We start from the raw sequence: 84,669 nt of genomic DNA, 5'->3' as shown, positions 1-84,669 counted from the left end.
CATCACGGTGATCCATCACCATCCGAACCGCACGGGCGCGGACCTCGGGACTAAACGGCGGTGTTCTCTTCGTCATGGCTCCATCCTCTCAAGAGTTGGAGCCTCCGACAAACCCGGGGCGGTTCAAACGCCGCCTGGAAGTGCCGGACCACCTCGCGGCGCCGGACGGGCTTCACCACTTTTTTTTGCAGGGCATCCTGCAGCATCGTCTTGTCCAGGCTGAGATCGGCCACCAGCCGCTTCAGCTTGGCGTTCTCCTCCTCAAGCTGCTTCAGGCGCCGGATCTCCGACACGCCCATCCCAGCATAGACCTTCTTCCATCGATAGAACGTCGCCTCGGCGATCCCCATCTTGCGGCAGATATCGCCAACCAGCGTGCCGTTGTCCGCCTGCCGCAGGGCAAAGGCAATCTGCTCGTTCGTGAACCGTTTCTTGGGCATCGGCTCTCTCCTCTCGTCGAGAAATCGTGCCCGAAAATTCTCACACCGTCCGGACCAGTTTCACGGGTCAGGACCAACGCAGAAATCGGCATAAAAAAACAAGATGTTCCGTGATACCATCGATGACATCGATACAGCGTTGCATGAGATAGCGGATGTTGATACTCTATATCTTGTGCGCCTCCAGCGTCGCCGGGTGGAAGAGATCCTCGACCGTTATGAGACGGGAGGAAAGCCCCTGCTGGTGGTGATGGGTCAGAAAGCTTTGGAGCGTCGTCCTGCTCCGGTCGACGCCGTAAGGCCAGTAGTCGTCCCCCATCAATTGTCGAGCGGCATGCAATTGCTCTTCGACGAAGGGCAGCGTCACCTTGGTCGCCGAGGTGTCGGAAAGGCGCCTTTCAGCCACGGCCTTGGCTTGGGTGAAGGCTTTCAGGATAGCGGCGGGCAGCCATGGATGGTCGGCGGCCAGGCTGTTGCGCAAGCCGACGACGTGCATGATCGGGAAGATGCCGGTGCGCTCGTAGTAGTCTGTCGCCGCGGCCGTCGGGTCGGCGAACAGCCACTCGACCCGTTCGTCGCCGCGATCGTAGCAGGACGGCGCCCGGGGGGTGACGATCGCATCGATCTCTCCGTCGAGCAGGAGATCGGACAAGGACCGTCCCTCAGGCGCGTCCTCGAGCCGGATGCCCTCCGGCAAGTCCAGCGCGATCTTCTCCGCCCGGCCGGGCTGCTCGATTCCACCCCGCACCCACACGATGTCCCGGGCTTCGACGCCATAGTCGTCCTTGAGAAGGGCCCGAGCCCACACGCAGGCCGTCAGCTGATATTCCGGGACGCCGACGCGCCGGCCCTTCAGGTCTTCCGGGCGCGCGATCCCCCGTCCCTTGCGGACGTAGATCGAGGTGTGCCGGAAGGCGCGCGAGACGAAGGCGGGGATGCCGACATAGGCCGATTGGCCTAGCGCTGTCTTCACCGTGAACGAACTCAGCGACTGCTCGCAGACGTCGAACTCCGCATGACGGAAGGCGCGGAAGAAGATCTCCTCGGGATCCAGCGTCATGAAGACGGGATCGACACCGTCGATCTGCACCGTCCCGTCGATCAGGGGACGTGTGCGATCGTAGTCGCCGATGGCGAAAGAAAGGCGCAGCTTGGGCATTTCGAGATCTCGCATGTTCGTTGGTGCAGCGGGTCGTCGACGGGGCCGTACCCGAGACGTCAGGCACCCGCGCCGCAGAGCGGCCGTGCGGGGCCGAGCGCGATATGGATGTTCTTCTCCTGGGTGTAGGCGAGGAGCTCCTCCAGGCACTCCTCCCGTCCGAGACCGGACAGTTTCACGCCGCCGAAGGGGGCGCCGAGAAAGTGCTTCGACACCTCGTTGATCCAGACGAAGCCGGCTTCCACGGTGCGGGCCGTACGGTGGGCGCGGTCGAGGTCCTGCGTCCAGATCGAGCAGGTCAGGCCGTAGTCGACCGCATTCACCTCCTCCAGCATGGCCGCTTCGCTGGTCCAGGAAGCGATCGCCAGCACGGGACCGAAGATCTCCTCGCGGGCGATCCGCATCGATGGCGTGACGTCGGCGAAGACGGTGGGCTCGACGAAGCAGCCTTCGGCAAGGGCGGGATCGGCAGGATGGCCGCCGCCGGTGACGAGGCGAGCGCCTTCCGCCCGGGCGGAACCGATGAAGTCCAGGATGCGGTCATACTGCGTGCGGCTGACAATGGCGCCCATCGTCGTCTCCGCGTGCGTCGGAAGGCCGGGGCGGTAGGCCGCGCACGCCTCCCGGAGATGGGCAAGCACCGCTTCGTAGATGTCGGCATGAATGAAGCCTCGGCTCGTCGAGCCGCAGGACTGACCGCACCAGGTGAAGTTCATGCCTGCGGCAAGCGCGGTTGCGACACGCCTGGGATCGGCGTCGGGAAAGGCGATCAGCGCGTTCTTGCCGCCGAGCTCGAGCAGCATCGGCTTGATCGTCTCGGCCGCGGAGCGCATGACGGCGCGGCCGGTCGGGACGCTGCCGATCAAGGAGACCATGGCGACATGGCGATGGCTGGCGAGGACCTCGCCGACGGCGCGCCCGCCAGGCACGAGGTTGAAGACCCCCTCCGGAAGGAGGCCCTCGATCAGTTCGGCAAAGCGCAGCGACGATAACGGCGCCTGCTCCGGCGGCTTGACGACGACGGCGTTGCCGGCGGCAAGAGGCGCCGCGATCTTGCCGGCGCAGAACATGAAGGGATGGTTGAACGGCAGGATCTTGGCGACCACGCCGCGAGGCTCCCGCATCGAGAAATTGACGGCGTTCGGCCCCATCGGGATGGACGCGCCCTTCATCTCGGTGACGAGGCCGGCGAAGAAGTCGAGCTGGGCGCTCGCGATATCGGCATCTCCCAGCATGGCGGTGACCGGATTGCCGCAGTCGGCCGCATCGATCAGCGCGAGATCGCGAGCGTTGTCGCGGACGATCTGAGCCATGCGGCGCAGGATCTTCGCCCGTTCCAAGGGCGCCACGTCGCGCCACTCCGCAAAGCCGCGTCGCGCCGCGAGGATCGCGGCCTCGGCGTCCGTTGCGTCGGCATCGGCGACGGTGCCGAGGCTCTCGCCCGTACCGGGGCTCGTCAGATCGGTGACACCACCGGCGAGCGGACGCTGCCAAGCGCCTGCGTAGTAGAGATCGCGGTGTCTGGGCAGAACGGCGCCGAGCGGCGGCATCGGATCGGACGGCATGGCCGCTCCTTGTGGAAGAACGATCGGGACTGAAAGGCTGCCCTCGCAGCGCAGGGGTCGACTCACTTCACGGGACCGGCCTGGTACTGGAACAGCTCATCGAGTTGTTCCTGGCTCAGAGATGCCGACAGAAACTTCATGTCGATCGCGCTCTGCATCGCGGCATCGAGCCCGCTCAAGCGATCGAGGCGCAGATTTTCCTTGGGGTAGAACTCTTCGCGCACGTCCTCGGCCACGCTGATCGGAACATCGACCCACTTGGCATAGGCCGCGACCGCCGCCGGGTCGGAATACATCCAATCCAGCGTTTCGCTGTAGGCTTCGGCAAAGCGCTTGATCGCGTCGGCCTTCGCGTCGAGCGTCGGCGCGCTGGTGATCATCAGCCGGACCGTCTGGTCGCGAAGGGCGGGAACGTCGTCGCCGCGCGCGATGATGCGGATCTTGCCCTGCTGCACGGCTTCCACGCCGAAGGGCGGAGAGGCCCAGCCGATGTCGACCTGACCCGACATCACCTGCGTGAAGGTCGACGACGGATTGCCGGTCGCAACCGGTTTGGCGTCGACCTTGAAGGTTTCGATCAGACCGAGCGCGGTGGTGTTGGTCGACGAGCCGTTGGTCGAGAAGGCGATGGTCCGGCCGCCGGCATCCTTCATCGACTGAATCTCGGAGCCGGCCGGCACATACCAGTAGAGGTCGCGCGCGCCGGTCGTGGAGTTGCCGATGGCCCGGACCGGCGCGCCCTTGAAGAAGGCGCTGAGGATGCCACCGGTGCCGACGCCCATCCCGACATCGACGCTGCCCGAGAGGACCGCCTGCATCGTTTCGCCGCCGCCCGAGGTGTAGAGCGACTCCAGCACGATGCCGTGCTTCCTGAAGATGCCGGCCTCCTGTCCAAGCTCCGCCGGCGCGTTCTCCCAGTTGCCGCGCTGCCCGATCGCCAGCTTCAACGTATCGACCTTGTCCTGTGCCTCGGCACCTGCGGGGGCGAGGACAGCGGCGACGAGGACCAGAACCGTGGTGAGTGCTTTCACATCTTCCTCCCAGCGATGGGTTGCTTGCGCGTGCAGGCGGTGGCTCTTCACCTCCGCGGCGGGATCTGGATGAGCTGCGTCAGCTGCGCGTCGCTGAGGGGGCCCGAAATCGCCTTGAACTTGACGGCATCGGCCATGACCTGGTCCATGCCGGACATCTTGTCCGGATCGATCAGGCTCTTGGGAAAGAATTCGTCGCGGATGCGCTTGGCCGTGGCGACATCGATCTTGGCGAAGTCGGCATAGATCTTCAGTGCGTCGTCGCTCGAATACATGAAATCCTCCGTCTCGCGGTAGGCCTGCATGAAGCGGTCGAGAATATCCTGCTTCTGGTCGACGAATGGTGCGTTGGCGATAAGCGAGCGGATCGACTGGTTCTTGATGGCGTCGATGTCGTTGGCGCGCGCGACGATGCGGATCTTGCCTTCGTCTAGCGCATCGAAGCCGAAGGGCGGCGACGACCAGCCGACATCGATCTGGCCCGTCATGACCGGCGTGAAGGTGGCCGAGGGACTGCCCGTCGCGACCAGCTTCGACTTCAGGCCGTAGGTGTCGACGAAGCCGAGCGCCATGGAGTTGGTGGACGAGCCGTTGGTGGAATAGGCGATGGTGGTGTCGGGCGTGGCGTCCTTGATGGACTGGAGCTTGGAAGCGGACGGAACGTACCAGAAATCGGCGGCCCCCGTCGCCTGGGCGCCGATGATGCGCACGGGCGCGCCTTTGGAGAAGGCGCCGAGGACACCGAGCGTGCCGGCGGCGACACCGATGTCGACACTTCCGGAAATCACCGCCTGCATCGTCTCCCCGCCGCCCTGCGTGTAGAGAAGGTCGAGATCGAGATCGTGCTTCTGGAAGATGCCGGCTTGGTTGCCGATCTCGGCAACGGACGTGTCCCAGTTGCCGCGCTGGCCGACGGCCAGCTTGACGGTGTCGGCGGCGAGCGCCGGTTCACCGAGGAGCGCCATCGCGGCCACGGCGTAGGTGACGGTCTTCCAGTTCATGTGGATCTCCCGGATTTACGTTGCGTTTTCTAGGGACGTCCCGATTCCGGGTCCGTCAGTTGCTCACGGCCGGCCTCGCCGGCCCGGCGTCCCGCCCCGCCAGGGCGCTGATCGCGGCGTTGGCGAGGATCGACAGAGCGAAGATCGCGATCAGCAGCGCGTACATCGCCGGCATGTCGAAGTGCTGATAGTTTCGGATGACCTGAAACCCGAGCCCCTGGTTGGACAGCTTCGTCTCGGCCAGAAGGACGCCGATGAGCGCGATGCCGAAGCCGAGGCGGAAGCCGTTGAGGACCGGTGCCCGCATGGCCGGCAGGTAGATCTTCGTCAGCATCTGGCCCTTGCCGGCGCGAAAGCTCTGGCCGACACGGATCAGGATGGCGGGAATGGCACGCATGCCCACCGCGACGCTGAGCGCCACGGGGAAGAAGGAGGAGAGGGCGCCCATGGCGACCTTCGAGCCCGGCCCGACGCCGAACCACATGATCAGCACAGGGAAGAAGATGATCTTCGGCGTCGGACCGAGATAATAGAGGTACGGCTCGAAGGCCTCCCCCGTGAAACGGCTGCCTCCGAGCGCCACGCCGACGAGGAGCCCGATGCCGCCGCCGATGACGAGGGCGAGCAGCGTCTCGTAGAGGGTCACCCAAAGATCGGCGTAGAAGCCGGGATCGGTCAGGAGGGCGACCAGCGCGGCGCCGATCGCCTGCAACGGCGGAACGACATCCTGGTAGAGCAGGCCCGACAGCGCGAGCCCCTGCCAGCCGATCAGCGCCACGGCGATGATCGCCAGACGGATGGCGGCGACCTGCTGGCGCGGCGCCAACAGCGGTCGCCGCGTCACGACGTCGGTCGCAGCCATTTCTCGATCCTTTCCACGAGCAGGAAGAAGCAGATGCTGACGAGGACGACGAAACAGATGGCCGCGTAGGTGCCAGGCATGTCGTAGCGTTCGGAAAGCTCGTTGATGAGCGGGCCGAGCCCGCCGAAATTGATGAGGAACTCGATTCCGACGACGTTGATCATTGCGAAGATCATGCCGAGCCTCAGACCCGCGAAAATGCTCGGCACGGCGGCTGGAAACAGGATCTTTCCGAACTGCTGCCGGGGCGTGAGGTTGAAGCTGTAGCCGACGCGAAGCAGAACCGGCCGCACCGCAGCCAGTCCCTCGAGCGTCTTGAGGATGACCGGCGGCAATCCGGCCAGCGTACCGATGGCGATGATCGTCCAGGAACTGCGGCCGAAGATCACCAGGAACAGCGGATAGACGAGCACGACGGGGGCGGCGGCGAAAGCGGCGACCCACGTTTCCGTCGCCTGGCGCAGGAGGTCCAGGCGAAACAGGAGGATGCCGATGGGAATGCCGATCGCGGCGACGAGCAGGCCTGCCATCAGAGACTCGCCTGCCGTCAGGAAGAAGCGCGGAACGATCCCCTCCTCCGTCACCACCCGGCCGAGCGCCACGATGACGCTCGAGGGCAGCGGCACGACGTAGCCGTTGATGATCCCGATGCGGATCAGAAGTTCGATCAGCACCACCGCGCCGACGAAGCCGGCGAGCCCGACCAGTCGCGCGCCCGTGCCTTCCCGGCTCGGGAACAGGGAGCCGCTCGCCATCAGCGTCCGCGCTCCTTCGCTTCGGCATCCTGCATGCCTTGCGTCGCTTCGGCGCGCAGGTCGTTCCAGATCTCCGCGACGTAGCGACCGAACTGTTCGCTGCCGACGATCTCTGAGGTGCGCGGACGCGGCAGCGTGATCTCGACGAAGCGCTTGGTGCGGCCGGGGCGATAGGTCATCACCAGGATCCGGTCGGACAGTTGGACCGCTTCGGTGATGTTGTGGGTGATGAGGACGATGGTCTGCTTCAGCTCCTGCTGGATCTGCAGCACCTTGTCGCCCAAGAGCAGCCGGGTCTGTTCGTCGAGCGCGGCGAAGGGCTCGTCCATCAGGAGAAGCTTCGGCTCGAAGGCGAGCGTGCGGGCGATGGCGACGCGCTGGCGCATGCCGCCCGAGAGTTCCGCCGGATAGCGCTTGTCGAACCCCTTGAGGCCGACGAGATCGATGAAGTGCCGTGCGCGGTCCAACCGCTCGGCCTTGGCGACGCCTTTGATTTCGAGAGGAAAGGCGACATTGTCCTCGACGCTGCGCCAGGGAAAGGCGGACTCTTCCTGGAAGACCATGCCGATCGCCGGATGCGGCCCGCGCACGCGCTCGCCCGCCACCTCGATCGTTCCCTCGGTGGCCGAGACGAGGCCGCCGATCATGTTGAACAAAGTCGACTTGCCGCAGCCCGACGGCCCGATGATGGTGACGAACTCGCCCGGCGCCACGTCGAGCGACATGCGGTCGACGGCGATCACCGGACCCTGCGGCGTCTCGAAGCGCTTGACCACCTGATCGACCCGAAGGATCGGCGCGGCTGCCGCCGGCGCGGCCTGCATCCTGGACGGCATGACGGCGCTCATGCCTGACCTCCCGCCGTTTCCCGCGTCAGGGCGCCGGCCATGGCGGGCGTGTAGCCCGGCTCGACGCGAACATCGACGACCGCCACGCCGCCCGCCTCGACGACGGCGATCGCCTCGGCGAAGGCTTCGTCCATTGCCGCGCGGCTCTCGACCGGACCGAAGCCCGTCGCGCCCTGCGCCCGCGCCATGCCGGCCAGATCGATTTCAGGATCGCTCATGCGCTGGCCGATCCACTTGTTCTCGACCGGCCGCTCGCGCATGCGCGCCACGCGCTCCTGATGCACCTCGTCGTTGTAGAAGGAGCGGTTGTTGGCGACGACGACGAGAAGGGGAATGCGGTAGTGCACCGCGGTCCAGAGCGCCGTGACGCCCATCAGGAAGTCGCCGTCGCCGCAGATCGCGACCGGCAATCGGCCCGAGCCGCGAAGGGCGAGCGCGGCACCGACCGAGATGCCGGGACCGCCACCGATGCCGCCGCCGCCATCGGAGCCCAGGAAGTCCAGCGGGCTTCGGAAAGGCCAGAAGGCGCCATCCCAGGACAGCGGCAGATGCAGCAGCGATACGGGGCGGTCGCCGACAGCGCGTTTCAGCTGACAAGCCAGATCCGGAACCCCGAGCGGCGAAACCGCGTCCCGCGGCACCGCGATCGGCGGTGCGGCGACGGGCTCGTAGGGCGCCAGCGGGCCGGGCGCAAGCAGTTCGCAAAGAGCGCCCACCAGACGATCGGGATCGGCGGCGATGAATTGGTCGATGGGCGTCAGGGCCTGGTGGTCCATGCTCCAGCCATTGTGGATGTGATGGTCGAGCGAGACGTGGACGATGGCCGGGCGCGGGTCGGGCGAAGCTGGGAGTACGCCCTGCAGTGCCACCCAGTCCAGGCTGAGGACGAGGTCGGCCTCGCGGATCGCCTCCTGCGCGGCCGGGATCGGGAAGATGCCCGGCGCGGCGAGCGACAGCGGGTGGTCGGTCGGAAAGCCCGCCCCGACCTTGAGATCGGTCAGGACCCGAGCGCCCGTCGCCTCCGCGAGCGCGATGCGCTCGGCCCAGGCCTTCTCGGAGCGCGACACCCGGCCGACCAGGATCACCGGGCGTTCCGCCCCCTTCAGCCGCGCAGCGAGTGCCCGGACATCGTCGCCGCCCGGCGCGTAGGAGACCGTCGGAAGCATCCTGCGGGCATCCAACGGCGGCAGCGGCTCGCCCAGCGGTGCCTCCTGCATGCCGGCATCGAGATTGACGTAGGTCGGGCCGGCCGGCAGCGTCTCGGCGATCCAGAGCGCGCGCAGGAGCGACTCGCGCGCGGCGGCAGGTGACGACGGCTGGTCGTCCCACTTCACATAGTGCCGGACAATCGCGCCCTGGTCGCGAGCGGTGTGGATCCAGTCGATCCAAGGACGGCGCTTGGCCGCGTCGACCGGTCCCGTGGCGCCGATCACAAGCATCGGCATGCGGTCGCACCAGGCGTTGAAGATCGCCATGGTCGCATGGAACAGGCCGACGTTGGAGTGAACCGCCACCGCCATCGCCTTGCCGGTCACCTTGGCGTAGCCGTGCGCGACGGCGACGGCGTGCTCCTCGTGCAGGCAAAGCAGCATCTGCGGCTGCTCGTTGCCGAGGTGGTTGACGAGGCTGTCATGAAACCCGCGAAAGCTCGCTCCCGGATTGAGCGCGATATAGGGGATGTCGAGATCGCGCAGCGTGTCGGCGACGGCGTCGCTGCCGAAGCGCGCATGGCCGCGATGCGGCACCGGGCGCTCCGTGGGCGACGCCGCTTCGGGGAACTGGGGTCGGAAGGCTTCGGTCATGTCGATGGTCTTTCCGCTGCGGTTCGCACGTCTATTCGGCTGCCGACGGCATCGCCCGTTCGGCCGAGCCGGCGCCGCCGAGTCGGCGCACCCAGTGGTTCCAGGCTCGTTCGAGGATCGGCGGGCGCAGGTTGAACTCGCCCGAGAGCTCGATTTCCCGCGGGGTCAGCTCCTGCAGCGTCCCGATCCGCATGGCGGTAAGTTGCGTCTCGGCGTTGCGGCAGAGCTGGACGGTGCGAAAGACAGCCTCCCGCAGCGAGCGACCGGCAACGACGCCGCCGTGATGAGCCATCATGACGGCCCAGTCGGATCCCATGGCGCGCGCCAGCGAGGCGCCTTCCTCGGAGGTCGCGACGAGAAGGTTGGTGTCGCCGAACGTTTCCTGGGCCGACCAGCGACGCACCGGACCCATCGTCGCGCCGACATGGGAGACCGGAACGAGCGGTTGCCCGGTGATGCAGAACGGCATGATCGAGGACGCGTGGAAATGGCACACCGCCGCGACATCCGGCCGAGCCCGGTAGAGCTCGCCGTGGATCACCCGTTCCGAATAACTCGGCGGCGCCTCGGCATCGACCGGGTTGGAGTCGAGCGTGAATTCGAGGATGTCGCCGAGCGTCACGGTCTCGGGGCTGACCGCCCGCGACAGGAGAAAGCGCCCGGGATCGTCCGGCGACCTGACGCTGACATGTCCGAAGACATCCAGAACGTCCTCGCGCGCCAGAATGCGGTTGGCGAGAACCAGTTCCTGCCGCGGATCGAGCGGTGCCTGCATGTCCTTCCTCCCCGTCGCGGGGCATTCGCCCTCTTCGACCTCACAAGAAGAACTGATTGTCAGCGATGCGTCCAATGCTTGTTTATTGCGTAGTCAGACCGAAACAGTTTGACTGCAAATCAACATCGCAGGACAACGGGACGGGAGGCATGGATGCGCATCCGTCAACTCGAATTCTTCGTCGCCGTGTGCGAGCGAGGCAGCATCACGCGCGCTGCCGCGCAACTGAACGTGGCGCAGCCGGCTCTGGGACTGCAGTTGAAGGCGCTGGAGGATGAACTCGGGGTCGCCCTTCTCGCGCGCTCGCGCCGTGGTGCCGTGCCGACGCAGGCTGGCCAGATCTTTCTCGAGGAATGCCGGCATATCCTGCAGCGGATGGGAGAGGTGCGCCGGCGGCTGCGCGACGCCGCTCAGAAACAGATGCCGACGATCACCCTCGGCCTGACGCCGAGCCTGACGACGATCCTCACCGGCAGCCTGCTGGAAGCCGTGGCCCGCGACCTGCCGGGAATCCGGCTGCAGATCTTCGAGGAGTTCAGCCACACACTGCTCGACCACCTCGCACGAGGCCAACTCGATCTCGCACTGGCCTATTCCGTTCCCCCCGACAAACGTTTCTGCTCCACGCCGCTTATGCAGGAGGCGCTGTTCTTCGCCTGCAGCCCCGGTTCGGCCTTCGACGCGGTGGCCCCGATGCAGTTCAGCGACCTGCGAAAGGCGACCTTCGTGATGCCGAGCGAGCGGGACTTCGTCTGGCAACTCGTCGAGGAGACCATGGCGAGCGCCGGCCTGACCCTCTCCGTCCCCTATCAGGTGGAATCCATTCCTGCGATGAAGGACCTCATCGCGCGCGGCATGGCCTGCGGAATCATCCCGTTCGGCACCATCGCCAGGGAGGTCGATGCCGGCCTGCTCCGGGCGCGGCCGATCGTCGACCCGCCGATCACTCGAACGCTCTTCTTCACGCGACCGGCGGAGACGGCCGCGCTCGCGGCGGAAACAGCGCTGATCGGCATCCTAAGGGAGCTCCTCGAGGCCGTCCGCGCGACGAACGTCGCCTTCTTCGATCTGACGCCGACATAGTTAGGGTTAGGCATCCTTGAGCGTTTCCCGGCCTGCTGGAGTCGAAGGGCGACCCGTGATTTCATCCCGCCTTCCGGACGGGCGGCGCGGAAGGCGAGAGCTTCGTCGATCGATTTTCGGCATCGGGTTTTGTAGGCAATGCGCGAGGGCGCCTCGACATACGCGGCGACCGAGCGGTGCCGGTCCGGCGTGATGCACGGTCGTTGGAAGACGACGACCTTGATGCTTTGCGGCTGACGGGTATGACGGCACCGATGGTGCTCGACGGACCGACGAACGGCATCGCGTTCCGGGCCTCGATCGAACAGGTGCTCATTCCGACGCTCCCGCCCGACGATACCGTCGTGATGGACAACCTGCCAGCTCGCAAGGCCGACGGCGTGCAGACCGCCATCGAGGCGATCGGAGCAAGTATGCGGTTCCTGTCGCCCGACTCGTCCGACTTCAACCCAATCGAAACGACTTTCTCGAAGCTCAAGGCTTTCCTGCGGGCCATGGTTGAGCGGATCGTCGAGCCACTTCGGAGCCGAAGGCTACGATGCAGACTGATCGGAAGACGCGCTAGTTGTGGAACGTCTCGCTCCGATCCAGCGCCTTCCCCGTGGCCTTGTCGAAGAGAAGCAGCTTCGAAAGGTCGAGCGGGATGGACACCGTGTCGTCTGGCTGCACCCGGGTGTGCGGAAGAACCTGGGCGGTGAAGGGCGCATCACCGACCTGGCCGATGAGCATGGTGTGCGGTCCAAGAGGCTCGACGTCGCGCACCTTGAGGGTCACGGAATGCTCAGGCGCGCCGCTTGCCGCGACATGTTCCGGCCGGATGCCGAGCACTATGCGCTGCCCCTCGGCGCGAGCGGACTGCGCCGCCCGCTCCTCCGGCAGGCGGAGTTCGACGTCGCCATCGGCGCAGAAGGCGAAGCCGCTGTCGACGCGCCGGACGGTGCCTTCGAGGAAGTTCATCGACGGCGCGCCGATGAAGGCGGCGACGAAGAGATTGTCCGGCTTCTCGTAGAGGGTGATCGGATCAGCCGCCTGCTCGATCCGTCCGCCATTCATGACAACGACGCGGTCGGCCATGGTCATAGCTTCGATCTGGTCATGCGTGACATAGACGATGGTCGTCGCGAGGCGGCGGTGCAGCGCCTTGATCTCGGTGCGCATCTCGATGCGGAGCTTCGCGTCGAGATTGGACAGCGGCTCGTCGAAGAGAAAGACATCCGGCTCGCGCACGATGGCCCGGCCGATGGCGACCCGCTGGCGCTGGCCGCCGGACAACTGCTTGGGCCGGCGGGTGAGATAGGGTTCGAGATTGAGGATGCGGGCGGCGCGCGACACGGCGGCGTCGATTTCCGGCTGCCCGACGCCGCGCACCCGCATGCCGTAGCTGATGTTCTCGGCGACGCTCATATGCGGATAGAGCGCGTAGTTCTGGAACACCATGGAACAGTTGCGCAGGCCCGGCCGTAGGTCGGTGACCTCACGCCCGCCGATGGCGACACGCCCGCCCGAGGCCGTTTCCAGCCCGGCGATCATGCGTAGCGTCGTCGTCTTGCCGCAGCCGGACGGACCGACGAGCACCACGAATTCGCGGTCATGGATCGTCAGATCCAGCGGCGGAATGACCGTTACCGCGCCATAGGTCTTGGTGACGCCTTCGAGTGTGACCCCGGCCATGGAACGCCGCTCCGGTGAGAACTTGTCTGAAATAGGGGGCGGCGGACCGGACCCGGCCCGCCGCTACGCTTTGTGGGCTTACTTCGCCGGCAGGCCCATCGCGTTGCGATAGGCGGCGAGTTGCTTGTCGCGGCCGAACTCGTCGGTCAGCCGGTTCCACTCCGTCGCGATGGTGTCGAGCGCCTTCTGCGGCTCTTCCTCGCCGGCCAGCGCCTTGGACAGCTCGATCTCGACTACTTCGGTGTAGGAGAAGTAGCCCGGCAGACGCATGTCGAGGGCGACGTTCTTGGCGGCGATCGAGTCCGCCTGGGCGGCGAGATATTCCTTCGCCTCGCGGTCGGTGAAGATCGAGGACCAGCGTTGGAGGTTGGTGGTATGCGAGATGCGGTAGGGGTTGACGCCCGTGCCGCCCGTCACCGTTGCCTCGCCGGAGATTTCCGGGCTCGTCAAGAACTGGATGAAGTTCCAGGCGGCGTCCGCATGCTCGGTCGTCTGCGGCACGGCCGCCTGCCAGCCGCCGAACGCCATGAAGGGCGTCGAGATGATCTCGGGGAACTTGTCCCACTGCTTGGTCTTGGTGTTGTAGATCTCGTCCGAGCCCGGCAGCACGGCCGAGCCGACGTGGCCCGAGATCTTGGATTGCTTGGGATCGGCGGCGATGACGCCGGTATCGCCCCAGCCGATCGACTCGGCCACCTGACCCCCGGCCATCGCCGCGTTCACCTCTCCGAAGGAGAAGTTGAGGGCGTTCGGCGGCGCAAGCTTGGAAGCGCGGATGTACTCCTCGAAGCCCCGCAACCAGCCCGGGTTGTTGATCTGGGCGTCCATCGTTTCCGGATCGAAGAACATTGAGCCCGGATTGTCCGGATGGTTCGTGTAGGCCGCCGCATGGCTGAAGAAGAACCAGAACTGCTGGCCGCCGCGCCGATAGGCCTCGGCGACGCCCCACAGGTTCTTGTCCGGCCGATTGAAGAACTCGGCGATGTCCGTGTACTGCTTCCACGTCTTCGGCGGCGCGAGATCGTAGCCGTACTTGGCCTTGAAGTCGGCCTGTTCCTTCGGATCCTCGAAGAGGTCGATCCGGTACGTATAGGTATGGACGTCGCCGTCCATCGACTGCGACAGGACCTTGTCGTTCCACACCATCAGGCGGTCGCGATAGACCGGTGCGATGTCCTCCCAGTCCTTGCCCTCGCGCATGGCGGCCGGCATCTCGGTGAGGAAGTCGGTGAAGTCGGGCGCCCAGGCGGGCGGGAAGGTGATGCCGTCGAAGGTCGCCTCGCCGGAGGTGAGGGCCGTCACGATCTTCGGATAGAGCTCCGACCACGGGAACTCGACCACGTTCACCGTGCCGCAGGTCTTCTCCTGCCACTTCTTGGCCGCCATCTGCAGCGCCGAGGCGATATACGGCCCGGTCTGGCTGGCGAAATTCAGCTGCACGCCCGAATAGTCGGGGTCGCAGGCAGCCTGCGCCGGTGCGGCACCGGCAAGCGTCGTGGCGGCGAGCGCCGCGAGAAGCCATTTCCTCATGTCATTTCCTCCCCTTTGGAATGGTTCGTACCGACGCGGCTACTTGATGGCTCCCAACATCAGGCCGGACCGCATCAGTCTGCTGAGCAGGGCCGCCATCACCATCATCGGCACGATGGCGATGAGCGTGGCGGCCGAGATGGCCCACCATTCGTCGCCGCGCTGGCTGTTCTGGCCGGCGACGAGGATCGGCAGGGTCTGCCATCTGGAATTGGTCAGGAAGAGCGCGAAGAGGAACTCGTTCCAGACGAAGGACAGCGTGATCATGAAGGTCGCGGCGAGACCGGGCGCGGCCATCGGCACCACGATGCCGAGAAAGATCCGCCAGGTCGGCACGTTGTCGACCATCGCCGCTTCCTCCACCTCGACCGGCAGGGCGGAGAAGAAATCGCGCATCAGCCAGACGACGATCGGCATGGAGAAAGCGACGTAGCAGAGCGTCAGGCCCCAATAGGTATCGACCAGCTTCAGCCCGGCCCGGCCCGCCTCGGAATACATCAGGAACAAGGCGAAGGCCGTGACGATGGGCGGGAACATGCGCTGGCTGACGAACCAGAAGATGATGTCGTCGTTGCCGAGCACCGGCCCCGGCAGGCGCAGCCGGTTGGCGAGGATGGCGAGAAGGAGGGCCGCGACGAAGGAGGCCATCAGCGCCGCGCCGCGCCCCATGCCCAGAAGATGGAAGCCGGTGAGATAGCCGCCGAGCGCCACGGCGAAGAAGATGAGGCCGGAGCCGAGCCGCACCCGGAAGGGAAACCGCACCAGCGCATAGGCGGCCATCGTGCCGAACGTGGTCGCGATGACCGCCGCCGAGAGGCTGACGATCAGCGAGTTTGTGAAGGTGCGGAAGAACTGACCTCGGATGCCGGCAAGGATGTCCCGCCAGGCGGCGAGCGTCGGCTCGAAATCCACGAAGGGGATGTACGTCGGACCACCGAAGACGCTGGTCGGCGACTTGAAGGCCGTGATCACCACCCAGTAGATCGGGAAGAGCGTCAGGAAGGCCCAGAAAAGGACGCCCGCGACGACGCCCATGCGGGCCAGCGGCCCGAGATCGGCAAGACGGCGCGTCATCGGCGCTTCTCCAGATGCGGGCGCAGTACGGCGAGATAGAGGGTGCCGATCACCGTGATGACGATGAGGAACAGGAAGCTCAGCGCCGAGGTGTAGCCGAGATTGAACTTCTTGAAGCCTTCCTGATAGGCGAAGAGGGTCAGCGTCTCCGTGGAGACACCGGGTCCGCCGCCGGTCATCACGAAGACCGTGTCCATGACCTTATAGCTTTCGACGAGCCGCACGAAGACCACGGCCGCCGAGATCGGCAGCATCATCGGGAAGGTGATGCCCCAGAACTGCTGCCAGGGCGTCGCGTTCTCGAGCGCCGCCGCCTCGTAGACGTCTTCCGGCAAAGTCTGGAGCCCGGCAAGGAGCAAGAGGATCACGAAAGGCGTCCATTGCCAGACCTCGACCGCGATGATGCAGCCGAGCGCCCAGCCTTCCGAAGTGAGGAAGGGGATGTTTGGATAGCCGAGAAGGCTCGTGAACTGGTTGAGTGGCCCCATCGTCGGATGGAACATCATGCGCGCAACCAGGGCGACCGCGACGGGGGCAAGCAGCATCGGCAGGAGGAAGCCGACGCGAAACAGCCGCTCGCCGGGAATCTTCATGTTCAGAGCCATCGCGATGGCGAAACCGATCACGTATTGCAGCGCGACCGAGACGAAGGCGATCAGCGAAGTCGTACGCACCACCGTCCAGAAGCGCGGCTGCTGGAGAAGATTCCAGTAGTTGTCGAGACCGACGAAGCGCGGTGGCGTGGGCGGCACGAGACGGAAGCTCATGAAGCTCGTGGTGAGCGAGTAGATGAGCGGAAAGATCGACACGAGAAGGACGACGATCACCGCCGGCCAGATGAAGACGTGCTTGATCGGGTCCTGGCGCATCACCCCCTCGCCAGGAGCGCCTGCACCTCTGCGAGATGCGGCATGGACGGCGCGGTGCCCGGTCGGGTGACGGAGATGCCCGCGGCGGCCGAGCCGAAGCGGGCGCTCTCGAGCGGATCGAGGCCCTCCGACAGGGCTGCGGCGAAGGCGCCGACGAAGGCGTCGCCCGCGCCCGCCGTCTCCACCACCGGTCCGGCGGCAAAGGCCGGGACATGGGTCGAGCCGTCACGGCCATGAACGAGAACGCCGCGCTCCCCGAGCGTGATCAGCGCCGTGCCGGCGCCCCTGGCGAGAAACCAGTCGCCCGCCCGCCGTGCGTCGTCCAACGACTGGAGGGCAAAGCCGGTGAGCGCCGCCGCCTCGGTCTCGTTCGGCACGACGAAACTGCTCAGGCCGTAGAACGCGTCGTCGACTGCGATGGCCGGGGCTGGATTGAAGATCGTGGTGACACCGGCGTCCCGGGCGATTTCCAGGCCGCGGAGGGCTGCATCCTGCGGCTGCTCGAACTGCGTGACGAAGACGGCGGCCGAGGCGATCGCCTCCCGCGCATCCTCTACGTCGGCCGGCGAGAGCGAACCCGCCGCACCGGGCACGACGATGATGGCGTTCTCGCCGTTCACCTCGTTGACATAGACGAACGCGGCGCCCGTCGGCGTCTCGCTCCTTGCGACATAGGGCGTGACGCCCTCCTTCTCCCAGGTCGCGATGGCGATGTCGCCGAAGGCGTCGCGGCCGAGCTTCGAGACGAAGCGTACGGCGGCGCCGGCCCGCGCCGCCGCGACGGACTGATTGGAGCCCTTGCCGCCCGGACCCAGGGCGAAGCCGGAGCCGGCGATCGTCTCGCCGACCGCCGGCATGCGACTGGATCGAAAAGCCAGATCGGCGACGAAGATGCCGAGAATTGCGACGCCCTGCCCCGCCATCTTACTGCCCGTCCGGCGCGACGACGCCCTTACGGAAGATGAAGCAGCCATAGAAGCGCCGCTCGCCGGTGGCGATGACGCAGTAGCTCCGCTTGGCGTGCTCGTAGAATTCCATCCGCTCGATGGAGCCCATCGGCCAGGACTTTCCTTCCGCGCGGTCGATCTCGGCCTGCACCTCGCGCTGGACATCGGGCAACTCACCCGGCTGGCCGACGATCTCCATCCGCATCGCCGCATCGTCCACGAACGTGTCGAGCGGCAGGACGGACAGGATCGCGGCGACCGCACGCGGCGCCGGCACGTTGTCGATGCGCAGGAGCTTGCCCGTCAGCGTTTCTCGCGCCACTGAATCGGCCGGAAAATTGGTGTCGCAGACGACCACACGGTCGCCATGCCCCATCGCCCGCAGAGCCTGCAGTACTTCCGCGTTCAACAGCGGATCGATGTTCTTCAGCACGCTCGCCTCCCTCGCGCGTCCGACTTCCCTTGGTTGGGTTCCTTCCGAAGATCAGTCTCCGTAGGGAATCCAGATGTTCTTCACCTGCACCGCGTGGGTCAGGAAGATGCGTCCCTCGGCCGCTGCCGGATCGGTCCAGTCGAGTGCCAGTCCATTGTCGACCAGCGTCCGCTTGAGATTGCCGGCCGACAGACGCTCCGCCTCCCGCGAAGCCGTCTTGGAGCCGAAGACCCAAAGCGCGTCGAGATCGTCGTGGGCGGCGAGATCCTTCGCCAGGCCCTCCCGGCTGCCGGTCACGATGTTGACGACGCCGGCCGGCAGATCCGAGGTCTCGAAGACCTGATAGAGATCGGTGGCGCTGAGCGGATGGCGCTCGCTGGGAACCGCGACGACGCGATTGCCGGTCGCGATCAGCGGTGCGACGAGGCTGACGAAGGCGAGCAGCGGCGCCTCGTCCGGGCAGACGACGCCCACCGTGCCGATCGGCTCGTGCATGGCCAGCGCGACCCCGCGCAGGGGCGGCGAGTGCACCGCGCCGTCGAACTTGTCGGCCCAGGCGCCGTAGGTGAAGAGGCGGGAGACGGCCATGTCGACTTCCGCCGACGCCTTCGCGCTTTCGACGCCGGTCGCCAAGCTGATGCGCGCGGCGAATTCGCCGGCTCGGGCCGAGAGGTTCTCGGCCAGGTAGTAGAGGATCTGCGCCCTGTTGTGCGTGGAGGCACGCGACCAGCCCTCGGCGGCGCGCGCCGCCGCGACGGCGTTGCGCAGATCCTTGCGGTTGCCCTCGCCGACCTCGCCGATCACAGCGCCCGAGCTGGAGCGGATTACCCGCGAGCCGTTGCCGTCAGGGCGTGCCTGCTTGCCACCGACGAAGAGCTTGGCGGTGCGGTCGACCGCACGGAGCTCGAAGCCGCGCGGGGTCTCGGCAGCGGCTGTCTCGCTCGGCCGAACGTCCTCGCGCGGGCGGCGCCGGGCCCAGGCATTCGGTTTCAGATATTCCAGCGCGCCCTCGCGGCCGCCCTCGCGGCCGAAGCCGCTTTCGCGATAACCGCCGAAGCCGACGCCGGCATCGAAGAGATTGGTGGCGTTGATCCAGACGACGCCCGCCTGGAGCTTGGGCGCGATGTCGAGGGCAAGGCCCACCGTCTCGCTCCAGATGCTGGCGGCCAGGCCGTAGCGCGAATTGTTGGCGAGCAACACCGCCTCGTCCGGCGTACGGAAGGTCATCGCGACCGCGACCGGCCCGAAGATCTCCTCGCGCGCCACGATCGAGGCCGGGTGGACTTCGGTCAGCAGCGTCGGCGGATAGAAGGAGCCCTCGCCGTCCGGCATCTGTACCGGCGCCTGATGGAGCACCGCACCTTCCCGGACACCGGCCGCCACGAGATCCTCGATCCGGCGAAGCTGGACCGGATCGACGATGGCGCCCATGTCCACCGCCTTGTCGAGCGGCGAGCCGACGCGCATGACCTCCATGCGACGCTTCAGGCGGCGCACGAAGTCCGGCGCGATGCCCTCCTGGAGGAGAAGGCGCGAGCCGGCGCAGCAGACCTGGCCCTGGTTGAACCAGATGGCGTCGACCACGCCCTCGACGGCCGCGTCGAGATCAGCGTCCTCGAAGACGATGAAAGGCGACTTGCCGCCGAGTTCCAGCGTCAGGCGCTTGCCCGAGCCCGCCGTCTTCTCGCGGATCAGCCGGCCGACATCGGTGGAGCCGGTGAAGGCGATCTTGTCGATGCCGGCATGATCGACGATCGCCGCGCCGGTTTCGCCCGCGCCGGTCACGACGTTGAGGACGCCGTCCGGCAGGCCGGCGGCGCTGGCGAGCTCGGCGAACAGCAGGGCCGTCAGCGACGTGTACTCGGCGGGCTTCAGGACGACGGTGTTGCCGAGCGCCAGCGCCGGGGCGATCTTCCAGGCCAGCATCAGGAGAGGAAAGTTCCAGGGAATGATCTGGCCGACGACGCCGAGCGGCGAGTGGCCAGCGAACTCGCTCTCCTGAAGCTGCGCCCAGCCGGCGTGATGGTAGAAGTGCCGGGCGACGAGCGGCACGTCGAGATCGCGCGTCTCGCGGATCGGCTTGCCGTTGTCGATGGCCTCCAGCACGGCGAGGAGCCGGCCGTGGCGCTGAACCATGCGGGCCAGCGCATAGAGATGGCGCGCCCGGCCATGCCCCCCGAGCCTTGACCACGGCCCTTGAGCCCGGCGGGCGGCGGCGACCGCCGCATCGACATCCGTCGCCGTGCCGGAGGCGAGCCTTGCCAGGGGTTTGCCCGTCGCCGGCTCGAAGGTCTCGAAGCTGCCGCCTTCGGTCGAGGGGCGGAAGGCGCCGTCGACATAGTGACCGAAGCCGTCGGCATGCCGCGCCAGCCATTCACGCGCCGGGCCGTCCGCTTCCGGGGCCGGGCCGTAATCCATCGTGTCGAAGTAATGCGCCACGTTCATGATCACCCTGCCGCATGCCGGTTGAAGGCCGAGTACCGGCCGGTGACGTGATGTTCGAGCTGGCGCTCGATATCGGCGAGAAGGCTGGAGGCGCCGATGCGGAAGAGGTCGGGCTCGAGCCAGCGCCGGCCGAGCTCCTCCTTCATCAGGAACTGGTAGTTCAGGATGTCCTTGGCGGCCGAGATGCCGCCGGCCGGCTTGTAGCCGACCATGAAGCCCGTCGCGTCGTGATAGGCGCGGATCTGGCGCAACATGGCGAGCGTCACCAGCGGCGTCGCGTTGATGCCTTCCTTGCCCGTCGAGGTCTTGATGAAGTCGGCACCGGCCATCATGCAGACGAGCGAGGCCTTCGCGACGTTGCGCAGCGTCTTCAGATCGCCAGTCGCCAGGATCGCCTTGACATGGGCCGGGCCGCAGGCGCGGCGGAAGTCGCGCATCTCGTCGTAGAGCGCCTGCCAGTTGCCGGTCAGCACATGCTCGCGCGTGATGACGATGTCGATCTCGGCCGCGCCGTCCGCGACGGAGGCCTCGATCTCGCGCAGCTTCACGTCATGCGGGGCAAGCCCCGCCGGAAAGCCGGTGGAAACGGCTGCGACCGGGATGCCCGAGCCCTCGAGCGCATCGACCGCCGCCGCCACGAAGCGATGGTAGACGCAGATCGCGCCGGTGGTGATGTGCCGGTCGCCCATGCCCATCGCGTCGAGGAGATCCTGGCGCACCGGGTTCTTCGCCTTGGCGCAGAGCCGGCGCACGCGCCCCTCGGTGTCGTCGCCGGAGAGGGTCGTCAGATCGATGCAGGTGACGGCTTTCAGAAGCCAGGCGGCCTGCGCGTCCCTCTTGACGCTGCGGCGGCCGGGAAGCGTCGCCACGCGCCGCTCGGCGGCGGACAGATTGACCCTGGTCGCCGACAGCCAGCCGAGATCCAACGGCATGCCTTCGTTGCGCGGCAGTTCGGCATGAGGCTGCGCCTCCGCTGGCCGAACCGGCGATGCGATCGCCTGGACCGACATCAACACCCCCTAGCCATCCAGGGCGGCGATCCGCGCCTGCGATGTTACCATTCTATCATTTGTGATCTTAGTATCGGAAAGCTGTGACGATCGTCAAGCCAATTCCCGGGAAGCATCGATCTCTTCCCCGGCGCTTACCCCGTCCTCCGAGACGATGGCGTCGAACTCACCAAGGACGGCGAAGAAAGCCGGCCGAATGCGGCCCTGCTTGCTTGCGTCGGCGACGAGATAGCGACGCGAGGCTGCGGCCATGGCCCGCTTCTTGTAGGCGACCTCATGGAAATGCGAGCAGCTCACCCCGCGGTCGGCATGGATGCCGCCGGCCGAGAGGAAGGCCGCATCCAGACCGATGCGGCTGAGGCTTTCCAGGCTGTCGTCGCTGGAGAAGGAGTCGGAGCCCGGCTGGTAGACGCCCCCGAGCAGCACCAGCCGCACGTTCGGCTTCGCGCGCAGGGGATCGGCGACGTTCAGCGAATAGCAGACGACCGTCAGCGGCATCTCCTGCGGGATCAGTGTGGCCAGATGGACCAGCGTCGTGCCGCAGTCGATGAAGATCGTCTCGCTGGGCGACAGGAGCGTGAGAGCATGCGCGCAGGCCTCGCGCTTGGCCTTGGCATGGCTGTCCGCCTCGTCGGCGAAGACGTAGGGGCCGGAATTGCCGCCGGTCCCGAGATCGGCGGCGTTGACGATATGGCCGCCGAGATAGGCGAAGCGCTCGCCATGGGCGGCGATGTCCCGCCGCACGGTCATTTCGGATACGCCGAGAAGCTCGGCCGCCTCGCGAAGATGCAGGACGCCTCGCGCCGCCAGCGCCTCGCCGAGGCTCTCGATCCTCTTCGTCTTGGGTTTTCGCATGTGTCGCCGAACCATCCGCCCGACCGGCCATGCGCCGGTCGTGCTCCATAGGCGAGATGTTTATGTTATGATCATAACAAAATCCAGCCCTCTCTCACAAGAAGGCTCAAGCCTCGTCCAACAGCGACAAGGCCGTCTCCTCGTCGGTCACGAAGACGTTGAGATAGCGGGCGCGCAGGCACGCGAGGGCCACCGCACGCTTGGCGATGCCGGCGCCGATGCCGATCGAAAGGTCGCGCGCCAGCGCCAGACGCAGGTCGAGCGCGATGGTGCGCGCGTCGATCTCCGGATCCACGATCCGGCCGTCCTTGTCGATGTAGCGGCTGAGCACGTCGCCGACCGCGCCCCTGTCGCGAAGCGCAGCCGTCTCGGCTTCCGTGACGAAGCCCGACTGGACCAGGACGGAATCCGGCCCGATCGTGCCCATGCCGAAGCAGATGACGGGCGCGCGGCGGCCGAGATCAAGGACGCTCGAAATGGTCGGGTCCTGTTCCAGCGCCTGCCGCGTCGCAGCGTGGCCAAGGATGGCCGGAACCGGAAGCAGCGTCGCCGTGCCGTTGGCGGATCTGGCGAAGAGTTCGGCGGTGTTGTTGGTGCGCACCGAGGGCGCGCGTATGTTCATCGCACCGTTGAGAAGCACGACCTCCACGCCCTCGTTCCAGAAGGGCGGCAGGTGTCCGGCGACGGCGCTCATCGTCCGTCCCCAGGAGACGCCGATCAGCGGCACGCGGCCGAGCCCGGCGATGAACTGGGCGGCGCCCTTCGCAACCGCATTGAGCACAAGGCGCTCGTCGGCCTCGCCATCGTTGGCGACGACCACCGCCTCCCTCAGGTTCCATTGCCGCTGGAGGCGGCTTTCGAGCGAGGGCAGGCGCGACGCGCGTGGCATGATCTCGATGCAGACAATTCCCGATTCGCGCGCTTCCGTCAGAAGACGGCTCGCCTGCCAGCGCGTCAGGCCCAATTCCTTGGCGAGATCCGCCATGGTCATGCCGAGGTCGTAGTAGCGCTTGGCGACCTGGATCATCAACGATTCGCGCTGCTCGCCCGAAATCGAGCGGAACTGGATGTCGCGATCCGTAGGTTCGAGGCTCATGCCGGAGGCTTTTCCCTTTGGCGCGCGGCAAGCCGGCGCGACAGGGGCGCCAGAAGCTCGGTCGCCTCAAGATAGTCGCCCAGGAGTTCGTTGTAACGGTTATGGGCCGCCAAATCAGGCTCGATCGTCCGGCTGGGCGGTACGACGGCTTTTGCGGCGGCGTGAAGGTCCGGCACGAGGCTGGCGCCTGCTGCGGCCGCCGCGGCGGCGCCGATGATCGTCAGATTGGCCCGCGAGGGCAGTTCCACCGGCCGGCCGATGGCGTCGACCGTCGCCTTCAGCCAGAGAGGGTTCTTCGAATAACCGCCCGAAGTGACGATGCGCCGACAGGGCACGTCGAGCTCATCCATCCGCTTCAGGACATTGGCGGAGGCGAGCGCCACGCCTTCGACGGCCGCATGGTAGAGAGCCGCACGGTCATGGCCCAGCGACAGACCGAGCACCGCGCCACGCAGGTGCGGATCGCGATAGGGCGTGCGGTTGCCCATGAAGTAGTCGAGCGCGAGGAGGCCGCTGCCGCCGACGGGAATGCGGCTCGCCGCCTCGCAGAGTTCGTCGTGGCCGGTCCCGTCCAGGGCAAAGATTTCCCGCGAGAACCAGGACAGGACCGAGCCGGCCGAGACCTGGCCGGCTTCCACCAGCCAGTGACCGTCCACCAGCGCATGGGGATAGGGCCCCCAGAACCCGGTCACGGGCTGCTCCTCGGTCAGCTGGAAGAGGTGGACGACCGAGGTGCCGCCGATCATCAGGAGATCGCCCGGCGCCATCGTGTCCGCCCCGAGCATGCCGACATGCGCATCGATGCCGCCTTGCGCGACGATCGGGCGGCTGGAAAGGCCGAGATGGTCGGCCGCGACCGCGCCGAGGCGCTCGATGGGGGCGCCGACCGGCAGGATCGGCTGCGGCAGCTTTGCCGACAGGTCGGGAACACCGAGCGCGGTGAACAGATCGTCGTGGAAGCGGTTTTCGACGCTGTCGAAATTCCACTTGCAGGTCGCATTCATGCGTGAACCGACCCAGGCGCCGGTCAGTCGGAAATTGATCCAGTCGAGGCACTCGCAGATCACCTCGGCGCGAGCGTAGGTCTCCGCTTCGTGCCGGCTCAGCCACATGGCCTTCGGTACCAGCCACTCGGCGGCGTCGCTGCCGCCGGAAAAGCCGAGCACCGGATGGTCGGCCTTCGCCGTACGGTCGGACTCGGCCGCCGCCCGGCAGTCCATCCAGAGCAGCGCTGGGCGCAGCGGCGTGCCGTCGCGGCGGCAGACGACGACCGTGGAGGCGGTCGTTGCCGCGCAGATGCCGGCGATCTCGGGTGACCCTAGATCGGCCATCGCCGCCCGGCTGGCACGTCCAAGAGCCTCCCACCAGTCGGCCGGAGCCTGCTCGGCCCAACCCGGCTGCGGATGGCGCGTCGCATAGGGCTCCTCCCGCTCGGCCAGCATGCGCCGGGCGGCGAGATCGAAGACGCCGACGCGGACGCCTCCGGTGCCGAAATCGAGGCCGAGAAGGAGCGCCATTCGCAAAACCCTAGGGCCGGAACATGATCTTGGAGAAGAAATCGTTCTTCCCCTTCAGCGTTTCGAACATGGCGGGAAGCTCGCTCAGCGGCAGTTCGTGGCTGATCATGAACTCCCATTTCAGCTTGCCGGTGACGAGCGCGTCGAGCGTCACCCGCCACTGCTTGCCGGGAAAGGGCGCGCCGAAGGAGTTCCAGGACCCGTGCAGCGAGATTTCCTGGCGGAGGAAATGCTGAAAGGTCCGGTTCTCGAGAGACACGTCGGAAACCGGAATGCCGATGAAGACGACATGGCCGCCAGGCGCCGCCAGGCGCGCCGCCGCGTTGATCGAGGAGGGATGGCCGGCCGCCTCGATGATGAGGTCGCAGGCATGATCGGCCGGCACGGTCTCGCCGGCGAGATAGGTGTAGGTCGCGCCGGCCTCGCGCGCCTGTTCGAGCTTGCGCTCCGAGACGTCCACCGCGACGATCTCGGTGCAACCCATCATCTTCATCCACTGAATGGCGAAGAGGCCGATCGGCCCGCAGCCGACGACCCCGCCCCGGTCGCCCATCGTGGGCTTGGCCTTCCAGATCGCGTGAAGCGCGATGGAGGCCGGGTCGGTCATCGCGACGGCGCGCGGATCGGCGCTGTCGGGCGCATGGAGGAGGTTGCCGGTGGGCACGGCGACGTATTCGGCATAGGCCCCGTCGCGGCGGCTGCCGAAATAGTCGTAGTTGCGGGCCCGAGAGAAGTTGCCGGTCAGCGACTGGTCGCAAGGGTCGGTCGGGATCAGCGGCGCGACGGCGACGAGTTCCCCCTCGCAGAAGTTCTCCACGCCGTCGCCCAGCGCCTCGATACGGCCCGAAAATTCGTGGCCGCAGATGATCGGCATCTTGTGCGCGCCCTTGATCAGCATGCGCGGCAGATCGGACCCGCAGACGCCGACGGCGTCGACCTTGAGCAGCACTTCGCCAGGGCCGGCGACGGGCTTCGGAACGTCTTCCAGGCGGATATCGCCGGGCGTGTACATGACGGCTGCGCGCATGGTCTTGGTGTCCTTGTCGGAAGATGTCAGACGGCCTGAAGGGACGACGTGTAGGCATCGAGGGCGAGGATCGCGTCGCGCACGATCGTCGGCGACACCGGCGTCGCCACACGGCAGATGATGGCACCAGGCTTCAGCGCCGCCTCGGCGACGCGCAGGATGTCGTCCGGCATGGCCTGACCGAGGCCAAGATCGGCGAGCGTCGTCGGCAGGCCGACCGCCTGGCAGAAGCCTGCCACCTCTCGGATCTCGGCAAGCGGACGCCCTTCGAGCATCAGGAGGCAGAGCGTGCCGAAGGCGACCTTCTCGCCGTGGAAGAAGCGGCGCATCTCGGGCAACACCGTCAACCCGTCATGGACGCCGTGCGCGCCGGAGACGCCGCAATTCTCGAAGCCGAGGCCGGACAGGAGGGTGTTCGCCTCGATGATGTTCTCGACCGCCGGAGTGAGAAGACCGCGCTCGGCAGCGAGTTTGGCGGCGAGCCCGTCGCGCATCAGCACCTCGTGACAGGTCCTGGCGATGGCGATGCCGGCGAGCGGCGCCGGGAGATAGGGTCGGATGAAGTTCGGCGAGCGGGACTCGAGATTGGAGCGGGCCTCGAAGTAGGTCGACAGCGCGTCGCCCATGCCGGCGACGAGGAAGCGCACCGGCGCCTTGGCGATAAGGGCGCTGTCGACGACGACGATGTCCGGATTGCGCGGCAGCGAGATCGCCTCCTGCATTACGCCCTCCCGCGAATAGCGGACCGCGATGGCGCTGCAGGGCGCGTCGGTCGAGGCGATCGTCGGCACGACGACAATGCGTGCGCCGTTCCGGACGGCCGCCACCTTGGCCGTATCCGCCGTCTTGCCGCCGCCGATACCGGCGACGACATCGGCCTCTGCCTCGGCGACGAGCGCCGCCACGCGATCGATCTCCTCGGTGCAGCATTCTCCGCCGAAGAGTTCGATCCGCGCCTCAATCCCCGCCACGGAAAAGGACCGGCGGATCGCCGCTCCGTAACTTTCCGCCACGATTCCGTCGACCAGCAGGAACGGCCGCTGGCCCAGATCGCGCAGGTGTTCGGCCAACCTGTCGATCTCGCCGGCGCGCTGCACGTAACGTCCCGGACCGCCATAGGCGCGACCTTCCGCGGACTGCCAACCAATGGCGGTCGTCATAGGCGTCCTTTCCGGTGGGTCGTGTCGCCTCGGCCAAACACAGGATCCACCCTTAGTTTTCACAGGTGCTCATGTAAATCACAAATGTGAAATTAGTTCACCAACCGCTGACGACGTAGCCGCCGTCCACCGGAAGCGTGGTCGCCGTGACGAAGGCGGACGCGGGCGAGGCAAGAAAGACGACGGTGCCGACCAGATCGTCCACGGTACCCCAGCGCTTCAGCGCCGCCTTGCGGGCAATGGTGGGGCCATGCTCGTCGTGGGTCCACAGATCCTTTGTCATGTCGGTCTTGTGGTACCCAGGCGCGATCGCGTTGACGCGAATGCCGTCCGCGCCGAAGCGGTGGGCCAGTGCCCGCGTCAGACCCATGATTCCGGTCTTCGACGCGCCGTAGGCCGGCACCCGCTCGTCGGCGAGGAAGCTCAGCATCGAGGCCGTGTTGACGATGGCGCCGCGCGAGGCTTTGAGCAGCGGATAGGCCGCCATGGACAGGCGCATCGCGCCGTTGAGATTGACATCGATGACCTCGAGATAAGGCTCCTCCTCGTATTCGAGGTCGGGCTTCACGATGCCCGCGCTGTTGACGAGGACGTCGAGCGAGGGCAGCGCCCCGACAAAGGCGTCAACAGCGGCGCGGTCGCGCACGTCGAGTTGCTCGAAGCGGATTCCCTCATTGGCCGAATCTGCACTCGCAGCGTCGAGCTTGTGCGGCGAGGAGCCGGTTGCGACGACCTCCGCACCCAAGACGGCGAAGCCCCGCGCGATGGCGGCGCCGATCCCGGTGGAAGCCCCGGAGACGAGGACGCGCTTGCCAGCGAAAAGGTCCGGTCGGAAGGTGGATGTGATTTCCTGCATGATGCTTTCTTTCCGCGAAAAGCCGCTTTGCCCGCCTCAGTCGGCGGCGAGACGGTCGAGGTCGTCGTAGAAGTCCTGGCCAGCACGGTAGAGCCGGTCGAAGATCGGCTGCATGCGGGCGTAGCGCTCGGCCCAGGCCGGGTCGGGCGCGATCTCCGCCGTGTGGCGCACGAGTGTGGAGACCGCCTCATCGACATCGCGGAAGCGGCCGGTTGCAACGCCCGCCATCACGGCGCAGCCGACGAGGCCGCATTCGGCCTCCTCGGGCACGACGACCGGAATGCCGTAAAGGCTCGCCTTGATCTTCAACCATAGCGCGGTCTTGGCGCCGCCGCCGGAAGCCACGACCCGTTCGAGCCGCGTTCCGGCGGCGTCTTCCATGACCTTGAGATGCCGCGCCGAGGCGAAGGCGACGCCCTCCATCACCGCGCGGTGGAGATGAGCCAAGCCATGACCGGCGCCGAGGCCGAAGAACTGCGCCCGCGCATTGCGATGGAGCCCGAGCCGCTCGCCGGTGAGGTAGGGCACGAAGAACAGGGCGTCGGCACCGGCCGGGGCTTGCGCCGCGCGCGTCACGATGTCGTCGTAGCTCAAGTCCCCCTCGTGGAAGGCGCGGCGCGCCCAGCGCATCGCGTCGCCGCCGGTCTCCAGAAGCACGAACGCGCCCCAGTGGCCCTCGACCGTCGCGACGTTGCAGATTTCGGGATCGAGGAGCGGCCGTTCGGCGATCAGGGTCAGGATGCAGGAGGTGCCCGTGACGTCCGAGGCAAGGCCCGGTCGGCAGACGCCGGAGCCGAGCAGCGCCACCGGATAGTCCGCGCCTCCGACGAGAACGGGCGTTCCCTCGGTCAGTCCGGTTTCCCGCGCGGCTTGCCGACCGACGGCGCCCAGGATCTCCACCGGCTCGCGGATCGGCGGCAGAAGCTCACGATCCAGCCCAAGTCGCGCCAGCATCGCCTCCGACCAGTTCCTCGTCGATGGGTCCATCAGGAAGGAGCAAGAGGCGTCGCCCGTGTCCATGGCGCGCTCGCCGGTGAGGCGGAGATTGATGAAGTCCTTCGGCATCAGCAGCGTTTCGGCGGCGCGATAGGCGGCCGGATCGTTGTCGCGAAGCCATTGCAGCTTGAAGCCCGGCCAGGCCGGAGTGGGCGGGTTGCCGCTCGCGGCGAGATACTCCCCGTCCGGGAAGGCCCGCTCGAACTCGGCGACGAGGCCGGCGGTGCGCTTGTCGTTCCAAAGCGGTACGTGGCTTCGCGTCGGATGGCCGTCGCCATCGACCAGAACCGTGCCATGCATCTGGCCACAGGCGGCTACGGCCGCGATCCGGTCCCGCCCGCCCTCGACCGTGTCGAGAACGCCGCGCACGGAGGCGACGACGCCCTCCCACCAATCCTGTGCCCGCTGCTCGGCCCATCCGAACGCAGGCACGATCTGGTCGTGCTCGCGCGCCCCGACCGCGAGGACGCGGCCCGTTCCGTCCACCAGGGCGGCGCGAGCGCTGCCTGTTCCGACATCGATCGACAGCGTGAGATCGCGGATGGCCATGACCAACTCAGACCTTCAGTCGGCCGGTTCCGTATTGCAGCAGCATCGCGATGACGATGATGACGCCCATATAGACCTGCTGATGGTAGCCGGGGACACCGCCGAGGTTCATGATATTGGCGATGATGCCCATGATCAGCGCGCCGAGCAGGGTGTTGATGACGCCGCCGCGCCCGCCCATCAGGCTGGCGCCGCCGATGACCACCGCCGCGATGACGTTCAGTTCCACGCCGACGCCGACCTGCGCCGAGCCGACGCCGGTGCGGGCCGTCGAGATGATCCCGGCGACCGCCGCCAGCGCTCCGGAGACGACGTAGACGGTAAGGATGTAGCGCGGCACCGCGATGCCCGAGAGACGCACGGCCTCCTCGTTGGAGCCGATCGCCTTCACGATGCGGCCGAAGCGGGTGAAGTTCAGAACCAGGCCGCCGATCAGGAAGACGGCGAACATCAGCCAGACCGGCAGCGGCAGGCCGAAGGCGAAGCCCGAACCGAAGTTCGAGATCGCGGCGCCTTCAGCGCCCAACGGAATCGGCCGCCCGTCCGAGATGATGAGCGAGAGGCCGCGCGCGATGGCGAGCATCGCCAGCGACATCACGAAGGACGGAAGGCGCAGATAGGCGACGAAGACACCCGTCACCAGGCCGCAGCCCATGCCGGCCAGAATGACCAGGGCGATGGAAGAGGCCTGGCTCAGCCCCATGAAATGGATGAAGTGCGCGGTCAGCACCGAGCCCAACGCAGCGATCGAGCCGACCGAGAGGTCGATGCCGCGCGTCAGGATGACGAAGAGCATACCGACGGCCATGATGCCGGCACCGGCCGCGACCTGCCGCAGCACGTTCAATATGTTGATGCGGCTGAGAAAGGCGTCGGACCAGAAGCTCGCGGCCACGACGAGCACCAGAAAGATCGCCAGCGTCGCGAAATGCTGGATGACGCTCGCGAAATCAACCTTACGCGTTTCGCGGCCCTGTGTCTGCGAGACCGTGGTCATGCTGCGTCCTCCTCGATCGTCTGGGGAGCGGCCATGGAGCGGACCATGGCCAGGGACAGGAGGTTCTCCTCGCTGTAGCGCTCGGGCAGGAGTTCGCCCCGGATCTCGCCTTCGCTCATGACGAGGACGCGGTCGCAGAGGCCGAAGAGTTCCTGATGTTCGGAAGAGATGACGAGCACCGCCTTGCCGGCTTCGGCGAGCTTGTGCACGAGCGCGTAGATTTCCGTCTTGGCGCCGACGTCGACGCCGCGCGTCGGCTCGTCCAGGATGATGACGTCGCCTTCGGCATGAAACCACTTCGCCAGGACGACCTTCTGCTGGTTGCCTCCGGAAAGGCTTGAGACCGGCGCATCGACGCCGGCCGACTTGAGGCGGAGCGCCTGGCCGAGGTCCTCGACAATCGTCTTCTCGAGGCCGCGCCGCAGGATGCCGAGCGGGCCCGTCACGGAATTCATGCGAGCCATGGTGGCGTTGATGCGGATGGCATTGTCGAGCACGACGCCCTCGTGCTTGCGATCCTCGGGCACGAGCCCGATGCCGGCGAGCACCGCGTCGCGTGGGCTCGCGAAGTCGACCTTCCCGCCGCGCAGATGGATCTCGCCGCTCTCCAGGGGATCCGCGCCGAAGACGAGGCGCGCGACCTCGGTGCGGCCGGCGCCGACGAGGCCGCCGAGGCCGACCACCTCGCCGGCCCGCACCGAGAAGGACACGCCGCGGACCTTCGCGCCGCGCCGGAGGGCCTTCGCTTCCAGGACGGTCTCTCCGATGGCGCGCCGGCCCTTTTCGGGAAACATCGCGGCGAGCGGCCGCCCGACCATCATGCGGATCAGTTCGTCCACGGTGATGGAGGACGCCTCGACCGTGCCGACGAGTTGGCCGTCCTTCATCACCGTCATTCGGTCGGAAATGCGCATCACTTCGTCGAGGCGGTGGGAGATGTAGACGATGCCGACGCCGTTCCGCTTGAGACCTTGGATGATGCGGTGAAGGCGCTCGGCGTCCTGCGCGGACAGGACCGCGGTCGGCTCGTCGAACACGATGATGCGGACTTCGCGTGCCAGGGCCTTCGCGATCTCCACCACCTGCTGGTGAGCGACCGCGAGGCTGCCGACGGTGCGGCCGGGATCGATCGCGAAGCCGAGCCGGTCGAGAAGCGCCTTGGCGCGGCGCTTCAGCGCGCCCCACGAGATGACGCCCGGCAACTCGCCGAGAAAGATGTTCTCCGCGACGGTAAGGTCGGGGGCCAGCGCCAGTTCCTGGTGGATCACGGCAATGCCGCGCGCCCTCGCCTCGCGGGGGTCGCGCATCGTCACGGTCTCGCCGCCAACCTGGACCGTTCCGCCGGTCGGCGTCAGCTCGCCGCCGAGGACGCGCATCAGGGTCGACTTGCCGGCGCCGTTCTCGCCGAGCAGCGAATGGACTTCGCCGGACCGCACGTCGAAATCGACGCCACGCAGCGCATGGATGCCGCCGAAGGATTTGGTGATGGCCGACAGTCGGGCGAGTTCGGTCATGACGTCTCCCGCATGAACCATGGAAACGGCAGCGGCCCGTCGGAGGCCGCCGCCCTGTCAGGTCAGCGAAAAGCCGATCAGAACACCGCGTCGGCGCGGTAGTACTTGTCGACGTTGTCCTTGGTGATCACGGCCGGATCGGTAAGCTTCAGCTTCGGGAAGTCGGCCTCCAGCGTTCCGTCCAGGGCCTTGAGGCCGATGTCCACGGCGGTGCGGGCGACGAGGTCCGGGTCGTTGAGCCCGGTCGCCCCGTACTTGCCGTCCTTGATGGCGGCGAGCGCTTCCTTCTGGCCGTCGGCGGCCGCGAGCACGAGGACGTCGGTGGAACCGACGCCTTCCAGCGCCTTCATCGCGCCGAGCGCCATGGAATCGTTCTCGCCGATCACGACGTTGACGTCCGGATGGGCGGTGAGAAGGTCCTCCATGGCCTTCAGGCCGCCTTCCTGCTCCCAGCTTCCCCAGCCTTGGCCAACCACCTCGAAGGTGGACTTGCCCTCGTTGGTGAGCTGCCCCTCGACGACGCCCTTGAACACGCCGAGCCGGCGGTCGCGGCCGACCTCGTTGCCCTGCGAGCCGGACAGGAGCGCGATCTTCATCGGCGTGCCCTGCATCCGCTTGGCGAGCCACTGGCCGACGAGATAGCCGTTCTGGTCGTTGGAAGAGCGCACCTGCGTCACGACGTTGGCGCTGGTGTTGATGGAGCTGTCCATCACCACGACCTTGACGCCCGCGGCGGTGGCGGCGTTGGCGGCGGCCACGAGGCCTTCGGGATCGCGCGGGTTCAAGATCAGGAGATTGACGCCCTTGGCGACCATGTCCTCCACGTCGGCGATCTGCTTGTTCATGTCGTTCTGCCCGTCGGAGGTCGAGACCTCGCAGCCGGCCTTCTTGGCCTGGTCGAGCGCGGCGGCCTGCTGGGCGGCGAAGTAGGGTGCGCTGAGGGTGTACATGGCGACACCCACCTTGCAGTCGGCGGCACTGGCCGAGCCGGCGGTGCCGAGGACGCATGCGACGGCGAGCATGCAGCCCGAAAGGGACAACGTCTTCATCAGTTCCTCCACGAAAGGGCGTGTCTCCCTCAGCCCGTTTTGTAGCGTAGTTACATATGTAGAAAGACGTCAAGCCCTTTCAGAATTCACATACGTGATCCTTGTTTTCGCATGTGGCGTTTTTTGCAACGCAGCATTATGTCTGAACACTTTCAAGTCGTGTGTCGGCGCCGGCGATCCGATCCACTCTTGCGCTTCGTATCTCCGTTATGTAGCATTTCTACATAATGGAGAGCCCGATGACATTGCGCGAGCCAGGAATCTTCACCGTCGACACAGTGGCCGGCGAACTGTCCGGCGCGGGCACGCGATACCGAAAGACGCTAGGCGACCTCGAGGGGCTCTACGAAGACAAGGCAGCCTTCGATCATCTGCGCGCTCAGCGCGGCGCGGACGCCGTCATGTACGAGGTCACCGACCACAAGCCCTCGTCCGACGCCGGCGATATGATCATCGGCGTGACGCGCATGATCCCCGGCAAGGTCGGGCGCGAGTACTTCCTGACGCGCGGCCATATCCACGCCAAGGCCGACCGGCCGGAAATGTACTACGGCGAGGCAGGTCATGGCCTGATGCTGCTGGAATCTCCCGAGGGCGAGGTCCGCGTGATCGAGATGCGGCCGCGCACCGTCTGCTACGTGCCGCCCTTCTGGATCCACCGTTCGGTGAATGTCGGCGCGCAGGATCTGGTGATGACCTTCGCCTATCCGGCCGATTCCGGCCAGGACTACGACATCATCGCCAAGGCGGGCGGCATGCGCCAGCGCATCGTCGACGACGGGGCGGGCGGCTGGACGGCGATCGACAACGCTTCCTGGCGCCCGCGCCCGGCTGCCCTTATCGAGGCCCTCTACGGGCAGGCGGCATGACGACGATCAGTTCCCCGTACCCGCCGGCGACGCGCCCGGCCTTCTATTTCGTCGGCGTCACGACGGGCAGAAGCTCCATCATGAAAGTCTTTCCGGCTTGGGGACGGTATCTCGGCCTCGACGCCGAGATGCGCGGCATCGATCTGCCGCTCCACGCCGATCCCGCCGCCTATCGCGAGGTGGTGTCCTTCATCCGCGACGATCCGAATTCGATCGGCGCGCTGGTGACGACGCACAAGATCGACCTCTTCAAGGCCGCACACGATCTGTTCGACGAGATCGATCCCCATGCGCGGCTGATGGACGAGACGAGTTGCATCTCGAAGCAGGGCGGCCGCCTCCTCTGCCATGCCAAGGACCCGATCACCTCCGGCCTCGCACTGGACGGCTTCCTGCCGGAGCGCCATTTCGAGCGGACCGGCGCCGAACTCTTCTCCATGGGGGCAGGCGGCTCCACCATCGCGCTCACCTGGCACATGATGCAGACGAGCCGGGGCGCCGACCGCCCGTCGCGCATCGTCGTGTCGAACCGTAGCCCGGAGCGGCTCGGCGAGATTCGCCGCATCCACGAGGCCATCGGCTCCGACGTGCCCGTAGACTACGTGCTGGCACCTCGGGCCGAGGACAACGACGCGGTCCTGGCCGCCCTCAAGCCCGGCTCGCTCGTGATCAACGCCACGGGTCTTGGAAAGGACGCCCCGGGCTCGCCCCTGAGCGACGCCGCCCAGTTCCCGGAAGCCGGCATCGCCTGGGACCTCAACTATCGCGGCGACCTCGTCTTCCTCGGCCAGGCACGGGCCCAGGCCGCAGCGCGCCGGCTCCAGGTCGAGGACGGCTGGACCTATTTCCTCTACGGCTGGACGCAGGTCATCGCCGAGGTGTTCCATATCGACATTCCCTCCACCGGCCCGCGTTTCGATGAGATTTCGGCGATCGCGACGCGCGCCTCGAAGGGCTGACCGCGATGGATCGTATCCTCGTCACGCCGCGCTCGCTCACCGCCGTGCCGCATCCGGCGGTGGAGCGGCTGCGCGCGGAGCGCTTCGAGGTGGTCTATTCGACGCCGAACGCGCTGCCGGACGAGGCGGAACTGTGCCGGCTCCTGCCCGGCACGGTCGGCTGGCTCGCCGGCGTCGAACCTGTCTCGGCGTCGGCCATCGAGGCGGCGGACGCGCTGCGCGTCGTCAGCCGCAACGGCAGCGGCGTCGACAACCTGCCTATGCCCCTCCTGAAGGAGCGGGGCGTCGCCGTCTGCCGGGCGGACGGCGGGAATGCGGCGGGCGTCGCGGAACTCGCCATCGCGCTCGCTCTGTCTGCCCTGCGCCAGATTCCCTTCGCCGATCACGGCCTCAAGGGCGGCGAATGGCGTCGCCGGCGCGGGCGCGAGATCCGCGGGCGGACGGTGGGCGTCGTCGGCTGCGGCGCGATCGGCGGCGAGGTCGCCCGGCTCTTCGCCGCTCTCGGCGCTTCGATCCTCGCTTTCGATCCGGCGCGTCCCGCCCTCGCCATCGCCGATGATCGTCTGCGCTGGACCGATCTGCCGACACTGTTTCGGGAGGCCGATCTCGTCACCTTCCATTGCCCGTCCATGCCGGACAATCGCCCCCTCCTCGACAGGACAGCGTTTGCCGCCTTGCGCGACGAGGCGATCGTGGTGAACACGGCGCGCGCCAGCCTCGTGGAGGAGGACGCGATGATCGAGGCCTTGGATTGCGGCCGCGTCTTCGCCTACGCGACCGACGTCTTTCCCGAAGAGCCGCCGCGCTCGTCGCGCCTCCCCGGCCACTCACGCGTCATCGCGACGAGCCATATCGGCGGGTTCACGCAGGAAAGCGTCGATCGCGTCACGGAACTCGCGGTGGAGAACCTCCTGCGGGCGCTGCGACCATGAGCGCCCACCTCACCGCCACCACGCTGTCGGCGCCCCTGGCCGAGCGCCTGGCGTGCGAGCCGCTGCGGGAGGCGGGCGAGGTCGCGCTGTTCTGGCTCGGCCAAGCGGGTTTCGTCCTGGAAGCCGCCGGGCAGCGCCTTCTGATTGACCCCTACCTCTCGGATTCGCTGGCGGCGAAATATGCCGGCAGCCCCACTCCCCACCAGCGCATGATGCCCATCCCGGTCGCGCCGGAGGCGATCGGCCGGGTGGACGCCGTGCTCCTGACCCACCGCCACACGGACCACATGGACGCGGACACGCTGCAGCCGCTGGCGCGGCGGTTTCGAAGACTCCGCTTCGTCGCGCCCGCCGCGGAAGGTGCCGAGGCTCTTCGGCGCGCCGACATCGAACCGGGTCGACTCCTGGCCGTCGATGCGGGAGAACGACACGACATCCTGCCGGGTATCGCGATCGGCGTGGCGCGGGCAGCCCACGAGACGTTGGAGCGGGACGCGGAGGGATGCCACCGGTTCCTCGGGTTCGCGGTCGAGGCGGAAGGCGTCACCGTCTTCCATTCCGGCGACACCGTCCCCTTTCCCGGCCAGGCGGAGGAAGTCGCCGCGTTCCGGCCGGACATCGCGCTCCTGCCGGTCAACGGCCGGAGCCCTGCCCTGGCCGCCGCCGGCATCGCGGGGAACCTCGACGCCGCGGAGGCGGCCGAACTCTGCCGCGCCGCCGGCATCCCTGCGATGCTTGCCCATCACTATGGCATGTTCGCCTTCAACTCGGCCGAACCGGCAGCCATCGACGCGGTCGCGGCAACGGCTGCCCCGCTCGGGATGGAGCGCGCACGAACGGGTCTCGAATACCGCCTTCGCACCGCGCCACGGCTCGGTTGACGGCGGATGGAACTCGCGGCCATTCTCCGCCCCGGAACGGCGCGGGACAGGCAGGTTTTGACGGAACACGATGCGGAGCCGCAGGCCCCCTTGCGCAATATCCTCGACGTCGTGCGCACGTCCCATGAGACCTTGCGCAAATCCGAGCGCAAGGTCGCCGATCTCGTGCTTGCGGACCCGCAGCGGGTGCTCGGCGCGACGCTCGCCGACACGGCTGCGGAAGCCGGCGTCAGCCAGCCGACCGTGATCCGTTTCTGCAACGCGCTCGGCTGCGCCGGTTATCAGGACTTTCGCCTCCGTCTCGCCCACGGCCTCGCGCTCGGCACGCCCGCGACCCATTCGGTGCTCCTGCCGACCGATCCGCCCGCTTCGGTGGTCGAGAAGATCTTCGACTACACGATCACCAGCCTCGACTGGGCGCGCCGCAATCTCGACCCGCAGGCGATGGAGGCCGCGATCGCGCTTTTGGAGACGGCGCGCTCGATCGAGTTCTTCGGCTTCGGCGCCTCCGGCATCGTCGCGCGCGACGCGCAGCAGAAGTTTCCGCTCTTCGGCGTGCCCTGCGGGGCGCAACTCGATTCCCACCAGCAGATCATGTCCGCCTCGGTGATGCGCGAAGGCGACGTCGCGGTCGTCATCTCCAACACGGGGCGGACCCGCTCGCTGATCGAGATCGCCGACGTCGCGCGGGAAGGCGGCGCGAAGGTGATCGCCATCACTGGCTCGCGGAACGCGCTCACCGCACGCTGCGACATCGCCCTCGTCGTCGAGACGCTAGAGAACACCAACGTCTATACGCCGACCATCTCGCGCATCGCCGCGCTCGTCGTCATCGACATCCTGTCGACGGCCGTCGCGCTTCGCCGCAGCGAAGGCGCCGCCGACCGCTTCGACCTGATGAAGCGGCGGCTGAACAACCTTCGTCTCACCGACGAATGACCGGATCGGGAGGAATGCCTTGTATCTCGAACGTTTCAAGCTGACGGACAGGATCGCGGTCGTCACCGGCGCGGCCCAGGGCATCGGTCAGGCCACCGCCGAGGCGCTGGCGGAAGCCGGTGCCCATGTCGTGGTCACCGACATGAACGGCGAAGCAGCGGACGGCGCGGCGGAGAGGATCCGTCAGTCGGGCGGCTCGGCGGAGGGAATGAATCTCGACGTGACAAGGTCCGATGATGTGGAGCGCGTCCGAAAGGCCATTCTGCAGAAGCACGGCCACGTCGACATCCTCGTCAACAATGCCGGCATCGCCATCAGCAACCGTCCAGCCGAGACCATGACGGACGAGGTCTGGCTGAAGGTCGTCGACGTCAACCTCAACGGGCTCTTCTGGTGCTGCCGCGCCTTCGGCGCCTCCATGCTGGAACGCGGCAGCGGCAACATCGTCAATGTCGGCTCGATGTCCGGCTTCGTCGTCAACCGGCCGCAGGAGCAGGCGCAATACAACGCTTCGAAGGCGGGCGTGCATCACCTGACGAAGTCGCTCGCCGCCGAATGGGCGTCGCGCGGCGTGCGCGTCAACGCAGTCGCTCCGACCTATATCGAGACATCGCTGACCGCCTACGTCTATGACGACCCGGATCTGATGAAACACTGGATCGGCGGCACGCCGATGGGCCGGATGGGCCGCACCGACGAGATCGCCTCGGTGATCCTGTTCCTCGCCTCCGAGGCGTCGAGCCTGATGACCGGGTCGATCGTCGCAGCCGACGGCGGGTACAGCTGCTGGTGACGCGCCGGGTGGAATACGGTTTCAAGATGATGGCAGAGGTCGGCTGCTGGTGACAGCTCGCGACCGGTTCGCCCCTGCGCCGTCAGTCGGACGAACCGCCAGGCCGTGCTTCCGTTCGAGGAGGACGCTCGTCAGCACTGGCAGAGGTCGTTCTCGTGCTCTGCCGCCCGCATGTCGGACCTTCTGGCCCTGCATCGGTAGACCCACGGAATTGGATCGCCCAACGCCGTTCGACCACGCTGGTGTTGCCGGGAACGCAGCTCCTGGCGGCATCGGCATGGCGAACCTGTCCCATAGGGCCTCCTTCCATTTCGTGGAGAGGATCACACCATCAAACCCTGGGATCAAACCCCTCGGCTTCGAACAGGGCTACCCTTCCGGCGAGCCGTCGTGCGGCAAGGCACCTGGCAGCAACCGAACCCGGAGATCCGCTATCGCGCTTGTCAGGCCGTCGAGGACCGGCACGGCGGAGCGTTCGCTGAGGCGCGACGACAGGCCCGAGAAGGGTGCCCCGCCGAGCAGGAGGCAGGCTGCGCCTTCCCGTTTGGCCAGGTCCGCCTCCGCAAGGAGCGCGTCCACGAAGCGGACGGGATCGGACGCGACGTCCAGGACGCCGGCATCGAGGAAGCGGATGTCGATCAACTGCGATCGGAATCCGAGCGAGGCGACCCGCCCGAGGATCGTTTCGCGAAGGTCCTTTCCGAGGGTGAGGATCGAGAACGCGCCCGCCTGGCTGGCGGCGCGGTATCCCGCCTCGCCGATCCCGACGCAGGGCACCGACGAGATCCGTCGCAGATCCGCCAGTCCCGGATCGCCGAAGGCGCCGACGACGAAGGCGTCGGCACTCGTCCGCCGTCCGAGCCGGACGACCTCGGACCGTGCCGATCGAAGATGCTCGACCGTTTCCAGGGCGGGAGCGCCGGCGACGGCGGTATGCCCGCGGACCTCCGCCCACCCTTCGCAGAGCCGGCCGGCGGCGACGGCGAGGCCCTTCGTGACCGCGTCCGACGTGTTCGGATTGAGCACCCCGATGATGGGCTGCTTCGCCCTTGCCCGGCCTGCGCTGCGTTCTTCCGCCAGGCGTTCACCACGGCTACATTGCGCGCGACTCGACGGCTCGCCGCCTTCCGGCCTCCTCGAACTCATGGGAACCCTCTCTTGTCAGCCGACCGCCGTTCCGCCGAGACCCCAGCCACCACCGCCGTCGGGAACGGCACCGCCGACCTCTCCGTGATGGCCATGGCCGCCCGCGTCGCCGACACGCTGCGGGAACGGATCGTCCGCGGGAGCCTCGAGCCGGGCGCAAGGATCGTCGAACGTCGGCTCTCGGCCGAGCTGGAGGTTTCGCGGACCCCGATCCGGGAGGCTCTGAAGCTTCTGGAGGCGGACGGCCTCATCCAGATCTCCCGCAACCGGGGTGCGCAGGTGACCGGCTACCCTGCGGAGGAGGCGCTGCAGCTCTTCGACGTGATCGCGGTGCTGGAGGGATTGGCCGCGGAGCGGCTCGCCAGGACGATACAGCCCCCCCTCCTCGCCCGCTTCGAGGGTCTCCACGCCGAGATGCTGAGCCATTTCCGCCACCGGACCCTGGATGCCTATTTCAATGCCAATTCGGCGATCCACGATCTCATCGTCGCCTCCTGCGCCAATCCTCGGCTCGCGGAGAACCATCAGCGCCTGATGCTCCGCGCGCGGCGCGGCCGCTTTCTCGCCATCATGAGCGACGACCGCTGGAAGCAGTCCGTGGACGAGCACGAGCAGCTCATGGAGGCCCTGCGCAAGCGAGACGCGGCTGCCGCCTTCGCCACCTGGCGGATGCATCTCGATCATACCGGCGCCACGGTTGCCCGCGTCCTCATGCAGCGTTCCGACGAGCGCGCCGACGGATAGGCCTCACGCGGCAGCCCGTTGCCAGAGCCGTTCGGCCACCGCCTGTGCCGTCCGCACGACTTCGGCGGCGTCGACGCGGGTCGGTCGGCCATCGCGGACCAGGCATTCGCCGTCGCAGATGACCGTGCGGACATTGGCCCCGTTGCCCGAATGGGCGACGATACCGAATCCGTCGATCACGGGTGCGAGGTTCGGCGCATAGGGATCGAGCAGGACGAGATCCGCCGGATCGCCCTCCCTGATCGTTCCGCTCGCGCCGTGGCCGCGCAGCGCCATGGCGCCGGCCCGCGTCGCCCAGCCGAAGACCTCCCGCGCGTCGAGCACGAGGGATATGTCGTCCGTCCGCCGGGCGTCCCGGGAGCGGGCGGCCGACAGCGCGCAGCGCATCGCCTCGAACATGTCGGCCGATTTGGTGTCGGTGCAGAGCGTGATGGTCGCGCCGGCATCGCGTAGCGATACGATCGGCGCCGCTGCGCCGAAAGCCGAATTGCCGATCGGCGCATGGGCGACGACGATCCCGGCGCGTCCGGCGCGCGCGATGTCGGCGTCGGACAGGTAGATGCAGTGAGCGGCGATGAGATCGCTGTTCAGGAGGGCGACATCGTCGAGGAACTCGACCGGCGTCATGCCCTCGCGCTGGCGGATCTGCGCCACTTCCATGCGGGATTGGCAGAGATGCGTGTGGACCTGCCTGCCCGTGGACGAGGCAAGCTCGGCAAGATGGGCCAACATCTGCCGCGAGCAGGTGTCGGGAGCGTGCGGCGCGAGGATGGTCGTGATGCGGCCGTCACCGCGCCCTTCCCAGCTCTCGATCACGTCCATCGCCGCGCTCAGCGTCTCGTCGCCGAGCCTCGGATCGTGCACGAAACGTCCGTGCGCGAGGGCCTGGGTGTCCGCGTCCATGACGCGCCCGCCGATCATCGCGCGCAGGCCGAGCTCCTGCGCCGCGCGTGCCAGCGCGGCCGGCATGCGGTAGTAGTCGACGATCGTCGTCGAACCGGTCATCAGGAGTTCCAGCGCGCCGAGCCTTGCCAGCGCCAGCGTCTCCTCCTCCGAAAGCCAGTGCCCTTGCGGCACGCCGGGCGTGTAGGCCGGTGCGAAGCCGCGATCCTCCACCATGCCGCGGACGATCGTCAGCGGCGTATGGTTGTGGGTGTTGACGAAGCCGGCCTGCACGATCCCGCCATGGGCGTCGATCACCTCGACGTCGCCGCGCTCGCCCTGCGCCGACGCTTCCGCGATCCGCTCGATCCTTCCGTCGCGGACCGTGATGTCGCAGTGCGGACGATATCCGGTCTCGGCACAGAGAACCCGAGCGTTCTTGATTTGGAATGCCATCTTCTTGTGCATGGTGGCTCCTTTTTAGCCGGTAACTGCCAGTTAAACTCGCGCGCTTTCGGCTGATATTCCGGATAATTCGCGGTCTAATGCGAATTGCAGTTGCCATCGGGATTTCCGTAAGTCAAATGGAATGCCATTTTGCGGCGCAAGAAGCCCGTCTGGCGCTCTCCAGTTCGGCTCTCGCGTCGACGCTGACGGAACAGGTTCACCATCAGACCGAAAGGACATCGGGATCATGACATCGTTCAATCGCCGCACCCTCCTGAAGGGTGCCGGAGCAGTCGCCGTCGGACACTTCGCGATGCCCGCGATCGCGCGTGCGCAGTCAAGCGAACTCGTCGTCGGCTGTGCCGGCAGCCACACGGCCTGGATGGAGCAGATCGTCGTCCCGCACATGCGCGAGGCGATCGGCGCCGACGTCATCTTCGAGGGCACCAAGTCCTCGGTGAACCTCGAGAAGATGGCATCCAATCGGAACAACCCGTACCTGTCCGTGGTGCAGATGGACGATCCGGTGATGCTCCAGGCGGTGGAGGAGAAGCTCATCCGGCCGATGGACGCGGCGGCCGTGCCGAACCTTGCCGAGCTGCGCGACGGCGCCGTCCACATGGACGGCATGTGGGCGAACTACGTCCAGCCCTGGGCGGGCGTCGCCTACAACAGCGACATGCGCGACGGCGTGAAATCCTGGGCGGACCTCTGGTCGAAGGACGTGCGCGGCCAGGTCATCATACCCTCGCTCCAGAACACCGAGGGCATGTGGACGCTCTTCGCGGCCGCGATGCTGGCGACCGGCAAGCCGTTCGGGACCGCGCAGTACGAGGCCGATGCGGCCTTCGACAAGCTCGCGGAGCTTCGCCCGAACGTCCTCACCGCCTACTCCGTCATGAGCCAGGCCTTCAACCTCCTGGAGCAGGGCGAGATCTCCATGCTCTCGGGCAACTTCTCGTCCTACACGCTGCCCCGGAAGGCCGAGGGCGTGCCGGTCGATCTTGCGGCCCCGTCCGAGGGGATCTTCGCCATGCCGTCCGGCATCTGCCTCGTCGAGGGCGGGCCGAACGCCGAGCTCGCCGCGCGCTACGTCAACGAGATGCTCGGCGCCGATCTGCAGAAGAAGATCGCCGTGTTCGCCAACTCCGTTCCCGCCAACACGAGCGTCGACGCGAGCGGCATCGTGCCCTCGGGCGTGCCGCTCCACTCCCCGGACTGGGCGTTCGTCGCATCCAACCGACAGAACTGGATCGAGCGGTTCGATCGCATCATGGCGGGTTGAGGACGATGCGCACCGTCACGGCACAGGGCGTCGAAGACGCCATTCCGTACAGGGAAGAAACATCCAAGGACGCGCGCTATCTGGAAGTGGTGGCGGTGCGCAAGTCCTTCCGCGGCGCCACCGTCATGGACGGGATGAACTTCCGCATGAGGAAGGGGGAGCTCGTCTCCCTTCTCGGCCCGTCCGGTTGCGGCAAGACCACGCTCCTGCGCATCATCGCCGGTCTCGTCGTCGCCGATGAAGGCGACGTCGTCCTCGGCTCGCGCAACATCACCGATCTACCGGCCCACAAGCGCAACGTCTCCGTCGTCTTCCAGAACTACGCGCTCTTTCCGCACCTGAGCGTCGCGGAGAACGTCGCCTTCGGACTGAAGGCACGCGGCCGAACGCGGGCCGAGGCCGAAGGGCCCGTTCGCGACGCGCTGAAGCTGGTGCGGATGGAGACCTATGCCGACAAGCCGATCGCCGGCCTTTCCGGCGGTCAGCAGCAGCGCATCGCCGTCGCCCGCGCCCTCGTGGTCAAGCCGGACCTCCTTCTTCTGGACGAGCCGTTTTCCGCGCTGGACCGGAAACTGCGCGAAACCATGCAGGTCGAACTGAAGTCTCTCCTGCGGGACAGCGGCACGACCGCGATCTTCGTCACCCACGACCAGGAGGAGGCGCTCAGCGTCTCCGACCGGATCGCGGTGATGAATGCCGGGCGGATCGAGCAGTTCGCAAGCCCGTCGACCCTCTATGCGAGACCGGAAACGCCCTTCGTGATGGATTTCGTCGGCCTGTCGCTCCGCCTGCACGGCAGGGCCGCAAGGACGGGCGACGACCATGTGGCCGTGGAGACCGCGCACGGCATCGTTCGCACGGCCGCGAGGCTCGAGGACGGCGAGCCGGCGATCGTCGGCGTTCGGCCGGAACTCGTGCGCGCCTACCGGGCGTCGGACGTCCCGCGGGAACCGTCCGGTCGCAACCGGATCGAGGTGACGTTGGAGGACGTGATGATCCTCGGGTCCAAGACGATGCTGCACGGCCGTTCCGAGGGGAGCGAGCGGCTGGTCTGCGAACTGGCGGGCATCCAGTCGCAATATGTCCGGGGCCAGAGGATCGTCCTCGACTGGGCGATCGAGGACACGCTCGCCTACGGAGCGGCAGCGTGACCATCCTACGCGACGCTCCCTCCGGCACGCCGCCGCAGTCGGTCCGCGTGCCGATCGACAGGATCGCGCTGCTGGCGGCGCCGAGCCTCGTCTATCTCGCCCTGATCTACGCCCTGCCGCTCATGCTTCTGCTTCTCCAGAGCTTCCGCGACACGGACGGCGCGATGTCGCTCGCGTCCTACGCCGACTTCTTCGCCGATCCCTACAACAGGGAAGTGCTCTGGCGCACGCTGCGCGTCGCGTTCCTGACGACGCTCCTGTCGCTTCTGCTCGCCTATCCGACCGCGATCGCCATGAACCGCGCATCCGGCCCATGGCTCACCTTCTTCCTCGTCGCGATGGTGCTGCCCATGTCGCTCGGCGTCGTGGTGAAGGCCTTCGCCTGGTCGATCCTGTTCCGCACCAACGGAGCCCTCAACCAGGCGATGCAGGCGATCGGCCTGATCGACGCGCCGATCCGCATGCTGTTCACCGAGACCGCTCTCGTGATCGGTGCGGCCAACGTCTTCCTGCCGTTCATGGTGCTGCCGATCTACGCGGTCTTGCGGCAGCAGGACGACGCGCTCCAGCACGCTGCGGCGAGCCTCGGCGCCAGCCCCTTCTTCCGCTTCTTCCACGTCAGCCTGCCGCTGACCCTGCCGGGCGTCGTCGCCGGTGCGGCGTTCGTGTTCTCGCTGTCGATCTCGATGTACGTGATCCCGAGCCTCATCGTCGGCGAGACGCAGCAGACCATGCCGATGATGATCGCGCGCTCCTTCCTGTATCTCCGGAACGAGCAGCTCGGCTCGACCATCTCCGCCGTCCTGCTGATCGTCGCCATCATGGTGGTTCTCGGCTCCAGCTGGCTGGCCGCACGCCTCGGAGCCAAGGAATGACCCGTACCGACACGTTCTTCTCGCGACTGTCGCTGGGGGTCGGCATCGGGGTGGCGGTCTTCCTGCTGCTGCCGATCGTGATCACCGTCGTGGTCTCCTTCTCGGCATCGCCGGTCTACACGCTGCCGCCGCCCGACTGGTCCTTCCGCTGGTACGAGGCGCTGACGCGACGCGCCGGCCTCGCCGACGCGGTCTATCTGTCGCTCAACCTCGCGGTGATCTCGACGATGATCAGTCTCGTGCTCGGCACCGCCGCGGCGATCGCGGTGGCGCGCGGCCAGTTTCCTGGACGGCAGGTCGTGGGCACCTTCGTCGTCTCGCCGCTGATGATGCCGGGCCTCGTCCTCGGCGTCGCCATGCTGCAGTTCTTCCGCGAGATCGGACTGCGCGACGCCTACTGGAGCCTTCTCGTGGCCCATATCGTCGTCACCTTGCCGTTCGTGATGCGAACGCTGCTGGCCGCGATGGGCAGCTTCGACTTCTCGATGATCGACGCGGCGCGCACGCTCGGCATGAGCTATCCCCGATCGATCGCGAAGGTGCTGATTCCGAACCTCGCGCCGGCCTATCTCACGGGCGGCCTCTTCGGTTTCCTCGCCTCGATGGACAATTATCCGATCTCGATCTTCCTGACGGATGCGCGGAACCGCACGCTGCCGATCCGGATGCTGCAATATCTGGAAGAACAACCGGACCCGTCGATCGCCGCGATCTCGACCGGCCTGATCCTCCTCGCAGTCGTCGTCCTCGCCGTCGGCGCCAGGACCGTCGGTCTCAACCGGATGATCCAGGGATGAGCCGGCGGCCCGATGGACACGACCGCCGCGACCTGCGCGGCGACTGGGCGAGGGATCCGATCGCGCCGCCCTGGCCGGATGGAAGACGCCTCGCCGTTTCCTTCGTCGTCAACGTGGAGGAGGGCGCCGAACTCTCCATCGGCGACGGCGACGAGCGCAACGAAAGCGTCTACGAGATCCGCGAGGCGGTGGAGACCGGGCCCGATCTCTGCATGGAAAGCCACTTCGCCTACGGTCCGCGTCGAGGCTATCGCCGGATCGTCGCCGCATTCGCGAAGCACGGCGTCCGCGCGACGTTCTCGACCTGCGGGCGGGCGGCCGAGCGGCTGCCTTGGCTGATCGCCGACGCCGCCTCGCGCGGCCACGAAATTTCCTGCCACGGCTGGCGTTGGGAACGGCACGCGCAGATGCGGCCGGACGTCGAGGCCGCGATCATCGCCCGGACGCATGCCGCCATCGAGACGGCGGCGGGCGTCGCGCCGGTCGGCTGGCACACGCGCTCGGCGCCCTCCGCGCGCACGCGCGAGCTGCTGGTCGCCCATGGCGGCTTCCTCTACGATTCCGACTGCTACGACGACGACCAGCCGCGCATCGAGGACGTCGGGGGACGAGCGCATGTCGTTCTTCCCTATGCCTTCGACACGAACGACATGCGCTTTTCGCCTGGCGGCGGCTTCGTGCAGGCGGACGACTTCACCACCTATGTCGCCGGTGCCTTCCGGCGTCTGCTTCGGGAGGCGGAACACGAGGCGCGCATGCTGTCGGTCGGCCTCCATCTGCGCCTGATCGGCCGCCCGGGACGCATTGCCGGGCTCGAGAACCTCCTGCGGATCATGGCTGCGGAACGCGGCGTGTGGTTCGCCACCCGTGCGGAGATCGCACGCGCCTGGCGCGATGCGACGGCGGCCTCGCCCCGATGACGCCGCGACAGACAGCACGGCAGATCGCTGCGGCAGTTGGCGCGCGGCGCGCGAGCGCGGTGGAAACCGTCGAGGGCGCCATCCGCCGTGTCGAGGCGTTGGAGCCGCGCCTCAACGCGCTCGCGCATTTCGACGCCGACCGTGCGCTTGCCGAGGCGAGCGAGGTGGACCGCCGCATCGCCGGCGACGAAAGGCTGCCGCTCGCCGGCGTGCCGGTGGTCGTCAAGGACAACATCTGGGTCGAGGGCCGCCCCGTCACGCAGGGCTCCCGCCTCTTCGAAGGCGTGGAGCCGCCATGCGACGCCGAGGCCGTCCGCCTGCTCCGGAAAGCCGGCGCGGTGATCCTTGCGATCGGGACGTGCTCGGAATTCGCCTGCAAGGGGGTCACCGCTTCGCCGCTGCACGGCGTGACGAACCATCCGATCGAGCCGGCGCTCACGCCGGGCGGCTCGTCCGGCGGCCCGAGCGTCGCCGTCGCGGCCGCGATGGCGCCGCTCGGGCTCGGCACCGATGCCGGCGGATCGAGCCGGCGCCCCCCCGCCCATACGGGCATCGTCGGTTTCAAACCGACGCAGGACGTGATCCCGTACGGTCCCGGCTATCCGGAACCATCGTGGAACATCTCCGCCCTCGCGCCCATCGCCGGGGACGTCGGCGACATCCGCGCGATGTTCGACGTTCTCGCGGTGGGCCCCCATGCCGGCCTTCTCAGGCCATCCGTTCCGGAGCCGCGACAGTGCCGGATCGCGCTCGCCCCGACCCTCGGCCTCGATGCCGCGATCGACGTCGACGTCGCGCAAGCGATCGAAGCGGCCGCGGACCGCCTTCGCGACGACGGCTGGACCGTGGTCGCCGACGCGCCGCGCTGGCCGGAAGGCACCGCGCCCACCGACCTGATGGCGCTCCAGTTCGCCGGTCTCGCCGCACTGTACGGACAGCGCTTCCGCGACGACCCCGACCTCTTCGATCCCGACATCGGCGCGCAGATCGAGACCGGCCTCCGCCTCGCGGCACCGGACGTCGCCCGTGCGCTCGAAGCATCGCGCGCGGTCCGCGACACGCTCCGCGCCTTCCTGGCCGGGCACGACCTGATCCTGTCCGCCACCACGCCCTGCGCCGCGTGGCTGTCCGCCCGGCTCGGCCCGGAGACGATCGGCGGCCGACCGGCGGCGCCGCGCGACCATGCCGCCTTCACGCCGCAGTTCAATCATGCGGGCCTTCCGGCGATCTCGATACCGTGCGGCCACACGAGCGAGGGGCTGCCGATCGGCCTGCAGATCGGAGCCGGCCTCGGCCACGACCGGTCCCTCCTCGACGCCGCAGCGACGATAGAAGCCCTGCTGGCCGTCTCGAACGCAACCTCCGCAGTCCGATCCGACAAGGTTTCCTGATGCGCCTGCTACTCGTCAATCCGAACATGACCCGGGCGATGACCGATACCATGGTGGCGATCGCCGCGAAGGTCGCGGGGCCGGAGCATGAGATCGTGGGCCTCACCGCCGATCGCGGCTTCCCCTACATCGCGAGCCGGGCCGAGTCGCAGATCGCCGGCGGCATCGCGCTGGAGATGATCGCCGACAATCTCGACGGCGCGGATGCGGTGATCATGGCGGCCTTCGGAGACCCGGGACTGCGGGGCGCGCGCGAACTCTTCGACCTGCCGGTCGTCGGCATGGCCGACGCGGCGATCATGAGCGCGGCCATGCTCGGGGACCGGTTCTCCATCGTCACCTTTTCGCCGGTCATGCGCCGCTGGTATCTCGACTGCGTGCGGGACAGCGGCCTGATCGACCGAAGCGCCGGCGTGCGGACGCCGCACGACCATCCGCTGGACGTCAACGGCGTAAAGGAGACGCTGAGGGCGGAACTCTGCGCGCTGGCTCGTCGGGCGGTGGAGGAGGATGGCGCCGACGTCGTCATTCTCGGCGGCGCCCCGCTTGCCGGACTGGCACAGGAGATCGCGCCGGAGGTGCCGGCGATCGTCGTGGATCCGATCAGCGCCGCAGTCGCGCAGGCGCTCGCCCTTGTGCGCATCGCCCCGGGCCCGTTCTCGGCCGTGCGCCACTGCAAACCGATCGCCAAGACCTCGGTCGGCCTTTCCCCCTCGCTCAGGTCAATCGTCGGACACGAGCCAGCGGGCGGATGAACGTGTGGCGGGGTTCCGACCGAGCCTGTTCGGGACTTGGGCGGCATCGGAGATGCGATCGACGGTCGCGCTACCCGTCCGACGCGACGATGCCGCGCCGACGCGGGAGCGACGGGGATGGCACGGAATGCCGCGGAGGCGCCCGGTCCGCTTCCGCTTCGTCGGGTCGAACGTGCCGAAGCCGCGATCCCCACGGGTTCAGGATCCCGCAGCCGGCACCCTCTCGTCCGCATGGGCGGGCGAAACGCCGGCGATGCGCCGGGCGGTTGGGCGCGGGGCCCGTCCGCCCGGCAGCCGAAGCCTCGTCAGAACTGATACGTCACGTTCGCCTTGAACGTGCGGCCCGGCTCCGAGTAGTAGATCGCCGGCTGCGACGGGCTGAGCGGCACGTTGACGGCGTCGTAGTAGGTCTCGTCGAAGACGTTGAAGATGCCGCCCGTCACCTTCAGCCCCTGCACCTGTTCGGGCGCGTACCAGGCGGTGACGTCGACGACACCGTAGCCGGGGGATTGGAAGCCCTGGTCCACCTTGTGGCGGCGCGACGCGAGCTTGGCGCTGACCTCGCCGCCCCACTCCTGACGATCGTAGCCGAGGCCGACGATGGCCGTCAGCGGCGAGATCGAGTCGAGATAGACGTCGTCGGTGCGGTTGCGCCCGTCGATGTAGGACAGCGAGCCGCGAGCCGTCCAGAAATCGGCGAAGCGGACGGCGCCGCCGAACTCGACGCCCGAGATGCGCGCATCCGGAATGTTGCGGTAACTGGAGACGCCGCCCTGCGGATAGAGCGTGTTGCAGTTCGCGCGGTCGACGAAGCAGGACGGGCTGCGCTGCACGACGTCGATGAAGTTCTCGTAGTCGGTGTGGAAGACGTTGATCCGCGCGCTGAAGGCCTCGCGCTCGAGCGTCAGGCCGAGGTCGAAACCGTTGCTGGTCTCCGCCTCGAGGTTCGGGTTGCCCTCGCGCAGGTAGGTGCCGACCGCTCCGAAGCGCGAGTAGAGTTCGCCTGCCGTCGGCGCGCGGAAGCCCATCGACCACTGACCGTAGGCCGTGAGGCCGGGCAGGAGATCGTATTCGGCCAGGAGCTTGGGCGAGAGGGCCGTATCGCTCGAGGATGGCGGCAGCGAGCCGGGATAGGCGGCGCTGCGCGCATAGTCGTCGGTAAGCTGAGGCGCCTCCTCGTACCAGTCGAAGCGCAGGCCGGGCGTCAGGCGGAACCGTCCGCCGGGTAGCCCGATCCGATCCTCCGCGAAGAGACCGACGGCGCCGCTGTCGACCTCGGGCGTGTCGGCCTGGTTGGTGTGAAGATTGTTGCAGGCGGCGAATGCGCCGGTATAGGGCCGCTGGCAGTTGTCGTAGCCGGCGGAGTACTGCGTCGTGGTCGCGCTGCGCAACTCCGTGCCCACCGTCAGCTTGTGGCTGATCTCGCCCGTCAGGACGGTGCGCGCGGCAAAGCCGGTGAAGCCGACCGACTGTTCCTCGAAACGGTTGTCTCGCCCGTAGGGACCGATCACCGAGACCGAGCGATAGGCGTCGATCGTCGAATGGCGCTCGACCTTCTGGTAGTAGAGCACCCCCGACGCCTCGTCGACGAGCGCGGACCCGGGTTCGGGCGACGCGTAGTCGTAGTTCAGCGAGACCCGTTCCCGATCGATCGTCTCGCCGGAGACGTGATCGCCGGGACGATAGTTGTCCCTCGCGCCCGTCCCCTGCGATGTGCGCGTGTCGATGTCCTCGTCGCGGCTGAAGATTTCGCCGGTGATGCCGAACCGGTGCCCCTCGCCGGCGGCCTGGTGGACCTTGGCGAGGAGGTTGTACTGGTCGTAGTCGAGCGGGTTGGCCGCAGTGCGGGCCGCGCCGTAGGCATCGAGGTCGCCCTGACCGTCGATTTCATGCCCGCCGCGATAGCCGCCCTGGATCAGCATGCTGGTATCGCCGACGCGCATGGCGGCGGCATTGGCGGTGAACCAGCTCCGGTCGGTGGAATCGTAGCCGTTCTTGGTCAGGACGCCGACCCGGCGCCCGCCGAGGAGCAGGTCTTCGGGATCGAGCGTGCGCAGGGCGAGAACGCCGCCGAGCGCACCCGAGCCCAGGAGCGGGTCGGTGCCGCGCGTCAGATCCAGCGAGGAGAGCGAGGAGAAGTCGAACGCGTTCGCGCCGCCCTCGGCACCGCGCGTGACGTCGTTGAGATAGGGCACGCGGATGCCGTCAATCGTGGTGAGGACGCGCGGGCCCTCGAGCCCCCGGATGTTGATGCTGTTGGTCTGGCGATTGAAGGTGACGCCAGCCTCCTGCGTGCGACCGAGATCCTCGATCGAATCGATCAGCTTGTCGTCGATCGCCGTGCGGGTGGTGCGGGTGGTCGTGACCGTGCCGGCGGCCCCCGAGGCGCCGTCGGCCGCTCCCTCGACCACGACGGGATCGAGGACGACGCCGTCCTCCATCGTCGCCGTCTGGGCACCCGCCCCCGTCGCCAGAAGCGCGCCCAGCGCGACCCCCATCGTCATCGCCTCGATCAACCGACGCATCGTCATGCCCCTCACGCGAGGCCGAAGGAGCTTCGCGTCTTCCTGGAATCGTTTCAGTAATTCGGTCAGCGGACCCCGTCCTCGATCGACCCATAATTTCCCATATACTGACGAGTCAACTTGATTGTATCCAAATATTTATCATTTTTAGGCATTACAATATAGAACCTATCTAGATTGTAACCGTTCTATATTTGATTTTTCTGACGGAATACTGGCATCCTCGCTTGACGAGAAGGCCACTCCTGCGAGACGCAGGCCTCGTCACGCCGAGCCGCCGTGCTCCCCGAGCCCGGCCGCCATGGAGATGCCCCGCCCATGCATCCGATCGCCGCCGTCCTCGCCGCCTGCCTCGTCCTTGCGACATCCGCCGTCGCCGCGGCAGCCGAACCCCAGCGCATCGTCTCGATCGGCGGGGCGATCACGGAAATCCTCTATGCGCTGGGCGAGGACGAGCGCATCACGGCGGTGGACACGACGAGCGTCTATCCGCCCGAGGCACTCGCCCGAAAACCCAATGTCGGCTACATGCGCCAGCTCTCGGCCGAGGGGGTCTTGTCGCTCTCGCCCGACCTGATCCTGCTCGACGAAGGCGCGGGACCGAAGCCCGCCGTAGAACTTCTCGATGCGGCCGGCGTCGCCGTCACGCACGTGCCGACGGGGCATACGGTCGACGAGCTCGAACGGAAGGTCCGCCTCGTCGCGGACGCCGTCGGCAAGGGGCCGGAAGGGGCGGCGATGGCCGCGTCCATCCGCACCGATCTTGCCGATCTGGAAGCACGGCTCGCCTCGGTGGCATCCCGGAAGAGGGTGCTCTTCATCCTCTCGCTGGTGGACGGCCGGCCGAACGCCGCCGGCAGGGGCACGGGGGCCGACGCGGTCATTCGGCTCGCAGGCGCCGAGAACGTGTTCGACGGGGTCGAAGGCTACAAGACGCTGTCGACGGAGGCGCTCGCGGCCCTCCAGCCGGATGCGATCCTGATGGTGACGCGCGCCGGCTCTCCCGATGTCGATCCGCTCGCGATCCCTGCGATCGCCGCAACGCCCGCCGGCCGCGCGGGAGCCGTCATCCGCATGGACGCGATGCATCTCCTCGGCTTCGGCCCGCGCACGCCCGGCGCGGTACGCGATCTCGCGGCCCGCCTCTACCCCGAGCTCCACCTCGCGAAGGCCGGTCCCGATGGTCGCTGACGCGCTGCGCACGACCCGAGGCACAGCGCTTCCCGGCGACCGGGCGTCGCGGGCGAGGCTCGCCCTGATCGGCCTCGTCGTGCTGACGATCGCGACCGCGGTTCTCGCACTCGGCGTCGGTCCCGCCATGCTCCGTCCGTTCGGCGTGACGCGGATCCTCCTGGCCGGACCGCACGGCGACGTCGCTTCGCTCGCCGACACCCTGATCGTCTGGCAGATCCGCCTGCCGCGCGTGATCCTCGGTGCGCTGGTGGGCGCCTCGCTCGCGGCGGTCGGCGCGATGATGCAGGGGCTCTTCCGCAACCCGCTGGCCGATCCGGGCCTGGTCGGCGTCTCGTCGGGTGCGGCCTTCGCGGCGGTGGCGACCATCGTCCTGTCCGGCGGCCTGCTCGCCCCCTACCACGCGCTGGCCGGCATCTACGCCCTTCCCCTCGGCGCGTTCGGCGGCGGGCTCGTCGCCACGCTCCTGATCTATCGCATCGGCACGTTGGCGGGACGATCCTCCATGGCGCTGATGCTGCTCGCCGGGATCGCGCTCGGCGCGCTGGCGGCCGCCGGCACGGGCTTTCTCGTCTATGTCAGCAACGACGCGCAGCTTCGCGACCTCACCTTCTGGAGCCTCGGCGGTCTTGGCGGCGCCAACTGGACCAAACTCGCCGCCGCCGGCCCGATGATGGTCGCCGCCCTCGCCTTCGCCCCCTTCGTGGCTCGCGGTCTCAACGGAATCGTGCTCGGCGAGGCGGAGGCGTTTCACCTCGGCATCCGGGTTCAACTCCTGAAGCGCGTGACCATCGTGATCGTGGCGCTGGCCACGGGGGCCGCCGTCGCCGTGTCCGGGACGATCGGGTTCGTCGGCATCGTGGTGCCGCACCTGCTTCGCCTGTGGCTCGGGCCCGACCACCGCCACCTTCTGCCGGCCTCGGCGCTGGCCGGAGCGTGCCTGCTCCTGTGCGCCGACATGATCGCGAGGCTCGTCGTCGCGCCGGCGGAACTGCCGATCGGCATCCTGACGGCGGCGATCGGCGCACCGGTCTTCCTCTGGATCCTGCTGCATCGCCGGAGCGTCGAGGACTTCTGATCCATGATCACGCTCGAAGACGCCGCGGTCGGCTATCGCGCCCGCACCGCGCTGCATCCGACGTCGCTCGCCATCGCGTCCGGTACGTTCACGGTCGTCGTCGGGCCGAACGGCGCGGGAAAGTCGACGCTCCTCAAGGTGATGACGGGCGAGATCGCGCCGCAGACCGGTCGCGTGCGCCTCGACGCGGAGCCGCTCGGCGCCGTCCCGCCCCGTGCGCTCGCGCGCAGGCGGGCGGTGCTGCCGCAATCCTCCGCCCTGGCGTTCCCCTTCACCGTCGCCGAAATCGTGCGTCTCGGCCTCGAAGCCGGAGGGCGGGCGGACGGGCGGGACGCGATCGTCGCGGCGCTCGCGCGCGTCGACCTCGCCGGGTTCTCCGGCCGCACCTACCAGGAGCTTTCGGGCGGCGAGCAGCAGAGGGTGCATCTGGCCCGCGTCCTCTGCCAGATCGGCGAACCCGTCGAGAACGGCCAGCCGCACTTCCTGTTCCTGGACGAGCCGATCTCCTCGCTCGACATCCGTCACCAGATCGCCGTGCTGCGCATCGCCCGCGAGTTCGCCGACCAGGGCGGCGGCGTCCTGGCCGTCCTGCACGATCTCAACCTCGCCGCCGGCTTCGCCGACCGCATCCTCGTGCTCGCGGACGGTCGCGTCATCGGCGACGGGTCGCCGGCCGAAGTCCTGACCGATGCGCTGATCGAGCGCGCCTTCGGCCTTCCCTTGCGCGTCGGCGCCCTTCCGGCGGCCGGCATCCCCTTCATTCTGCCACAGACCGCGGCCTGATCGACGGAACCCGGATGGACACTCTCGAGACCCCGAACACACCGCCCCTTCCCTTCCATGCCTCGGCGAAGCGCCCGCGGGACCTCGCGCGCGAGCTCGGCCTCTCGGAGGCGGAACTACTCGACCGGCACGACGGACCGGAGGTAGTGCGCCTGCGACCCGACATCCGGGCGGTCGTCGAGGCCCTGCCGACACTCGGCGAGATCATGTCGCTGACGCGCAACGAGGTGGCGGTCCACGAGGTCGTCGGCCGCTTCGGGTCGATCCATCTCGATGGCGCGACGGGTCTCGTCCTCCATCCGCCGCTCGACCTGAGGCTCTTCCTCGCGCATTGGGCCAGCGTCTTCGCCGTGGATATCCCGGACGAAAAGGGCCCGCGCCGATCGCTACAGGTCTTCGACGCGGCGGGTGACGCGGTGATCAAGGTGCATCTGCGCGCCGGCTCCGACGTCACGGCGTTCGAGGCGATCCGCACCCGGTTCGCCGGCAAACCCGCGTCCCCGCTCACCGTCTGCCCCTATCCGACGACGCCTCCGGCGGAACCCGGCGATCCCAAAGCCTTCCGCGAAGATTTCGCCGCCATGCGCGACGTCCACGAGTTCGTGCCGATGCTGCGCCGCCATGGTCTGGATCGACGCGGTTCCCTGGATGCGATGGACGGGGCCCATGTCCGACCGCTCGCGCCCGGTGCCGCCACGGCGCTCCTCCACGCGGCCGGCGCCGGCGGCATCCCGATCATGTGCTTCGTCGGCAACCGCGGCTGCATCCAGATCTTCACCGGCCGGGTGACGACGATCAAGGCGATGGGCCCTTGGATCAACGTCCTCGATCCGGGCTTCGACCTGCATCTGCGCGAGGACCTCGTCGCGGAGGCCTTCGAGGTGCGCAAGCCGACCAGGGACGGCCTTCTGACGTCGGTCGAACTCTACGATGTCCGGCGCGGCTTGGTTGCCCAGTTCTTCGGCGAGCGGGCGCGCGACCGGCCGGAACCGCCGGTATGGCGCGAGCTCGTGGCATCCCTTCCCCGCGACGGAGCCGTCGATCCCCGCCTCCAGCCGAAAGATTGACGGTCGACATCGTCGCTCCGGCAACGGAGGCCGTACCGAACGGAGGCGCGGCGGCTGGTGTTCCGCCACGGCCGCTTGCGATCGCCGGCGCGGAAATCGTCAGCCGACACGGCACCTGATTCTGCGCCTACGGAGCGTTGCGCACCCGAGGCGCCCGGATAGCACGCGGCTCGGGACGCCCGCTCAGGCGACGTGGACCTGGAACGCCGTTCGCACCGCTCTCGACACGGCGATCGGCAGCATCGTCATGTGGGTCTCGCCCGGATAGACCTCGAACGACACGCGGGCGTGGGGCAGCGCCGAGAGCCGTTCGGCCATTTCCCGCGTCAACTCGAGCGTTCGGGCCGTGCGCGCGTTGGAGAGGCGTTTCTCGGTATCGTCGCGGCCATACTGGAACGGCGCGAGCGTGGCGCCCTCGTGCTCGCCTGCCGAAAGGTGGATCGCGAGCTCCCCGTTTCGGGACGCGGCCACGAAACGCCGTTCGCTGTCCAGAAGCCCCGCGTCCTCCCAGTAGATGGTCGGGCTGGCCGCCACGAAGCGCGAGAAGGCCCGGCAGCCGGAGAACAGGGCGTGCAGGGCGAAGAGGCCGCCGAACGAATGGCCGAACAGGGTACGGCGCGACGGATCGATCGGCACGAGACCGTCCAGAAAGGGAAGCGCCTCGCCTTCGACGAAATCGAGAAACCGCGTCGCGCCCCCGGTGAGGACCTGCGGCCCCCCTTCGGAGAACGGCGGGTACGAACGCCCTGGCGGGGGCGACAGGTCGAAGGAACGGCGCAGCGGGTCGTAGGCGTCCTCGGTCGGATAGCCGATCGCCGCGATGACGCCCGGTCCGACATTGGTGCCGGCCGGATAGCTCGACTGGACGCGCAGCGCATCGACCGCCGTCGCGATCATCGCATTGCCGTCGGTCATGACGAGAAGCGGCCATCCGCCCGCCGGCGCCTCGCCGAGCGGGAGGTGAACGAAGACGCGCCAAGGCTCCCCACCCCGTTCGCTCTCCAGGTCCACGAAGCGGGTTTGGGCGAGCCCGGCGGAGTGGAACGTTGTCTGGCTATACTTCAAAACCCGTGTCCTTTCTGCTGCACTCGCCCGATATCCACCGGCAGGAGAAGGCGGACGACGGCTGAATTGTGGTTTTGGAAAGGCGGAATGTTGACTCCGATTGTCAATATTTCATAGGCCGACAGACGGTTGCCTTCCTGAACCTTCGGAATCTCAAAACATGCCCTCCAGTTCGTTCGTCTTCGCGTCTCGTCGTGGTCTCCTGGGTGCCTCGTTGCTGTCCCTGTGCGTCGGCATGCCGGCCCTTGCCCAGGACTCCATCACCCTGGACACCGTGGTGGTGGAGGGCGCGGCCGGTGCCGGCGGCGAGGCAGCCGGCTCGAGCGGCGAAGGCGGGCTGCGCACGGAGGGATATGTCGGAACGGAGGCCCGCGTCGGCACCAAGACCGACACGGATCTGCGCAAGGTGCCCCAAAGCGTCGCCGTCGTGTCCGAGAAGGAACTCGAGGATCGCAAGGTCCAGACGCTGGTCGAGGCCGCCCGCTACACGGCCGGCGTTCGGGCGGGCGCCTTCGGCTTCGACCCCTCGTTCGACACGCTGTACATTCGCGGTTTCAACGTCGCCGACACGGGCTACTACCGAGACGGCCTGCGCAGCCTCGGCGGCGTGTTCTCCGTGTATCGCAACGAGCCGTACGGGCTGGAGGGCGTGACGATCCTGAAGGGTCCGAGTTCTGTGCTCTACGGCTCGTCCGCGCCCGGCGGCATCGTCAACCTCGTCACCAAGCGGCCGACCGATGTGCCGTTCCGCGAGATCGAGATGCAGATCGGCTCGCACAACCGTGCCCAGGTGGCCTTCGACGCATCCGGCCCCCTCGCGGGCAACGACAACGTCCTCTACCGCATCACCGGCCTGAAGCGGTCGGCGGGAACCGAGTATGTGGGCGCCCGCGACGACCGCGACGTGATCGCCCCGGCGCTGACCGTGCGCTCCGACGACCGCAACACGCATGTGACGATCCTCGGCGAGTTCTCCGACGTCACGACCGGCGGCGCCCGCGGCTTCCTGTCCGTCACCGATCCGGTCACCGGCTTTGCGCTGCCCACCGGCATCGAGCAGGGCGACCCGGCGCTGCGCCCCTTCGACAACAGCCAAGGCCGTATCGGTTACGAGGCCGAGCATCGCTTCAACGAGACCGTGTCGGTTCGGCAGAATCTGCGCTACCAGCGCGGCGAGGTCGATACGACCTATGTCGGAGCGGACGCCTTGAGCGCCGACGGGCGCAAGGTCCTGCGGTCCACGGGGCAGATCCTCGACGAGGGCGACGGGTTCGCGGTCGACAACCAAGTCCAGTTGAACGTCGACACGGGCCCGGTGGCGCACACCATCCTGGGTGGACTGGACTACGCACAGTCCGATACGCGGCTGCGTTACCGCTTCGGATCGGCGCCCGATCTCGACGTGGCCACCCTGAACTACGGCGCGCAGTCGATTGCCGGACCCGACGGTCCGTTCGCCTACGACGTCGAGTCCGGGCTGGAGCAGACCGGCCTCTACCTCCAGGACCAGATCGAGTACCGGAAGTTCGTCCTCACCGTCGGCGGCCGTTACGACTGGCTCGATACGGACTCCCGCAACAACCTCGTGCCCGCGTCGTCCACGGACCAGAGCGACGAGAACTTCTCGGGCCGCGTTGGCCTGTCCTACCTGTTCGACAACGGGCTCACGCCTTACGTCAGTTACTCCACCTCGTTCGCGCCGACGTCCGGTCTGTCCGCGGCGGGCCTGCCGTTCGATCCGACGGAAGGCAAGCAGACGGAAGTCGGCGTGAAGTACGCTCCCGCAGGGCTGCCCCTCACGGTGGATGCCGCGCTGTTCCGCATCCGGCAGTCGGGCCTGCTCGGACAGGATGCGAACAACGTCAACTTCAAGGTCCAGTCCGGCAAGGTGCAATCGGAGGGCTTCGAGGTCCAGGCCACCGCCTCGATCGTCGACGGCCTCAGCTTGGTCGCCTCCTACACCTATCTCGATCTCACGTTCCTCGAAGGCGACAACGCGGGCAACATCGTGACCGGCATTCCGCGCCACCAGTTCTCGCTCTGGGGGAACTACGAGGCGGTGTCCGGTCCGCTCGACGGGCTGGGCCTGGGCCTGGGCGCGCGTTTCCTCGGCACTACCGAGGGGAACGACGCCAACACGCAGCCCGAGAACAACGCACGCATCCTCATCGACGCGTCGGCCTCCTACGACTTCGGCGCGGCGGACCAGCGCCTCGAAGGCGTGCGCGCGCAGGTCAACGTCAACAACCTGTTCGACAAGCGCGATGCCCTTTGCAACAACGGCTGCTTCTATCGCGAACAGGGGCGCCAGGTGATCGGCTCGCTGCGCTACCGCTTCTGAGCACGGGAAAGCGGTGGGGGAAAGCTCCCACCGCGCCGCCTACCGGCACGCCCGGATGGTGACGCTCCTCCGATCCGTGCGCGCGGGGCGCACACCCGAACCGGCGTTCGGCGCGCGGCGGACGAGGTCCGTTCACCACGGCGCCTGAAGAGGCGGACGAGGCGCTGGCGCTCCCAGCGCCGACGACCGCCTTCGCGCCCGATCGCCTCCAGGAGCCGGGGTGATCGGGAGAGCGGCGGAGATTGCGCAGCGTGGTCCATGGGCGCCACTCGGCGAGATGCCGCATGGGAGACCGTTCCACCGTCCGAGGTCGCGAATGCCGGACAAGGCCTCGCGGCCGGGCCGTTCCGGCGTCGCTCGGTCGACGCGCTGGCGAAGGCCTCGGCGGCCGGTCGTTTCGCGACGGAAGGCGTCGTGCCGCGCCCCGGATACGACCGTCCCGTGATTCGGCCGAGCGCGGCCGCGGGAGTCGATGGCGGCGCCTCGGCGCTTCCAAACGGCGGTCCGCAGGCGTAGCTAGGGGATATCTCGTTGCGCCATTGCCCGCGAGACCCGCCGAGTGGGACATGAAGCAGCTTTCGGAGATCCTTGCCGCCCTCTCGCGGGACCTGCCCTTGCTGGCGGTTCGCCCGCAAGGCGATCCGACGCGTTTCGGCGCCGCGCCTCTCGTCGCCTGTGTTCCGGCGAGGGACGAGGAAGCGCGGATCGGTTGGTGCCTCGACGCGCTGGATGCCGAGCTCGATCCCGCCGACGCCGTGCTTCTTGCGGCCAACGGCTGCCGCGACGCCACGGTTTCGATCGCCGCCGAACGCATGCGGGCTTGGCGGCGCCCCTGGCTCCTCGTCGACTGCGACTGGAGAGCGGATACCGGCAGCGCGCCGCTTGCCCGCCGCCTCGCGCTGGATCTCGCCCACGGGCTCGCGCCCGGAGCGACCCTCCTTTCGATGGACGGGGACACGCTGGTCCTGCCCGGCTTGCGCGCGGCCTATGCGGCCGAATTCGAACGCGGCTTCGGGCTCGTATGCGGGCGCATAGGCTTTCTTCCGGACGAGGCGGCTCTCCTGGGACCGTCCGCCGACCCGGAGGGGCAAGGGCTCGTCCGCTTCTTTCGCGACGCGAGCCGAGAGCTCGCGGCGCGCATCCTGCCGGACCCCGGCAATCCATGGCCGCACCACGGCAATATCGGGGGCGCGAATTTCGCGATCTCCTCCGCGGCCTACCGCCTCGCCGGTCCGCTCCCGACGCCCGCGTCCGCCGAAGACCGGGCACTGCGTCGTCGATGCGAGGCGCTCGATATCCCGATCCGATATGCGGAAGGCCCGTGCGTCCACACATCGTGCCGCCTCGACGGCCGCGCTCGGGGCGGACTAGCGGACGAGCTTCGCCGCGATCGCCTCGAGGCCGACCCCGTCGTGGACGAGGCACTGGAGCCTGCGGAGACATTGCTTCTGCGCCTGCGTTCACGGCGCGACTTCCGCCTCGCCGCGGATGCGAAGAGCCGTTACGCCGTCCTCGCGAGCCTCCGGCTCCCCCCGGCGGATGCGTGGCGCCTCGCCATGCGAGGCGACGGCCTCGCGTGGATGGAGGCGGAAGATCTCAGCCCGCTGCTACTTCGGACCCGCCTGCGCCTGTCGGACCTCCACCGCCATCGTCCGGCGATGCAACGGGCGCTGCGGGACACGCCACCAGTTCCATCCGATAGGCCTCTGTTTCCCGCAGCCCGAGCGTCGTGACGCCGGCACCCAGCGCCGCGACGAGCAGGTCGCTCGCCGCGCGGCCGTCGAGCGGCGTGTCGGTGGCCCCGAGATAGGAGATCAGGAGGATGTGCGCACCGTCCGCGAGGCGCCCCCTCAACACGTCGCCGAAACGGATCAGCTCGACCTCGCTCAGGAAGTAGAGCACCTCGCTCAGGACCACGAGGTCGAAGCGTCCTTCGGGCACCGCGTCGGGCATCGCCCCTTCCACGAAGCGCATGTCCGCGCCCCAACCCATCGCGTTCGCCCGAGCGACGATCGCCGGGTCGCGGTCGAAGGCGATCGCTTCGCGAGCGACCCCGGCGTGCAGGATCGCGGCCGTGAGGTGCCCCTCCCCGCACCCGGCTTCCAGGAGCCGGCCGTAGCTGTGCCCCGCCAGCATCGCGACGGCGGCCGCTCGCTTGTCGCGCTCGTAGGGGGAGGAGCGCACGTGCCAGGGATCGCCGTCCGCCGCGTAGAGGCGGGCGAAGTGGTCGGGGCCGGGAACGTCGCCCGGCATGGCGAGCCAGCTCGCGGTTTCCGTCGGCTCATCCATCGCCCCGAGGAACCAGGCCGGCAGCACGAAGCCGCCCGGATCGTCCGGCACGACGTGCCCGAGCTGGCTTTCGTGACAGTTCAACGCCCGGCGCTTGGCGCCGATCGCGGTCCGCACGCGAAACGGCACCAGTCCCTCGGCCCGGAACGGGGCCTCGTCGCCCAGCCGGCGCGACCAAACCTCGTAATGGAGGATGCGCAGGTTCGGCAGACGCCGACGAACCTCCATCGCCAGCGCGGCCGCCGCGTGATGATCGGGGTGGGGATCGTCCGGATGGGGCGCCGTCAAGGCGCTCGCCCCGATCCGCTCGCAGAAGGACGCGATCTCGTCTGCCGCCGCGCCGAACCGCCCGTCGCGTCCGCTCGCGCCGTCCGGCAGTCCGAGCCGCAGCCATTCGGGGGACGGGTGACCGAGCGAGGCCATGGCGGCCTGCTGCTCCGCGACCCGTATCGCGGCGAGCCGGGTCGGCGGCACTTCGACCGAGCCGGGATGCGAGCCCTCGCCATCCGTCAGCGCGACGACCCCCACGGCGCGCCCCAGTCGGGCGGCGGCCAGGATCAGGCCCGAACAGCCGATCGTCTCATCGTCGGGATGGGGCGAGAGAACCACAAGCGCACCCGGCCCGATCAGCCGCTCGCCGCATACCTCCGGCGCTACCGCGACCCTCTTCCGCCAGTCCCCGAGCGTTCCCTTCATTCGAGCAGGTCGCGAGCCAGAACCCGCCCGTGCCCCAGCAGCACAGCGTCGGGGTTCGCCTGACGAATGTAGACGGCGAGGTCGCGCGTCAGCGCCTCGACCGGGTGGCCGATCGCGAACGATCCGAGCCCGATCGCCCGCTCCGCGAGATCGATCACCTTCATCGCAGCCGCCTCGGTTGCAAGGCGCGCATAGGCCGAATAGGCGACGACCCGGTCGATATCGGCCTTCTGCATGTCCGGGGCGCAGGTCTCCACCTGCTTCGCCGCGTCCTCCACCCAGAGCCTTGCGGTGCGCGCTTCGCGGATCGCTTCGCCGATCCGGGCCATCTGAAGCGGATGCGCGTCGCGCCCCGAGCCGAAGAGCTCGCGCGTCATCCCCGCCACGATCGCCTCGATCGCGCCGAGTTGAGCCGCAGCGCACCGCCAGATCCCGCCCACGAAGAAGGGTTCGCGCCGGTAGTCGTCGGGCTGGCCGAGAACATCCCCCGACCCGACCTCCATCCCCGTGAAATCATAGGTCCCGGACGCCGTCGCGCGCATGCCTCGATGGTCCCAGGACGACAGATCGACCCGGGTCGCATCCCCCGTGTCGAGAAGCAGGAGATGCAGCGCTCCGTCCTCGTCCACCGGAACGATGGCGAGCCCCACCGTGCCGGCACCGGACGCATAGCGTTTGGCGCCCTCCAGCCGGCGAGGCCGAACCGCCCCCTTTTCGAAGCGCAAGGGGACGAGCGCATCCGCGCCCCAGACGCCGAGCAGCCCGCCTCCTCGCACCGCCTCGAGGACGCGGGCCTGCTGCCCGGCGTCGCCGTAGAGCGCGACGAGCTGGAGCGAGTTGAGATGCCCTTCGAGAAGCCGCGCCGCCGACAGATCGCGGCCGCCGATCGCCGACAGGACCTTGAGCACTGCGGACCACGCCGCCTCGTACCGATATCCGCCGCCACGGGTCGGACAGGCGAAGCGGACGAGGACATCGCCGTCCCTCAGAATGTCGGGCACCGGCTGCAGACCACCTGGGGCACCGGGCTTGGATCCGGCAACCCGGTCGGCCGTCGGCGTCGCGAGATCAACTGCATCGTTCAAAAGGGGGACCCGTTCTCGCTGCCCGTATGGCTCAACGGCGTAACCTAGGGCGCGGCGGGACGATCGGCGCCTTCGCCCCGGCACATTCCGGGAATGGATCCGGCGCCGATGCCGGTGAGAGTCTCCAGTCGAAGGTTCCGCATCGAACCGTCAGTAGCGCGGTGCCCCCGGAACGCCGGAGGCCCTCGTCGCAGCCGAGGCGGAACGCGCCGCGCTCTTCGCCGTGCCATCCGTCATTGGATCTCGGGAAGCGAGGCGCAGTCCGTCAGGAACTCTTGTCCAGCCGTTCCTCGACCTTGCGCCGACTGTTGCCGACCTCCTTCACCGCCGCCTTCACCTCGGATTGGGATACGCCTTTCTTGTCCGCCTCGTAGCGAACCTCATGCTTCTGGTTGCCGGCGACGCGGGCTCGGTCCTGGGCACGGCCACGCGATGTCTGCTCGTTCGACATGTTGCTCTCCCCGACACGACGGTCGGGTCGCGTCATGCTCGACGTGCCCCGACCAGAGATCTTTCGGTCGAACGCGGGAAGGATTCCGAAGTTGCGGACAAGTGACCTCCGGTCATGTTTGCCGGCAATCGTTTCTCTCTGCTTCGTCCATGGCAGCCGGACGACACGGCTCGCCCCGCCGCCCAGCGGCAGGCCCGAAGAGTCAGGCCGTCGCCCCGGAAGCGGACGCCTGAACGGACGGATCTTCGAGCCCCGGCTATGCGGACGCCTCCTCTTCGAGCGTCAGGTCGCGAAGGAGCGTATGGATCTGGTCGCCACTGAGGCGGGACAGGTCGAATCCGCTGGACGCGCCGATGCCGGCGAAGCGTTCGCCGTCGGCATCGGATGCCCCGACGAAGCCCATCGCCCAGTTCGGGAAGCTGCGATGACCGATCGGGTCGAGCGCCAGCAACGAGACGTCGCCGTGCCGGTCGTCCTGCTGGATGCGTTCGAAAGCGGCCTCGACGTTCTCGAGCGGGCCTTCGAGAACCTGCGCGAAGCAGCCGGCGTTGAACAGCAGCGCCCCGGTGATCTGGTCGCGAGCATTGTTCGTCCGGCTCTTGGCCAGGATGTCGTCCACATTCGCCGCGAACGCGGCTTCATCGCCGGAGATGTGGTTCCGGCTGTAGTACACGAGGCGGTGCAGGCTCTGGTTCATCGGGAGGCTCCTCGCCGGTCTAGTCTGTAGGGGGTTGGGTCAGGAAGGCGGCGACGAGGTTCGCCGCCATGGGGCGCCCCGTCAGGTACCCTTGGACATGGGTGCAGCGCTCTTGCCGGATGCGCGCGAGTTGGTCGGCGGTCTCGACACCCTCGGCCGTGATCGCCATGCCGAGGCTCGTACCCAGACCTGCGACGGCTCGCAGGATCGCCTCGCTATCGGCGTTCGCGCAGGCGACGAAGGAGCGATCGATCTTGATCTTGTTGAAGGGAAACTTCTGGAGGTAGCTGAGGGACGAATAGCCGGTGCCGAAGTCGTCCATGGAAATCTTCACGCCGATGTCGCGAAGCGCGATCAGCGTCTTCAGGACGTTGTCGGTGTCGTCGAGCAGCGCACCCTCCGTGATCTCGATCTCGAGGCGATGGGCGGGCAGACCGGACCTCTCCAAGGCCGACGAAACGGTTTCGAGCAGCGTATCGGCCTTGAACTGAAGCGGCGAGACGTTGACCGCGACGATCATCTCGCCTGGCCAGGATGCCGCTTCGCGGCAGGCGGTCCGAAGCACCCATTCGCCGATCTTGACGATCAGGCCGTTCTCCTCGGCCAGCGAGATGAAGTCCAAGGGCGGGATGTTGCCCTTCACCGGATGCGTCCAGCGCAGGAGCGCCTCGAACCCGATACAGGTATCGCTCTTCAGATCCAGGAAGGGCTGGTAGTTCAGCTCGAACTGCTTCAGCGCGAGCGCACGGCGCAGGTCGATCTCCATCTCCCGGCGCTTGTGCAGAAGGTCGTCCATCCCCGCTTCGAACAGCCGGTATCGGCCGCGACCGGCGCGCTTCGCCTCGTAGAGCGCCAGATCGCCGTTGCGGAGCATGTCCCGGGCCTGCGCGACATCGCCTCCCAGGGCGACGCCGACGCTGACGCCGATGTTGATGGTGTGTCCGCTGAGGACGTAGGTCCGCCCGACGAGATCGACGATGCGGGACGCGAGCTTCTCGGCATCCGCGGGTTCGTCGACGCCGTGCTGGAGAACGACGAACTCGTCGCCCCCCAGTCGCCCCACCACATCGCCCTTCCGGCAGGCGTTGGTCAGACGATCGGCGACCTTCTTCAGCAGCAGGTCGCCGATCCCGTGGCCCAACGTGTCGTTGACCATCTTGAAACGGTCGAGGTCGAGGCAGTGGACCGCGACGGGGGAGCCGCCACTCTTCGCCAGTGCTCCCGCCAACTGCGCCATGAAGATGTTGCGCTTCGCGAGCCCGGTCAGATCGTCGACCTCCGCGGCGATCGTCCCGCCCTCCGGGCCGGCCGACAATCTCAGATCCACAACGAACTGACCGTCGCTGAGTGGGGTCAGCAGAGCATCGTAGCTGAGGTCACGCTTCGTGGTCAGAACCGTCGAGGACCCCTGTGTCGCGCTCATGCGCGAGAGCACGAACCCACAGAAGAGATCGCGGATGTTGAGACCGATGATCCATCCCCCGAACGAAGCCTCGGCCGCCGCGTTGGCGTAGGTCACGTTTCCCTCGGCGCTCAATGTGAGCACCGGATGGGACAGGTTCTGAAGGATACGCTCGAAGCTCGGAGCGTCCGGTGCGTTGGCCGCGGCCGGCGGCGCGGATAGGGTCGGAACGTCCACGGCAGCTTCCTCGACACGGTAAGACAGCCGAAATCTTGCATGCAAACGTTAGCGATCAAGCAGAGCGCCAAACATTTGCGCGCTAGAATACATCCTGATGACTTCGAGGGTTACCATTGCGTGAAACCGTCGCCCCAGGAGCTTCGTCACCCCACGTGATGTCGGGAAGCGGATGGACAGCGGCGAACCGGTCGCGCCGATCGGGGCGCGTCGCACGCATCCGTTCGGACGACGCCGGGCCCTGCGGAAAGACCGGCTTCGCCAAAGCGGCCGATCGCTCCCGCACCCCGCCCCCGCAGATCCCCGCCAGATGGCCCTGTGCGCGACACATGCCCCGGCATGCGTCTCGGCTGGGATGGGGGTCGGCCGGCAGAGCGCGACGAGGTCGGCAAATGGGGCCGGTCGGCGGGATCACGGGCTCGCGTCCGGAGGCCGTCGATCCTGCGCCGGAGAGCGGACGTTCCGCCGCGCGCTCAGGCGAGCGGGCGCCCGCCATCGACCGGGATCACCGCGCCGGTGGTGAAGCGCAGGACGGTCGCGGCCGCCACCACGGCGTCGGCGACCTCCCCCGGCATGCCGAGGCGGCCGAGCGGCGTCATGCGAGCCTGGGCATCGCGCCATTCGGCATCCAGCCCCTTGACGAATTCGGTGTCGACGAGCCCCGGCGACACGGAGACGACGCGGATCCTCGGCGCGAGGGCCCGAGCCAGCGACAGGGTCAAATTGTCGACGGCCGCCTTGGAGGCGCAGTAGGCGATGTTGCTGCCCATCGCGGTTCGTGCGGCGATCGAGGAGATGTTGACGACGAGCCCCTCGCCCGTGCGCTCGAGCAGCGGGCGCATGGCGCGCGTGGCGGCGATGGTGCCGCGTACGTTCACCGCGAGGATCTGGTCGATCAGCGCGTCGTCCAGCGCGTCGAGGTCGCCATGCGGAACGAAGCGCGTGGTGCCCGCGCAGTTGACCAGGATGTCGAGCCGGCCGGCCTCGGCGCGGATGCGCTCGGCGAGCGCCCCCAGCGCCGGGCTGTCGGTCACCGGCGCGGGCGCCGCGAGATGGCCCTCGCCCGGAAGCTCGGCCGCGAGCCGCTCGGCGGCGTCCACGCTCCTGTTGCAGCCGAGAACGACGCGCGCGCCGCAGCCGGCGAGGCGTCGGACGATCTCGGCTCCGATCCCGCCGGTCGCCCCGGTGACGAGGGCGACCTTGCCGTCGAGTTGCTGGTTCATGCGTTCGAGCTTTCCGGGTTTCGGGCGCGGAGCGGCAGGTCAGGAGTCCTGGGATCGCCGGTGGACGGCAAGCGCTATCAGGCGCCTGTCGCGCCACGCGCTGCGCTCGGGCAGATCCTTCAGGGGCAGCGCGCGCCGGCGCTCCTCGGCGGCACGGGCCGCGAGGTCGTCCGACCACGGATGCGGGTCCGTCCGCGAGCGGGCGATCGAATGGTAGAGCGGGCCGAGCCGACGCGCGTAGTCGTCGATGCCGCCGGGCGCGTTGAGGTCGATCGTCTCGAACGGCCCCATGAAGGACCAGCGCAGGCCGAGCCCGTGCGAGACCGTGAGGTCGATGTCGGCCGCGCTGGCATAGCCGTCCTCGAAGAGCGCCCAGGCCTCGTTCAGCAGCGCGCCCTGGAGACGGTTGAGGATGAAGCCCTCGATCTCGCGGTTGACGACGATCGGCGCCTGGCCCGTGCGCGCCATCTCCCCGCGCAGCCAGGGCAGAAGCTCGGGGTCGGTCCAGGGCGCGGGCACCAGTTCCACCAGCGGCACGAGATGCGGCGGGTTCACGGGGTGGACCACCAGGAAGCGCGCGCGGTTGCGGCATTCCTCCGTGAAGGCCGAGGCGGGAATGCCGGAGCTCGACGAGCCCACCACCGCCTCAGGCCGCATCACCGCGTCGATGGCGAGCGAGATCGCCCGCTTCGCCTCGACCCGCTCGAACACCGACTCCTGCACGTAGTCGGCCTCGCCGACCGCCTCCTCGAGGCTCGCCGCGACGCGCAGCCGCCCGAGGATCGGTTGCGGGTCCGCCACGAGCCCCGCGCCCCTCATGTCGTCGAGGCTCGCGGCGATGCGGTCGAGCACCGCGGCGCGGATCGCCTCGCTCTCGTCGAAGATCGCGACGTCGAGGCCGGCGCGGGCGAAGACGATCGCCCAACCCGAGCCGACCAGCCCCGCGCCCACGACGGCGACGCGTCGGATGGGGCCGTTCATGCCACCCACGACTTCTCTCCCTCGCCGAGCCGGATTTCGGTGATGCGCAGCCCGTCCTCGCGGATGCGCGAGGGGAAGCGCTCCTTCAGGCGCTCCTCGTGGATCGGGATGACGCGGCGCGCCTCGTAATCGACCTGCCGCATCATCTCCTCGGTGGCGAGCACGAGATTGGTCTGGCTGCCGACCGCGAGGCCGACGGGGATGTACATCGTATCGACGTCCACCACCGCGCCCGAGCCTTCGACGTTGTCGAAGCTGTAGACGAGGTCGCCCGCCAGCACCCAAGGATCGTCGCCGCCGTTGCGCACGGTCACCCACATGGAGCCGAACGTGTGGCTGTCGAAGGCGGGATGGAGATCGACGCCGGGCAGAACGTCCGCCTTGGGACCGTCCACAGTGACCAGGCGCCCCTCGCGGGCGAGCTCGACGCCGCGCACGATGTCGCTCGGGTCCAGCGCCACCGTCATCCAGCGCATGCGGTCGGGCAGGGCCATCGCCCAGACCCACTTCGCCATCTCCCGCTCCTGGACGTAGAAGGTCGCGTTGGGGAAGTCCTCGACATTGCCGAAATGGTCGAAATGGGCGTGGGTGACGAAGACCGTGTCGACGTCCCCGGGCGTCAGTCCGATGCCGCCCAGCACGTCCTTGGGCGAGCGCCAGTTCTCGACGCCGAACTTGTCGCCGAGATGCTTGCCGTAATCCTTGTCGTTGTAGCCGACGTCCACCATGGCGACCTTGCCGCCGCCCTTGATCACGGCATAGCAGTAGGGAAGCTTGGTGTAGCCCTGGTTGTGCGCACCGTAGACGATGCCGCTCTTGTGGTAGTTCGCCACGAACGCGTATTCCAGAACCCAGATCGAATAGTCGCTCATAGTCTTCCTCCCCTTGTTGGTCGGCCGCGCTCAGCGCGGCGCGCAGTTGCAGCAGGCGTGTCTGAGATCCACCATCGCGAGGCCGACGCGCGGCTCGGAGGCCGATCGCAGGATCGCGCAGAGGGTCTTCACCTCGCGGAGGGCGGCATCGCGCGCCGTCGCCGCGTCCGCCGGTCCTCCCAGAGCCTCGACGAGACCCATGACCTCCGCCGCCCGGCGATGGGCCTCGCAAAGCCGGCGCCGATGAGGCTCGAAGCGGAGCGGCGGACGCAGGGCCGCAAGGCTCGCCTCGATCTCGGCCAGTCGGTCGCGCGCGGCGCGAAGGTCGGGCAGGTCGAGCACCCGGCGTCCCCCGCCGGCCTCCGCCAGCAGCAGGAGCCCCGCGACGTGTCCGGCCAGCCGGCGCAGCCCGTCATAGGCGAGGCGCGCCTCCAGGCCGTAGCGCACGGCCGCCTCGCTCGGCAGGATCGCCTCGAGCGCGCCCTCGTCGCCCTCGAAATCGCTCTCGCCGCCCTGCCCGGCGATGGCCTGGCAGTCGAAGCGATGGATGGTGACGGCGCGCTCGAAGAACGCGCCGGAGCCCGGTTCAGTCCGCACGGCGGTCCCTCGTCGTCTGGCGTTCGATGAGTTCGCCCGGCGCGATGCGCCGGATCACGGGTTCTGCGCCGGCATCCGCGCCCAGCGTCTTGGCGAGCGCCACGGTCGCCGCCAGCATCTCGTCCACCGGCTGGCGGATCGTCGTCAGCGCGTGGCTCGGCCAGTGCGCCATCTCCACATCGTCGAAGCCGATCACCGACAGGTCGCCCGGCACGCTGAGCCCGAGATCCTGCCGCACGGCGTCGAGGAAGCCGATGGCCACAATGTCGTTGGCGCAGAAGACGCCGTCGGGGCGTGCCTTCAGGGTACGCATCGCCTCGGCCGCCCGGTGGCCCGCCGCATAGCTGAAGCTCCCCGCCTCCAGGACCACCGGGGCCTCGATGCCCCGCTCGGCGGCGCGGTTGGCAAAGCCTCGGTGCCGCTCGACATTGGTCGAGGCGTCCGCAAGTGCCGACACGTAGGCCAGGCGCCGATGGCCGCGATCGATCAGGAAGTCGGCGGCGCGCCGCCCGCCCTCCTCGTTGTCGCAGGTGACGCCGAAGGAGCCCGCCTCGCCCGACAGGCGGTTGAAGAAGATGACCGGCGTTTCCGACTTGCGGCACTCCTGCGCCGCCGCCGACGACAACGTCGCCGCCAGGATGATCACGAGATCCGGCTGGTAGTTGAGAAGCAGACGCAGCGCGTCGTCGACGGTCCCGGACTGATCGGCCGCCACCAGCATGACGTTCATGTCGATGGCCCGCAGATCCGAGGTGAGGCGCGTCATCACCTCGGGGTAGAACGGGTTGGTGATGTCCGCGACCACCAGTCCGACGATGCGGGTGCGCTTGGTGATGAGGCTGCGGGCGAAGGGATTGGGGGTGTAGCCGATCTCCTTCGCGCGGGCGAGCACGCGCACACGCGTCTCGCGCGCGATCACCGCATCGGCATGGAAGGCGCGCGAGACGGTCGAGACCGACATGCCGAGGTCGCGGGCGAGGTCCTTGACCGTCACCCGCGTTCCCGTGCGTTCCCTGCGCGCATCCATGGTCATCCGTTTCTCCGTTCGCTCGTCGCTCACGCGGCGTTGCGCCCTCCATAGCGGCGAACGCGGATGTTGGCCTGCTCGGCATGTCCGGCAAAGCCTTCGAGCATGCAAAGGCGCGAGCAGTACTCGCCGACCAGCGCGCTCGCCTCGTCCGTCTCGACGCGCTGGTAGGTGCATGTCTTGATGAACTTGCCGACCCAGAGGCCGCCCGTATAGCGCGCCGCCTTCTTGGTCGGCAGCGTGTGGTTGGTGCCGATCACCTTGTCGCCATAGGCGACGTTGGTGCGGGGCCCGAGGAACAGGGCGCCGAAGTTGCGCATGTTGTCCAGGAAGTAGTCCGGGTCGCGCGTCATCACCTGCACGTGCTCCGACGCGAGGCGATCGGCCTCGGCGACCATCTCCTCGTAGCTGTCGCAGACGATGACCTCGCCGTAGTCCTCCCAGGACTTGCGGGCGAGTTCGGCGGTCGGCAGACGCGCGAGCTGGCGCTCGATCTCGGCCATCGTGGCGCGGGCCAGCCTCTCGGAATTGGTGACGAGGACGCAGGGGCTGTTCGGCCCGTGCTCGGCCTGGCCGAGGAGGTCGGTCGCGCAGAGCTCGCCGTCGACGCTGTCGTCGGCGATCACCAGCGTCTCGGTGGGCCCCGCGAAGAGGTCGATGCCGATGCGCCCGTAGAGCTGGCGCTTGGCCTCGGCCACGAAGGCGTTGCCGGGCCCGACCAGCATGTCCACCGGCGCGATCGTCTCGGTGCCGAGCGCCATGGCGCCCACGGCCTGGATGCCGCCGAGGCAGTAGATCTCGTCGGCGCCGGCCAGATGCATGGCCGCCACGATCGCCGGGTGCGGGCCGCCCTGGAACGGCGGGGCGCAGGCGACGACGCGGCGCACGCCCGCCACCTTGGCGGTGAGAACGCTCATGTGCGCCGAGGCGACCATCGGATACTTGCCGCCGGGAATGTAGCAGCCGACCGCGTCGATCGGGATGTTCTTGTGGCCGAGGAAGACGCCGGGCATCGTCTCGACCTCGAGATCCACGAGGCACTCGCGCTGTCTCTGCGCGAAGTTGCGCACCTGCGCCTGGGCGAAGCGGATGTCTTCCAGATCCTCTTCGGAGACGCGGCTGATCGCATCCTGGATGTCGGCCTCCGACAGTCGGAAACTGTCCGGCGTCCACCTGTCGAACCTCTCGGACAGCTCGCGCACCGCCTCGTCGCCGCGGGCCTGGATGTCCGACAGAATGCCCTCGACGGTCGTGCGGACCTTGGCGTCATTGGCAGCGACGGCGTTCGGGTCCTGGCCGCGCTTCAGATAGATCGACATGGATGGTGTCCTTCTGGAAGGGAGAGGCTGCGGGCGGGGCCGCCCGCAGCGACGCAAAGGTCAGGGCTTCACCGTCGGCTCGACCTTGGTGAGCTTGTAAAGGTCGGCCGGCGCCTCGCAGCGCTGGCAGTTGATCCCCGGCTCGTTGGGAGCTCTGGTGACCTCCGCCGGCAGCGGCTGGATGGTGGCGCCCGGCGTCTGCTTGCCTTCCAGCGCCGACTGGAGCGTCAGCTCGGGCAGCAGTTCGGGATTGAAGACCTCGGTGACGAACGAGGAGGGCACCTTGTCCTTGGGGAAGGCGTTGCAGCCGTTCTCGAACGTGTCGCCCTCGCAGACCTTCACGTCCGCCGCCGGCACCCAGGGCAGCGGATACTGGATGTTGGTCGCCTCGAGCTGCCGCTTGCCGGTTAGGATCTCCATCATGAGCTTGAACGCATAGCCGGACTGGGCCGGCGGCGAGCCGGCGGAGACACCCCTCAGGCCCTTGGCCTGCATCTCCGGGTCGGCGAGCGCGAGGCGGAACCCGTCCGAGTTCTCGCCCGTCATCGGCACGAGCTTGCCGCCCTTGTCCAGAAGGGCCTGGATCGCGCCGTACTCGCCGGCCTGCGCCCAGATGCCGTCGACATTCGGGTTGGCGGCGAGCGCCTTGGCGGTTTCCTGCTGGGTCGTGCGGTCGTCCCAGTAGGAGTAGTATTCGGCGACGACCTTGATGTCGGGATACTGATTGAAGACATGCATGGCGCCGTCGGTGTGGCGCTTGTCCACCGAATTGCCGGGCACGCCCCGGCTGAGGAAGATGTTGCCCTTGCCGCCGAGCTCGTTGACCAGCGCCTGCGCGCTGTTCTCGCCGAAGCCCGAGGTGATGTAGCTGACGTTGTAGGCGCAGGGTTCGGTGACCGTCGCGTCGTACATGAAGAACTTCACGCCCTTCTCGCAGCCGCGCTTGATGGTGCGGTTGAGGGCGGTGGAGGAGATGGGGAAGCTCACGATGCCGTCCGCGCCCGCCTCGATCATGCTCTCGTAGGCGGAGATCTGCGCCTGCGGGTCCGTGCCGGAGATCACTTCGGTGAGCTCGACCTGGCTGTCGTAGGGCGGGGTCTTGGCCAGAGCCTTGACGATGTTGGCCGCCTCCGACTGCCAGGCGTTGCCGCTGTAGCTTAGCGCCAGATAGATCTTGAACTTCTTCCCGTCCTGCGCCGCGGCGGGGGTGGCAAGGCCGCAGGCGAGCGCGGCCGTGGCGATGCCCAGCGCGGTCGCGGAACGGAGCGACTTGGAAATCTTCATGCGTCTTTCCTCCCAGAAAGGTCCGCGTGCCGGGACCACGGCCGATGGGAACGTTCCCATCGAAAGGCGGACGAGATCCGCCGAACGGACGAGACCTAGCCTCAGTGTCGTTTGGCGCGCAGCCGGATCCGCGACGCGAAGCCTTCTCGGAGCGCCAGCAGAGCTAGGATGATGATCGAGCCCTCGATGATCGTGCGCCAGCCCTGGTCGAGCCCGATGGCCGCGATCACGGTGCCGAGCGTGGTGAGGAGGATCGCCCCGCCGACGGTGCCGACGAAGCTGCCCGAACCGCCGAGGATCGACGAGCCGCCGATCACCACGGCGGCGATGCTGGGCAGCATGTAGCTGTCGCCCATGCGCAGCGTCGCGCCGTTGGCGTAGCCGACCAGCATCATGCCGACGAAGCCGGCGCAGGCCGCCGAGATCACGTAAGGCAGCATCTCGACGCGCCCCACGGGCACGCCCGCGATGCGGGCCGCCTCGCGGCTCGTGCCCACCGCGAAGAGCTGGCGCCCGAACACCGTATGGCTCTGGACGATCCAGCCGGCGATCGCGAAGGCGACCAGGAAGAACACCACGACCGGCACCCCCGCCCAGGACGTCTTCATCAGGTCGAGGAGGACGGCGGGCGAGGCGCCGCGCGGAGTGCCGCTTGTGAAGCCGAGGGCGACGGAGGCGACGGTGATCGAGGTCGCCATCGTCATGATGAACGGCGGCACCTTCAGAAGGACGACCCCGATGCCGTTGACGAGCCCGACGAGGGCGCAGACGCCGAGCACGAGAGCGAGGATCGGGACCGTGAGAACGCCGGCGTCCGCGCCCGCCCAGGTCGTCGTCAGGACGCCGCCGAGCGTGATCAGCGCCGGGACCGAAAGGTCCAGGCCGCCGACGAGGATCACGAGGCCCTGGCCGAACGACAGGACCACGAGGAAGGACGCCAGCGTCAGGATCGTCAGCACCTGCGACCAGGAGCCGAGCGCCGGACTGATCATCCGCGAGGCGACCACCAGCGCGATGCTGAGGCCGAACACGACGAGGGCGTTGACGGTGCCGCGCTCGAGGCGCCGGCCGCCCGAGCGCGGGTCGGCCGTCGCGGCGAAATCGGGAGAGCCGTCCTGTTGGATCATGGTCATGCTCGTGTTGCCGCGATCAGCCGCGCCACGCCGCGCCCGAAGAGGATGGCGCCGACCAGGACGAAGCCCTGGAAGATGCCGGTGTAGAAGGAGGACACGCCGCCGGAGAAGAGCACCTTCTGGAGCAGCATCAGGGTCGCCGCGCCGATCAGCGAGCCGATCAGGCCGCCGCGCCCGCCCGAGAGGGCGGTGCCGCCGAGCGCCACCGCCGCGAAGGCGAGCATCAGGAACGGCGCACCGGCGTTGGGATTGCCGGTCGCGGTCTGCGCGCTCAGCATGTAGCCGGCGAGACCGTAGAGCATGCCCGCGCCGATGAAGGCGGCATAGCGAACCCGCTCCACCGAGATTCCCGACAACTGAGCGGCCTGCTCGTCGGCACCGACGGCATAGAGGCCGATGCCGAGATCGGTGCGCCTGAAGAGGAGCCAGAGGAGCGCGACCGCCAGCGTCACGAGACCCGAGACCGGGATCGTGCCGAACAGGCTGTCGGTCAGTTCGTAGCTCACCCAGTCGGCCACCATGCCGCCCGGCGCGTCGAGAATGACGAGGGCGAGCCCCTGGGCCGCGATCATCGTGCCGAGGGTCGCGGCGATCGTCTGGATCCGCAGCGTGACGATCAGGAAGGCGTTGAGCGTGCCGACGGCCGCGCCGATGCCGAGGCAGATCAGAAGGCTCGCCGCCGCGCCGCCCGGCCCGTCCAGTGGGTAGACCGCCATGACCACGTTGGCGAGCGACACGACGCCGGCGATCGAGAGGTCGAACCCGCGCGACAGGACGACGAGCGTCTCGCCCGCCGCCGCGATCGCCAGCGGCGCCGAATTGTTGACGAGGCTGGTCATCGAGTAGACCGAAAGAGCCGACGGCTCGAAGAAGGCGTAGAGCCCGTAGAGCACGAGATACAGAAGGGCCACCACGCCGGCCCCGCTCGCCAGGGCCCGGGCCGCGCCGGACAGGGGTCCGCGCGAGGGCCGGCGCGCGGGGATCGTCGTTGCCGACACGCTCATGCGGCTTCTCCCAGCTCGGGCTTGACCGCGCCGAGAAGCGCGCCGACCAGCGCCTGCTCCTCGATGGCCTCGCCCGCGAACTCGGCCGCGACGCGCCCGCCGTAGAGCACGAGGCAGCGGTGGGCGAGACTGACGATCTCCGGCAGCTCGGAGGAGTAGAAGAGGACCGAGCCGCCGCCCTCGGCGAAGCGTCGGATGGCCTCGTAGATCGATTGCTTGGTTCCGACGTCGACGCCCCGCGTCGGGTCGAACAGGAGGAGCGTGCGCGCGCCCGTCGTGATCACGCGGCCGATCAGCGCCTTCTGCTGGTTGCCGCCCGACAGGTCGGCGATCCGGAAGGGCAGGTACCGGCTCGCCAGGTCGACCCGCTCGGCCTGCGTCGCGACGACGGCCCGCTCTCTCTTCGCGGACACCACACCGCCGCGCGAAACGCTGGACAGGACGGGCATCGCCATGTTGGCGGCCGTGGTGAGGGTCGCGAGAATGCCCTCGCTCTTCCGCTCCTCCGGCAGGTAGGCGAGCCCGCCGCCCGCCTTCAGGGCCTCGCGCGGACTGCCGATCGCGCAGGACCTGCCATCCACCAGGATCTCGCCGCTCTCCTTCGCGACGAGACCGACCAGGGAGCGGAACAGCTCGCGCTGCCCCTGGCCTTCAAGGCCGGCCACGCCGACGATCTCGCCGGGACGCAGCGCGAAGCTCACGTCCTTCAGAGCGCCGGCGCGGAGCGAGCGCACCTCGAGCGCCGCCCGGTCCGAGGCGGCGACCGAGGCCGGCGCCTTGCGCGCGTGGCCGGAGCTGCGGCCCACCATCATCTCGAAGATGCGGGCGTCGCTCGCGCCGGCGAGATCGACCGTGGCGATGCTGCGCCCGTTGCGCAGCACCGTCGCCCGGTCGCAGAGCGCGCGCACCTCGCCAAGGCGATGGGAGATGTAGAGGATGGCCGTGCCCTTGGCCTGGATCGCGCGGACCAGGGAGAAGAGCCATTCGACGTCGGCGAGCGCCGCGGTCGGCTCGTCGAGGACGAGAAGCCGCGTCGCGTGCAGCATCGCGCGTGCGATCTCGATGCGCTGGCGATCCGCGAGGGCCAGCGAGGCCATCGGCGCGGACGGGTCGATATGGTCCAGGTCGAAGCGGGCCAGGATCTCCTCGGCCGAACGGCACGTGGCCGAGGCGGAGGACAAGCCGAGACCTCGCTTCGGCAGGCGCGGGAGAAGGAGGTTCTCGGCCACGGAGAGATTGGGCAGCAGGCTCAGTTCCTGGAAGGCGGTCGCCACGCCCGACGAACGGGCGTCCAGGATCGAGCGCGGACGATAGTCCCGACCCTCGATGCGCATCGTGCCGCGGTCGGGCCGCACGATCCCGCTGAGCGCCTTGACCAACGTGGATTTGCCGGCACCGTTCTCGCCGAGCAGCGCGTGGACCTCGCCCGGCCGCAGATCCAGCGTGACGCTGTCCAGCGCGACCGTCGGGCCGTAGGACTTGCCCATGGAGCCGATCTCGACGGCTGCGCGGACTCGATCTGCAACGCTCATCCGCCCTCCTCCCAAAGGTATCGAATGGTCGACCCAGAGAATGGAAACGTTCTCTGAGAACGTTTCCATTGCTGTCGGAAGCGTTGGCGGCTGTCAAGGGGATGGAGATTGTCGGGTGCCTATGCGCCTTAGCGGCTGCCGCTCGCATCCGGGCCAGCCGTCTGATGTGCTCGCGGTCCGACCGCCCCTGATCACAGCGAGGCGCCAGTAGAGCGGGGCCGCCAGACCGTCGGCGATCGTCCCGACGTCGACAGGCGCATTCGACTCTCCCCGCGCGTTTGCGCGGTCCGTGATATCGCGAGCGCGTGCGCGTGCGTGCCTACTGGAACGGACGGATGGCCTGCGCCAGAGCGGGCTCTCGACCGATCTCGGCACGAGGGTCCGTGAGGATGCGCCGGATCATCCGGCGGCACAGAACGCGGCAGACCACGATAAGGAGCGCCTCGAGGGCGGCCTCGAGCGATCCCATGTCGCCCGCTAGCGTGATGGACAGGCCGACTTGGGCCAGGAGGTCGCTTCGCCGTGGCGGACTTCGACGACCAGCGCCGGTGGAGAACGGCCTTGCCGACCCCGGCGCGCTTGGCGACGCGCTCCAGACGGAGAGCCGCATAGCCTACCCGCGCCCACTCGCCGAAGGTCCGTCGCAGCGCATCCGTGACACTGGATCTGCGGACCGCGGCCCCACCGGGTCCGCGCCACGTCGGCACGTCATCGTCGGAACGGTCGCGTTCCGTTCAAACAATCCGCTATGCCGCGACACTCGCCGCCCTGGGCGACGAAGTCGCCAGAGGGTCGGAAGACCATGTCACCGACGAGGTCAAGCGTTGGATGGGTCGGCGCCCCGCCACGCTCCAGACGTTTCTGACCGACCACGCCACGATCCTCGGCGGGGATGTCCGCCCCGAACATAGATCGATCCGATCGCGGCCGTTGAGGAATGCAGCCTCGTGGGCCGATCGGCGCGAGGATGCGGATGTCCCCGCCCCGCCCTCCCGCAGACGACCGTCCTGTCCGGCCTGGAATCGGACGCTCCGGCCGACGCGCTGGCGGAACCGGGGCGCCGGCGACGCTGCGCCATCCGTAGGACGACACCTCGATCAGGCTACCGTCTCACCCGTGAACCATTCCTTGCGGGGCCTCGAGCGAGCGCAGGTTGATCTTGTTCCGGCCGAACCACATGCTCGTCCGGGTAATGCCCTCCGAGGATCGGACGTCGTGTCGCTCCAACCCCAGCGCTGCCGCGTACCAGGCGGCGGAAACGTCCACATTGCGGACGTCGAGGACGATGGTCGAAGGCGGTCACGGTTAGCGAGGTCAGTCTCCTCACGGCCGCGGCAGGATGCGGGTGGCGAAAGGGGATCGGCGCGCCCGTCTCCAGCCCGAAATGCGCCACCACCCTCGCTCACGCCCACCTCCAGCGGAACGGCGCGTGGACTTAGTTGGAGGCCTGCTGCCGCGCCACGTCCGCACTCGCCGCCCACAGGCTGCGCGGGCGAGCGCATGCGCGTCGGTGAACTGGGCGAGGCAATGATCGTGGACGCAGGCACTGCCGAGGAAGCGGAACGCGGCGCCATCGGCCCTTGTCAGCGCGGCATAGGCACTGATCGCGGTGGCGATGTTCATCTGATTGCCGGCGGCGTCGCCCAATATCACGTCCGGCCGCAGGATCGTCCATTCCGGGCCGCTCGCCTCGGCGCGGTGGCGCAGTTCGTCCTCCTGCATGGGATGGAAGTCCGGCGCCTGCGCGTCGACAATGGCGACTCGCTCCGTGACGGGTGCCTCGCCCGCCACGGCATCATGATGAGGTCGATCCTGGACATGGCCGTCGACCTCGCGGCCGGCCGGCTGGAACCGGTGCTCCCCGGTTGGAGCGGCGGCGCGGTTCCGCTCCTTGCCCTGTTCGCCAAGCGCCACCAACAGCCCCGCAAGCTACGCACCTTCTTGGACGCCATGTCCGCCGCCGTGCGGCATCGGGGTGTCGCCGCATCGCGGCGGGTGGCGGGCGGTTCGTGATCCGCACCCCGGCGGAGCAGCGTCCCATCGACGGCGCTCGAACCCATGGGCGTCATCTCGATGCCGAGCCTCGCGACAAGGTCCGGAACCATGCCGCCTCAGTGCTAGGCGGGCGGATCGAGCGGCGCATCGGCGCCGGAGGTCGTAGAATACATGCCGGTGCTGCGGAACTCGGAGGGACTGATGGCGTAGGTGCGGCGGAAGACCTTGGCGAAGTAGTTCGGATCCTCGAACCCGCAGGCGCTGGCGATCTCTTTGACGCTGAGCTGGCCGTTGATCAGGAGCCGCGTCGCGCGCTTCATCCGCTCCCGCGCCACGAACTCCGAAGGGCTGACGCCCTGGAAGCGCCGGAACAGGCGCACGAAATGCGCGCGGCTGAGCCCTGCCACGCCCGCCAACGTCGCCACATCCAGCGGCGCCTCCAGATGGGCCCGGGCATAGGCGGTGGCCCGCTCCAGTCGCGGCGTCGCGCCGTGGCCGCCCTCGCCGTCCGTGCGGCTCATCAGGTCGTCGTGCAATGCCATGGTGGCGCGATAGGCCTCGCTCGAAGCCAAGCCCGCCGTCACGTCCGGCTCGCGCAGGGTCAAGCAGATATCGGCCAGGACCTCCACCGTCCGAGGCTGGAGCCGGAACACCGGACCCGCCGCGTGCAGGATGGCGCGGTGGAGCCGTAACGCCTCCTGCCCGCTCATCGCGATCCAGAAGAAGCTCCAGCTCTCGCCGGGCTCCAGCCAGTATCGATGCGCGTGCGGGATCGAGACCAGCATGGTCTGCCCGGGCTCGACGCGGAACCCGCGCCGCTCGTAGCGCAGGCGCCCCGCGCCGTCCACCGTGTGCTGGAGCACCGAAAACGGCGTATGGCCCCGGCTGCGCCCGTTCCAGTCGTAGGCCGGCCCCCGCGCCGTCTCGACCCCGACGCTGGTGGCCATGATGTGGAGCCCGTCACGCCGCCGGGGAAAGGTGAGGGTTCGCCGGAACCCGCCGCCGCTCAGGAGACGATCGAGCATGAAATTACCCATCAGAGCACGGACCTCCTCTTTTCTCCGTTGGTCCGCTCTCGCATAAATCGCCCACGAAGCGAAGCGATGGACGCTCGACCCCGCGGGACGCGCGGCTTCGTTCAGGCTGCGGGTGCCTTGTGAAATAGGGAAGAGCATGAGCGGATTGAAGATCGCGATCATCGGCGCCGGAAGCGTCGGATTTACCCGAACCCTGGTACGCGACATTCTCTGCGTGCCGGAACTGCGGGATGCCGAATTCTCGCTGACCGACATCAACACACACAACCTCGACATGGTGCGCGAGATCCTGGAGCGCATGGTAGCGGCCAACGCCATGCCGACGCGCATCACCGCGAGCACGGACCGGCGGGAGGCGCTCGCCGGGGCGCGCTACGTCATCAACCTCACGCGCATCGGCGGGCTCGAGGCCTTCGCCGAGGACATCCGCATCCCGCTGCGCTACGGCGTCGACCAGTGCGTCGGCGACACGCTGTGCGCCGGCGGCATCATGTACGGCCAGCGATCGATCGCGGCGATCCTCGATTTCTGCCGCGACATCCGCGAGCTCGCCGCGCCGGACGTGCGCCTCATCAACTATGCCAACCCCATGGCGATGAACACATGGGCGGCGATCGACCACGGCGGGGTCGACACGATCGGCCTGTGCCACGGAATCCAGCACGGCGCGAGGCAGATCGCCGAGGTGCTGGGGGCCGAGGCGCCGAGCGATCTCGACTATGTGTGCACCGGCATCAACCACCAGACCTGGTATGTAGACGTGCGCCTCAAGGGGCGCCCGGTCTCCGGCGCCGAACTCCTGGCGGCGTTCGAGCGCCACCCGGTCTACGCCAGCCAGGAAAAGGTGCGCATCGACGTCCTGCGGCGGTTCGGGGTCTATTCCACCGAGTCCAACGGCCACCTGTCGGAGTACCTGCCTTGGTACCGCAAGCGGCCCGAGGAAATCGGCCGCTGGATCGACATGTCGGACTGGATCCACGGCGAGACGGGCGGGTACCTGCGCGTGTGCACCGAGGGCCGCAACTGGTTCGAGGAGGAATTTCCGCAGTACCTCGCCAACGCCGACAGGCCGATCGACCCGGCCCGCCGCTCCACCGAGCATGCGAGCTACATCATCGAGGCGCTGGAGACCGGGCGCGTCTATCGCGGCCACTTCAACGTCAAGAACCGCGGCCTCGTCACCAACCTGCCGGACGACGCCATCGTGGAATCGACCGGCTTCGTCGACCGTTTCGGCCTCAACATGGTGGCCGGCCTGACCCTGCCGGATGCCTGCGCCGCACCCTGCCTCGCCTCGATCAACGTGCAGCGCATGTCGGTCAGGGCGGCGGTGACGGGCGACGTCGACCTTCTCAAGCTCGCCGTCCTCAACGATCCGCTCGTTGGCGCCGTGTGCACGCCGGACGAGGTCTGGCAGATGGTGGACGAACTTCTGGTGGCGCAGGCGCCGTGGCTGCCGCAATACGCCTCGGCCATCCCGGATGCCCGAGCGCGCCTTGCGACCTCGCAGGTGAAGCGGCGCGAATGGGAGGGCGCGGCGCGCCTGCCCGTGCGCTCTGTCGAGGAGATCCGCTCCGCGCGGCGCACGGGCAACGAGACTGTCGCGCCCGACGAGCAGATCGTCGCCTGAGATCGCGGGGAGGCGGTTCCCGCGGGACCGGCTCCCCGAACCAACGCATCATCGTTCTTTCGGGAGGTGGAACCATGAAGATCCTACGCCGCACGTTTCTGGCGGCCACGCTGTCTCTGACCTTCATCTCGGGCGCGGCGGTCGCCGCCCCGGTGACGATCGACTTCTGGACCGCCTGGGACCCGGGCCAGGCCGACGCTAAGGCGGCGCAGGCGGCGATCAAGGACTTCGAGGCCGCCAACCCGGACATCACGATCAAGCCACAGGTGATCGCCTTCGACGCGCTCCACAACAAGCTGGTGACCGCGATCGCCGGCGGCGACTCGCCCGACCTGTCCTGGGGCCTGATCGAATGGTTCGGCGAGCTAAACCGCATGGGGGCGCTGGCCGACCTCACGGATCAGATGGCCGCCTGGCCCGACCGCGACGCGATCTATCCCAACGCGCTGAAGCAGCTCACCGTGGACGGCAGGCTGATGGCGCTGCCGAACTATCTCGGCCTACGCGCGCTTCTCTACCATTCCGACATGCTCAAGGAGGCCGGTCTATCCAGCCCGCCCGAGACCTGGGACGCGCTGGTCGACGCCGCCAAGACGATCCGCGAAAAGACCGGCAAGCACGGCTTCGGCATCGCGGGGCGCGGAGTGCGCTCGCCGCAGGAACTTCTCATGTACCTCGCCCAGAACGAGGTGGAGATCGCTCGGCTCCAGTCGGACGGTAAGTACCGCAACACCTGGAAGGACGACCCGGCCGAGCTCGGGCGGGCGGCCGAGGTCTTCGCCTTCTATCGTCGGATGCTCGACGAGGCGGTGGTGCCGCCGCAGGCCGCGGGTTGGGGCTGGGAGGAGGAGGACACTAACTTCGCACTCGGCCAGTATGCGATGGCAGTGAACGGTTCCTGGATGCGTACCCGCACCGAGCAGAACCCGAAGGAGATGGCGGACGTTCTCGTCGCGCCCCCGCCGGCGGGCGGGAAGCCGGCGACCTTCTTCGAGATCGCGCCGATCTTCGTCTACAAGCAGGAGGATCCGGCCAAGGCCGAGGCGGTGTGGAAGTTCGCCTCCTTCATGCTCGGCCGCGACGTTCAGCAGAAGATGTTCCCGGACCGGTCGCCCCGCAGCGACGTGGAGGGCGACGAGGTCTGGGGCAAGCCGTTCACCGCGCTGACCGGCATTGGCGTCTCCTTCCCGCCGGTCGCGCTCGGCTCGATCACGCGCGCCATGGAGGACTCGGTCGCGCGCGTCCTCCTGAAGAACGACGCGCCCGAGACCGTCGCCGCCAAGCTCGGCGAGGCCGTCAACAAGAGCCTTCGCCAGTCGGGCCAGCTCTCCGCCGAGTAGCCGCGCTCCGTCCTCCCCGCCGCCCGAGGTCGCAACCGGCATCGCCGGTCCGCCCCTCCCGCCTCCCGGACGGGCGGCTCCCCCCGGCGATGCGGCGCACTGCCGCCCGGGGGGCATCTTCCACAGCCGAGGAACCCGCATATGGCCGTCACCGACCTCGCTGTGCCGCACCGGGAAGAGGCAAGGCCCGCTCGGCGCCCCGTTCCCCGACTGCGCAGGGAAAGGCGGCTGGCAGCCCTGTTCCTGGCTCCGACCGCCGCGCTGCTCCTGGTGCTGATCGCCTGGCCCCTGGTGAGCGTCGGCTGGCAGAGCTTTCGATACGTGAACCTCGTGGATCCGACCGCGACTGGCTTCGCCGGCCTCGACAACTTCCGCACGGTGCTGGATGACGAGGCCTTCGTCCCAGCCCTCGTCAATACGGTGATCTGGACCGTCCTGTCGGTGGCGGGCGAATACGCGCTGGGCCTGGCCTCGGCGCTGGCCCTCGCCCAGCCGGTGCGCGGGCGCGCCCTGTTCCGCGCCGTGATCGTGGTTCCTTGGGTCATCCCGATCGTCATCGCCGGTCTCAACTGGATGTGGCTCCTGAACCCCGACTACGGCATCCTGAACGCCTGGATGGTCGATCTCGGAATCCTCGATGCCCCGCGCGACTGGCTCGGCGGCCTCGACACGGCGCTCCTCACCGTGACCTTCGTCAACGTCTGGCGCTCCTTCCCCTTCTATACGATCAGCCTCCTGGCCGCCCTCCTCGCGGTGCCGCGCGACCTGCACGAGGCCGCCGCGATGGACGGCGCCGGCACGATCCGCCGCTTCTTCGTGATCACCCTGCCCCATCTCAGAACCGTGTCGTTTACGCTGATCTTCATCCACGTCGTGTGGACCGCGATCAATTTCGACTTCATCTGGGTGATGACGCAGGGCGGTCCGCTCGACGCCTCGCAGACCCTGCCGATCATGATCTACCAGTCCGCGATGGAGGACTTCGACGTCGGCGCGGCCTCCGCGCTGGCCTCCATGTCGATGAGCTTCATGGCGACCGTGTTCTTCGTGTACTTCTACGCTGTTCGCGCCAAGGGAGCGCGCTGAGTCATGGTAACGCCGCAGAGCCATCGCCTGCTCGCCAGGGGGCTGACCTACATAATCCTTCTCGGCTTCTCGGTCTTCTGCCTGTTCCCGTTCCTGTGGATGGTGGACACGGCGCTCAAGCCCGTGTCGGAAGTGATGAGCAGCCGGCCGACCTTCTGGATCTCGGCGCCGACGCTGTCGAACTTCGGGAAGGTCGTCCTGGACAGCGCCTTCCTCACCTACATCGGCAACAGCCTGATCGTGTCGCTAGCCTCCACGGTCCTCACGCTGACGCTAGCGATCTTCGCCAGCTACGCGCTGAGCCGCTGGGGCTATCTTTCGGTGGCACGCACGATCGGCGGGGCTCTGGTTGTCTCGCAGATGATACCGGGCGTGCTTCTGCTCATCCCGCTCTACATGCTGATGCGCAACCTTGACCTCCTCAGCACCTACAGCGCGCTGATCATCGTCTACTGCACCTTCATGGTCCCGCTCGTCACCTTTATGCTGAAGGGCTTCTTCGACGCGGTTCCGCGCGAGCTGGAGGAGGCGGCGGAGATGGACGGGTGCTCGCGCCTCGGCTTCATGTTCCGCATCCTCGTGCCACTGTCGGCCCCAGGCATCCTGGCGACCGGCGTCTTCGCCTTCATCGCGGCCTGGAACGAGTTTATGTTCGGCTACGTCCTGGTCAACGAGGACGCGCGGCGCACGCTCACGCCCGGCATCATGATCTTCAAGGGCTCGCACCAGACCGACTGGGGCGCGCTGACCGCGGCCTCGGTCCTGGCCGTGGTGCCGGTGGCGATCGGCTTCGTCTATCTCCAGCGCTTCCTCGTGGAAGGCTTGTCCAACGGCGCCGTCAAGGGCTGAGCCCGGCGGCAGGGAACACGCCCATGGCACCCATCCATCTTCGCAACGTCCAGAAGCGGTTCGGCGAAGCCGTGATCATTCCCGGTCTCGATCTCGAGATCGCGGACGGTGAGTTCGTGGTCTTCGTCGGCCCGTCGGGCTGCGGCAAGTCCACGCTGCTGCGCCTGATCG

The 84,669-nt window shown here is 68.0% G+C and carries 75 protein-coding genes and 3 pseudogenes; 27 read left to right on the top strand and 51 right to left on the bottom strand.

Going from position 1 to position 84,669, the window contains the following annotated elements:
• Positions 1 to 125: 125 nt before the first annotated feature.
• The 10 genes and pseudogenes from D3218_RS17755 to D3218_RS17710 all read right to left on the bottom strand — a co-directional run.
• Positions 126 to 440 (bottom strand): annotated as a pseudogene (locus tag D3218_RS17755) (transposase); the annotation flags it as partial.
• Between the two features lie 166 nt (positions 441 to 606).
• Positions 607 to 1,599, bottom strand: coding sequence for a substrate-binding domain-containing protein (locus D3218_RS17750; RefSeq protein WP_119541419.1), 993 nt, complete (start codon positions 1,597 to 1,599; stop codon positions 607 to 609).
• A gap of 59 nt (positions 1,600 to 1,658) precedes the next feature.
• Positions 1,659 to 3,164 carry an aldehyde dehydrogenase family protein gene (locus D3218_RS17745; RefSeq protein ID WP_119541418.1) on the bottom strand — a complete coding sequence of 502 codons (1,506 nt, stop codon included), beginning with the start codon at positions 3,162 to 3,164 and terminating at the stop codon, positions 1,659 to 1,661.
• 62 nt (positions 3,165 to 3,226) lie between these two features.
• Complete coding sequence (locus tag D3218_RS17740) at positions 3,227 to 4,246, bottom strand: ABC transporter substrate-binding protein (protein ID WP_245415102.1); 1,020 nt, start codon at positions 4,244 to 4,246, stop codon at positions 3,227 to 3,229.
• Positions 4,243 to 5,196 (bottom strand): ABC transporter substrate-binding protein, encoded by a 954-nt coding sequence (locus D3218_RS17735; protein WP_119541416.1) that lies wholly within the window; start codon positions 5,194 to 5,196, stop codon positions 4,243 to 4,245. The genes D3218_RS17740 and D3218_RS17735 overlap by 4 nt, the downstream gene beginning before the upstream one ends.
• A gap of 55 nt (positions 5,197 to 5,251) precedes the next feature.
• Positions 5,252 to 6,058 carry an ABC transporter permease gene (locus D3218_RS17730; RefSeq protein ID WP_119541415.1) on the bottom strand — a complete coding sequence of 269 codons (807 nt, stop codon included), beginning with the start codon at positions 6,056 to 6,058 and terminating at the stop codon, positions 5,252 to 5,254.
• Positions 6,037 to 6,813 (bottom strand): ABC transporter permease, encoded by a 777-nt coding sequence (locus D3218_RS17725; RefSeq protein WP_119541414.1) that lies wholly within the window; start codon positions 6,811 to 6,813, stop codon positions 6,037 to 6,039. Before D3218_RS17725 ends, D3218_RS17730 begins: the two co-directional genes overlap by 22 nt.
• On the bottom strand, positions 6,813 to 7,661 hold the full coding sequence (locus D3218_RS17720) for an ABC transporter ATP-binding protein (protein ID WP_119541413.1): 849 nt from the start codon (positions 7,659 to 7,661) through the stop codon (positions 6,813 to 6,815). Before D3218_RS17720 ends, D3218_RS17725 begins: the two co-directional genes overlap by 1 nt.
• Positions 7,658 to 9,463, bottom strand: coding sequence for a thiamine pyrophosphate-binding protein (locus D3218_RS17715; RefSeq protein WP_119541412.1), 1,806 nt, complete (start codon positions 9,461 to 9,463; stop codon positions 7,658 to 7,660). Before D3218_RS17715 ends, D3218_RS17720 begins: the two co-directional genes overlap by 4 nt.
• A gap of 31 nt (positions 9,464 to 9,494) precedes the next feature.
• Entirely contained in the window at positions 9,495 to 10,238 is a 744-nt protein-coding gene (locus D3218_RS17710) for a class II aldolase/adducin family protein (protein WP_119541411.1), read from the bottom strand.
• Positions 10,239 to 10,391: 153 nt separating this feature from the next.
• Here D3218_RS17710 and D3218_RS17705 point away from each other — a divergent pair, with 153 nt between their 5' ends.
• Together D3218_RS17705 and D3218_RS20180 are read left to right on the top strand one after the other, a co-directional pair.
• On the top strand, positions 10,392 to 11,321 hold the full coding sequence (locus D3218_RS17705; protein ID WP_119541410.1) for a LysR family transcriptional regulator: 930 nt from the start codon (positions 10,392 to 10,394) through the stop codon (positions 11,319 to 11,321).
• A 171-nt stretch (positions 11,322 to 11,492) separates the two neighbouring features.
• Positions 11,493 to 11,842: pseudogene (locus D3218_RS20180) on the top strand (transposase); the annotation flags it as partial.
• Positions 11,843 to 11,882: 40 nt separating this feature from the next.
• Here the strand turns inward: D3218_RS20180 and D3218_RS17695 are convergent.
• The 18 genes from D3218_RS17695 to D3218_RS17610 form a co-directional block, all read right to left on the bottom strand.
• Entirely contained in the window at positions 11,883 to 12,992 is a 1,110-nt protein-coding gene (locus tag D3218_RS17695) for an ABC transporter ATP-binding protein (RefSeq protein ID WP_119541408.1), read from the bottom strand.
• 78 nt (positions 12,993 to 13,070) lie between these two features.
• Positions 13,071 to 14,522 (bottom strand): extracellular solute-binding protein, encoded by a 1,452-nt coding sequence (locus tag D3218_RS17690; protein ID WP_119541407.1) that lies wholly within the window; start codon positions 14,520 to 14,522, stop codon positions 13,071 to 13,073.
• A 39-nt stretch (positions 14,523 to 14,561) separates the two neighbouring features.
• Positions 14,562 to 15,596, bottom strand: coding sequence for a carbohydrate ABC transporter permease (locus D3218_RS17685; protein ID WP_119541406.1), 1,035 nt, complete (start codon positions 15,594 to 15,596; stop codon positions 14,562 to 14,564).
• Positions 15,593 to 16,468 carry a carbohydrate ABC transporter permease gene (locus tag D3218_RS17680; protein ID WP_119541405.1) on the bottom strand — a complete coding sequence of 292 codons (876 nt, stop codon included), beginning with the start codon at positions 16,466 to 16,468 and terminating at the stop codon, positions 15,593 to 15,595. Before D3218_RS17680 ends, D3218_RS17685 begins: the two co-directional genes overlap by 4 nt.
• On the bottom strand, positions 16,465 to 17,388 hold the full coding sequence (locus D3218_RS17675) for a ribokinase (RefSeq protein WP_119541404.1): 924 nt from the start codon (positions 17,386 to 17,388) through the stop codon (positions 16,465 to 16,467). The genes D3218_RS17680 and D3218_RS17675 overlap by 4 nt, the downstream gene beginning before the upstream one ends.
• A gap of 1 nt (position 17,389) precedes the next feature.
• A complete protein-coding gene (locus D3218_RS17670; protein WP_119541403.1) occupies positions 17,390 to 17,845 on the bottom strand; it encodes an RbsD/FucU family protein in 456 nt (151 codons plus the stop codon).
• Positions 17,846 to 17,896: 51 nt separating this feature from the next.
• On the bottom strand, positions 17,897 to 20,290 hold the full coding sequence (locus D3218_RS17665) for an aldehyde dehydrogenase family protein (protein ID WP_119541402.1): 2,394 nt from the start codon (positions 20,288 to 20,290) through the stop codon (positions 17,897 to 17,899).
• Between the two features lie 2 nt (positions 20,291 to 20,292).
• Positions 20,293 to 21,222: a deoxyribose-phosphate aldolase gene (gene deoC, locus D3218_RS17660; RefSeq protein ID WP_245415100.1), complete on the bottom strand. Its 930-nt coding sequence runs from the start codon at positions 21,220 to 21,222 to the stop codon at positions 20,293 to 20,295.
• A 171-nt stretch (positions 21,223 to 21,393) separates the two neighbouring features.
• Positions 21,394 to 22,155: a DeoR/GlpR family DNA-binding transcription regulator gene (locus tag D3218_RS17655; protein ID WP_119541400.1), complete on the bottom strand. Its 762-nt coding sequence runs from the start codon at positions 22,153 to 22,155 to the stop codon at positions 21,394 to 21,396.
• Between the two features lie 106 nt (positions 22,156 to 22,261).
• Positions 22,262 to 23,251 carry a sugar-binding transcriptional regulator gene (locus D3218_RS17650; protein WP_119541399.1) on the bottom strand — a complete coding sequence of 330 codons (990 nt, stop codon included), beginning with the start codon at positions 23,249 to 23,251 and terminating at the stop codon, positions 22,262 to 22,264.
• A complete protein-coding gene (locus D3218_RS17645; RefSeq protein WP_119541398.1) occupies positions 23,248 to 24,768 on the bottom strand; it encodes an FGGY-family carbohydrate kinase in 1,521 nt (506 codons plus the stop codon). Before D3218_RS17645 ends, D3218_RS17650 begins: the two co-directional genes overlap by 4 nt.
• A 10-nt stretch (positions 24,769 to 24,778) precedes the next feature.
• Positions 24,779 to 25,795: a galactitol-1-phosphate 5-dehydrogenase gene (locus D3218_RS17640; protein WP_119541397.1), complete on the bottom strand. Its 1,017-nt coding sequence runs from the start codon at positions 25,793 to 25,795 to the stop codon at positions 24,779 to 24,781.
• 26 nt (positions 25,796 to 25,821) lie between these two features.
• The gene (locus tag D3218_RS17635; RefSeq protein ID WP_119541396.1) at positions 25,822 to 26,955 is read right to left on the bottom strand and encodes a glycerol dehydrogenase; all 1,134 of its coding nucleotides are present in this window, start codon (positions 26,953 to 26,955) and stop codon (positions 25,822 to 25,824) included.
• A 97-nt stretch (positions 26,956 to 27,052) separates the two neighbouring features.
• Complete coding sequence (locus tag D3218_RS17630) at positions 27,053 to 27,811, bottom strand: SDR family NAD(P)-dependent oxidoreductase (RefSeq protein ID WP_119541395.1); 759 nt, start codon at positions 27,809 to 27,811, stop codon at positions 27,053 to 27,055.
• 36 nt (positions 27,812 to 27,847) lie between these two features.
• Positions 27,848 to 29,356 carry a xylulokinase gene (locus D3218_RS17625; protein ID WP_119541394.1) on the bottom strand — a complete coding sequence of 503 codons (1,509 nt, stop codon included), beginning with the start codon at positions 29,354 to 29,356 and terminating at the stop codon, positions 27,848 to 27,850.
• Positions 29,357 to 29,363: 7 nt separating this feature from the next.
• Positions 29,364 to 30,353: an ABC transporter permease gene (locus tag D3218_RS17620; RefSeq protein WP_119541393.1), complete on the bottom strand. Its 990-nt coding sequence runs from the start codon at positions 30,351 to 30,353 to the stop codon at positions 29,364 to 29,366.
• A complete protein-coding gene (locus D3218_RS17615; protein WP_119541392.1) occupies positions 30,350 to 31,867 on the bottom strand; it encodes a sugar ABC transporter ATP-binding protein in 1,518 nt (505 codons plus the stop codon). The genes D3218_RS17620 and D3218_RS17615 overlap by 4 nt, the downstream gene beginning before the upstream one ends.
• Positions 31,868 to 31,944: 77 nt before the next feature.
• Complete coding sequence (locus D3218_RS17610; RefSeq protein ID WP_425359316.1) at positions 31,945 to 32,889, bottom strand: substrate-binding domain-containing protein; 945 nt, start codon at positions 32,887 to 32,889, stop codon at positions 31,945 to 31,947.
• A 266-nt stretch (positions 32,890 to 33,155) separates the two neighbouring features.
• Between D3218_RS17610 and D3218_RS17605 the strand changes: the two genes are divergently transcribed.
• The 6 genes from D3218_RS17605 to D3218_RS17580 all read left to right on the top strand — a co-directional run bounded on the left by D3218_RS17605 (position 33,156) and on the right by D3218_RS17580 (position 38,289).
• Positions 33,156 to 33,785 (top strand): glucose-6-phosphate isomerase, encoded by a 630-nt coding sequence (locus tag D3218_RS17605; protein WP_119541390.1) that lies wholly within the window; start codon positions 33,156 to 33,158, stop codon positions 33,783 to 33,785.
• Positions 33,782 to 34,744 (top strand): shikimate dehydrogenase family protein, encoded by a 963-nt coding sequence (locus tag D3218_RS17600; RefSeq protein ID WP_119541389.1) that lies wholly within the window; start codon positions 33,782 to 33,784, stop codon positions 34,742 to 34,744. The genes D3218_RS17605 and D3218_RS17600 overlap by 4 nt, the downstream gene beginning before the upstream one ends.
• Before the next feature lie 5 nt (positions 34,745 to 34,749).
• A complete protein-coding gene (locus D3218_RS17595) occupies positions 34,750 to 35,676 on the top strand; it encodes an NAD(P)-dependent oxidoreductase (RefSeq protein ID WP_119541388.1) in 927 nt (308 codons plus the stop codon).
• Positions 35,673 to 36,557, top strand: coding sequence for an MBL fold metallo-hydrolase (locus D3218_RS17590; protein ID WP_119541387.1), 885 nt, complete (start codon positions 35,673 to 35,675; stop codon positions 36,555 to 36,557). The genes D3218_RS17595 and D3218_RS17590 overlap by 4 nt, the downstream gene beginning before the upstream one ends.
• A 90-nt stretch (positions 36,558 to 36,647) precedes the next feature.
• Positions 36,648 to 37,496, top strand: coding sequence for an SIS domain-containing protein (locus tag D3218_RS17585; protein WP_245415099.1), 849 nt, complete (start codon positions 36,648 to 36,650; stop codon positions 37,494 to 37,496).
• Between the two features lie 19 nt (positions 37,497 to 37,515).
• Positions 37,516 to 38,289, top strand: a complete 774-nt coding sequence (locus D3218_RS17580) for an SDR family NAD(P)-dependent oxidoreductase (RefSeq protein WP_119541385.1) — start codon at positions 37,516 to 37,518, stop codon at positions 38,287 to 38,289.
• 369 nt (positions 38,290 to 38,658) lie between these two features.
• Here the strand turns inward: D3218_RS17580 and D3218_RS17575 are convergent, their stop codons facing one another.
• Positions 38,659 to 39,315 (bottom strand): aspartate/glutamate racemase family protein, encoded by a 657-nt coding sequence (locus tag D3218_RS17575; protein WP_119541384.1) that lies wholly within the window; start codon positions 39,313 to 39,315, stop codon positions 38,659 to 38,661.
• 132 nt (positions 39,316 to 39,447) lie between these two features.
• Here D3218_RS17575 and D3218_RS17570 point away from each other — a divergent pair, with 132 nt between their 5' ends.
• Entirely contained in the window at positions 39,448 to 40,179 is a 732-nt protein-coding gene (locus D3218_RS17570) for a GntR family transcriptional regulator (protein ID WP_210209704.1), read from the top strand.
• Between the two features lie 3 nt (positions 40,180 to 40,182).
• Here D3218_RS17570 and D3218_RS17565 read toward each other — a convergent pair whose 3' ends face one another.
• A complete protein-coding gene (locus D3218_RS17565; RefSeq protein ID WP_210209703.1) occupies positions 40,183 to 41,529 on the bottom strand; it encodes an amidohydrolase family protein in 1,347 nt (448 codons plus the stop codon).
• 226 nt (positions 41,530 to 41,755) lie between these two features.
• On the opposite strand from D3218_RS17565, the gene D3218_RS17560 reads away from it, so the two are divergent.
• From D3218_RS17560 to D3218_RS17530, 7 genes are read left to right on the top strand one after another with little or no spacing between them, the layout of a single operon-like run.
• Positions 41,756 to 42,793 carry an extracellular solute-binding protein gene (locus D3218_RS17560; RefSeq protein ID WP_119541383.1) on the top strand — a complete coding sequence of 346 codons (1,038 nt, stop codon included), beginning with the start codon at positions 41,756 to 41,758 and terminating at the stop codon, positions 42,791 to 42,793.
• Positions 42,794 to 42,798: 5 nt separating this feature from the next.
• A complete protein-coding gene (locus D3218_RS17555; protein ID WP_119541382.1) occupies positions 42,799 to 43,944 on the top strand; it encodes an ABC transporter ATP-binding protein in 1,146 nt (381 codons plus the stop codon).
• Positions 43,941 to 44,819, top strand: coding sequence for an ABC transporter permease (locus D3218_RS17550; RefSeq protein WP_210209702.1), 879 nt, complete (start codon positions 43,941 to 43,943; stop codon positions 44,817 to 44,819). Before D3218_RS17555 ends, D3218_RS17550 begins: the two co-directional genes overlap by 4 nt.
• Positions 44,816 to 45,616: an ABC transporter permease gene (locus D3218_RS17545; protein ID WP_119541381.1), complete on the top strand. Its 801-nt coding sequence runs from the start codon at positions 44,816 to 44,818 to the stop codon at positions 45,614 to 45,616. Before D3218_RS17550 ends, D3218_RS17545 begins: the two co-directional genes overlap by 4 nt.
• Positions 45,613 to 46,536, top strand: coding sequence for a polysaccharide deacetylase family protein (locus D3218_RS17540; protein ID WP_119541380.1), 924 nt, complete (start codon positions 45,613 to 45,615; stop codon positions 46,534 to 46,536). Before D3218_RS17545 ends, D3218_RS17540 begins: the two co-directional genes overlap by 4 nt.
• Positions 46,537 to 46,595: 59 nt before the next feature.
• The gene (locus D3218_RS17535; protein ID WP_342635122.1) at positions 46,596 to 47,927 is read left to right on the top strand and encodes an amidase; all 1,332 of its coding nucleotides are present in this window, start codon (positions 46,596 to 46,598) and stop codon (positions 47,925 to 47,927) included.
• A complete protein-coding gene (locus D3218_RS17530) occupies positions 47,927 to 48,682 on the top strand; it encodes an aspartate/glutamate racemase family protein (RefSeq protein WP_119541379.1) in 756 nt (251 codons plus the stop codon). Before D3218_RS17535 ends, D3218_RS17530 begins: the two co-directional genes overlap by 1 nt.
• A 305-nt stretch (positions 48,683 to 48,987) precedes the next feature.
• On the opposite strand, the gene D3218_RS17525 is transcribed toward D3218_RS17530, so the two are convergent.
• Entirely contained in the window at positions 48,988 to 51,207 is a 2,220-nt protein-coding gene (locus tag D3218_RS17525; protein WP_136625133.1) for a TonB-dependent hemoglobin/transferrin/lactoferrin family receptor, read from the bottom strand.
• 318 nt (positions 51,208 to 51,525) lie between these two features.
• Here D3218_RS17525 and D3218_RS17520 point away from each other — a divergent pair, with 318 nt between their 5' ends.
• From D3218_RS17520 to D3218_RS17505, 4 genes are read left to right on the top strand one after another with little or no spacing between them, the layout of a single operon-like run.
• Positions 51,526 to 52,398, top strand: coding sequence for a heme/hemin ABC transporter substrate-binding protein (locus D3218_RS17520; protein ID WP_119541377.1), 873 nt, complete (start codon positions 51,526 to 51,528; stop codon positions 52,396 to 52,398).
• A complete protein-coding gene (locus tag D3218_RS17515; protein WP_119541376.1) occupies positions 52,388 to 53,476 on the top strand; it encodes a FecCD family ABC transporter permease in 1,089 nt (362 codons plus the stop codon). Before D3218_RS17520 ends, D3218_RS17515 begins: the two co-directional genes overlap by 11 nt.
• Before the next feature lie 3 nt (positions 53,477 to 53,479).
• On the top strand, positions 53,480 to 54,259 hold the full coding sequence (locus tag D3218_RS17510; protein WP_119541375.1) for a heme ABC transporter ATP-binding protein: 780 nt from the start codon (positions 53,480 to 53,482) through the stop codon (positions 54,257 to 54,259).
• Between the two features lie 14 nt (positions 54,260 to 54,273).
• The gene (locus D3218_RS17505) at positions 54,274 to 55,326 is read left to right on the top strand and encodes a hemin-degrading factor (protein WP_119541374.1); all 1,053 of its coding nucleotides are present in this window, start codon (positions 54,274 to 54,276) and stop codon (positions 55,324 to 55,326) included.
• Positions 55,327 to 55,509: 183 nt separating this feature from the next.
• On the opposite strand, the gene D3218_RS17500 is transcribed toward D3218_RS17505, so the two are convergent.
• Entirely contained in the window at positions 55,510 to 56,391 is an 882-nt protein-coding gene (locus D3218_RS17500; RefSeq protein WP_168990587.1) for an alpha/beta hydrolase, read from the bottom strand.
• A 160-nt stretch (positions 56,392 to 56,551) separates the two neighbouring features.
• Between D3218_RS17500 and D3218_RS17495 the strand changes: the two genes are divergently transcribed.
• Positions 56,552 to 58,732 (top strand): TonB-dependent siderophore receptor, encoded by a 2,181-nt coding sequence (locus D3218_RS17495; protein WP_119541372.1) that lies wholly within the window; start codon positions 56,552 to 56,554, stop codon positions 58,730 to 58,732.
• Positions 58,733 to 60,328: 1,596 nt separating this feature from the next.
• Here the strand turns inward: D3218_RS17495 and D3218_RS17490 are convergent.
• The 18 genes and pseudogenes from D3218_RS17490 to D3218_RS20170 all read right to left on the bottom strand — a co-directional run.
• Positions 60,329 to 61,717 (bottom strand): PIG-L family deacetylase, encoded by a 1,389-nt coding sequence (locus D3218_RS17490; RefSeq protein ID WP_119541371.1) that lies wholly within the window; start codon positions 61,715 to 61,717, stop codon positions 60,329 to 60,331.
• A complete protein-coding gene (locus D3218_RS17485; protein ID WP_136625132.1) occupies positions 61,714 to 62,718 on the bottom strand; it encodes an acyl-CoA dehydrogenase family protein in 1,005 nt (334 codons plus the stop codon). The genes D3218_RS17490 and D3218_RS17485 overlap by 4 nt, the downstream gene beginning before the upstream one ends.
• A 349-nt stretch (positions 62,719 to 63,067) precedes the next feature.
• Positions 63,068 to 63,253 carry a DUF3606 domain-containing protein gene (locus D3218_RS17480; RefSeq protein ID WP_119541369.1) on the bottom strand — a complete coding sequence of 62 codons (186 nt, stop codon included), beginning with the start codon at positions 63,251 to 63,253 and terminating at the stop codon, positions 63,068 to 63,070.
• 256 nt (positions 63,254 to 63,509) lie between these two features.
• On the bottom strand, positions 63,510 to 63,950 hold the full coding sequence (locus tag D3218_RS17475) for a BLUF domain-containing protein (RefSeq protein WP_119541368.1): 441 nt from the start codon (positions 63,948 to 63,950) through the stop codon (positions 63,510 to 63,512).
• A 19-nt stretch (positions 63,951 to 63,969) separates the two neighbouring features.
• Positions 63,970 to 65,589, bottom strand: coding sequence for a sensor domain-containing protein (locus D3218_RS17470; RefSeq protein WP_245415098.1), 1,620 nt, complete (start codon positions 65,587 to 65,589; stop codon positions 63,970 to 63,972).
• Between the two features lie 473 nt (positions 65,590 to 66,062).
• Entirely contained in the window at positions 66,063 to 66,812 is a 750-nt protein-coding gene (locus tag D3218_RS17465) for an SDR family NAD(P)-dependent oxidoreductase (protein WP_119541366.1), read from the bottom strand.
• Positions 66,813 to 66,851: 39 nt separating this feature from the next.
• On the bottom strand, positions 66,852 to 67,793 hold the full coding sequence (locus D3218_RS17460; RefSeq protein ID WP_119541365.1) for a 3-hydroxyacyl-CoA dehydrogenase: 942 nt from the start codon (positions 67,791 to 67,793) through the stop codon (positions 66,852 to 66,854).
• Positions 67,790 to 68,665, bottom strand: coding sequence for an N-acyl homoserine lactonase family protein (locus D3218_RS17455; RefSeq protein ID WP_119541364.1), 876 nt, complete (start codon positions 68,663 to 68,665; stop codon positions 67,790 to 67,792). Before D3218_RS17455 ends, D3218_RS17460 begins: the two co-directional genes overlap by 4 nt.
• Positions 68,666 to 68,695: 30 nt before the next feature.
• Entirely contained in the window at positions 68,696 to 69,262 is a 567-nt protein-coding gene (locus tag D3218_RS17450) for a hypothetical protein (RefSeq protein WP_119541363.1), read from the bottom strand.
• Complete coding sequence (locus D3218_RS17445) at positions 69,252 to 70,295, bottom strand: LacI family DNA-binding transcriptional regulator (protein ID WP_119541362.1); 1,044 nt, start codon at positions 70,293 to 70,295, stop codon at positions 69,252 to 69,254. The genes D3218_RS17450 and D3218_RS17445 overlap by 11 nt, the downstream gene beginning before the upstream one ends.
• Positions 70,296 to 70,318: 23 nt before the next feature.
• Complete coding sequence (hisD, locus tag D3218_RS17440; RefSeq protein WP_119541361.1) at positions 70,319 to 71,608, bottom strand: histidinol dehydrogenase; 1,290 nt, start codon at positions 71,606 to 71,608, stop codon at positions 70,319 to 70,321.
• Between the two features lie 60 nt (positions 71,609 to 71,668).
• The gene (locus D3218_RS17435; RefSeq protein ID WP_119541360.1) at positions 71,669 to 72,892 is read right to left on the bottom strand and encodes a sugar ABC transporter substrate-binding protein; all 1,224 of its coding nucleotides are present in this window, start codon (positions 72,890 to 72,892) and stop codon (positions 71,669 to 71,671) included.
• 101 nt (positions 72,893 to 72,993) lie between these two features.
• Complete coding sequence (locus D3218_RS17430; RefSeq protein ID WP_168990586.1) at positions 72,994 to 74,019, bottom strand: ABC transporter permease; 1,026 nt, start codon at positions 74,017 to 74,019, stop codon at positions 72,994 to 72,996.
• A 2-nt stretch (positions 74,020 to 74,021) separates the two neighbouring features.
• Entirely contained in the window at positions 74,022 to 75,029 is a 1,008-nt protein-coding gene (locus D3218_RS17425) for an ABC transporter permease (protein WP_119541358.1), read from the bottom strand.
• Positions 75,026 to 76,561 (bottom strand): sugar ABC transporter ATP-binding protein, encoded by a 1,536-nt coding sequence (locus D3218_RS17420; RefSeq protein ID WP_119541357.1) that lies wholly within the window; start codon positions 76,559 to 76,561, stop codon positions 75,026 to 75,028. Before D3218_RS17420 ends, D3218_RS17425 begins: the two co-directional genes overlap by 4 nt.
• A 93-nt stretch (positions 76,562 to 76,654) precedes the next feature.
• A complete protein-coding gene (locus D3218_RS20395) occupies positions 76,655 to 76,936 on the bottom strand; it encodes a TetR/AcrR family transcriptional regulator C-terminal ligand-binding domain-containing protein (protein WP_425359315.1) in 282 nt (93 codons plus the stop codon).
• Positions 76,881 to 77,030, bottom strand: a complete 150-nt coding sequence (locus D3218_RS20175; protein ID WP_245415103.1) for a hypothetical protein — start codon at positions 77,028 to 77,030, stop codon at positions 76,881 to 76,883. The genes D3218_RS20395 and D3218_RS20175 overlap by 56 nt, the downstream gene beginning before the upstream one ends.
• A gap of 70 nt (positions 77,031 to 77,100) precedes the next feature.
• A pseudogene (locus D3218_RS20170) lies at positions 77,101 to 77,268 on the bottom strand (TetR family transcriptional regulator); the annotation flags it as partial.
• Between the two features lie 793 nt (positions 77,269 to 78,061).
• Here D3218_RS20170 and D3218_RS17410 point away from each other — a divergent pair.
• Entirely contained in the window at positions 78,062 to 78,574 is a 513-nt protein-coding gene (locus D3218_RS17410; protein ID WP_119541355.1) for a type 2 periplasmic-binding domain-containing protein, read from the top strand.
• A 104-nt stretch (positions 78,575 to 78,678) separates the two neighbouring features.
• Here D3218_RS17410 and D3218_RS17405 read toward each other — a convergent pair whose 3' ends face one another.
• On the bottom strand, positions 78,679 to 79,593 hold the full coding sequence (locus D3218_RS17405; RefSeq protein WP_119541354.1) for an AraC family transcriptional regulator: 915 nt from the start codon (positions 79,591 to 79,593) through the stop codon (positions 78,679 to 78,681).
• A gap of 136 nt (positions 79,594 to 79,729) precedes the next feature.
• Here D3218_RS17405 and melA point away from each other — a divergent pair, with 136 nt between their 5' ends.
• From melA to D3218_RS17380, 5 genes are all read left to right on the top strand, one after another.
• Entirely contained in the window at positions 79,730 to 81,223 is a 1,494-nt protein-coding gene (melA, locus tag D3218_RS17400) for an alpha-glucosidase/alpha-galactosidase (protein WP_119541353.1), read from the top strand.
• A 74-nt stretch (positions 81,224 to 81,297) separates the two neighbouring features.
• The gene (locus tag D3218_RS17395; RefSeq protein WP_119541352.1) at positions 81,298 to 82,563 is read left to right on the top strand and encodes an ABC transporter substrate-binding protein; all 1,266 of its coding nucleotides are present in this window, start codon (positions 81,298 to 81,300) and stop codon (positions 82,561 to 82,563) included.
• A 141-nt stretch (positions 82,564 to 82,704) separates the two neighbouring features.
• Positions 82,705 to 83,649 (top strand): carbohydrate ABC transporter permease, encoded by a 945-nt coding sequence (locus D3218_RS17390; RefSeq protein ID WP_119541351.1) that lies wholly within the window; start codon positions 82,705 to 82,707, stop codon positions 83,647 to 83,649.
• 3 nt (positions 83,650 to 83,652) lie between these two features.
• The gene (locus D3218_RS17385; RefSeq protein ID WP_119541350.1) at positions 83,653 to 84,498 is read left to right on the top strand and encodes a carbohydrate ABC transporter permease; all 846 of its coding nucleotides are present in this window, start codon (positions 83,653 to 83,655) and stop codon (positions 84,496 to 84,498) included.
• A 23-nt stretch (positions 84,499 to 84,521) separates the two neighbouring features.
• Positions 84,522 to 84,669: ATP-binding cassette domain-containing protein (locus D3218_RS17380; protein WP_136625131.1), on the top strand; the 148-nt coding region annotated here is incomplete at its 3' end.

The organism is Aureimonas flava (genome assembly GCF_003583935.1).
Classification (GTDB): domain Bacteria; phylum Pseudomonadota; class Alphaproteobacteria; order Rhizobiales; family Rhizobiaceae; genus Aureimonas; species Aureimonas flava.
This window is presented reverse-complemented; position numbering and strand designations above follow the sequence as displayed.

Excerpts from the sequence above, each read along its gene's own strand:
- D3218_RS17750 (WP_119541419.1), bottom strand. The coding sequence starts at position 1,599 with ATGCCCAAGCTGCGCCTTTCTTTCGCCATCGGCGACTACGATCGCACA.
- D3218_RS17745 (WP_119541418.1), bottom strand. The coding sequence starts at position 3,164 with ATGCCGTCCGATCCGATGCCGCCGCTCGGCGCCGTTCTGCCCAGACAC.
- D3218_RS17735 (WP_119541416.1), bottom strand. The coding sequence starts at position 5,196 with ATGAACTGGAAGACCGTCACCTACGCCGTGGCCGCGATGGCGCTCCTC.
- D3218_RS17730 (WP_119541415.1), bottom strand. The coding sequence starts at position 6,058 with ATGGCTGCGACCGACGTCGTGACGCGGCGACCGCTGTTGGCGCCGCGC.
- D3218_RS17725 (WP_119541414.1), bottom strand. The coding sequence starts at position 6,813 with ATGGCGAGCGGCTCCCTGTTCCCGAGCCGGGAAGGCACGGGCGCGCGA.
- D3218_RS17720 (WP_119541413.1), bottom strand. The coding sequence starts at position 7,661 with ATGAGCGCCGTCATGCCGTCCAGGATGCAGGCCGCGCCGGCGGCAGCC.
- D3218_RS17715 (WP_119541412.1), bottom strand. The coding sequence starts at position 9,463 with ATGACCGAAGCCTTCCGACCCCAGTTCCCCGAAGCGGCGTCGCCCACG.
- D3218_RS17710 (WP_119541411.1), bottom strand. The coding sequence starts at position 10,238 with ATGCAGGCACCGCTCGATCCGCGGCAGGAACTGGTTCTCGCCAACCGC.
- D3218_RS17705 (WP_119541410.1), top strand. The coding sequence starts at position 10,392 with ATGCGCATCCGTCAACTCGAATTCTTCGTCGCCGTGTGCGAGCGAGGC.
- D3218_RS17695 (WP_119541408.1), bottom strand. The coding sequence starts at position 12,992 with ATGGCCGGGGTCACACTCGAAGGCGTCACCAAGACCTATGGCGCGGTA.
- D3218_RS17690 (WP_119541407.1), bottom strand. The coding sequence starts at position 14,522 with ATGAGGAAATGGCTTCTCGCGGCGCTCGCCGCCACGACGCTTGCCGGT.
- D3218_RS17685 (WP_119541406.1), bottom strand. The coding sequence starts at position 15,596 with ATGACGCGCCGTCTTGCCGATCTCGGGCCGCTGGCCCGCATGGGCGTC.
- D3218_RS17675 (WP_119541404.1), bottom strand. The coding sequence starts at position 17,388 with ATGGCGGGGCAGGGCGTCGCAATTCTCGGCATCTTCGTCGCCGATCTG.
- D3218_RS17665 (WP_119541402.1), bottom strand. The coding sequence starts at position 20,290 with ATGAACGTGGCGCATTACTTCGACACGATGGATTACGGCCCGGCCCCG.
- deoC (WP_245415100.1), bottom strand. The coding sequence starts at position 21,222 with ATGCCGTTGGATCTCGGCTGGCTGTCGGCGACCAGGGTCAATCTGTCC.
- D3218_RS17655 (WP_119541400.1), bottom strand. The coding sequence starts at position 22,155 with ATGCGAAAACCCAAGACGAAGAGGATCGAGAGCCTCGGCGAGGCGCTG.
- D3218_RS17650 (WP_119541399.1), bottom strand. The coding sequence starts at position 23,251 with ATGAGCCTCGAACCTACGGATCGCGACATCCAGTTCCGCTCGATTTCG.
- D3218_RS17645 (WP_119541398.1), bottom strand. The coding sequence starts at position 24,768 with ATGGCGCTCCTTCTCGGCCTCGATTTCGGCACCGGAGGCGTCCGCGTC.
- D3218_RS17640 (WP_119541397.1), bottom strand. The coding sequence starts at position 25,795 with ATGCGCGCAGCCGTCATGTACACGCCCGGCGATATCCGCCTGGAAGAC.
- D3218_RS17635 (WP_119541396.1), bottom strand. The coding sequence starts at position 26,955 with ATGACGACCGCCATTGGTTGGCAGTCCGCGGAAGGTCGCGCCTATGGC.
- D3218_RS17630 (WP_119541395.1), bottom strand. The coding sequence starts at position 27,811 with ATGCAGGAAATCACATCCACCTTCCGACCGGACCTTTTCGCTGGCAAG.
- D3218_RS17625 (WP_119541394.1), bottom strand. The coding sequence starts at position 29,356 with ATGGCCATCCGCGATCTCACGCTGTCGATCGATGTCGGAACAGGCAGC.
- D3218_RS17620 (WP_119541393.1), bottom strand. The coding sequence starts at position 30,353 with ATGACCACGGTCTCGCAGACACAGGGCCGCGAAACGCGTAAGGTTGAT.
- D3218_RS17615 (WP_119541392.1), bottom strand. The coding sequence starts at position 31,867 with ATGACCGAACTCGCCCGACTGTCGGCCATCACCAAATCCTTCGGCGGC.
- D3218_RS17610 (WP_425359316.1), bottom strand. The coding sequence starts at position 32,889 with ATGCTCGCCGTCGCATGCGTCCTCGGCACCGCCGGCTCGGCCAGTGCC.
- D3218_RS17605 (WP_119541390.1), top strand. The coding sequence starts at position 33,156 with ATGACATTGCGCGAGCCAGGAATCTTCACCGTCGACACAGTGGCCGGC.
- D3218_RS17600 (WP_119541389.1), top strand. The coding sequence starts at position 33,782 with ATGACGACGATCAGTTCCCCGTACCCGCCGGCGACGCGCCCGGCCTTC.
- D3218_RS17595 (WP_119541388.1), top strand. The coding sequence starts at position 34,750 with ATGGATCGTATCCTCGTCACGCCGCGCTCGCTCACCGCCGTGCCGCAT.
- D3218_RS17590 (WP_119541387.1), top strand. The coding sequence starts at position 35,673 with ATGAGCGCCCACCTCACCGCCACCACGCTGTCGGCGCCCCTGGCCGAG.
- D3218_RS17565 (WP_210209703.1), bottom strand. The coding sequence starts at position 41,529 with ATGCACAAGAAGATGGCATTCCAAATCAAGAACGCTCGGGTTCTCTGT.
- D3218_RS17560 (WP_119541383.1), top strand. The coding sequence starts at position 41,756 with ATGACATCGTTCAATCGCCGCACCCTCCTGAAGGGTGCCGGAGCAGTC.
- D3218_RS17555 (WP_119541382.1), top strand. The coding sequence starts at position 42,799 with ATGCGCACCGTCACGGCACAGGGCGTCGAAGACGCCATTCCGTACAGG.
- D3218_RS17545 (WP_119541381.1), top strand. The coding sequence starts at position 44,816 with ATGACCCGTACCGACACGTTCTTCTCGCGACTGTCGCTGGGGGTCGGC.
- D3218_RS17540 (WP_119541380.1), top strand. The coding sequence starts at position 45,613 with ATGAGCCGGCGGCCCGATGGACACGACCGCCGCGACCTGCGCGGCGAC.
- D3218_RS17530 (WP_119541379.1), top strand. The coding sequence starts at position 47,927 with ATGCGCCTGCTACTCGTCAATCCGAACATGACCCGGGCGATGACCGAT.
- D3218_RS17525 (WP_136625133.1), bottom strand. The coding sequence starts at position 51,207 with ATGCGTCGGTTGATCGAGGCGATGACGATGGGGGTCGCGCTGGGCGCG.
- D3218_RS17520 (WP_119541377.1), top strand. The coding sequence starts at position 51,526 with ATGCATCCGATCGCCGCCGTCCTCGCCGCCTGCCTCGTCCTTGCGACA.
- D3218_RS17515 (WP_119541376.1), top strand. The coding sequence starts at position 52,388 with ATGGTCGCTGACGCGCTGCGCACGACCCGAGGCACAGCGCTTCCCGGC.
- D3218_RS17510 (WP_119541375.1), top strand. The coding sequence starts at position 53,480 with ATGATCACGCTCGAAGACGCCGCGGTCGGCTATCGCGCCCGCACCGCG.
- D3218_RS17505 (WP_119541374.1), top strand. The coding sequence starts at position 54,274 with ATGGACACTCTCGAGACCCCGAACACACCGCCCCTTCCCTTCCATGCC.
- D3218_RS17495 (WP_119541372.1), top strand. The coding sequence starts at position 56,552 with ATGCCCTCCAGTTCGTTCGTCTTCGCGTCTCGTCGTGGTCTCCTGGGT.
- D3218_RS17490 (WP_119541371.1), bottom strand. The coding sequence starts at position 61,717 with ATGAAGGGAACGCTCGGGGACTGGCGGAAGAGGGTCGCGGTAGCGCCG.
- D3218_RS17480 (WP_119541369.1), bottom strand. The coding sequence starts at position 63,253 with ATGTCGAACGAGCAGACATCGCGTGGCCGTGCCCAGGACCGAGCCCGC.
- D3218_RS17475 (WP_119541368.1), bottom strand. The coding sequence starts at position 63,950 with ATGAACCAGAGCCTGCACCGCCTCGTGTACTACAGCCGGAACCACATC.
- D3218_RS17465 (WP_119541366.1), bottom strand. The coding sequence starts at position 66,812 with ATGAACCAGCAACTCGACGGCAAGGTCGCCCTCGTCACCGGGGCGACC.
- D3218_RS17460 (WP_119541365.1), bottom strand. The coding sequence starts at position 67,793 with ATGAACGGCCCCATCCGACGCGTCGCCGTCGTGGGCGCGGGGCTGGTC.
- D3218_RS17455 (WP_119541364.1), bottom strand. The coding sequence starts at position 68,665 with ATGAGCGACTATTCGATCTGGGTTCTGGAATACGCGTTCGTGGCGAAC.
- D3218_RS17445 (WP_119541362.1), bottom strand. The coding sequence starts at position 70,295 with ATGACCATGGATGCGCGCAGGGAACGCACGGGAACGCGGGTGACGGTC.
- hisD (WP_119541361.1), bottom strand. The coding sequence starts at position 71,608 with ATGTCGATCTATCTGAAGCGCGGCCAGGACCCGAACGCCGTCGCTGCC.
- D3218_RS17435 (WP_119541360.1), bottom strand. The coding sequence starts at position 72,892 with ATGAAGATTTCCAAGTCGCTCCGTTCCGCGACCGCGCTGGGCATCGCC.
- D3218_RS17430 (WP_168990586.1), bottom strand. The coding sequence starts at position 74,019 with ATGATCCAACAGGACGGCTCTCCCGATTTCGCCGCGACGGCCGACCCG.
- D3218_RS17425 (WP_119541358.1), bottom strand. The coding sequence starts at position 75,029 with ATGAGCGTGTCGGCAACGACGATCCCCGCGCGCCGGCCCTCGCGCGGA.
- D3218_RS17420 (WP_119541357.1), bottom strand. The coding sequence starts at position 76,561 with ATGAGCGTTGCAGATCGAGTCCGCGCAGCCGTCGAGATCGGCTCCATG.
- D3218_RS20175 (WP_245415103.1), bottom strand. The coding sequence starts at position 77,030 with ATGGGATCGCTCGAGGCCGCCCTCGAGGCGCTCCTTATCGTGGTCTGC.
- D3218_RS17410 (WP_119541355.1), top strand. The coding sequence starts at position 78,062 with ATGCGCGTCGGTGAACTGGGCGAGGCAATGATCGTGGACGCAGGCACT.
- D3218_RS17405 (WP_119541354.1), bottom strand. The coding sequence starts at position 79,593 with ATGGGTAATTTCATGCTCGATCGTCTCCTGAGCGGCGGCGGGTTCCGG.
- melA (WP_119541353.1), top strand. The coding sequence starts at position 79,730 with ATGAGCGGATTGAAGATCGCGATCATCGGCGCCGGAAGCGTCGGATTT.
- D3218_RS17395 (WP_119541352.1), top strand. The coding sequence starts at position 81,298 with ATGAAGATCCTACGCCGCACGTTTCTGGCGGCCACGCTGTCTCTGACC.
- D3218_RS17390 (WP_119541351.1), top strand. The coding sequence starts at position 82,705 with ATGGCCGTCACCGACCTCGCTGTGCCGCACCGGGAAGAGGCAAGGCCC.
- D3218_RS17385 (WP_119541350.1), top strand. The coding sequence starts at position 83,653 with ATGGTAACGCCGCAGAGCCATCGCCTGCTCGCCAGGGGGCTGACCTAC.